The sequence below is a fragment of the Cypionkella aquatica genome, from assembly GCF_030161095.1.
Classification (GTDB): domain Bacteria; phylum Pseudomonadota; class Alphaproteobacteria; order Rhodobacterales; family Rhodobacteraceae; genus Cypionkella; species Cypionkella aquatica.
The window spans coordinates 1-112,926 of sequence record NZ_BSPP01000007.1 but is presented as its reverse complement, the minus strand read 5'-3'; the positions used below and the strand labels follow the sequence as shown (position 1 = coordinate 112,926).

The following is a 112,926-nucleotide window of genomic DNA, read 5'->3' as shown; positions in this document are numbered from 1 at the left end:
CGTTCTCCAACAGACGGCGCACGAGGTAGGCCAGCAGATCGCGGTGCGCGCCAACGGGCGCATAGATGCGGCAGCGGGTGGCGTTGTCGGTCAGAACGATGTCGTGCAGCCGTTCGCCCATGCCATGTAAGCGCTGGAACTCAAACGCTTTTTTGTCGCTCGCCATGTCCAGAATGGCCGCCACTGTATGCGCGTTGTGCGTCGCAAATTGCGGATAAATCCGGTCGGTCATGCCCAGCAATTTGCGGGCATTGGCGATGTAGCTGACATCGGTGGCTTGTTTGCGGGTGAACACCGGGAAGGATGCAAGGCCCAGAACCTGCGCGCGTTTGACCTCGGCATCCCAATAGGCACCCTTGACCAAGCGCACCATGATGCGGCGATCCAAGCGCTGGCTTAGCGCATAAAGCCAGTCGATCACCGCCCCCGCGCGCCGCCCGTAAGCTTGCACCACGACGCCAAAGCCATCCCAGCCGCGCAGGGCCGGGTCAGCCAGAACCGCCTCGATCACCTCTAGTGACAGCGACAGACGATCAGCCTCTTCGGCGTCGATGTTAAAGCCCAGACCCGCCGCCTTGGCCAGACCTGCCAAAGCCCGCACCCGTGGCACCAGTTCTTCCATCACGCGGGCGCGTTTGGCGACCTCGTAGCGCGGATGCAATGCCGAGAGTTTCACCGAAATGCCGGGATTGGTGCGGATGTCGCCGGTGGTTGCGGCTTTGGCAATCGCGGTGATCGCGGCTGAATAAGACAGATGATAGCGCCGCGCATCGGCTTCGGTGCGCGCGGCTTCGCCAAGCATGTCATAGCTGTAGGTATAGCCCTGCCCTTCCAGCACCGTCGCGCGTTTCATCGCCTTTTCAATGGTTTCGCCCAACACAAAGTTGCGCCCCATTTCCTTCATGGCGCGGGTGACGGCGGTGCGGATCACCGGTTCGCCAAGCCGTTTCACCGCGGCTTTCAGATGGCCCACCACGCCCGGCTCGCGTTCGTCCAGCACCTTGCCCGTCAGCATCAAGGCCCAGGTTGACGCATTGACCAGCGAGGACGCCGATTTGCCCAAGTGGCGGCCCCAATCGCTGGGGGCAATCTTGTCTTCGATCAGTGCATCCATGGTTTCGGCATCCGGCACCCGCAAAAGCGCCTCGGCCAGACACATCAGCGCGATGCCTTCGTCGGTGGACAGGCCGTACTCGGCAAGAAACACCTCCATCAAGCCGGGTTTGGCGCTGCTGCGGATCCGGCGCACGAAATCAGCGCCCAAAGCGGTGATGCGCGCCCGTTGCGCCGCATCCATGCCCGCCTCGGCGATAAGATCGCCCACCAGCGCCGCTTCATCGCGCAGAGAATCACGTTCAATCACCGACAAAGCATCACGCATCGCAGACCCCCAAATATTTTGCCCATGATAGCGCAGGTTTGACAGGCTGTTTCCCTCATTATAGACTGAACCGCAGCCGAAACGCCGTAAAAGGATCGCAGCGCCATGCCAATCGACCGGGCCGAGCTGGACCGCTTTGATCACGCGATTTTGCGCGAACTCAGCATGGATGGCCGCATCAGCGCCACCGAACTGGGCCGCCGCATTGGCCTGTCAAAATCCCCGACCCAAGCCCGGATGAAACGGTTGGAGGATGGCGGCGTGATCACCGGCTACCGCGCCAATCTGGACCCGATCCGCATGGGGCAAGCCCATGTCGCCTTTGTCGAAGTGCGGCTTTCCGATACGCGAGAAGCTGCTTTGCAGGCCTTCAACAAAGCCGTGCTGGCGGTGCCAGAAGTGGAACAGGCCCATATGATCGCCAGCCGTTTCGATTACCTGTTGAAGGTGCGCACCACTGATATTCAGGATTACCGCCGGGTGTTGGCCGAACGCATCTCGGCGCTGCCACATGTCGCATCAACCTCGACGTATGTGGCGATGGAGGCGGTTAAGGAGCTGTTCTAAAGCAATACTTTAGCCAGACTGGTGCCCGCGGCCGGACTCGAACCGGCACGGCCATACGGCCGGGAGATTTTAAGTTGTTCGACCTTCGCCATGTGCAATCACGTGGGGCCATTTCATGGCTTACGAAGTGATTGATCTAGCGCACTATTTTCCTGTCTGCCCTTCCTGAACCATGTGACGCCATGGCTCAGAAATGGCCTGACACATGGCTTTGATAGACAGGAAGATGATATGCCAGAGAAGTTGACGCAAGCCCTGGTTCGAAGGGCAATGGAAGACCACACCCCTGGGACCCAACTCTATGACTCAGAGGTTGCAGGGCTACGTCTCGTGGTGGGCAAGACCAGTTGCTCGTTCAAGCATGTGGGGCGGGTAAATGATGGAACAGGTCGCTACGTGTCCATCATCGTGGGGCGTACTGATGAAATGTCCCTCACCACCGCTAGGTCACGTTCGGTGGAGTTGCGCCAAGCGCTTGCTCGTGGAGAAGACCCAAGAACGCCCAAAAGCAAGATGCCAACGCTTGAAGAGGTGTTGTCCAGGTATGAAGAGACCCGGAAAAATGACCTGCAACCCACGACGCTTCGCAGCTACCGCACTCATCTCAAACCCGTGTGGAAGGACCTTGCCAAGCTGCCCATGGATAAGATGGATCGTGACACCGTTCGTCGCCTGCATGAACGTGTGACAAAGAAGAATGGCCCATCTGCTGCCAATCATGTTGCCCGTGTTTTGAAGCTCCTGCACAACGATGCTGCCCGCACACTCGACCTACCGCCCAACCCCATCTCCCGTGCTGTCCGCCTGAACAAAGAGCACCCTCGCCAGTGGGCAATCTCGGGGGATGACTTGCCAAAGTTGTGGCGGGAACTTGATGCAATGGAAGATAGGGTGCGGGCTGCTTGCTGGCTTTTGATGCTGACAACTGGTCTTCGCTCCGGCAACGCTCGGGCGATAAGGTGGGAAGCACTCCCCTCGCTTTGTGTCGCAGCCGTCAGAGCTTTCGGACCACGTGCGCCTGGTGCTTGCTCGTCGACCCTTACCGAAAGCAATTGCCCCGCAACTCTGAAGTGATTTGTCATCAGCACCCGCAGTTTAAGGGGCTCGTTTATCCCCACCAGCGCGACAACCTGAGATTGTTCATCGCGCTGCGCGCTGGACCTTTTTAGGAGATGACTGACCATGAGTAAGAAGACCTTCACGGACGCTGTGTCCGCTGTTCTGCACGGCCAAGACCCCGACCAAGTTGCTGACAAGGTATTGGCAGAAGTGGCCGCATCAGCTGAGGTGCAAAAGCCCGCCGAAGTGAAAGAACCTCGCATGACGATTGGTTCTGCCGTGACCGAGTTGGTCATGGACGCCACACTGTCCTATGACGCCATCGTCCAAATCATCCGGGGGAAGTTCACGGATGCTCAGACCTCCCGCCGTTCGGTCGCCTCGGTTGCTGCCCGACTTCGCAAAGAAGGTGTGGAGGTCCCGCTTCGCCGTCAGCAGAAAGGTGAGACTGCATGAAGCCACTTCTCCTGCTGAACAGGGTGGACGGACCGCAGGAGAGCACCATCGAAAAAGCAAGGCTGAGGGCACGTGCCCTCACCTCGTTTTGTAAACGGTTGCGGCAAACGGGCCAAGACACAGTTGGTCAGGTCGAACAGGCGATGGAGCGCGGGGTGACCCGCGAACAGATGGCAGAAGACCTTGGCCTTCACTTGCGAGACATGCCTGCGTGGGGCCAGCGGGCGTTGCGCAGGTGGCGTGCTAGACAGGTAGAGGCACGGGTTCGCAAGGTTTTCGTGGCTGAGTGACCAGCGGTTTTGGAAGCGACAAACAAGGGGCCCTTCGTGGGCCTCTTTTCTTTTTGTTCTCGGGCTGTTCGACTCCATCGCGGTCGAGTATGCTAGAGCTTGGCATATCTTTCCCTGAAGACGCTCGATATTGTGTCAGGAGATAGCCGATAGACAGCTAAGCCCGGAGACGACTGCCAATGCGTTTACTTGAAGCCGAGAACCACAAGATACTGCACGGGGACGTGCTCGAAGCCCTTGCAACCGTCGAAACTGGCTCGGTGAACTTGGTGTTTGCCGACCCACCCTACAATATTGGGAAGGACTTCAACGGGCTGAAAGACTTCAAGGAAGAGGACGAATATTTGGAGTGGAGCCGCGCTTGGATTGCAGAGTGCCTGAGGGTGCTGAGTCCTACGGGGACCTTTTACCTGATGACTTCAACTCAGATGATGCCCCACTTTGACCTGTTCTGCCGAGCACGCGCCCACATTCTTTCTCGGATTGTCTGGACATATGACAGTTCGGGCGTCCAGGCCCGAAGATACTTCGGATCAATGTGGGAGCCCATTTTGCATATGGTTGCTGACCCGAAGGCCTACACGTTCAATGCAGATGAGATACTGGTGGAGGCAAAGACAGGGGCAAAACGGGCGCTGATCGATTATCGGAAAGACCCGCCACAGCCATACTCAACGGAAAAAGTGCCTGGCAACGTCTGGGACTTTGCCCGCGTTCGCTTCAAGATGGACGAATATGAAGATCATCCCTCGCAAAAACCCGAGGCCTTGCTGGAACGTGTGATAAAGGCCTCAAGCAATGCGGGTGACGTTGTTCTTGATCCATTCTCAGGGACGTTCACCACATCTGCGGTTGCTGCACGACTTGGCCGCAAATCGATTGGCATCGAAATCAACGAAGAATATGTGAAGATAGGCCTTCGTCGGGTTGGTATTCCCTCCACCTATTCAGAGGATGAACTGGCCAAAGTCAAAGCCCGCAAAACCAAGAACAAGTCAAAGAAGGACAGAACTGGCGAAGGGATCACGGCGCCCGAAGTTGCCCAAGCCACCTTGTTCTAATCTAGCAGCCCGTATTCAAGTCGGAATTGCAGGGCCAATTCGCTCTTCATCCTGCCCACTGATGCCGCGTCACCTGGCAGTGCTGCCAGAACCTCGCGCAGAATGGGTAGGGTGAAAACCTCTTCAAACAGGGTCATGTAGCTGTCAACCTGGGCCTCGGTGTAACGCCCTGAGCGCAAGGCATCAGCCTTGATGATCTTGATTGCAGCGTCTGGCTTAGTTTCAACCTTGACGACGAAGCTGATTGGAAACCGATTGACCTTCTCGAAGTCGAGGAAATACTTGGCGAAATCCAGAGTTTCGGTCACCTGGAAGAACCGCCCGAGTGGCTGCATCACGAAATCAATGCCACCATCATTGGCGTTAGTGCGCCCGCTTCGGAACAGGCGGATGGGTGTCTCTCGAACGGTTGCAGCCGAGTCGCCAACCCAGACAGAGCGCCCCCGATAGTGCTCAGCTAGCAGGATATACGAGACGACCTCAAAAAGCCTTGCATCTGAGTTTGGCTCAAATGCTGTCTCCAGAAATTCGGTTAGCTCCGCTGCGGTCGTAAGCTCATCAATTTCGTCCAGGTAGGACGACTGCTTTTCGGTGATGAGGTGGATATACTGCTCAACCACATCAACAATAAACTGTGCAGCAGCCGCAGGGCTCGCACCATCATGGGCGAGCAAAGCGGGTGAAATCCGCCTCGCCTTCTGACCGCCAACTAGCGTGGCTTGAACTGGTAGCAGATCGCCAGTCACTTCCATTTGGCGACCAAATTCGTCGTTCAATCGGTTGTCGAGTGGGTGATTTTGCAGCTTTGAGCCAAAGGGTAGCGCCTTCATGCGCGCTAGCAGGTCAGTGAACCTGGACCCATCGGGTTTGCCCGCAACAAAGTCCTCGGCAAGCACAAGCAAGGCATAGACGTTGCCAAGCGATCGCCGTGCCTTGGCACCACGAGTGGCCGCCTTGGTTTTGCGTTCCATGTATCGAGGCAACAGCCCTGTAACTGGAAGGCCATGTCGCCCTGCAAGTTCTGCTACAAATGAGTCGGCTATGAGAAGGTCAAGTTGATCCATCCCACCAATAGAAAGGCGTCTGCCTCGTTGGTCAAGATGTAGTTGGAACCGTCCCCACGCCCGGCCTCGAACCGGGAAGCCTTACGGCGGGAGATTTTAAGTCTCCTGAGTTTACCAATTTCTCCACGTGGGGTGACGGCTCCGAAACTGCCCTTTATCAAGCCATTTCAGGCCAATCAATCGGGCATAGATGGCTTATGTATGGCTGTCGCCGAACAAAATCGCCTTAAGGCTATGTAATCGTTACTCTTTTCACAACAGAAAGCAGGATTTTAAGTATTTCAGTCTGAGTTTTCTGTAGCCTTCCCCAGCCTGTTTCATGGTTCGGAAGTGCTTGAAATCACGTCATAATCCCTTCCATAGCCTTCCGGTGCATTCGTCACCGTTGGGTCTGTCAGAGGGTCCAGACCAGGGCCTGAATATGGAGGATACAATGACCACCAGCCTAACCCAAGCCCTTGTGGCGAAACTCCACGAAGAGCATCCGCAGGGTGCAATCCTGTATGATGCAACCGTCCCCGGCCTTCGTGTCGTCGTGGGCAAGAAGGCGTCGTCGTTCAAACTGATGGGAAAGATCAACAACCCCGGCGGGTGCTACGTCACCGTGACGCTCGGGCGAACTGACCAGGTGTCGCTAAAGACAGCACGCGCCGAAGCTCAGGAAATCCGCTTGAAGCTCAGCAGGGGTGAAGACCCGCGCAGGGTAAAGACTGAAGTTCCGACCCTGGCGCAAGCGCTGGAAAGGTATCTCGACAGTCGCCCTGACCTCTCGCCTCGGACGAAGCAGTGGTATCGCGACAAGGTGGACGGCTCGTTGAAGAAGCTGAAAAACACCCGCATGGATGCGATCGACCGGGAAACTGCCCGAGCCCTTCACGAGCGCCTGACGAAGAATAGCGGGGCCTATGGTGCGAACGGGGCAATGCGGGTGCTCAAGCTGCTACTGAACGACACTGCCCGCACCTTTGACCTGCCCCCGAATGTCGTCACACGCGCCGTGAAGCTGAACAAAGAGGTGGCGAGAAATTGGGCCGTATCGCCGAACGACATGCCTGCCCTGTGGCGGTCGCTGGACGGGATGGAGGATCGCGTTCGGCGGGTGTGCTGGATTGTGATGTTGCTGTGCGGCCTTCGGAGTGGTGACGCCAGGTCGATGAAATGGGAACACATCGATGCCGATGGCGTGCTGACCCTGCCGTCACCAAAGGGTGGCGAGTCCAAGGCGTTCAAGCTGCCTCTGCCCCGGTTTGTGCGACAGGAGTTGGAAGAAGTTCGGGAACTGACCCGCCCCCTCTGCTCGCACTATGTCTTCGCATCCCCTACGGCAAAGTCCGGCCACATAGAGCAGATGTGCCGCACCACCACCTTCAACTATGCCCCCCACGGGATGCGGCACACGTTTCGCACCTTCGCGATGGAAGCGGGTGTCGATGTGGGCATGACGATGATCTTGATGAACCATCGCCCTGCTGGTGTGACGTGGAATTACGTGATCTTTGGCGAGCCATCGTTGCCTCAGGACAATACTGCGAAGGGGTGCGTTCGCTGGCGTAATCGCCGGCATGACGCGCGCTAAGATGCAAGCACGGCCACCGGGATTGCAGTCCCGATGGCCGGAGGAAAACTGATCTGTTTGGAGGGTCAGTCTTGTTGCAAACGCAGTAGGAGTGCGTCGCATGGATCAATCTAGCTTTTTGCCTTGGGGGAAGAAACCGCTGTTGCTGACCTTTGACGAGGCGCAGCACGCGTTGGGATGGGACGACGCCAGAATGGCGACGATCATTCCGGTCGGGGGCTTCACCTCCAAAGCGGCAAGGAAGAGTTGGCCGAGCAAGATGAAGTTTGGCCGCATCTACCTCCAGTTCATCGCACAGCACATCACCGATCACCAACCGTCACGCCTGCCCTTTCTTGAGGAAGCGGTGCAGATGGCCGTGCAGCGGCTTGGCTTGATCGACACGGGCGCACAGGCTATGGTGCAGCCGTCGAATGTGACACAGGGCGAGTTCGTTGGTTTAACCGACAAACAGGCCGCGCTACAGTCGGCATGAAAGAAAATGGGCGGGAAAACCCACACGTTTCCCCGCCCTACCAGACAGTGCAAAATCCCAGTCCCTCAGGAGATCGCTCATAGTAGCGATGATAGCATTGTCATGGAACAATCGACGCCATCGTTTATCGGCCTCACGAATGAAGATGTGGCCGAAATCACCGGAATTGCCCCCAAGTCTCTCGACCAATATCGCACCCGCGGTGTGGGCATTCCGTTCTTCAAAGGTCGCGTGAAGACCCGCACCTACTCGGGCAAGAAGATCATGGTGACGAAAACCATGCACCGGGTGGAAGACCTCCGGGCGTGGCTGATCGAGACCGAACGGGAATACCTGCTGCCCGACGCTCTGGCTGCCGGGCTTGATTGCCTGGCAGCTTGCGCCACATCAGCGAACTACGACCGGTGGCGGATATTTGTCGCTGTGTCGCCGAGCTTGTCGCCGGATCGCTGTAGCTTAAGCGCTTGTTTTTGTTAAGTTGTCGCCATGTCGCAGTTGTCGCACTGATCGCTTCGCACGCGCGCGCGCGAACTTCCAGACTCTGCCAATTGCGGTGCTCAATAGAAGCTGGGGTGTTTTCTGGCTTATTATATAGATATTATAGCGACTAAAGCGACAAAGCGACAATATAATAAACACAAGCACTTACACCGTCGCCCCTTTGTCGCTGAGAAGTCAAAGACAGCGACGACATAACAAAATCAAGCACTTAGGTTTTTCGGTGCTTTTCGCCCCGGGGACAGTGGAAGTATTACGGCGATAACAGTGATAACAGTGATAACGGCGATAACAAATCAGCATTGATGGTTTTCCACGCCAGAACGACCCGACACCATGACCGCATCGAATGGAGGGTGCGAAATGGCGGGATATAGCACAACGAATTGGCCCTTGTTCCTGCGGTTGGTCAGCCTTGGGGTTCAGACCTCAGATGCAGCAGAGTTCGTCGGAATTGCTAGGGCGACGGCCTATGTGAAGGCCAGCCGTGACCCCGTGTTCAGGGTCGCCCTGATCGACGCCACCCAACTCGGTCACGCCCTGCGCGTCGTGAGCCCCGATCACTTCGCCGATGAAACCGGCCAGCCCATCCTGGACGCTGACTTCGAGCCCATCCCGCGAAACCCACCGGGCCGGCTGTTCGCGTGGATCAAGGGGCAGTCAAACCCGTTCGCCCTGCTGGCATCGTAGATTGGAAGATATTCGGCTCGCTCGGGCTTTCGGTAGCGATGCCTGGCGCTTTGCCGTCTCGGTGCATCGATGCCGCGTGCGCACGGTGTAATTGACCGGGGGATGATCCGGGCATCAGTCAGACCGACCAAAGCGCACCGGCCGGGTTGCGTCCGGAAACGCTGGCGTAATGTCACGGAAGACCGCGCCACATTGCGATCGAGTGACATCTAATCCTTTGTCCCAAAAACGTGCCCTTTTGCCCTTTGTTATCTTGGGCTTATGGGGAGCGCCTGACGAAATCCAGTATTGGCCCGATACGATGAACCAGCTTGCGCCCATGAAACTGTCCGAACTGGCCCCGGCGACGGAGGATCAGCAGATGGCCTTTGTCCAGGCGCTAGTGGCGGGACGGTCGCCCGTGCTGGCAGCAAAGGCGGCAGGCAGCGACGTTCTTTCCCTTTATCTGGCGCGGTGCAGTTCTGCGGACTTCGATGACCTCTGGAACCTGGCCCTGCTGGCACGGCGTGACACGGCGCTGCACGAGGTCATGGAAAAATCGCTCGCAGCTACCGGCACCATCGTCTGGGAATACCTTACCGGCCCGGATGGGGCGGCGTTGCTTGACGAGGACTTCAACGCAGTTCGTGGCCCCCGGCTTGTCGGATGCAATCCCACGATCCTTTCAAAGCTGATCGAAAAGCTGATGGCCTCGGCGGACAAGCCCGTTTCCACCACATCGGTAAACGTCAGCGCCTCAGCCGCATCTTACGTTTCTACCGACCTGCGCCCACTCCCCCGCCTTATCAACCCGGAGACAGATGAATGCCCGTAGCCCCCACTTTGCCGCCTATCCATTTCGTCCTGCCCGGCGGGGTCGCCTGCGTTGCCCATCAAGCCGGAACCACAATGATGCGCGTCACCAAAGGCTGGATCACGACCGACGAAGGCCTGTTGACCGAACTGCGCGAAGGGCGACCCAAAATCCCGTGGATCAGCCGGGACGCCCGTGAGGAAGCGATTGTCAGCATCACAGGTGACAAGTTCATCAGCGAGACCGACCGGGCAGACCTGCTCGCCTGGGTGCGCGCAACGCCATTCTATGACCAGTAGCACCACATCGGAGGGCAGCGCGTGATCGCCACCATGGAGAAAATCGAGGCCCTGCTTGCCGATCCGAAAGTGAGCTGGGATCAAACGGTGGAGGAAGCGGGCACATGCGTTGCGCGCCTGATCGACGCCATCCGGGCTAAGCGGCCTGACCTTGTGCCAGCCCTGATCGCCAAGAAGGAACGACAGAAGGTCAACCCGCGGATGCGTCCAACAGTGGACCGGGCAAAAGCGCGGATCGTTCCGGCGGTTGTCACGGCGGGCCTCGACCCCGCGGGCTCTGTCACAGCAAACGCCCTGCGGCTGACTGCCGCGACCATGATGCAGGTGGATGATACCAGTTTGCCCTATGGCGCTTGGACAGCGTTGCAAGAAGTTCTTGCCGAGAATGGGTGCATACCTGCCACTTCGGGGTCTCTCCGCTGCTACAGGCTGCGGTTGCTGAAAGAGGCGGACGACCTGCACCACCAGCACGGGTTGCCCGATGGGTTCTTGAAGTGGCTGACCGGCAAAACGCTGGCGTAAAGTCGGCGACCGGCGCGGCAATGTCAGCGTCAACAGACCTGGAGAACCCCATGGACACGGCCACACTCAAATCGAAGGTCGCCGACCTTGCCCCGCGCGTTTCGGCTTTCATCAGCCGCAACCGGGCGCCTCGCCCGTTGAGCCTTGATGAGCGGCGGCTTGCCGTGACCGATCCGCAAGCCTTCGACGCCCTCGCCCGCAAGCTGCAAGAAGAGACCCTTGAGGACATGCGGGCCGAAGCTGCCCACGAAGTTCTGCAAGGTGATCTGGACGCGGCATTGCGCGCCGAAGAGGTGAAGCGCCTGGCGTCCCTGGAAACAGAACGTGACAGCCTGCTGCAAGACCGCTTCGAGGCAGCCGCCGAACTGGACGCTGCGACGAGTGACATGGACAAGGCCCTCGGCCGGTTCATGGAACTGAATGCGCGTATCTCAGCGATCGATCGGCAGATGGGTGAACCCGACAAGCACCGTGCATCCATCGGCCTTGTCGCCCTGGCGATCAAGCGCAGCCTCTATCAACTGGCCCCGCACCTCTACCGGGCGATGCGGATGCCGCCCCCTCCGTCCGGCACGGGTCGCACCCTGTCCGATATGTTCGGACCGACCGCCGACCCCTTTGAGTAAGGAACCACCAGCATGAACACCCTGGAACAGATGATCGCGAAGGCCGAAAAGGAAACTTCGCTGCGGAAGCGGGCAATCAGCCTGCGCGACGAAGGTGACGCCCTTCTCGAAACCATGACGCAGGACAAGATGGCCGCTGACGGGCTGAACCACCTGGACGCCTACGATGCAGTCGTGAAGTCCGACCTGGGCGGCGCGATCCTGCGCCACCGGGAAGAGGCCAGCCGGTTCATCGAAAGCCAACCGGCCCAGGACTGAAATTCCATCAGCAGCGCTTGCCCACCTCCAAGTAAAGCGGCGTTGCTGTAGGTTCCCCTGTTCGCAGGCGAGGGACCCGGAGGCGGCAGTCTCGTGTGGCGTGGGGCTGCCGTCTCCATCAATTCGAACGCGCGGAACGTCGTCTTTACGGGTCCTCGTTCCGCGTTAGGCCCTCCTCGTGTCTTCGGACGGGTAAGGATGTGGCCGGGGCGGGTATGTCCATGACCCGTCCGCATAAATCGTCGTGGGTTTAGGTTGAAGTTTTCCCGCGACGTCGTGCCAGGTCGGGTTTCATCTCCCCGGATTGGCACTGGCCGCCAGGTGGTCATGTCCCTGGCGGCACCCTATTCCCGGCGCGGTTGTGTCAAGCCAGCCTCGTCGGGATAACCCTGGGCGCGGCGTGGTAGGTCCGCCGCGTCCGGGACCATCTTCCCGGCTGTCTGGCGTTTCGGTGTTGCGGACTCGCAGTGCGGGTAAAGAGTGGGCGCCAGGTCTCCTGGCGCCCATACTCTTTTGCCCGAACGGATCATTAGTCCGGTGACGATGGAAGATTAAGGCTTCCCGGTCAGGGAGTTGACGCATTCAGCCCGTCGCCAGGTCAGAACCGGGCTCGATAGCCACCTATTTTCAGGGCCACTTCGCCGCAACTTTCGCCTCCCGATCGGTCGGAACGGCTTCGCCTTCCTTACGTAATGTCATCCGATACCACGCGATCGACGCAGCCGACGCGTTGCTGTCGGGAAAGAGCTTGTGCACGTGGGCCAAGGTTTGCTGGTTGGTCGCGCCAGCCCTGATGGCTTCCATGGCAACCTCACCAATTGTTCGATGCGGCTTGAAGGCGAACTCCCGCGCTAGAGTGTCCCGCACGACGTCGCTGATGTTGATGCCTTCGAGTGCCGCCCTCTCGGTCACAGCGTCATAAAGCTCATCGGGCAGGGCAACGCTGAACTTCTTCATAAGAAAAATAGAACCCTTCTGCACATCATTTGACTTGCATCCATGAGAATCATCGTCTAGTCATTTGGCACCCAATCACTAGCTAATAGAGCTAGATAGATCGCGGGTGACAACTCCTAATAGAAGGAGAGAGTATGCAAGTCAAACCAATCGGGGCCATCCCGCTCAGCAACAAGTGGTCTGGGCACTACCTGTCCGATATGGAAAAGACGGCCATTGGTGCAATCGCGATGGGCACCACTAGCCCCGAAGCGATCGGCAGCCTCACCGGGCTCAAGAAAAATCAGGTCAAGACGCTTTTGGCCATTCTTGAGGAAACCGAGTGGGACATTCCCGCGGCCCTTGAGCGGCAGTTTGGTGACCGGGCCGACAACCTGACCATCAATCAGGAAACCTATTCGATCCTGCGGCAGAAGGGGTCTTTCCCATGCGAGTGAACAGCATGAAGGCCGAGTGTTTCAAGATGCTCGATGATCGCCCGCAAACGAAAAGCGCCACGCTCATGATTGAGGTTGGTGTCAAAAAGGGGACGGCGGATTGCTACCGCACCTACCACAAGGCGTTGCGGAAAGCACGGGAACAGGAAAAGGAGGCGCAGACGGAAAAAGCTCAACATTAACGCAAAGGGCGGGCCGGTGTGCAGCACTGGCGTCGGCTCGCCCTAGGACTAACTGTCCCAAGACCGGCACCCGAAAGGCGTGCCGGTCTAAAGGCATAGACAACCATGGAAGACCTCAGGCCAACCCGGAGGCCCGATAGCGCGCCGATCGAGGCGCACAGTGTCGTTCAGATGCTTCCCCCGGCCCCCCGACCTGATGGACAGCGCGCTCGGTAACCGTCTGCCTCAGGTATGTCTGCCGAGCGGTTCCGAAACAAAATGTCGTTGGGAAACGGCCCTTTATGGGCGTTCGAGACCCAGCCCACGCGACACAATCCTATCATCCTGGTCGCGGTGACCAGGCAATAGGAGTGACTGACCCATGCCGAAGAAATTTGAAGACGCCGTGTCCGCTGTTCTCGCAGGCGCTGACCCCGATCAAGTTGCCGAGACGATCCTGGCCGAGACCAAGCCCGCTGAACCCGAAGTGAAGGCACCGAAGATCGGTGAAGTGATCGCGCAACTGGTGATGGACGCAACCATGTCCTACGACCAGATTGTCACGCTGATCCACGATCAGTTCAAACCCTGCAACACGTCCGCGAGGTCGGTTGCCAGCGTGGCCGCTCGCCTGCGCCGTGACGGGGTGGACGTTCCCCACCGTCGCAAAGCGAAGGCTGTGACGGAATGAAACCATATCTCTTGCTCAACTTGGTGGGGCTGCAAGAGACACCAATCGAAAAGGCAAAAAGGCGGGCTGATGCGTTGCGAGTTCATCATAAGCAATTCCGCTATGAGGGAATGCTGAAAGAGGAATTGCAGACCATGCAGTGTCTCAGAGAATTGATGCGCGAACAACCTGCGCCACGATCAATGTGGAGACGGCAACAAAGGTTCGCTGCGGAATGATCGGAAAGGGCGGCCAGTTTGGTCGCCCTTTTTATTTCCTGCAATCTGCGTTTTCGCCATTCGCGGGCAGAGCTATTCCGGACAGGATGAAACTGCAACAACGGAGACCCCCTATGTATAAGCAGACCATTGCTGACCTGCTGTCGGCGGACTTCAAAAGGTTCGCCGGCCTGATTGAGACGCTGCTGATGGAAGACCATCGCACGCTGAACCACCTGCCACGAGGCGCCTTTGCCGACTATGCCCGTCGAGCCGAAGCGACTGGCGTTGCTGCGCTAGAAGAGATGCGGGCTGACTTCATCGCCCATGGAGAGATGAGCGCGGACTACTGACAACCTCAAATTGCCGCCAATCAGCCCGCTTCGGCGGGCTTTTTGCTGTTCGGAGGCGTCCATATCGGGCCTGATGGCTACCCATAGCACCCAAGCACCTGTTCCGATTGCCATTTATCCATGAAAGCGCGTGACTGTCTGTCATCTTAGTTGATCTACCGCGGCAATAATTGCATCAAACATTCCCAAATCCTTCCCTGCTTCACGACACCGCTGACAGACTGCTGCTATTGCTACAGGCGTTTTGCAAAGATCATCGACATCCAAGCCAAATGCTGCAGCCAACGCCACAAACTCTTGCTCCCAAAGACCGCCCGCCGCTCCCTTTAGATATACTTCAATATTCCCTTCAAAAGCAGCAAAGCGATCAAAGCAGCCGCTTGGCAAATCCACTGGAGCATCAACATTTGCAATCTTCTGAAGTAGGTGGTTGCAAGGTATGCGTCTATTTCCCTCATTCCTCCGTGCATCCGAATCGAACACAGCAAAAGTCGGTATCCCCAGCTTTCCAAATATATAGAATGGCTTATCCAACTTGTTCTTACCATCTACTGGGATAATGGAAATTCCTTCAGCACGCACATCACGACCGGCGGCTCGGTAAGCTCCCTCCAGAATCGCTTTATCAGTTACCCCTTCGACAAGAATAACCTTATCAGCAAAGAAACCTTCGCAAAGTTCACGCGAGAAGATGTGCATCTTTGCTTCAAAAGCATCGTCCGCCATGGCTTCTTTGTTCAGGAGCGCTGCAAAATACTCCGAGCACTCGCGAAGATTGACAGAAGAAGCCGTGTGCCTGTTGCGATCATCCTCCGTATATTTTCTCAGTATCCGCGCTGAATGGAACTTGCTAATTCCAATAAACTTCTCAGAATGGGTTGCAAATACGATCTGAAAGCGTATTCCCGTCTGAGCACTAAAATTCTGGCATATCACGTGAAACGCGTCGTTGATAACGAGTTGCTTAATTGGATGCTGATATATTTCAGGCTCTTCAACCAAGAGGATAATGTCGCTTTGGGCCTCAGCAAAGTTCTCTGCACCGGGTTGGGCGGAGCTAGTTGCTAGAAACTCAATTACTGAGAAAAGTGCTGCCCGCTGAAGACCATGGCCCACGTTCTGCAATCCACTTAGAAAGCCATTGTCTTCAATTCTTATGACAGGCTGTGGGAACGATACTTTGATCCCTTGATCCACCTCCCAATCTGCCAACAGTTTTGAGTCTTGGTAGTATTTCTGAATTGTATCAGTTAGCCGACCACTTATATTTGCAAGTTCTGGAAATCTCGCAGGCGAAACCAACTCGGAGAAATGTGTGTTTGCCTGTGCTACAAAATCCTGAACTTCTTGTCTGTTCTCGTAGATTTGCTTAGCAATTTCAGCTAGCAAAACGATGATTGGGCTACGACGTGGGTCAGACGTTTGCTCGGAGGCATCGGCAACAGCAGGCACAAAGTGAACAGATGTCTTTTTTCGCAGCTTTCCATTGGCAACATTTGGAAATCCAAAAAATCCGCCAACACTCATCAACTCTAATTTATCTGGGTTCGCAAGCTCCCAGGCAGCCATCTTTGCGTCTGCATCTTCCGCGCTGGTGGCACGATCCAAACCTTCGGTTGCATCGGCTATAATGTTAAAGTCTGAGCGTTTCTTCGTCTTACTTGTTTCTTGCCTTATGGCTTCGAAAGCTGGATAGCTCTTTGCCATGACGCTATAGGAGAGGTGTAGATCGCCCTTGTCTTTAAGAAATTTTCTCGAGACCGTCATTCGTCCGTCTATGACGGCGTTGCCGAACTCCTCAATTTCTGCAGGCGTTGGATCACGGAAGGTTATGGAAACTTCAATTTCGGGCGCTGCTCGTTTATGAAAGTCATCATCTTCAACCTTTGGGGCAGATTCGAAAAAGAGCTGAAGCGCTCGCAAGATAGTTGACTTGCCGGCGTTATTGCTGCCCAGCAATGCAGTAACTTTATCAAAGCCCACTTCGATGCTCTCAATTGATCGAAGATTTTTTATTTGTAACTTATCTATCTGCATTTGAAACTCTAGCTTGAGACACTTTTGAAGCTTCGGATCGATTGATCTCACAACTTCCACGATTGTGTGGCAAGCATAAAAGTGAGCGCAAGCAGCAAGTTTTCCCTCGCGGCACGGTGCTACCAGAATACTTCTTGGTTCTTGAAACGCGGGCCTTGACTGCGTTTAGCCAGCTGACAAGACTGATCTGATGTCACAGTCGAAGATCACACTAGGCCACGTCGCCGAGAAAGCCTTGGAACTGCTGAGGCAACATCCCGAGGGTCTCAGCATGGCCGAGATGCGGGAATTGCTGAACGCCACTGCCGAAACACAGGAGCATTTCAACCGGCGTGTGCGAGACATTCGCAAGCTCTACACCCTCGACGCCATCAAGAAAGATGGCTCCACGGTCTATGTCCTCGGAGCCGAGCGGGAAGCGCCAACTGCCGACGCGGGCCAAGTGACCGAAAAGCTAAGGGCTGCGGTTATGCACCTTGCCCACGGCCGCTGCCAGATGTGCGGGCAGACGATCAAAGAGGATGGGGTCAAGCTCCAGGCCGATCACAAAATTCCACAAAGCTGGGGTGGGCCCACTACCCTGGAAAACCTGTGGGCCATCTGTGAAGCCTGCAATCGGGGCAAGCGCAACTTCTTCGGGACCTTTGACGGCGACGAGATGAAGAAGGTCGTCAACATTGAGTCGGTCCACGAGCGAATTGCCCAGTTTCTCCGCCTCCACATGCCTGAACCCGTGCCGGCCTATGCCATTGAGTTCGTTGCCAACGTCAAGGATCAGCAGCTTGACTGGCGGAAGCGGTTACGGGAACTGCGCTATGAGCCTGTAGGGTTGGAAATCGATGTGACCAAGAAGCGGGACAGGAAGGGCGTCCAGTCCTTTTATACCTTGCGGAACTGGCGGGACCTGCCTGCGGATCACGTGAAGCTGATTAAAGACTTCGAGAAGCGAAAAGGCAAATCAGCTGGCGATTAGGTGGAGGCGCCGGGTGGCCTTGCTTTCGATCGCCTTTCGAACATTCGTTGCTACAGCCTTGGCAACCGGTGGCGGAAACGCGTTGCCCACCTGCCGGTAGGCTGCAGTCTTCTTGCCGGTAATGTGCCAGTCGTCGGGAAAGCCCTGCAGCCGGGCGACCATCTGCACTGTTAACCGGGGCATCCCCACATAGTCCCGGTCTGGTGCTTCCTCGGCAATGGTCTTGCCATTCACTCCAAGCGTCTCCCAAGCGCGCCTTGCTCTGGTCGGGCCAAGGTCTGGGCCGCCGTGTTTCTTGCTGCCACCTACAATGGTGGGCGCAATTTCATCCGCCCGTTCGCACCAAGCGTTAAGGCCACGCCAGCCGTTTTCGCCCATCAGGTCGCGCAAGACATTGCCAACTGTTGGCGGGTTTCGGTGCTGTTCTTCTGGCCATTCGAACCGATCCGCAAATTCCTCACGGACAGCCACAATTATAACCCTGGGCCGAAGCTGCGGCACACCAAAGTGCGAGGCGTTCAGCAGGCGCCAGTCAGTCACATAGCCCATCTTCTTGAGTTGCGACTTGAGCCCCTCTCGGTAGTCTTTGAATACTGCGTCAAGGAACCCGCGGACGTTCTCGATCATCACTGCCTTTGGCTTGATGGCGTCCACTATCTGCAGCGCGTCAGGGAACAGGTTGCGTTCGTCCAGAGCGCCTAGCTGCTTTCCGGCCACTGAGAACGGCGGGCATGGCAGACCGCCCGCAACCAAGTCCACCCCATGAAAGTCCTTTGCCCGCTCCTTGAATATCTGAAGGTCTTGCTCCAGCACGTTCCACTTTGGACGGTTTGCCCGGAGGGTGTTGCAGCAGTGAGCGTCAATCTCGACAAGAGCTTGGTGACCGAAGCCAGCTTGTTCCAACCCAAGAGCCTGACCACCAGCACCCGCACACATCTCGATCGACTGCAACATATTGGAGGCCCCCTGACGCCGAACACTTCTGCTTGTGTAACTAGCCACCTCTGGCTTGTCAGCAGCGTTTTCTGTGTTCTACTATTGTTCTCAACATATCGTAAAGGCAAGACTTGATGTGCAAGCACGAGCTGAACAATCACTGGTGCGGGCGGCGGGAGTCGAACCCGCACGAGCTTGGCTCTAGCGATTTTAAGTCGCTTGTGTCTACCGTTCCACCACGCCCGCAAAGACGTGCATTGGGTCTAAATCAGGCCCAGAGTTCTTCGTATCGCCTTAAGACTATGAAAACAATACGTTTATCAGGCCAGAAGGCAGGATTTTAAGTCTCATGTGTCTACCATTTCACCACGCGGGCATAGTTGCGGGTCTGGTATCTGTGCGCACCATAGCCATCTGCACGGCGGGGTAAAGCCTTGCCATGCGGCGGCGAAATCTGCGGACCCGAAAATCTGGCCTCAAATCGCCAATGTTACCGCAAACCCGAAGGCCCCGGCGATTGACTTCCCGGCGTGCCGCGTTTCCTATGCCCGCAACAGTTTGCGAGGGCCATTTATGAAGAAAATCTATCCCAACGCGGCGGCAGCGCTGGACGGGTTGTTGTTTGACGGCATGTTGATCGCCTCGGGCGGTTTTGGGCTGAGCGGCATCCCGGAATTGCTGATTGCGGCGATCCGCGATGCGGGCACCAAGGATCTGACCATTGCCTCGAACAACGCGGGCGTCGATGGCTTTGGGCTTGGCCAATTGCTGGCCACCCGGCAGGTCAAGAAGATGATCTCATCCTATGTTGGCGAAAACGCTGAATTCATGCGGCAGTATCTGTCGGGCGAGTTGGAGTTGGAGTTCAACCCGCAGGGCACTTTGGCCGAGCGGATGCGCGCAGGCGGGGCCGGTATCCCCGGTTTCTACACCGCAACCGGTGTGGGCACGGTGATTGCCGAAGGCAAAGAGCATCACGATTTTAATGGCAAGACCTATATTCTTGAAACCGGTCTGGTCAGCGATCTGGCCATCGTCAAAGCGTGGAAAGCTGACCCGTCGGGCAACCTTGTGTTCCGCAAGACCGCGCGCAACTTCAACCCACCAGCGGCGACGTCGGGCAAGGTCTGTGTGGCCGAGGTGGAAGAAATCGTGCCGCTTGGCAGCCTTGACCCCGATACGATCCACCTGCCGGGCATCTATGTGCACCGCATCATTCAGGGCCAGCACGAAAAACGCATTGAGAACCGCACGACTCGTAAGAAGGACCTCTAGATTGATGGATATATTCGATGATCCGCTCAATTATGAGAAAGGCAGGGTAAAAATGTTCTTAGAAGCCAAGAATTTGGTAGATGAACAATACCCAGCCGCGCGGGATGAAGCGAAAATGCAACTCATTGGGCAGCTCGTCGAAGCTCACGCTGTCCTGCTTGCAGGTAAGCAAATCGCTGCGGAGATTAGTGGATCTGTGTTTGATTTGGCAAATGCGGTTAGGGAAGTGGGAGACGAATAATGGCGTGGGACAGAAACCAAATGGCCGAGCGCGCCGGGCGCGAGTTGCAAGACGGCTGGTATGTCAATCTGGGCATCGGTATTCCTACTCTGGTCGCCAACTATATTCCCGAGGGTGTGAACGTCACCTTGCAGTCGGAAAACGGCATGCTTGGCATGGGCCCCTTCCCGTTTGAAGGCGAGGAAGACGCCGACTTGATCAACGCGGGCAAGCAGACCATCACCGAATTGCCGCAGACCGCGTATTTCGATTCTGCCCAGAGTTTTGCGATGATCCGAGGCGGCAAGATTGCGATGGCGATCCTTGGCGCGATGGAGGTGGCCGAGAACGGCGATCTGGCGAATTGGATGATCCCCGGCAAGTTGGTCAAGGGCATGGGCGGGGCGATGGATCTGGTCGCGGGCGTTGGCCGGGTTGTTGTCGTGATGGATCACACCAGCAAGCACGGCGAATCCAAGGTGTTGAAAGCCTGCACCTTGCCGTTGACGGGCAAGGGCGTGGTCAACCGGATCATCTCGAACCTTGGCGTGCTGGATGTGGTGCCGGGCGGTTTGAAGATCGTCGAGGTTGCCGAGGGTGTGACAGAGGCAGAGCTGCGCGCGGCAACCGAGGGTACGATCGTTGACTGAGGTTTTGCGCGCGCATGGCACCAGCAAGGGGCGCTATTATATCCGTCAGAACGGTGAAGAGGCCGAGATGACCTATTCGATCACCAGCCCGACGCTGGTGATCGCCGACCATACCGAGGTGCCCGCCAGCTTTCGTGGCACGGGTGCCGGGTTGGCGATGCTGACGCAGTTTGTCGCCGATGCCCGGGCCGAGGGGTTCAAAATCATGCCGCTTTGCCCGTTCGTGAATGCGACGCGGAAAAAGCATCCTGAATGGGCGGATGTGTTCGCAGTTTGAATGGTCCCGAGTTGGGACCATTTTTCGACCCATTAAAAACAACGGCTTAGCGACAGCCGTTTCGGGATTGTTAACGATTTGACCGCCCAGATCAGTTGTTGGCCGAGATCACCTTGAACACGCAAGGGTCGGTCACCAGCTCGGGCGGGCTGAGGCAGAGGCCCTGTGCCACTTGCCACGCGGCCAAAACCTTGGGCACATAATCACGGGTTTCGGCATAGGGCGGCACGCCGGAGTTGGCGTCAATTGCGCCCTCGCCCGCGTTATAGGCGGCAATCACCATCAGCGGGTCGCGGTCAAACCGCTTCATCAGCCAATCCAGATAGGCCACACCGCCCTTGATGTTCTGCACCGGATCGGTGGAATCGCTGACGCCAAAGCGCGCCGCCGTCGCCGGGATCAGCTGCATCAAGCCCTGCGCGCCTGCCGAACTGACCGCACCCGGCTTGCCCGCACTTTCAATGCCGATCACCGCCAGCACCAAAGCTGGCGAGACATCGGTGCCAATCGTCGCCTTCAGAATCTCGGTGCCGTAAGAGCCCGCAATTTCTTGCATGCTTTGCATCCGGGGTGCCGTAACACTGACGCCACCCGGGCCCTGACTGAGCGTGGCCAAAGCCAGCGGGAAGCGTCCCGAAGGCTGGTCGCGCTGTGTCGGGACCGCATCCCAGAACCAGCCATATTTGGCCGAAGCGGGCGTCGGGGTGGCCGGAGCAAGTGGCGCGTTCGGATCGGCTGGCACATCTGGCACGCGGGCCTCAACCTCGGGCAGCGCGGCCAGCAAACGGGCTTGTTCAGCCGGATCAATCTGCACGGTGATGCGCTTGCCGGGCAGATTGTCACTGACCTTGATGCGCTTGAACCCGTCACTTGCTGCAGAATTCATGATGATTTCAGCCGCTGCCGCATGCGGCACCAGAAGAATCAGACCAGCCAAAACTGTGCCTACTGCCCGTCGCATCACGTTGGATGCCGCCTGCCTTGTTATCGTTGTGAAAACTGTCGCAGAACAGCGCGCGCTTTTCCACGTTTGATTGGCCCCAATCATGGCTATTTTGCCCAAATCGGCCCAAAAGCAACGCCCCGCCAATAGGTCGTTAAGCAAAGGTTAAATTATTAATCTTTATATATCATATGTTTGCACGATTTTGCCGCTTAATTTGCAGCGCTTCAAAAACGCCCCACCCTGACCAAACTGCCGCCACGATCACGGGGCTATATAGGGTCATACCGAACGGCAAGCGGCGAAACAGAGATCGCAGCTGACAGTGCCGAAGCGGTTAGAAACCTGAGCAATCCTGGGAAAGGGACCAAATTATGATGACTTTGAAACTCCGCAACCTGTTCAAATCCTTCCGCGCTGACGAATCTGGCGCTGTGACCGTTGACTGGGTCGTGCTGACGGCAGCAATCGTTGGCCTGGGCATCGTTGTGATGAACACCGTTGGCGGCGCGATCACCGGTCTGGGCGATGAAATCGTCACCGACATGACTGCGATGAACTCGGGCTACGGCAACAACCCGTAATCGACTTTCTCGATCACCTGAACAAGGTGAGGGCCGCATCCGGGACGGGATGCGGCCTTTTCCATTTGCGCCGTTCGCTTTGACGATTTGGCGGCCCAACTTCTGATCAATATTTCCGATCATATTCCCTATTTTCCAATCAGGCCCGGTTTCATGCCTGAGCGTTCTCGCAGCGCCACGCTGCCCCCCACTTGAAGGCCACGCGGCACATGGCGCAAAGCGACCATGCCAGACCGCACCAGCTGCTTGCCAAGACGACTGTGTGCCGCCTTGACGCGATCAGCCGCCGACAAGGGCCAAAGCCTGCGTCCCTTGCCAGCATATCGCCGCATGAGGGCGGGCGCGCCGACCAGCCTGATCCCTACAATCAACAGCGCATCGCGACGGCTTCAAGCTGTTGTTTCTAAAACGGAAACTTACTGTTTATACAAAATATCGCAAATAATCACGAATTGGTGAAAGCACCCCGAAAAGACCAAAACCTTGCCGCAATCGCGCCACGATCAACCAGCTATATGACCCCAAGCCGACGCGGTGAGCGAACTGGAACAGAGGCCAGAACGTGACGAACCAAGACGGTGATAGCTGAGCAAACTCCTAGATAGGGAAATCTAAAAATGATGACTTTGAAACTCCGCAACCTGTTCAAATCCTTCCGCGCTGACGAATCCGGCGCTGTGACCGTTGACTGGGTCGTGCTGACCGCAGCAATCGTTGGCCTCGGCATCGTTGTGATGAACACCGTTGGCGGCGCGATCACCGGTCTGGGCGATGAAATCGTCACCGACATGACCGCGATGAACTCGGGCTACGGCAACAACCCGTAATCGACTTTGTCGATCACCTGAACAAGGTGGGGGCCGCATCCGGGACGGGATGCGGCCTTTTCCGTCACACGCAAACCAATTGCCAGACAGAAATACCAGACACAAAGCCGCCACAGAATCCGTCTGATTCTGGCCATAATCCGAAGCTAAGCGAGGGTTGTCAGTGTTTTGAAAAAGCTCGCTCGCGCCGTCAAAGGAATGTCAATGAAACGTAGTTTGAAAAAGTTCCTGCGCGACACGGATGGGGCCGTGACCGTTGATTGGGTTGTTCTGTCGGCGGCAGTGATTGGGGTGGCAATGACTGTGCTCTGGCCTGTGGCCTACAGTGCGGAAAGCAGTGCCTCGGGGCTCGGCGAGTTCATTGCCAGTGTGAAAGATAGTTACGACTAAAGAGTTGGGGTTTTCCGTGCGGCTTGCAGCGATGCGGAAACGAGTGGGAAAGGGACTAGCATGCGAATGATCTTTGGATTGGTGCTTGTTGTCGGCATGATGCTGGCTGGCGCCGCCGTGCTCATGGCAAAGAATTTCATCGGCCAGCAGCAATCTGCTGTGATCCGCGAAGAGAAACTGATGGCCGATACCGGTGGGCTTGCCATGGTGTTCGTGGTCAACAAGACGAAGAATTACGGCGACCCGTTGACCAAGGAAGACGTGCAGCGGATTTACTGGCCGAAAAACGCTCTGCCGGAAGGCGCGTTCGAGGATGGCGACCTGCTGTTCCCGGCTGATGCCAAAGACCCGCGCTATGTGCTGCGGCAGATGGAAAAGTTTGAACCCATCCTGGCGGTGAAGGTCACTGCTCCGGGGGAACAGGCCGGGCTGAACGGCGCGATTGACAAGGGCATGCGGGCTTTTGCGATCAAGGTCGATGCGGCAGACTTCCTGCAGCCGGGCGACCGGGTGGATATCTACTGGACGGGCAGCTCGGATGCGTCGGGGTCGGAAATCACCCAGCGCATCGAGAAAGCCGTGAAGATCATCGCGGTGGATCGCAACGCCAAGGCGACGGTCGCCGCCGGTGAAATTCAAAGCCGCACGATGACAGTGGCCGCCACGCCCGAACAGGTTGGCCGTCTGGCGCAAGCTCAGGCCACCGGGCGTCTGGTGATGTCGCTGGTCGGCAATGACAGCACGGCGGCGAATGATCCGACCGAAATCAAGGTGACGACAAAGGACATCAACGGCGATGTCGCGGCGGCCCCGGAAGTGGCAGCGGCAGCCCCGGAAGCCTGCTATATCACCGTGCGTCAGGGCGGTGTGCCAACCCAAGTGCCGATCGCCTGCACCAATTAAGTCGACAAAATCAAAACTGCGGCCACTTCCTATAGTGGCCGCAGTTTTGCATTTCCGCCAGAGTTAGCCCCCTGTTGCAGGTTATCCACATAAGGAACGGCCTCCAACCATTTGATTCTTGCAAAAAAACGACACTTACGTCATCTTGCGAACTGGATTGGGCAGAACAAGACCCGACCAGAGGCGTGATCGAAAGGGCAGGTCACATGAATATGCGCAATTTTCTGACCGCCAGTTGCTTGGGGCTTGCCCTTGTAACTTCGGCGCTCAGCCCGCTGTCTGCACAGACGTTGCGGGTGATGGAGGGGTCGGCTTCGGCCCCCTTGAACGTGCCGATGAACCGCGCCGTGGTTGTGGAAAGCGATGTCTCGTTTGCCGAGCTGTCGATTGCCAACCCTGGCATCGCGGATATTTCGACGCTGTCGGACAAAAGCATTTACGTTCTGGGCAAGACGCCCGGTCGGACCACGCTGACCCTGCTGGGGCCGGATGGCAAGCTGATCTCGAATGTCGATGTGCATGTCACGCCGGATGTCGCGGAATTCAAAGAACGCCTGCAACAAATCCTGCCTGGCGAGAATATTGAAGTGCGCACGGCCAATGATGGCATCGTGATGTCGGGGACGGTATCGTCCACCGCCAAGCTGGACCGCGCGCTGGATCTGGCCGAACGCTATGCGCCCAAGCGGGTGTCGAACCTGATGAATGTCGGCGGCACCCAGCAAGTCATGCTGAAGGTGCGCTTTGCGGAAATGCAGCGGTCGGTTTCCAAGAACCTATCGGCTTCGCTGGGAGTTTCGGGCGGCAACAAGCTGGGGGTCAACGCAGGTGGCGGGCAGTTTGCCGAAGCCGCCAAGCTGAATTCGTTCCTGGACGGCAATTCGATCACGTCCAGCAATCAAGCGCAGGGCCGGATGGGTCTGGGCTTTACCGCAGGCTCGCTTGAATTCGCGGTGCTGCTGGAAGCGCTTGAATCCAAAGGCGTTGTGCGCACCTTGGCCGAGCCGAACCTGACCGCGCTTTCGGGGCAAGAGGCGAAGTTTCTGGCTGGTGGCGAATATCCGATCCCGGTCAGCGACAGTGACGGCATCAGCATTGAATACAAACCGTTCGGGGTTGAGCTGAACTTTACCCCGACCGTGGTGGATGGCGATATCATCAATCTGGTGATCAACGCGGCGGTATCCTCGGTTGATACCACCACTTCTGTCACCGCGTCGGGCTTTTCGGTCAATGCGTTCAAGCGCCGCGAAACTTCGACCACGGTTGAGATGCGCGACGGCGAAAGCTTTGCCATCGCCGGGCTGTTGCAAGACGACTTCCGCGATCTGAACGGCCAAGTGCCGTGGCTGGGCGACATTCCGATCATCGGGGCTTTGTTCCGCTCGGCTGAATATCAGCGCGCGCAGTCGGAACTGGTGATCATCGTGACACCGCATCTGGTCACGCCAACCCGTGGCGAAGCGCTGGCCCTGCCGACCGATCGCGTCAAGCTGCCGTCGGAAAAGGATCTGTTCCTGTTCGGCAACGTGGCTGGCAAGCAAAAGGGCGCTGCGGGCGATGTTGCTCGGCAGGATTTCAGCGGCTCTTATGGCTATGTGATGGAGTGATTTGATGCAGATGCGCTCCCTCCCCCTGATTGCTGCGGCGATGATCAGCCTTGCCGCTTGCGATGTGACTGAATTTAACCGCGAAGCTGGATCTTCCATTGATGAAGGCGGCTTTGGCAACTCGACGATGAACAATTCCTTGGTGATGTCGGGCGACCGCGACTACACCATCGCATTGGCGCAGCGGTTTGCCAGCGAAGTGCCCAGCACGATCACCTTTGCGTTCAACAGCGCCGATTTGACCGCAGAATCCCGTGCCACGCTGGCACAGCAAGCCGATTGGATCCGCCAGTTCCCCGAAGTGCGCTTCCGGGTTTATGGCCATACCGATCTGGTCGGCTCTAACGCCTATAACAAAGCCTTGGGTCTGCGCCGTGCAAAAGCTGCGGTGCGCTATCTGACCAGCCTTGGCATCGGTTCAGCGCGGCTGGAGGCTGTGGCGTCGTTTGGTAAAACCCAGCCCGTGGTGCAAACGCCCGGTCCCGAACAGCGCAATCGACGCACCGTCACCGAAGTCACTGGTTTTGTGAAGAACAACCCAACGGTGCTGAACGGTAAGTATGCGGCGATCATCATGAAAGAATACATCAAAAGCGCTGTGCCTCCACATCCGCAGAACGTGGTCATCGACACTCAGGTTGATCCCTCAGGCGGCCAGTAACAGCAGCAGAATTGCAACGCCCCCCGCTGGTCAGCTGGGGGCGTTTTGCTTTGTGCCGTGCCTTTGCTTTTGCCTTGGCTTTGGCGCAGCCACGGCGGGCCGTTGATCGCCCACCCGCGCTTGGTTTTGTTTCCACGAAATCCCGAAGCGCTGCAAATACCCCAGATTGACGCTGTTTTAGCCCCAATCTCGCCACCATCCTCCAGCATCTTGCACCTAACGGGAACACTGCCGCGCCGATGGCCAAGCATGATCCTTGGATCGGCCCCATTCGCGCCTTAATTTTGGCAGGGGTCGGTGGTGGGATGTCTTGAGAGGGACGATAAACGATGACGAGCGTAGCAAACTTACACCCCGATCCGGCACCCATTCTGGCGTGTACGATTTCGCGCGATGTGCAGAATTTTGATCTGCTGATCGACGATATGGAAAACGAACTGGGCGAGGCTTGGGGCGACCTTGGCTTTGACGATGCGCTGATTTTCCTTGGCCAACCCGAGGCCGAGACGCTGCAATTTGTCGCCATCGCGGTGGATGCCGAAGATGAGGCCGATCTGTCACGGATCACCGAAATCATTCAAACGGCAAAATCCAAGTCGATCAAAGTGATCTTGATTGCCGATCAGGTGGGGCCAGCCGCCTTGCACCAGTTGCTGCGGTTGGGGGCCGAAGATTTCGTGCCCTATCCGCTGCCGGATGGCGCACTGCACGAAGCCATCGAGCGCGTGCGCAAACCCGCACCCGCCCCTGTTGCAGCGCCTGCCCCTGCCCCTGCCCCTGCCCCTGCCCCGGTGGCAGCCCCAGCCGTGGTTGCTGTGGACGAGCCGCATGCCGAAAAGGCCCCTGCCTTCAAGGCCAAGGGCGACCGCGATGCGGTGGTGCTGCCGGTGCATGGTCTGGCGGGTGGTTGTGGGGCATCGACCTTTGCCACCAATCTGGCTTGGGAATTGGCAAATCTGTCGAAAACCGACGCGCCTCGGGTCTGCCTGATCGACTTTGACTTTCAGTATGGCTCGGCTGCGACCTATCTGGATCTGCCACGCAAAGAGGCGGTGTTTGATCTGCTGACCGATACCGCGCATGCCGACAGCGATGCGATGCTGGCGGCGATGCTGACCTTCAACGACAAGCTGCATGTGCTGACAGCACCTTCCGACATGCTGCCGCTGGATATTGTCACGCCCGAAGACATTGGCCGCATCATCGACATGGCGCGCGCGAATTTTGATTTCGTGGTGATCGACATGCCCCGCACGATTGTCGCCTGGACCGAGACCGTGCTGAGCCGTGCGCATGTCTACTTTGCGCTGATGGAGCTGGACTTACGCTCGGCGCAGAACGTGCTGCGGTTGACGCGCGCGCTGAAGGCCGAGGCGCTGCCGCATGAAAAGCTGCGTTATGTGTTGAACCGCGCGCCGAAATTCACCGATCTTTCGGCGAAAAGCCGGGTGAAGCGGATGGCGGAAAGCCTCGATATTGCAATCGAAGTGCAGCTGCCCGATGGCGGCGCGCAGGTGACGCAGGCCAATGACCACGGCCTGCCACTGTCGGAAAACGCCGCTAAAAATCCGCTGCGTAAAGAAATCCAAAAGCTTGCGAAATCGCTGTTTGATCTGAACAAGTCCGTGGAAACCGGGCGGGGCTAAGGCTCACTTTGGGGGTGTAAGATGTTTTCTCGTTTCAAAAAGCCGGATGGTGCGCCACAGGCCAGCAGCCCGGTTGCGGCCAACAGCGCGCGTCCGGCTGTTGCCCCTGCCCCCGCACCTGCGCCGAAACCCGGCATCAGCCGCCCTGCAGCCCCACCGCCGCGCCCTGCTGCCGAAGCGGTGGCCGCCGACAAGGAAAAGAAGCGCAAGGAACGCCTTGGCGAGTTGAAGCAAGAGCTGCACAAGCGCTTGTTGGACAACCTGAACCTTGCGGCACTTGAGCAAGCCTCGGAAGCCAACCTAAAGCTTGAAATCGCCGCCATCGCCTCGGAAGCCTTGGATGAGATGTCGGTGGCTTTGTCGCAAGCGGATCGCAACACGCTCAATCAGGAACTTTACGATGAAGTGATGGGCCTTGGCCCGCTGGAGCCGTTGCTGCGCGATGAATCTGTCAACGATATTCTGGTCAACGGCCCGAACCGCATCTTTGTCGAACGCGGCGGCAAGCTGACCCTGACCGACATCACCTTCAAGGATGAACGCCATCTGCTGCGCATCATCGACAAGATCGTGTCCGCCGTGGGCCGCCGGGTCGACGAATCCAACCCCTATTGCGATGCGCGTTTGGCCGATGGCAGCCGTTTTAACTGCATGGTGCCGCCGGTGGCTGTTGACGGATCGCTTGTTTCGATCAGAAAATTCAAGAAAGAAAAGCTGGGTATTCCCGATCTGGTGAAATTCGGCGCCTTTACCGAAGAAATGGGCCTGTACCTGCAAGCTGCCGTGTCTTGCCGGTTGAACGTGATCGTCTCGGGCGGCACGGGGTCGGGTAAAACCACCACTTTGAACGCTTTGTCGTCGTTCATCGACAACACCGAGCGGGTGTTGACGATTGAGGATACCGCCGAACTTCAGCTGCAACAGGTGCATGTGGGCCGGATGGAAAGCCGCCCTGCGAACGTCGAAGGCAAAGGCGCGGTGACGCAGCGCGATTGCTTGCGCAACGCTTTGCGGATGCGTCCTGACCGTATCATCGTGGGCGAAACCCGCGGCGAGGAAGTCATCGACATGCTGCAGGCGATGAACACCGGTCACGACGGATCAATGACCACCATTCACGCCAACTCGGCCCGCGACGGCATCAGCCGCCTTGAAAACATGGTCGCTATGGCCGGGATCGAGATGCCGCTCAAAGCCGTGCGCAGCCAGATCGCCTCGGCTGTGAACCTGATCGTGCAGGCCAGCCGCTTGCAAGACGGCTCGCGCCGCATGGTGTCGATCACCGAAATCACCGGCATGGAGGGCGAAGTGATCTCGATGCAGGAAGTGTTCCGCTATGAGCGTCTGGGGGTGGAACCCAACGGCAAGATCATTGGCCGCTTCAACGCAACCGGCGTGCGCAGCCATTATTCCGACCGCTTCCGCCAATGGGGCTATGATCTGCCCGCCTCGATCTACGAACCCATCAACTGAGGCCCGCCATGACCCTTTCAGCCGCCCCACTTATCTATGTTCTGATCTTTGTCGCCGTCGTGGTGATGGTGAACGGTCTGTATCTGGTCGCCTTTGGCAAATCCATCAGCCTGAACAGCCGCACCAGCCGTCGCCTTGCTTTGTTGGAGAAGAACAACAACCGCGAACAGGTGCTGGAGCAGCTGCGCAAGGAAACCGAACAGCACGTCAACTCTCGCGGCATCCCGCTGTATTCCATTCTGGCCAAGAAGGCGCAAAAGGCCAACATCGCCTTTACGCCGCAACAGCTGGTGATGATCATGGTGGGCATGGTGATCGTGGCGTTTGGGGGTCTGACGGTCGGCACCGAGGTCGCCTTGCCGATCCGCGCCCTGATTGCGGTGGGCATGGGGGTGGGTGGCGTTTACTTCTGGGTCAACGGCAAGGCCAAAAAGCGCATTGCCTTGATGGATGAACAACTGCCCGACGCGGTCGAGCTGATGGTGCGGTCGTTGCGTGTCGGCCATCCGTTTGCCTCGGCCATCGGCATCGTATCAAAAGAAGTCCCCGACCCGTTGGGAACCGAGTTTGGCATGATCTCGGACGAAGCCGCTTACGGGCGCAACGTCGCCGACAGCCTGAAAGCCTTTGCCGAGCGGATGGACAGCCAGGATTTGCGCTTTCTGGCGGTGGCGGTAACCATTCAGCAAACCTCGGGCGGCAACTTGGCCGAGATCCTTGAAGGTCTGTCCAAAGTGATCCGCGCCCGCTTCAAACTGTTCCGCCGCGTCAAAGCCATCACCGGCGAGGCGAAATGGTCGGGCATGTTCCTGTCGATGTTTCCAATCGGTGCCATCGTCATGATCAACATTCTAAAGCCTGATTACTATGATGATGTTTCGCAATCGCCCGTGTTCATTCCCGCCTGCATCGGAGTCGGGGTGTTTCTGGTCATCAACATCATCTTCATGCGTATCATGGTAAACATTAAGGTCTAAGCGTCATGGATTTCCTGAACAATATCACCACGCAGCTGACCGACAATTTCGGCCCGCTTGGCCCTTTGCTTGCAGTTGGCCTGCTGGGTCTGGCGCTGATGGTCGCCGTTTTGCCGATGCTTTTGCAGAAAAAGCCAGAGCCTTTCGACAAGCTGAAAGCCCTGCGCCGCGAGATTGAAACCGCGTCCACCGCGAAAAAGGGCGCCAGCCTGCGCCATAATGAAAAGGCCGACAAGCTTCAGAAATTCGCCTCGTTCCTGGAACCGCAGGATGAAGAGGCCATGAGCGCCTCGCGGCTGAAAATGATGCGCGCAGGTTACAAGCAAAAGAATGCCGTGCGGACCTTTCACTTTGCGCAGATGACGCTTGGGGTCGGCCTGCTGGTTTTGGGGTTGCTATACACCCTCGCCAGCAAGGGCGATGCCGAAGTCTCGACCCAAGTGATGATCCTTTCGACCCTGCTGCCGGGGGGGCTTGGCTATTATTTCCCGATGTATTGGGTCAACAGCCGGGTGCAAAAGCGGCAGGCGGAAATCGTCTCGGGCTTTCCAGACGCGCTTGATCTGATGTTGGTCTGTGTCGAGGCTGGTCAATCGCTGGATCAATCCATCAACCGCATCGCCAAAGAAAGCCGCGCGTCCTGCCCTGCGCTGGCAGAAGAATTCGACACCGTGGCGCAAGAGGTCAAGGCCGGCAAGGAACGCGTCAAAGTGCTGAAAGACATGTCAGAGCGGGTGGGCATCGCCGATATCTCGTCGTTCTGCACAACCTTGGTGCAATCAGCAAGCTTCGGCACCTCGATGTCAGACGCCTTGCGGGTGTATTCCGCCGAGATGCGCGACAAACGCATCATGCGGGCAGAAGAAATGGCAAACAAATTGCCGACAAAACTGACCCTTGGCACTATGCTGTTTACGCTGCCACCGCTATTGATCATTCTGATCGGACCATCAATTTACGGGATCTCTAAAACCGTTGGTGGCGGCTGAACCACGGGTGCAAAGCCCGGTTGTAAACGGGGCTTTATGTGACGCGCGCGGCAGTGTTGTTTCTGATCTGCACCATTCTGGCCGCCTGTGGCAATACGGGCGGCCTTTCGGCATCTGGTGCGCCGCGCAACGTGCCCTTTGCCGCCGATGGCCGCGAACAGGGCGTCGATGGCCTGCTGGTCGGCCACCGCCTGATGGAGGCTGGCGAATTTGAACTGGCGATGAAGGCCTATTACCGTGCCGCCGCCGAACAGGGCATGAATGCGGATGTGCTGTCGGCCATCGGCTCGGCTGATCTGAAGCTGGGGCGCTTGGGTCAGGCCGAAAAGGTGCTGCGCCGCGCGATTGAGGCCGACGAATCCAACGTGCCCGCGCTGAACAATCTGGGCTGCGTGCTGATGGAGCAAGGCAATATCGGCGAAGCCCGCCGGGTGTTTCAGCAGGCTTTCGCCTTGGACAGTGGCCAATCGGACTCCATTCGCGAAAATCTCAAGCTCGCTATCGCGCGCAGTGAACAATCGCTATATGATCCGGCTGAGGATGAGAAACCCGTGATGAAACTCGTGCGGCGCGGACAAGGCAGCTACGTCTTGCTCTCGCAACTCTAGGATCGAGCAGTCAGACTAAAAAGGACGCAAAATGCGCCACCCTGTTTTGCTGAAGCTGTGCCTTGTTGGCGCAGTCGCCTTGACTGGTTGTCAGGGCACGCGCGATGCGGCCTCGAAACGCGCCCTGAAATCCGTAAATGTCGTCGATGAATCCAACCTCAGTGACATCATGCTGACGGTGGGCGACCCGGATGAGGCCGTGGCCTATTTCCAGAAATCCAGCGTTGAGAACCCGGACCGCATTGATCTGAAACGCGGCCTTGCGAAATCGCTGATCCGCGCCAACAAGCCGTCCGAGGCCATCGGCGTGTGGAAGACCATCATCGCCTCGCCCGAAGGCACCAGCGAGGATCGGGTGTCCCTGGCCGATGCACAGATGCGCACCTCGGATTGGGCTGGCACAGAAGCCACGCTGAACACCGTTCCGCCAACCTTTGAAACCTTTGAGCGTTACCGGCTTGAGGCGATGGTGGCCGACAGCAAGAAAGACTGGAAGAAAGCCGACAGCTTTTATGACATCGCGGCGGGGCTGACCACCAAGCCCTCGGGTGTTTACAACAACTGGGGGTTCTCCAAACTGTCACGCGGCGACAATGCTGGCGCGGAAAAGCTGTTTCTCGAAGCTTTGACCTATGATCCCAGCCTGTTCACCGCCAAGAACAACCTGATCCTCGCCCGCGCCGGGCAGCGCAAATATGATATGCCGGTGATCGAAATCACCCAGACTGAACGCGCGCAGCTGTATTACACCATGGGTCTTGCTGCGGTGAAACAAGGCGACACATCGGTTGGCCGCGAGCTTTTGCAGCAAGCCGTCGATACGTCCCCCACCTATTTCGAGGCTGCCGAGCGCAGCCTGAAAGCCTTGGGAGGCTGACATGATCGCACCGCTCGTCGCGCTGATCTTTTTGCCATTCTGCTTTGCCATCGCTCTTTGGGTGTCGTGGAGCGATATGAAATTCATGAAAATCCCCAACAAAGCTGGCTTGGCCATGCTTGCGCTGTGGCTGGTGCTGGGGTTGATTGTGGTGCTGTGCGGTCTGCTGCCGTTCAAAGCATGGCTGTGGGGCTGGGCGTTGGCGGCTTGCGTGCTGGTCGCAGGGTTTATCTTGAACGCAGCCGGTGCGGTTGGTGCGGGCGATGCGAAATTCGCCGCTGCGATGGCGCCTTTGTTCATCCATGCCGATATCCGCTTTGTGCTGGGGCTGTATGCCGCCTGCCTTTTGGGGGCCTTCGCCGCCCACCGCCTTGCCCGCCTGATCCCGCCGTTCCGCGCCGCCACGACCGATTGGCAAAGCTGGACGCATAAAGATTTTCCGATGGGGCTGGCGCTGTCAGGAACACTGATCTTCTTTCTTTTGGCCGCACTCTTGCCGCTTTTCTAAGCCAAACCTTTGTTGAACGCTTGGGCACAATGCTGCCCATGACCAGCCAAAGGTGCGCCGATGAACATGCAAGTGCCGATGGGGGTGCAAGCCCCGCAGCAACCGAAAAGCTTGGCCGAAACTGGCCTGAGCTCGGTCATGATGCGCGATATTCTGCTGAAAACCATGTTCAGGATGAACCTTGATCTGGTCTCGGATCTGTCGCGCGCCATCAGCCTGCCGGTGGTGCTGACCCAGCAATTGATCGACGCTGCCCGCCAACAGCGTCTGCTGGAAGCCAAAGGCACGCTGAACGCGACAAGCACCAGCAATGAGATGGGTTATCAGCTGACAGATGCGGGCAAATCCCGTGCGTTGGATGCTTTGTCGCAATCGGAATACTACGGCGCTTTGCCGGTGCCGCTGGCCGCCTATTCGGCGCAGATGAAACGCCAATCGGTGCGCGACATCAAGCTCACAAGGCCCGAGCTGATGAAGGGCATGGGCCATCTGATCCTGCCGCCCGATCTGATCTCTAATCTTGGTCCCGCCGTCACCTCGGGTCGTTCAATCCTGATGTATGGCCCGCCGGGCAATGGCAAATCCTCGATCTCCAACGGCATCCGTGCCGCTTTGGGGGATAAGATCTACATCCCGCGTGCGATCGAATATTCCGGTCAGGTGATCACCGTTTTCGATCCAATCGTCCATTCTTCCGCCGAAGAATCCGTTGACGACCCCAACGCTTTGCGCCGCAGTGGCAACCGCTATGACAACCGCTATGTCTATTGCGAGCGTCCTTCCGTGATCACCGGCGGCGAACTGACGCTGGATATGCTCGATCTGAAATACAACCCGACCGCGCGCACCTATCAGGCCCCGCTGCAGCTGAAAGCCTCGGGCGGCATTTTCATCGTCGACGATTTGGGCCGTCAGGCAGAGCCGCCGCAGAAGCTCGTCAACCGCTGGATCGTGCCACTGGAAGAATCCCGCGATATTCTGGCGCTGCAATCGGGCGAGAAATTCACTGTGCCGTTCGACACGCTGGTGATCTTTTCAACCAACTTCCACCCGAATGAGATCTTCGACGGTGCGGCTTTGCGCCGGATTTTCTTCAAGATCAAGATTGATGGCCCCAATCAGGAAATGTTCCTGAAAATCTTCGCCATGGTCGCCAAGAAAAAGAAAGTGCCGCTGGACGAGGCGACGCTGATCTACATGCTGAAATCGAAATATCCGACGATTGCCAACAACTTCGCCAACTACCAGCCGACCTTCCTGATTGATCAGATGATCGCGGTTTGCGAGTTTGAGGGTATCCCCTATCAAATGACCCCCGAATTGATGGAACGCGCCTGGAGCAACATGTTCGTAAAACAGGAAACCATCGCCAAATAAGATCAGATTGATCGACACCCTAAATTTCCCCTGATCGCCAACCGCGATCAGGGTTGAGCGGATTCAAAACTCGGAACAATTTGAGTAAAATTTGCTTTCATACTGGCGCAAATATTCCACGGGGTCTGGGGTGTGAAACCCCAGCGGCCAGCCCCAAGCGCCCCCTAAAATCGCCGCACCCCTGCTTCGGTCACCATCAGATCCAATCGCTGATCGAATTCATCAATCGGCACTTCGGCCAATTCCTGCCCGGAAAACCCGAACCCCACCGCCAAGGTCGCGCGCTTGGCGCGCAAGCCTTGCAGGGTGCGGTCATAAAAACCGCCGCCGTAGCCCAAGCGAAACCCGCGCGCGTCAAAACCCACCAGCGGCACGATCAGCACCTCGGGTTCAATCCACGCGCCCTCGGCTGGGATCATGGCACCAAACGCCCCCAATTCCATCGCACAGCCGGGCGACCATTCGCGAAACCGCAAAGCCTGCCCCTGCGCCACGATCACCGGCACGCAGACCGGCCCCTGATGCGCCAACATCGCAGCCATCGGATCGGCTTCGGTGCGCATTGCCATATATCCGGCCAAAGCCCGGCCCCGGTGCTCTGCGAGAACATCGGCCAAAATCTCGCCCGCCTGCCCCTGCCCTGCAGCAAACGCCAGCTTGCGCGCGGCAAACGCTGCTTTGCGGGCCTCGGATTTATCCATCATAACAACACCATGCTTGCCAGCCCCAGGAACGCCAAATAGCCCAGCACGTCGGTCAGCGTGGTCACAAACGTCCCCGAGGCCAAGGCCGGATCCAGCTTTAAGCGATGCAGGCCCAAGGGCACCAGCACCCCGCCCATCGCGGCCACCAGTTGATTGGTGATCATCGCCGCCCCCAATACCAGCCCCAGCTTCCAATCGCCAAAGATCAGCGTCCCGGCCAGACCCAGCAGACAGGCCAAGGCCAGCCCATTCAGCAATCCGCCGACCAATTCGCGCAAAACCACCCGCTTGGCGTTGGCAGAGGTCAAACTCCGTGTCGCCAGTGCGCGTACCGCCACCGCCAGCGACTGCGTGCCCGCAATCCCACCAGTTGACGCCACAATCGGCATCAGTGCCGCCAAGGTCACCAAAGACGCAATCGTGCTCTCAAACCGCGAGATCACAAAAGCACTGATCGACGCCGTAAACAGGTTCACCACCAGCCACGGCAAGCGCTGCTTTGCTGTCGCCCAAACCCCGTCCGAAAGACTGGATTCGTCGCCAACGCCCGCCAGTCGCAGCATGTCCTGTTCGTGTTCTTCGTCCAGCACGTTCATGGCATCATCAATGGTGATCACGCCAACCAAGCGCCCGGTCACATCGACCACCGGGGTCGAGATCAAGTGATACTGGTTGAACATATAGGCCACATCAGCCTCGGATTCCGTCGCCGGAATCGTGCGGAAACTGTCTTCCAGAATGTCGCGCAACAGCACATCGCGCCTGCTCGACAACAACCGCCCCAAGGTCACATAACCCGTTGGTTTCATGCGCGGATCAACCAAAATCACATGATAGAACTGATCAGGCAGATGCGGGGTTTCGCGCAGATAATCAATCGCCTCGCCCACCGTCCAATGCTCGGGTGCGACAACCACTTCGCGCTGCATCAGGCGGCCCGCGGATTCCTCGGGGTAGCCCATCGCCTGCTGCACTGCGATGCGGTCGACATCCTCTAGCGCATCAAGGATCAGGCCCTGTTGCGGCAGGTCAAGGTCTTCCAGAATATCGACGACATCATCGGTATCCAGCTCGCGCATGGCTTCGGCAACAACCGAATGTGGCAGCGATTCGATCACCTCTTCGCGGATCGATTCGTCAATCTCGGACAGGATTTCGCCGTCAATCTCGCCCGACCACAACGCCAGCAGCGCGCGGCGGGCGCCCGAGCCGATCTGTTCCAGCACATCGGCAATATCGGCGGCGTGCAACGGCTCCATCAACTCGGTGATGCGGGCGGCATCCTCGGCCTCAACCGCATCAAGAATTGCGGCCACGCGGTCGGCGTGGACTTCGTCTTCGTCCATAACTGCCAGATTTTCCGCCATGTTGCACTCCTTTGCCGCTTGCTTACAGAAAGCTGTTTCAAGGAAACAGGGGGGATGCGGAAATTTACCTGAACGCCATAAGCCTATAGTCTAACAGGGTTTGGCAAGCGGAGTATGCGAATGACCGACATTCTTCTGGGGCAAGTGCTGTGCTTTGCAGGTGATCCCTTTGTGGAGGGCCCGGAGGCCGCGCGCCATGAAAGCTTTGGCGCGGTTGCGATTGAAAACGGCAAGATTGCCGCCGTTGGTCCGGCGGATGCGATCCGCGCTGCCTATCCGCAAGCCTGCATCACCGATTATGGGCGCTGCCTGATCTCGGCGGGGTTTATCGACGCGCATGTGCATTATCCGCAAACCGCGATCATCGCATCCTGGGGCAAGCGGCTGATTGATTGGCTGAACAGCTATACCTTCCCCGAGGAGATGCGCTTTGCCGACCGCGCCTATGCCGATGAGGTGGCTAACCGCTACCTTGATCTGGCGCTGGCGCATGGCACCACGTCGATGTGCAGCTATGCCACCATCCACCCGGAGTCCGTCGACGCGTTCTTCACCGCTGCCCAAAGCCGGGGCTTGCGTGCATTTGCGGGCAAAACCTGCATGGACCGCAATGCGCCTGATGGCCTGCGCGATACCGTGCAATCGGGCTATGATGACAGCAAACGCCTGCTGCAAAAGTGGCATGGCCAAGATCGGCTGTCCTATGTGATCACCCCGCGATTCTCACCAACCTCGACCCCTGAACAGCTCGCCGCGATGGGCCAACTGTGGCGAGAGCACCCGGACTGCCTGATGCAAACCCATCTGTCCGAGCAGGTCGACGAAATAGCTTGGGTGAAAGAGCTGTTTCCGCAATCGCGCGGCTACCTTGATACCTATGAGGCGCAGGGCCTGCTGCGCGAAGGGGCCGTCTACGGCCACGCCATCCATTTGTCCGCGCGCGAGAAAGACCGCTTGATTGAGGCCGGGGCTTCGCTTGTGCACTGCCCGACCTCGAACACCTTTATCGGATCGGGGCTGTTTGACATGGCGCTTGCGCGCAAGCTGCGCGTTGGCCTTGCCACCGACACCGGTGGTGGGTCGTCGTTTTCGATGCTGCACACCATGGCCGCCGCTTATGAGGTCGGCCAATTGCGCGGCCAAGCCCTGCACCCCAGCCAGCTTTGGTGGCTTGCCACCGTGGGGTCAGCCCGCGCCCTGCATGCCGAACACCAGATCGGCAATATCGCGCCGGGGATGGAGGCCGATCTGACCATCCTGAACCTGCAATCCACCCCCGCCATCGAACAAGCCACCCGCCGCGCCGCCGACATCTGGCAAGCGATTTTCCCCAGCATCATGCTGGGCGACGACCGCGCCATTCGGGCAACATGGATCGGCGGCAAAGCCAGCGCATAGCGTGGCTTTGGAATGGGCCAAGCAACCCAAGCGCACGCGCAGCTTGACCCAAACGCTGTTTGCCGAGGTTTTGTCGGTCTATCTGGGTGACAAGCCAGAGTTCCGAAGCGAGCCCGACAACGCAGATAAAAAAGGCAGAGCAGCGCTGCTGCTCTGCCTTTTGTTTTCGGCCAAGCTTAAATCCGATTTTGGCCCAGCATCTTGTAGGCCGTGGGGTCACGCGACTTCAGCCGCGCCGACAAGAGCCAACCGATGGCAGCGCCAAGAGGAATAAGCCCCGGCAGGATCCATCCAAGCGAGCCGCCTGCCGTTCCAGTCAAATCTCCGAAATTCAGGAAGATATAGACAAACAGCGCCAACATGATCACCGCCGAGATCGCCGGCAGCAGCAGGGTTGAAAGCACCGGCCCACCGCCATTTTTGCGAAAGAACGCGATCACGGATACCGAAGTCACTGCCATCATCAACACCACACCCAAAGTGCCAACCTGAGCCACCCAAGTAAACATCTGCAACACCGGATCCAGCCCAAGGGCGGCAAAGATCGCCAGCACGACCAGCGAGCCAATGGTCTGCGCCACAGAGCCGATATGCGGGCTTTGATGCGCATCATGGGTGCGCCCAAACACGGCAGGAAGCAGCCCCTCGCGCCCGGCAACATAGGTGTAGCGCGCCACATAGTTGTGAAAGGCAGAAAGGGCCGCAAAGAGGCTAGAGACCAAGAGCAGCCCGGCAATATTCGCCGCAGTGCCGCCGACATATTGCCCGGTCAGATCAAAGAAAAAGGCGGTCGGATCGCTCATCCCGCCCAGCGTCGGCAGAAGGTTCTCTGACCCTACCGCCTTGACCATCAGCCATGTGGTGAAGATGAAAAAAACGCCAATCAGCACAACCGCCAGATAGGTTGCACGGGGGATCGTCACTTCGGGATCTCGGGCCTCTTCCCCATAGATCGTCGTCGCTTCAATCCCGATGAAAGAGCCCAAGCAGAACAGAACGGCCGCTGTAAGCGATCCGGAATTGAGCGCCGCAAAATCAAAGAGCGGTGCCGTGGTGCCTGCAGGCCCGCCTTTCATCAGAATAGCCGCATCGACAATCAGCACGATCAGATACTCCAGCCCGACCAGCACCACCAGCACCTTGGCTGACAGATCGACCTGCCGATAGCCAAGAATGCCGACCAAAAGCACGGCGATCAGGCTCCAGACATACCAGGGCAGAACCAGCCCCAGCCCGCCGAACACCCCGGCGGTAATCCCACCAAAGAGGCCGATCAGGCCGAACTGCATCGCATTATAGGCCACAACGGCGACGATCGACACAGCCCCGCCCGCGCCGCCGCCCAAACCCCGCGCGGCATAGGCGTAAAAGGCCCCCGCATTGGTGACATGGCGGCTCATTGCGACATAGCCCACGGCAAATGCCAGCATCACCAGCGTCAGCAAGGCGAAGGTCAGGGGCACGCCCGACCCGTTGCCCAGCAGAAAGGCCAGCGGCATCGCCCCTGCAACCCCGGTCAGCGGGGCCGCTGCCGAGATGACCATGAAAGTCACCGCAATCAGCCCCAGCGAATTCTTGCGGAGCGTATTTGCCCCGGATGTTGTCCTGTCGGTCACGCCATTCTCCTTGTTGGTCGTCGAGTCCGTTTCTGTGACGGATCTCTGGTTGCGCCCCTTGGCTTTGCGCCAGGGTCGAGTTTGCTGCGCGCTTAGGCGTCGCTCAGATTGACCGCCCGCCGATAGGCCCGCTGTCCATAAAGCAGAGCCGAGGGTGCTTCAGAGAGGATGACAGACGTGACCTTGCCGACGATGATGTAATGGGTTTCCCACAGCACGGCGGTGGCCAGCGTACATTCAAAACTTGCGGTGGCTCCGGTCAGGATAGGCTGGCCCCCTTGCCCGGTGACCCAGTCGGTGTGATCGAACCGCGACTCGGCGCTGACATTGGCGCGACCTGCGAACAGATCAGCCAGACTTTGCTGGCCCTCATGCAGCAGATTGGCACAGAAGGCGCGGTTGTTCAGGATCGCGGTTGCGGCCGGGCTGAGCTGATGCACACAAGCCAACAGCGAAGGATGATCCCCATCGGCAGAAACCGAAGTCAGCGATGAGATGGTGACGCCAAAACGCCCGGCCTCGCCATCGGTCGTTGCCACAGCAACAAAGGTCGCGGCGCGGCTCATGCCTTCCACAAAGGCTTTGCGCAATTCGGCTTTTTCCATACCGGTCATCCCAGATCGAAAAAGCGGGCCAATTCGACATCCGGCACTTTCTTGCGGAATTCGTCGTATTGGCATTGGCGCGTGGCGGTAAAGGTTTCGACGAAGCGCTCACCCAGCCAGTTTTTGGCGAAATCAGAGCCACGCAGCCGCTCTATCGCTTCGGGCATAGAGCGGGCGAAGTCGCGGTCGGGTTTTTGGGCATAGCCAGAACCGATGGTCTCGGGATCGGGCTCGATCTGCTCAAGGATACCGGCGGTGCCTGCCGCGATGGTGGCGGCTGCGCTGAGATACGGGTTGCAATCGGCCCCCGGCAGACGATTTTCGACCCGCAAGCTTGCCGCATCATGGCCAACCAGCCGGAAGCAGGTCGTGCGGTTTTCATAGCCCCAAGTCAGGCCGGGCGGGGCGAAGGTGCCCGGTGCAAATCGGCGGTAAGAGTTGACCGTGGGCTGAAAGATCAGGGTCAAATCGCCGACATATTTCTGCAGCCCACCCAAGAAGTGCCGGAAGGTCTTGCTGACGCCGTTCTTTTCGCGCGCATCATGGAAGATCGAGGTGCCGGACTTATCCTTCATGCTGACGTGCAGATGAATGGATTGACTGTCGGCTTCCTCGTTCCAGCGCGGCATGAAAGTCACAGACCGTCCCTGACGCAAGGCCAGCGCGCGGATGAAATTCTTCAACAATACCAATTGGTCAGCAGGCTCCACACCAGTGCCCGCCGCAATGCAGGCCTCCATGAACCCGCCGCCGATCTCTTCGTGCATCTTGGCAAGGTTGATGCCCAAAGGCTCACACATCTCGGCCAAAGCCTGATACCATTCGGTCTGCACCACCTGATAGATGATCAGATCGTGGCTGGCATGCAGCGTCGCGGTCTTGAGGTTGCGATACCCCTTGGCGCGCGCCGATTCCGGGGTCTCATCAAACAGGGTATATTCCAGCTCCATGCCATATTTTGGCACAAGCCCACCGGCATCGGCGCGGGCCAGCACCGATTTGAGGATCGAGCGCGGGCACATCTGTGCTGATGCGCCGGTGTAGTTCGACAGAACCAGCAAATCATGGCCGGGCTTTGCCCATGGCAGACGCCGCACGCTGGCAGGGTCAAGCACCAGCGGGTCATCGTGGAAATCGCCGCTGTCGTCATTGACGCCGGGCATGATCAGCATGGCATCGGTCGGGTCCAGCGCCAATTGGGCCGGGGCCATGCCCATGCCGTTCTGTGCGATGCCCTTCAGGCTGCCAACAGAGACCATCTGACCCCGCAACAGCCCGTTGGTATCGGCCATCGCCACAGTTGCAAACCGGCTGGCGGGATCGGCAAGGAAGTCGTCAAGAGTCATTCTGTCACCTGTTGGATTTCCGGGGCTTTCTGCCCTTCGAGTATTTCAAGGTCGGCAGTTGGATGGGTCGAATAGGCGCGCAGGAAGACGCGCAACCCATTGTGAACAAAGCGCGCAATGGCATCACGGCCAAGGACGAGGTCGGGTTTGTAAAGCGCCTGATTCCGTGGCGCAGACAGGATAAGGCCCCACAGATCTTCGGCAGCCAGTTCGGCATCGTCAAAGGCCAGACGACCCGCAGCACGGTAGGCCAACAGGTAGCCCATCAACCCTTCCAACACGCGTTCTGGTCCGGCAGCCTGATACGCGCGGCCGATCTCGGGGAAGCGCTGCACTTCGCCAATCGTCAGGCGGGCCAAAGACAGCAGATCGGGATGCATGACGGTATCAGCATAGGCCCAAGCGAAACGATGCAGTTGCACCACCATGTCGCCGGTCCCCGCTTCGCGCAGCGGCAACAGCATGTCATCGCGCTTTTGCATCATCATTGTGGCAAAAAGCTGCTCTTTGCTTTCAAAATACTGATAGAGCGTCGGCTTGGACAGGCCCGCCTCGGTCGCCACAACATCCATGGACGCACCCGAATACCCGTTTTCAGAGAACACTTTCAGCGCGGCGGCAAGGATGCGCTTTTCCTTGATCACACGGTTCATCTGGCGGCGCGGCAAGGTGGTCATGGCACAAACCGCGCAACGAAATCATGCAGATGCCGGGTAAAGACCTCTGCCCCTTCGACATTGCAAACATGGCCCACCCCGGCGATGACCTCAAAGCGCAGATCGGGGTTTTTGGCGGCATCAAAAATCCGCTCGGCCACGCTACGAATTTCGGCGGGTGGGGCAAGTCGGTCGTATGCGCCGGTCATCATCAGCACAGGCATATCTAGGCGAGAGAAATCAAACCTCTCCCTCGGGTTGGTAAAGCACAGCAAGGCATCGCGATAGGTCGCGGCCGGGATCGCCGCCATCGAGGTGAAAAGCTCTTCCCGCACCGCTGCGCTGGCATGCGGGCCCGCGATCACGTTGACAACCGACGGGGCAAAATCGGCAGGGACTTGACCCGCATTCAGCGGTATTTCACGGCTGACACGAAAGGCTTCGCGCTCTGACGCGCCCGCTTCAGACATGCCGGTGCATCCGCCCGACAAAACAAGCCCAGCCAGCTTTTCAGGATAGCGCATCGCAAAAGATGTGGCGATCCAAGACCCATAGGACAGGCCAACAAGGATCAGCTTGTCCGCCCCCAGAACCTCGGCCACCCGCAAAATATCATCGCAATAATCGTCTACCGTGGATTCCTGTGCCCCAAGGCCGCTGTCGCCATAGCCGCGCAAATCAAGGGCGGCTGCTTGGGTCAGATGGCCAATGGTTGCAAGCTGGCGCTGCCAGTTCAACCGCGAGCCGCCGATGCCATGCAGGAACAAGCACAGCGGGCCGGGTTTGGCGGCGGTCACTTCGATTGCAAGGCGCGGCAGATCGTCGATCAGCTGCCTTTGACTGACGATGCCAGCGGGTAAGGGCGGCAATGGGGCAGCCATGCCCTTGGTCTCTGCCACCGCAGCCAAAGCCGCAACCGCCTCTTCAAAGACAGCTTTGGTGCCTGCCGCCATCTCATTGATGCGGGTGGTGCGGGCGGTCATGTTGGCCGACATGGTGATCACGCTGCCCCCCTGTTGGGACGGCGCAACGCCAAGCCGCGCATCATAGCGTTCGGCACCTTCGATGCCCTCGACATGGGTATAGGCAAGGGTCATGTCGCTGTCGCTGAACCAAGTCAGGCGCTCGCGGTAGGTCTTGGCCTCGCCCTTGATGGTGAAGGCGCGGATCAAGTGGCCTTGCGCATCCCGCTCGGCGGACATGGTGGCCAAGGCAGGGTGCCACAGGCAGCAGAAGTCGCGGGCCACAGCCCAGACGGCCTCTGCTGGCGCGGTGGAAAAGCCGATGACCTGAACCTGTTCCTGCCCCATGGGATTACCGCAGACCTTTCAGCGCGCCTGCCGTCCCGCGCCACAACGAAGACCGCGCGCCATCAGCATCGCCGGGGGCCTTGTCCAGATCCTCGACATCGTAAAGCGTCAGCACCGAAAGATAATCTTCCATGATTTCCGAGGTATAGGGCAACATCAGCGCGCCGCAGCGGCTGTCACGATACATCCTCTCCAACGGCATGGATTTCAGCATCGACTGGCCGCCACAGGTGCGGATGGCCATGGCTGCGATCTCTTGCACGCCTTCCATGACATTGTATTGCGCCGCATACATCCGCAGCACCTGCGCCTTGGAGGGCATGCCCTGCGCCTCTGTGAATACCTGCCACCACAGGGCGCGCATCGCGGCAAGTCGCGCATACATCTTGCCGACGGCGATCCGTTTGGTGCCAAACATGCGGCGGTCGGCAGCGGGCTGGCCTTCCACTTCGCCACGCAGATAGGCGACCGTGAAATCATAAGCACCCTGCGCCACGCCCATATAGGTGGGCGAAAGGGTGGCCATCATATGTGGCCAATGCGGCAGGGTCTTGATGAACAATCCGCGCGGCATCATCAGATCGTCTTCGCTGACAAAGACATCTTTCAGCACCAGATCGCGCGAGTTGGTGCCGCGCATCCCCAGCGGATCCCATGTGCCCTGCACCGTCAGCCCCTTGGCCTCTTTCGGCACGACAAAGATCATGGTGTCTTCGTGACGCGGCTCGACACCGTCGATCAGTTCGGTGCAAACAATCGAGTAATAGTCACAATAGCCCGCCAATGAGGCGAACTTCTTGAAGCCATTTATCACCCAGCCGCCTTCAACTTTGCGACAATTGGTCTGCGCGGGCTTTGAGGTCCAGTTCTGCCCGGCTTCCGAGATCGGCTGCGAATAGATGCCCTGTTCCTTGACCGCGCGGCGGAATTGGCGTTCGCGCAGCGGGGCGAAGGCGGCGCGATCCGCGTCGGTCAGGTGCGGCAACTCGTACATGAACCGCGACCACATCATCGAAGAATTGTGCATGTTGAAGGTCAGCGCGGTCGCGCCGCAGTATTTGCCGATCTCGGCCCCCACCATCGCATATTCGCCAAGGCTGAAGCCATGGCCGCCGAATTCTGTGGGCACGGTCAGCGTCAGATAGCCAAGCGCTGCAAGGTCTTTGTAGTTTTCAACCGGAAACGAGGCTTGCAGGTCGATGCCGACGGCACGCTTGGCAAAGGTCGCACCCAGTTCATTGATTTTGTCCAGAACGCTCAGAACTTCGGGTCGGACGCGGGAAAGGTCATAATAGTCGGCGGGGGTGCTCATCTTCGGTCCTTTCGGGGATTACGCGGCCAAAGCGCCTTGCAACACGCCTTCTCTGACGACAACCTGGCCGTCGAGGGCGATGGTGCAATTGCGCATTGGCAGATCAAAATGGCCAAGCGTGTAGCGCCCGGCATATTGGTTGGCGCCGGTTGACCAGAGGAAGGAACCGGCAATCGCCCGAAACTCTACCGCCTGCATGTCGCGCTTGTCATACAACGCGGCACTGACCCATTGCGCGCCGGGGTTCATACCCCAGCCGACATGGCTCATGCCGTAAGCGTTCTTGTCGTTCCACGCCGCCATGTATTCGCGCAAATGCAGAGCGTCGATGCCGTCGCCCTTGATGGCAGTCACAAAGTCATTCTCGATGGTAAAGTCGATCTGGCTGGTCAGGCAGGTCTTGAAGGTCAGGTTCATATCGCCGACCCCCATGACGATCCGGCCATTGACCGCATTCTTGCCGGGAAAGGCGAGACAAAGCCCGCCCGGCCAATGCGCGACCGAACCGGGCGTGGTGCCAAAGCCCGGCGTGCCGCCACAGGGTGCGTCGCGCAGGTCGATGGTCAGGTCGGTGCCGATGGTCGAGGTGACACGCATCTGTGACGCCGCGCGCAGCATCTGGATGCCCGCTTCGACCCGGGGGGCGTGTTCGGCCTTTGGCTCGGTGCGTTCAAGGATTTCAGGGTGTTCGTTGGTGATGACGAAAAGGCGGGCACGTCCAGCGCCTTCGATTTCAGGCCATTCGGGGGCGTGGATCAGACCTTCTACCGTGCAATCGACGATCACATCGACACTTTTCAGCGCCTCGATCACCGCGCGGTTGCCGGCGATCGCCCAGCTGGTGCCGGTGGATTTGACCGGCACAGGCGCGTTCTGGGCTGGGGTGGGCATCTGGATCATGCAGAATTCAGCCCCCAGATCATACAGCGCAAGCTCGGCCAGATGCACCAGAACCGGGCGAGATTGGGTTTCATGCAGCAGCGCAACCTGCGTGCCTTTGCCGATGCCGTTCAAGGCTAGAACGCGACGAAAACTCGCCAGCCATTTCCCCTCGACGCGCTCTTGCAACATCCCCTGTCCCCCGGTTCGATTCTTTCGTGCAATTCTGATTTTGCATTTCTTAACTTATGAGTTAAGTTTTTATTGATCACACAAATCTGTCAACATAATTCTTGGGGCTCTTCGCGATTTAGAAAAAACACTATATATCAAAGGCCTAATCTTCGCCCCGAGTGCGCTGTCGCCTCAAACTGAACCAGATTTGCGGTGACCCCTACGCGCCGGACTAGGCAAGACCAAAATTTTGAGGGGCAAAACGGGCGTTGAAGGACGACGGTTTTGGGCTATCTCCCGCTTGCCCAAGACCATCGCGCCTTGCCCCCTGAAGGCTGCGCAGCATCAGGTGTTGCTGCGGTCATTTCGTGAAGGATGCGCTTGTGCGTTGTTTCAATGGGGTGACGCGGAAGGATTGTTGCACTATGCCTCGGGCAGCCATGAAGATCTAAGCTCGACACCCAGTCGGGCGCCATTTATGCGCCAACCAGCACAAAGGTTTTCCATGGCTGTCAAACCGACATTGCATTCCCGCAACCAGCACCGCGATGGGTATGACTTTGAACGTCTGATGGCGAAATCGCCCGAGCTGGCGACAGTCACGACACGCAACCCACGCGGTGAGATCACGATTGATTTTTCGGACGTGGCCGCGGTGCGCATGCTGAACCGCGCGCTTTTGCTGACGCATTATGATCTCGATTTTTGGGAGATTCCCGCCACGTACCTGTGCCCCCCGATTCCCGGCCGCGTCGATTACATCCATTACCTTGCGGATTTGCTTGCCGAAAGTAATGATCAACAGATCCCGCGCGGCCCTGACATCAAGGCGCTGGACATTGGCACCGGGGCCAGCCTTGTCTATCCGCTGATCGGTCAGCACGCATATGGTTGGCACTTTACCGGCGTCGATATTGATCCGGTCTCGATCGCATCGGCGCGGCAGATTTGCCAAAGAAACGGTCTGAACATCGCGCTCAGACGCCAGAACAATCCTGAGGATATCTTCAAAGGCGTGCTGCGCCCCGATGATCGCTTTCATGTCACTTTGTGCAATCCGCCGTTTCATACCTCTCCTGCGCAAGCGGACAAGGGCAGCCGGCGCAAGTGGCGCAACCTTGGCAAGGGTGACTCGGGCACATTGAATTTCGGCGGTCAGAACGCTGAATTGTGGTGCCCGGGCGGCGAGATCGGCTTCATCGCCCGCATGATCGAACAGAGCATGGATTTTGCCGAGCAATGCCTGTGGTTCACCGCGCTGGTGTCCAAGAAGGACAGCCTCAAGCCGCTGTCGCGGTTGCTGGCGAAAGCGCGGATCGCCGAGGTCAAGACCGTCGAAATGGCGCAGGGCCAGAAGGAAAGTCGTTTTATTGCGTGGACTTACTATCCTGAAACGCAGAGATCCTTGTAAGGCCCACGGATCCGCCAACACGACGGATTGCGCGCATCGGTGCGGATAGCGACGGCGATCACAAAGCAAGGTTGGGTTGGATACTATCGCAGTAATAACCCAGATCAGGCGTTGGCCATGCGCAACGCCGTCGGGTTGTCAGCCTGCCCACACCGGTCTTGCCTGACCCTGACGGCCAAGCGGGCGAAGCAACCAAAGCCGCCCAAACATTGGACAGGTCGATACGCCGTTCGCTGCTTGCCTCGCGTTTTAATCATCGCCGTCTTGATCATCGCCGTCAGCACTGCGGCTCAACTGCCCTCTCGTCCCAGAACCAAGCGCAGGTGCAGCGCGCCCGGTCTTAGGGGCAGATGAAAAGCCCCGCCGCTGTGCTGCGCAATGATGCCGTCAACCTCGGCCTGCGCCACGCCGCGCCCAGCACCGCTGCTGTTCACCACCTCGACCGTCACATCAGCGCCGTCATGTTGCAGTTTCATCGTCAACCCCGGCCAATGCGCGGGCAGGCAGGGATCGAATATCAGCGTATCGGCAGCGCGCGTCAGCCCAAGGATACCCTCGATCCCGGCGCGATACATCCAGCCCGCAGAGCCGGTATACCAAGACCAACCCGCCCGGCCCTCATGCGGCGCAGTCGAATAGACATCGGCAGCGATCACATAGGGTTCTGCCTTGTAAAGCTGCGCAGCGTCTGCGGTGCGCGCATGGTTGATTGGGTTCAGCAAGCCAAACAATTCAGCCGCCTTGTCGCCCTGCCCCAGCCGCGCAAAGGCCAGCACCGCCCACATGGCCGCATGGCTGTATTGACCGCCATTTTCGCGCAGGCCCGGCGGATAGCCTTTGATATAGCCGGGATTATGCGGCGAGTGATCGAAGGGGGGCGTGAACAGCAGCACCAGATCGGGATCGCGCCGCACCAGATGCTGGTCGACCGCTTCCATCGCTGCCGCCGCACGCGCCGGATCGCCCGCGCCTGAAAGCACCGACCAGGATTGCGCAATGCTGTCGATCTTGCATTCTTCTGATGCGACCGAGCCGAACCATGTGCCATCGTCAAAGGTTCCGCGCCGATACCATGCGCCGTCCCAAGCCTGATCCTCGATCGCGGCCCGCACCGCTTTGGCGTGGGCGCGCCATTTGGCCGCCCGCGCAGGATCGCGGCTGTCAGCCAGCGGCGCCAGCATATCAACCGTGGCAATCAGCAGCCAGCCCAGCCAGACGCTGGTGCCGTGGCCATCCTCGCCCACTTGGTTCATCCCGTCATTCCAGTCGCCGGTGCCAATCAGCGGGATGCCATTTTCTCCTGTCATCGCAATGGCTTGATCTATGCCACGCGCGCAATGCTCGAACAGGCTGGCGGTCTGATCCGACACAGTTGGCTGCGAGAAATCATCATGTTTGCCCACCGGCACTTGCGGCGCTTCCAAGAACGGCACCTGCGCGTCCAAGATCGCGGCATCGCCGGAAATCGCCACATAGCGCGCGACGCCAAAGCCCAGCCAAACTCGGTCATCCGAGATCCGCGTGCGCACGCCCTGCCCGGAATGGGGCAGCCACCAGTGTTGCACGTCGCCTTCGGGGAATTGCCGAGCGGCTGCGCGCAGCAGATGCTCGCGCGTCATCTCGGGGCGGCTGAAGGTCAGCGCCATGCCGTCTTGCAGCTGATCGCGGAAGCCATAGGCGCCGCTGGCCTGATAGAACCCCGCCCGCGCCCAGATCCGGCAGGCCAAGGTTTGATACAGCAACCAGCCATTCAGCAGAATATCCATCGAACGGTCTGGAGTTTTCACCTGCACAGCGCCCAGAATCCCGGCCCAATAGGCGGCGATTTCAGCCTGCAATGCATCCAGATCAGCATCGCGGTAGCGCTTGATCAGATCACGCGCCTCTTCGATGCGCTTGGCCTGACCCAGCAAAAAGCGCAGCTCGATGCTTTGCCCCGGCGCAAGCGTGATGATGCGCTGTTGCGCCGCACAGGGATCAACCCCCGCACCAACCCAGCCAGACAGCTCTTGTCCGCGCAGGCCCGCCGGATCGGCCATACTGCCGCTTGGCCCCAGAACCTCAGAGCGATCACAGCTAAAGCCCGCACAATCCGCGCCAATATCGGCAAAGGCGACGCGGCCCGGAAAGGCCATGCCATAGGGGTTGCGCGCCATGAGCGCACCGGTGTCAGGATCGCACTCGGTGGTGACATGCGCCGCCGTGGCGGCCCGCGACGGCCCCATCACCCATTCGGCATAGCTGGTGACTGAAAGTCTGCGGCTGCGGTCGGATTGATTGCGCAGGGTCAGACGGGTGATGCGCAGCGGGTCTTGCAGCGGCACGGTGCGCAGCATCTCGGCGGCAATGCCATGGGCGCTGTGTGAAAAGCGCGAATAGCCAAAGCCATGCCGGGCAATATAGCTGCCAGCCCCGCGCATCGGCAGAGCGGTTGGAGTCCACAGCGCACCACTGTCCAGATCGCGCAGATAGACCGCCTCGCCCGCCACATCGGTCACAGCGTCGTTCGACCACGGCGTCAACTGGTTCTCACGGCTGTTTTCCGCCCAAACCGGGCCAGAACCCTCGGCCGAGGTGATAAAGCCGAACGACGGGTTCGCCACCACATTGATCCAAGGTGCGGGCGTCGTCGCGCCATCGCGCAGCACGGTCACATATTCACGGCCATCCTCGGCAAAGCCGCCAGTGCCGTTGAAGAACTCTAGCGTAGTCCCAAGATCGCGCAGCGCCTCCGCTTCTGCCTGATCGGCGGCCACGACGGGCAAAGCTGCCGCCAATACGGGCGCTGCTGCAGGCAAGGTGCGGGCGGGCAGAACACTGGTGGGCAAGGCCCGGGCGGGCAAAGCATCAATCTGCTGGCCAATGTCGCCACGGCTGGCAATCAACACCACCCGCGCCACTGACATCAGCAAAGCCCGCGCCTCTGCGGTGATCAGATCGGTGCGCAAGGCATAGATCGCACCCTGCGTCGTGCCAGCAGCGCGCGGGCGGCTTTGCGCGGTGCGCACTGCCGCCTCGATGCCAATTTGCAGATCCTGCACATAGGACGACGAGCGTTCGTTCAGCACCACCAAATCGACCGAAAGCTGTTGCGCGCGCCAATATTCGTGCGCCGCAAGGATCTGGCGCACCTGCGCCAGATCATCGGCATCATCAATCAGCATCAACACGATGGGACGGTCACCCGAGATGCCAAACTGCCACAGCCCCGATTGCGGCCCCGCCCCGGCAATGATCCGGTTTGACGGAGCGCGCAGCCGGGGATCGGCCCGCAATACAAAGCCTGCAAGGGTCTGCAGATCGGCGGCCTCGTTGTTTGAAATCCCAAGGTGGCGCAAATGCACCTGCGTTTGCGTCCAAGCCAAAGTGCTGGCGCGTTCAAAGGCAGAGGGGTCGCGGTGGCGATCCACCAACTCCAGCAAGGCGGTGGGGTTCTCGGCCACCATCGTCCAGAACGTCACCCGCACCGTGCCACCCGCAGGCACCATCACCCGGCGGCGGATCGAGAAGATCGGGTCCAGCACGGTGCCCGTGGTGCCTGAAAGCGGGGCGTTTTGCATCGCAGGCGCGCGCAGATCACCGCCGCGCCCGATGAAACGCGCGCGGTCGGTTTCAATTTGCATCGGCGCGGTTTCTTCGCCCTCGACCACCGCGATATGCGCGGCCCAGACCTGCGCATCATCCTGACTGCGCGGGCGGCGCGTGGCGATCAGCACACCCAGTTCCGGCAGGTAATCCGTGACCACAAACATCTTCGAGAACGCCGGATGCGCAAGGTCAGCGGCCTGCGGTGCCAGCACCAGTTCGTTATACGAGGTCAGATCAATCTCACGCGGCTGACGGCTGGTGTTGGTCAATGTGACGCGCCGGGCTTCGGCATCATCCTCGGCCGAGATCAGGATTTCGGTGGTGGTCGACAAGCTATCGCTGCGGCACAGGAAGGTCGCCTGATGCTCGCTGAACACAGCACTGTGCTGCTCGGCCTTGGCCCCGGTCGGCTGCACACCCGCAGACCAGTCCTCGCCATTTGTCACATCGTGCAGATACACGAACGAGCCCAACGCATCGACGCTGGGATCACCCTGCCAGCGCGTCACCGCAAGATCGCGCCAGCGGCTGTAACCGGCCCCGGTCGGGGTCAGCATCACGCCGTAACTGCCATTTGACAGCAGATGCCCCGTGGCGGCTGCACGCGCAGGGTTGTCAAACCGCCGCACTTTCGGGGTGCCAATCGTCTCGGCAGCGCCAACGCGGACTTCTTCGGCATGCGGCGGTGCTGCGGCGACATCGCGCGGCACCCGTTCTTGCAGCAGCAGATCCACAGCCTGCACCATCGGCACCGCATGAAAACGGGCGCGCAAAATGCCATCGCGCACGGTGTTTGTGATCGCGGTGATGGTCATGCCCTGATGATGCGCCATAAAGCTGCGCACGATGGCGACTTTCTCATCTTCCGGCACGCGCTGCGGCGTGAAATCCAAGGCTTCATAAAAGCCATAGCGCCCCTCTGCGCCAATCGCCGCCAGCGCGCGATAGTTTTCCAGCGCCGCTTGCGGATCGACCATGGTGGCAAGGCCGGTGGCGTAGGGCGCGATCACCTTGTTCTCGCTCAGACCGCGCTTCAGCCCCAACCCCGGCACGCCAAAGTTTGAATATTGATAGGTCATCTCAAGATCACGCGCATTATAGGCGGATTCAGAGATCCCCCACGGAATCCCCATCGCGCGGCCATATGCCTGCTGCCGCGCCACGATCAGCGCATTGGTCTGCGCAAGGATCGAGCCCTCGGGCGCGCGCATCACCAGCGATGGCATCAGATATTCAAACATCGACCCCGACCACGAAATCAAAGCTGACCCAATGCCGATTGGCGTCGCAGAGCGCCCCAGCCGAAACCAATGCTTGGTCGGCACATCCTTTTTGGCGATGGCAAACAGACTGGCCAGCCGTGCCTCGGATGCCAGAAGGTCATAGCAGTTGATGTCCAGCGCGTTGCTGGCCACTGAAAAGCCAATCGACAGCAGCTCTTTTTCCGGGGTCAGCAGGAAAGCGAAATCCATCTCATTGGCAAAGCGGTCTGCAGAAGTGGCAATCGCCAGCAGCCGTTCTACCGGGCGCTCTGCAGCGCTGGCATCGCCAATCCGTTGCACAATCGCCGCCGTCCAGAACGCGGCATCGGCAAGCGCCAGATTTTCGACATGGGCCGCCTGCGCCAGATCGGCAAGATCGCTGAGGCTTTCGCGCGCAATCGCGGCTTCCAGCTTATCCAGTGCCGGGGTTGGCCTTTGACCGTCCTGCGCGGCAATCCGCGCCAGCTGTACGGTATCGCGCAAGCCCTGCCACAGCGCCGGATCCGACGCCGCCTGCGCGGCCCATGCGCGGCAGCTTTGGGCGACGCAAATCAGATGGCCCGCAAGATTGCCACTATCCACCGATGAGACATAGGGCGGCTCTAGCACGCGCAGGTCGGTCGTTTCATACCAGTTGTAGAAATGGCCGCGAAACCGCTGCATCCGGCCCATCGTGGCCAAGGTCTGCTCAAGTCGCAGCAGTGTGTTGCTTTCGGAAATCCAGCCCATATCGCGGGCCGCAACCGTCGACAAAAGATACAGACCAATATTGGTGGGAGAGGTGCGATGCGCCACCACAGGCTTGGGGATTTCCTGAAAGTTGTCGGGGGGCAAAAAGTTTTCAGCCTCGGTGACAAAGCCCTCAAAAAACCGCCAGGTGCGGCGCGCGATCAAGCGCAAAGCCTGCACATCATCCGCCGCCAAATCCGCCGCGCGCTTGGGGGCATCGGGTCGGCTGATCCGCCACGCCACCAACGGGGCAAGCGCCCAAACTGCCGCAAACACCGCAAGCAAGGGGGCAACGTCAGGGTTGATCACCCAAGCCAGCCCCGTCAGCGCCAGCCCCAGCAACACGCCGCCGATCATCCCACGATATTGCCCCAGCACTCCCGGCCTGCGTCCTGCCGCCGATTGCGCTGCCGTCACCCATTCCAGCAGATGCGCGCGGCTGACCTGCAAGCGATACAAAGTCCGGCCAATCGCATCCGCCATCAACCAAGCCTGATCGGCCAGAAACACGTTGTTCAGCCCGATCTGCGCCAATGCGGCCAGCGCATCGCGCCGCAACGCCGCATAATGCGCCGAGGGGCTCAACCCCTCGCGCCGTGGCAAAATCGCATGCGGCAGACCCAGCAGACGCGGCAGCGCCAGCATTGCAACCACCAGCAGCGTCCAGATCACCGCCATGTTCAACGGCAACAGCCAGCCCGCAAACAGCGCGGCCAGCGCCCCCGGAGCCACCAACGACCGCCGCAGATTGTCCACCATCTTCCAGCGACCAACCGCGGGCAAACCGCCTTGCCGCAGCCACGGCAGCAACTGCCAGTCGCCACGCACCCAGCGGTGCTGACGCTTTGACGCCACATCCATCCGCGCCGGGAAATCCTCGATCACTTCGATGTCCGAGGCCAAAGCCGCGCGCGCGTAGATGCCTTCAAACAAATCATGGCTCAGCATGGTGTTTTCCGGCACCCGCCCTTCCATCGCCGCCATGAACGCATCCACCTCGTAGATGCCTTTGCCGGTAAAAGAGCCTTCGTCGAACAAATCCTGATAGACTTCAGAAATCGCGGCCGCATACGGCTCGATACCACCCGCGCTGGAATACACCCGCTGATAGACCGAGCCTTCCGCCCCAATCGGCAAAGCGGGCGTCACCCGTGGCTGCAAGATCGCATGGCCTTCGACGATGCGTTGCTGATCCGCATCCAATTTTGGCCGGTTAAGCGGATGCGCCATCTTGCCCACCAAGCCGCGCAGCGTATCGCGCGGCAGGCGGGTGTCGGCGTCCAGCGTGATTACATAGCGCACATCCTGCGGCACAAGGCTCTGGCTGGTTACAAAGCTGGTATCGATGGCGCCGCGCAGCAAACGGTTCAACTCGTGCAGCTTGCCGCGTTTGCGCTCCCACCCCATCCATTTGCCTTCGGAGGGATTCCACAAGCGGCGGCGGTGCAGCAGCAAAAATCTCGGGCCATCTTGCATCGGATAGCGACGGTTCAACTGCGCAACGCCATCCTCGGCCAAAGCGATCAGCCGCGCATCCAGCGGCAGGTTTTCGGTATCTGCATCAGGCCCATCCGACAACAAAGCATAGTGGACCGCGCCACCGATGCTGGCCAGATGATGCACCTCTAGCTGCTCGATCTGCGCCAGCACCGCATCGTCATTGTCCAGCAAAACCGGCACCGCAACCAGCGTGCGCATGTCCGGCGGAACCCCGTCTGACAGCTCCATTCCCGGCAAAACCCGCGGGGCTACAATCCGGGTGATCAGGTGATTGACTAGGGCCGTCGCGGTATCACTGGCAGGCAAAACCGCAAGCAACGCCAGCGGCAGCAAGACCCAACCCGTAACCCCAACGCCAGCCAGCGCTGCCCACACCACCAGCCCGCTGACAAGCGCCAGCGCCGCCAGATAGCTGCCCAACCCGCCGCGCGCGACAGCATCAAACGCCCGCCGCGCCAGACTTGGCCGATAGCGCAGCGCCGCTTCCAGCGCAGGCCGCCCCGGCCCGATCAACCCAAATCCCGGATCCCGCGCCCGATCATTTTGCCCCTGCGCCGCAAGCTGCAACGCCGCATCCGTTACCGCAATTTCATCGCTTTTTGAATGACGTGCCAAATCCTCGATCGCGGTGCGATAGGCATTGCGCGTTGCAAAATCCATCGCCGCAAAATTTGACGATGCCCGCAGACGCGCATCCACCAAACTGACATCTTCAAAGAAATCCGCCCAGTCGATCTCGGAAATCACCCGCAACGAGGTGACGATATTGCGCATCGTCACATTAGACGCGCCCTGTCGGCTGAGGGCATGGGCGACCACCTGTTCGACCGACCCACCTTGGCGGCGCAACCGATCCTCAAGCCAGCCATGCAGCGGCGTGTCTGCCGGATCATAGCCCCGCAGACGCCGCGCGATCTGGGCGGCAAAAATTTCATCCAGCGGCGCGCTGTCATATTGGGCAACTGCCAGATGCAGCGGCACTGTTGCATGATCATGACCGATCACGCTGTCCACCAGCGCATCCGCCTGCGCCCGCAGAGCCTGCGCATCAACGATTTGCACCGCCAAGCGGCGCATGTTTTCCACCAGCACGATCCGCAGCGAAATCGCAATCGCCCAGATCTCGCCAATCTCAAGCGGCGTAACACTTTGATAGGCGCGCACAAAACGCCGCAGCACCGGGCCGGAAATCAAACTGTCGGTATGCGCCACATAGGCCCAGGCCAACGAGACCACGCGCGGATAGCCCGCAAGATGGCCCTCTGCCAGCTTTGGCAATTGCCGGTAAAAGCCGGGCGGCAGATCCTCGGTTACGGCACGCAATTGCAGCTCGACCAGATGGAAATTGTCCAGCAACCATTCTGCCGCGGGCGAAATCGCCTGCTCGGCATGAATCACGTCGGCACTGGCGCGGTAGGCATCCAGCAACACCTGCACGTTGTCAGACAGACGTTTTGACAGGCTTGGCACCTTGACCCGCGCCTTCGAGAGAACTTGCGAGGCAGCCAAGCTTTCCGCGTGATGCTCAAGCCGCTCTGTCCCAAACAGCTCTGCCCGAATGGGGGAACTGTCTGCCCAAGCCGAGTGCAGACTGTCTGAATGTGTGGCGTTCGATTGCGTAGCGTCCGACTGCGTATTCAAAACCGGCATCAAATCACGACGCGCGCTGATTTCCCGTCTTTGGCAGTGCTGCTCACGCTGTTAGACGCCAGCGCATTTGACTGGGCTGAAGTGTCCGCCGCGGTGTCATGGCGTGTGCGCACCGAAGGCTGCGCACCCTGCAGACGCTTTGCCATCTCGTACCATTTGGCTTCAATCCGGTTCCATTCCATCGCAATATCTCCCGCAGCAAAGGCAATAATTGCCATCCGATGCAGTTTAAACGCGCGCAGCCTGATTTCGGTTCCAGTCACAAAACACACCATCGGCCAGTTTTGACGACGATCCTTGTCAACCTGAGGTTGCTAGCCCACCGCCTTTCAACCCGATCCCCCTCGGGCCGGAGTGTAAGTCCGCGTTTAGGTTTCTTTTCATCCAAACGGCCATGTGGCACACAGTGTTGATCACACAGGATTGATCCCGAGGCGTTGCTGGCCCCGCTCCAGATAGACCTGCCCCAGATCAACCTGCCGCAAATGAACCCGGCTGCTGACCCGGCTGCTGAAAGGAACGTGCTGCATGGCCATCACACTCACTCAGGTTGCCGAGCGTGCCGGGGTGTCGCGGGCGGCAGTGTCACGCACCTTCACAGCTGGGGCCTCGGTTTCAGCCAGCACGCGGGCGAAAGTTGAACGGGCTGCGGCGGATCTGGGCTATAGCCCGAATTTCCTTGCGCGCGGACTCAGCACCCGCAAAACCTCGCTGATCGGGCTGGTATCGAACAACTTTCGCAATCCGGTGTTCCTGCAAATCTTCGATCTGTTCACCCGTGGCCTGCAAGAGCGCGGGCTGCGGCCCCTGTTGGTCAATCTGTCATCAGAAACCGATCCGGCGAAATCGGTGCAGATGCTCAAGCAATATTCGGTCGATGGCGTCATCGTCGCCTCGTCGCATTTACCCGATGGCTTTGCGCGCGCCTTCCGCGATGCCGAGGTGCCGGTGGTGCATGCCTTTGGCCGCGCCACCCGGACGCCGGATGTCAATGTGGTGGGGATCGACAACGAGGCCGCAGGGCGGATGGCTGCCGCAGCCCTGATCGCGCGCGGTTATCGCCGCATCGGCTTTATGGGCGGACCCGAGGCGGCATCTACCTCGCAAGACCGCAGGACCGGGTTCATGGCCGAGGCCGCCTGCCACCCCGGCGTGCAGGTCAGTGCCAGCTTTGCGGGCGAATACAGCTTTGCCGCCGGATTTACCGAGATGACACGGCTGCTGGCCGCAACGCCAGCCGAGGCCTATTTCTGCGGCGATGATGTGCTGTCGGTTGGGGCAATGGCGGCTGCCCGCGCGGCAGGCACCGCCGTTCCCGGCGATCTGGGACTGATCGGGCTGAACGACATGGAAATCGCCGCTTGGGACAATATCGCGCTGACGACGATTCATCAGCCCTTTGCGCAGATCGTGCAATCCAGCATCGAGTTGATGCAGGCGACATTGGCCGAGCCGAACCGCCTGCCCGAGGCCCGCATCCTGCCCTGCCGCCTGATCGAGCGTGCAACGCTGCGCAGCCTCACGCCTTAACCATCCATCACGCCCTAGCGGAACATCGGCGGTCGGGCATCTTCCCAGCGCCCCGCGTTCTGCGCCGAAACCACCGCCGCATGGATCGCCGCAATCGAGCGCAAACCATCAGCCGCCCCCGGAAACAGGGTTTTGGCGGGATCGGGTTTTCGCGCCTCGCGGGCAGCGTTCAGCGTTTCGGCAAGGTCGCGGTAGATATTGGCAAAGGCCAAAGGCATGCCTTCGGCATGGCCCACGGTGACGCGGCTGGCGCAATCGGCTTCGGGCGACAGATTGCCCTCGCCGCGCTCGATCACCTGCAGGCGCTGGCCTAGCGGCATGTAGAACAACTGATTGGGCTGCTCTTGCGACCAACGCAAACCGCCGGTTTCACCAAACACCTGCAAAGTCAGCCCGTGTTGGCGCCCGATGGCGACAGAGGATGTCCAAAGCCGCCCGACCGTGCCCCCCTCCATGCGGAAGTTGACCATCGCGTCGTCCTCCAGCACACGGCCCGCAAGACAAGAGGCAAAGTCAGCCGACAGGGTTGCCACCTCTTGCCCGGTGACAAAGCTGGCCATGTGCATCGCATGAATACCACAATCGGCGAATTGCGCCGAAACCCCGGCCTGCGCCGGATCATAGCGCCAGCGCACCCGCGGATTGTCCATGTCAGCGGCATTTGCGTGATGCCCGTGCGCAAATTCGGCGACCACCAGCCGTACCCGGCCAATATCACCGCGCGCCACCATCGCACGCATGTGGCGCACCAAAGCATAGCCGGTATAGCCGTAGTTCACCGCACAGACGCGGCCCGCCTGCGCAGCCGTCCGCACCAGATCTTCAGCCTGTGCAACCGTCACCGTCATCGGCTTTTCGCATAAGACGTGAAAACCCGCCTGCAAGAACGCCTTTGCGATCTCATAATGCGTGGCGTTGGGCGTGGCGATTGTGACCAGCTCCACCCGGTCGGCGCGCGCAGCCTCACCCGCCAGCATCTCGCGCCAATCGCCATAGGACCGATCAGCGGCCAGCCCCAGACTGCGGCCAAACGCCCGCCCCGCATCTGCGTCGTGATCCAACGCGCCCGCCGCAAAGCTGAACAAGCCGTCCAATCCCGCCGCAATGCGATGGGCCGGGCCGATCTGGCTGCCATTGCCGCCACCGATCATGCCCCAATTCAATTTGGTCATCTTAAAGCCCTCTCAGAACCCGATGGAAGCCAGATAGTCCCGGTTCGCCCGGGCGTTTTCAACGACAGGCGTCGCAGCCGAGGGGTCGCAATCTTGCTCGACCGTGCACCACCCGGTGAAACCCGCCGCCAACAATGCCGCGCGCACGGCTGGAAAATCGACATCGCCCTGCCCCAGATTGCAAAAGATGCCCTGACCGCAAGCCTCATAGAATCCGGTGCGATTGGCGATGGCGGTTGCTTTGATCACCGGGTCTATATCTTTGAAATGCATATAGGAAATCCGCTTGGCATGGCGGTTCAGAAAAGCCACCGGATCAAAGCCCGCATAAGAATGATGCCCGGTATCAAGACATATCTTCAGCACGGATTCGTCGATTTCACTTAGCAACCGCTCCAACTCTGGCTCAAAATCCACGAAACCAGCCGCATGGGCGTGGATGCTGACGGTCAGGCCGTGGTCAACGCCGATCTGGGCGGATTGGCGGATACGCGAAACAAAGCCGCGCCACGCGTCCGGGGCCATCTGTTCCGCCTCAGCCGCCCGCCCCGCTGTCGGTGCGCGGCGCGCCGAGATGGAATCGATCAGCACCAGATGCTGCGCGCCATGCGCCACCAGCGCGCGACAGGTTCGGGTGGTGGCGTCCATCACCTCGGCTGTCGCCGCCGGGTCGTGATAGGGCCGAAACACCACGCCCCCGATCAGCGTCAGATCATGCGCCGCCAGACCATCGGCCAGCAACGCCGGATCTTCAGGCATAAAACCGATCGGGCCAAGCTCGATGCCCTTATAGCCCGCCGCGGCGCAATCAGCCAACACCTGCCGCCAGCTTGGATTGCGCGGATCATCCGCAAATTCGACGCCCCAAGAGCAAGGCGCATTGCCAATTTGGATCATGTTCGTCCTTTCAAAGCGCCACCCAAGCCCCCGAGGCATGGCTGGCATGGGCGGCGGCGATCACGCGAGAAACCTCAAGACCGTCGCGGAATGTGGGCCAGACCGGCTGGCCGGTTTCAATCGCTCGCAAAAAATCGCGGGCCTCAATCAAAATCTGGTCCTGATAGCCGGTGCCGTGGCCTGGCCCCTGACAGAAGGCCAGATAATCCGGGTGCTCTGGCCCAATCAGGATTTTGCGAAAACCCCGCTCGGCCTCGGGCCCCTCGGCCTTGTAAAGCCACAGCGCGTTCTGGTCTTCCTGATCAAAGCGGATCGCAGCCTTGCTGCCCGTCACCTCATAGGCATAGCCCATCTTCCGCCCCGTCGCGACACGGCTGAACGACAAATGCCCCATCGCGCCGTTCTGAAATCGGCACATGAACTGGCCAATGTCATCATTGGTCACGCTGACCGGACCATCCGCGCCGGGCCTGCTGTTGTAAACGGTTACAATATCCGTGCTGAGTTTCGCAATGGGCCCCATAAGCGCCAGCGCCGCGTTGATCATATGCGGCGCAAGATCACCCATCGCGCCATTGGCCGCACCAAAGCTGCGCCACGATGCGGGCTTGGCCGGATCTGCATCGAAATCTTCGGTATGTTCGCCGCGAAACCAGCTGATCTGCCCCAGATCACCGCGCGCAATCAGGGCGCGCGCGAACTGCGACGCCGGGGTTCGGATGTAATTGAACCCGACCATATTCGCGCAACCCGAGGCTTCGGCGGCCGCCACCATCGCCTCTGCATCCGCCAGACCTGCGCCCAAAGGCTTCTCACAAAACACGGGCTTTCCTAGGGAAAATGCCAGTTCCGCTATCGCCCGATGGGTGTCTTGCGGGGATGCGATCACCACGGCCTCTACCTCGGGGGCGGCAACCAGCACCCGCCAATCTTCGGTGGCACGCGCGAACCCATAGGCGCGGCGATACCGCTCGGCTGAATCCGTGGACGTGGCGCAGATCATCTCAAGCCGTGGCCGCAAAGGCGTATCAAACACCGCGCCGACAGCGGACAGCGCCGCCGCATGCGCTTTGCCCATATAGCCGCCGCCCACCAGCCCGATCCCGATATTGCGCATTTTCGCCTCGTCAAACTTGTTGCAACCGGTTGCAATAATCTTGTAGCCTGAACCCGTTCCGGTGGTCAATCAGATTCGCCGCCCCAAAATTCGCCGCGCCCAGTTTCGTCGCCCACAAATTCATCGCCCCTAGCCCTGAGAATAATCATGCCAAGCGATACCCCGGTCATCCGCCTGACAACCGCGCAGGCTATTGTGCGGTTTCTGGTTAATCAATTCATCGAGAAGGACGGGCAACTCATCGAGAAAGATGGGCAGCACATCGAGAAAAACGGGCAACTCATCGAAAGCCAGCGCGTTTGCGGTGCAGGCTTTGGCATCTTTGGCCATGGCAACGCCCCCGCACTTGGCGAGGCTCTGTATGAAGCGCGCGCCGAATTGCCGCTCTATCGCGGCCAGAACGAACAGGGCATGGGGTTTGCCGCTGCGGCCTATGCCAAGACCCATCTGCGGCGGCGCTTTGCGATGTGTACGGCATCGGCTGGGCCGGGAACAGCCAATCTTCTGACTGCAGCGGCGCTGGCCCATGCCAACCGATTGCCGATGCTGTTGCTGTGCGGCGATCACTTTGCCACCCGCCTGCCCGACCCGGTTTTGCAACAGCTGGAGCATTTTGGCGACCCGACTTTGGGCGTCACTGACGCGTTCCGGGCCGTCAGCCGCTATTGGGATCGCATCACCCATCCGGCGCAGGTGATGGCGACATTGCCCGCAGCGCTGAATACCTTGCTGGACCCTGCCGATTGTGGCCCGGCCTTTCTGGCCCTGCCGCAGGATCTGCAGGGCTGGGCTTATGACTATCCGGCGGCGTTCTTTGCGCCACGCTTGCACCGTATCCGCAGGCCGCAGCCCGATCCGGTAGAGCTTGCCACAGCCGTCGATCTGCTGCGCCAAGCCCAGCGCCCCCTGATCATCGCAGGCGGTGGCGTGCAATACAGCGCAGCCACCGGCGATCTGATCGCCTTTGCCGAGGCCCATGCCATTCCCGTTGTGGAAACCATCGCAGGTCGTGCCAATCTGTTGTGGGATCATCCACTGAACATCGGGCCGTTGGGGGTGACGGGCTCTGACAGTGCCAATGTGGTGGCGGCAAAGGCCGATGTGATCCTCGCCGTCGGCACAAGGTTGCAGGATTTCACCACCGGCTCTTGGTCGGTGTTTGCGCAAGACAGCCGGATCATCGGGTTGAACGTCGGCCGCCATGATGCGGCCAAGCATCTGTCGCAACCGCTGGTCTGTGACGCCCGCGCGGGTCTTGCCGGATTGACCGCTGGCCTTGGCGCCCACACAGCGCCGCAAGGCTGGTGCCAAAACGCGCAGGCCCAGCGCCAGATCTGGAACGCCTATGTCGCGCAGAACACCGCTGCCGGAAATGGCGTGCCCAGCTATGCGCAGGCCATCGGTGCCGTCAACGCGCTCTGTGGTCCGCGCGACCGGGTGGTGACGGCGGCAGGTGGGCTTCCGGCAGAGGTGACGGCAAATTGGCGTAGCCTTGGCATCGGAACCGTGGATGTTGAATTCGGGTTTTCCTGCATGGGCTATGAAATTGCCGGCGGCTGGGGCGCGCGCATCGCGCAGGCCGAAACCGAAGCCGATGCAGAAACGGTCGTGTTTGTCGGCGATGGCTCGTATCTCTTGATGAACACCGACATCTATTCCTCGGTGCTCAGCGGCCACAAACTGATCGTGCTGGTGCTCGACAATGGTGGCTTTGCGGTGATCAACAAGCTGCAAAAGAACACCGGCAACGCCAGCTTCAACACGCTTCTGGCCGATTGCCCGACCATCTCGGCACCGTTTGCGGTGGATTTTGTCGCCCATGCCGCGGCGATGGGGGCCTTGGCCGAAGAAGTCACCGATCCGCAAGCGCTGGCCGCCGCGTTCCTGCGCGCCAAGGCGGCAGATCGCACCTCGGTCATCGTGATGCGGGTTGATCCGCATGACGGCTGGACCGAGCAAGGCCACGCGTGGTGGGAGATCGGCACCGCCCAAACCAGCCCGCGCACCAGCATAACCGACGCCCGCGCCCAGATCGAGGCCGGTCGCAGCCAGCAGCGGGTGGCGCTGTGACGCGGCTTTGGCAGCGCATGGCCCTGAATCGCTTTGTGGTTCTGGGCCGCGTCGGCATGGACCTTTACGCCGACCCGCCCGGCGCCACGATCGAATCCGCCACGCGCTTCACTGCGGCCATCGGCGGATCGGCAGGCAATATCGCGGTGGCCTTGGCACGGCAGGGTGCCAAGGCGGCGTTGCTCACACGGGTGTCAGACGATGCCGTCGGGCGGTATTGCGTGGCGGAACTGGCGCGCTACGGCGTTGACACCGGCTATATCCAGACCTCGGGCGGCGAGGCCCGCACTTCGCTTGCTGTGGCCGAGACCCGGCCTCAGGGCTGCCAGACCGTGCTTTACCGCAATCAGGCTGCCGATTTCACCCTAAGCCAAGCCGACGTCGCAGCCGTCGATTTCGCGCCCTTGGCAGCGCTGGTGGTGACCGGCACCGCCCTTGCCGCAGAACCATCGCGCGCCGCCACCCTAAAGGCCATGGCACTGGCAAAGGCCAAAGGGGCGCTGACGGTGATTGATCTGGACTACCGCGCCTATTCATGGGCATCGCCCCAGCTTGCAAGCTCGGTTTGCCTTGCAGCCGCCAGACTGGCCGATGTGGTGATCGGCAATGACGAAGAATTTGGCCTGCTGGCGGGCGGCATCCACGGCGGTCCCAATGGCGGCCCAAACAGCGGCACTGCATTGGCGCAGGATCTGGCGCATCGCGGCGCTTTGTTCACCGTCTACAAACGCGGCGCACAAGGGGCGACCACCTTTACCCCGGATTTCAGCTTTGACACCCCGATTTTCCCGGTTCAGGCGCTCAAACCGATGGGGGCGGGCGATGGCTTTATCGGCGGCTTGTTGGCTGGCCTCGCCATGGCCGAGGGCTTTGAAGCCGCCGTCCGGCGCGGGGCAGCAACCGCCGCGATCATCGTCGCAGGCATCGGCTGCGCCCCCGCAACCCCCGACCGCCCCAACGTTGATGGCTTCATGGCACGGCGCAAGACGCTTTAACCCACAGGATTCCCATGCACATCGCCCCCTATGACAACCAAAACCAACCCATCATTGGCGCTGATCATGATCTGGTGCCGCTGGTGTATTTCAACATCATCCACCTGACGCGCGGCCAAAGCGTTACCTCGCAGGTGGCGGGATATGAGACCTGCATCGTCCCCGCCACAGGCACAATTGACATCACCTGCGGCAGCGACAGCTTCGCCAGTATCGGCAAGCGCGTGCTCAACGTCTGGGATGCCGAGCCAGAGGCCGCCTATATCCCGACCGGAGCCGCCGCCACCCTGACTTGCACCTCTGACCGGGCCGAGGTTTTCGTGGCCGGTGCGCGCAGCGATCAGGCTTTCGCCGCCTTTGCGATCCGCGCCGACGCCATCGACTCCGTGCAATACGGCTCGGATGACACCAAGACCCATCGCAAGATCAAACATATTCTGGGCACCAAATACCATGACCGCGTGGGTCGGTTGCTGGTCTCGGAACTCTATACCGTAGGAACCGGCGGTTGGTCAGGCTTTCCCAGCCACAAACACGACACTGACCGCCTGCCCTTGGAAACCCACCATGACGAGGCTTACAATTTTCGCTTCAACCCGCCGCATGGGTCGGGCTTGCAGATGCTGCAGCGCGAGGATGGCCAGCCCGGCGACGCTTATCATCTGGTGAACGGCTCTACCGTGGTGATCGACAAGGGCTATCACCCTTGCTGCGTGCTGCCGGGGTATGAGATGTATTACTTCACCATCCTTGCCGGAAAATCGCAGCGCTCTTTGGTGCAGTATTTCCAGCCAAGCCACGCCGATCAGATCGAAACCATTCCGGGGATCAAGGATATGATCGCCAAGTTCAAATGAGCATCGCCACATTGTCCCAAGTGTTGCGGCCTTGCCTCAGCGATGGCACTGCAGTGGCGGGGCTGGTGGTGCTGGGCTGGGAAGATGCCCGCGCCTATGTCGCCGCAGCCGAAGCCGCGCGCCGCCCCGTCATCCTGCAAGCGGGCCCCGGCTGTCGTGCGCACACGCCGCTGCCGGTCTTGGCTGCGATGTTTCGCACCTTGGCGGAAACCGCGCAGGTGCCGGTGGTGGCACATCTGGACCATGGCGCAGATCTTGAAATCTGCAGGCAAGCCATCGACTGCGGCTTCACCTCGGTGATGTATGACGGCTCTGCCCTGCCCTTGCAGCACAACATCGACCAGACTGCCGAAGTGGTCGCGCTGGCCCATCGGCATGGCGTCTCGGTCGAGGCCGAATTGGGCTATGTCGGCTATGACAAAGGTGCGGCCTCGCAGGCGACCGACCCAGCCGAGGCCGCGCGCTTTGCCGCTGAAACCAGGGTGGATGCCTTGGCGGTTTCCGTCGGCAACACCCATCTGATGTCCGCCCCCGACAGCCATATCAACGCAACCGTGCTGCGCGCCATCATGGACGCAGCACCCGATCTGCCCTTGGTGATCCACGGCGGCTCGGGTATTCCCGCCAGCCAACGCCTGTTGCTTGCGCAGCAGACCAGCATTTGCAAATTCAACATCGGAACCGAGCTGCGCATGGCCTTTGGCGCGGCCCTGCGCGCGACCTTGGCCGAAAACCCCCAGACATTTGACCGCATCGCCATCCTGTCAGCCACCATGCCCGCCCTGCAAATCGCCGCGCATAGGGTGATTGCCGGGCTGTCACAGCCAAAGCCTTAACCGCCGCCCATCCCGAACTGCCCTGCCCGATCCCCTGCCAGTGGCGACGTTCACCCCCCCAAACATCCAGCTTCAGCCAGCATCTGCCGCCAATTGCGCAGAGGACGCTCAGACGTGCAGTATGCGACTTGGCTTGCCAGCGCGCGGCGGCAAAGGCGAAACAGCGCCGGGCCGACTGCATAATGCTTGCACTTCACAAATTATCGTATAAACGTAAAGTAACAGGAGAATCGCATGTTCGGAAATCGTTTTGCCACTCGGATCAATTCATTTGCTGCAGGCGCGGCTGAATATTGGCCTGATCTGGCCGGAAAGCCCAGTCTGGCGCAGATCATCCAGCGCGCCGCCACGGTGGATGGCCTGACCGAACTGGATCTGAACTACCCCGATCACGTCGGGGCCGACCCGACCGAAATCGCCAAAGTGGTGGCGGATTGCGGGCTTTCGGTCAGCGGCCTTGCGATGCGCTATTACACCAATCCAGCCTTCAAGCGCGGCGCTTTTACCAACCCCGACCGCGCGGTGCGGCGCGAGGCGATTGATCTGACCAAGCGCGGCATTGATGCCGCCCGCACCATCGGTGCGCCGATGATGACGCTGTGGCTGGGGCAGGATGGCTTTGATTATACCTTCCAATGCGACTATGCCGCCCTGTGGGAAGATGAGATTGCAGGCATTGCAGAGGTCGCCGCGCATGACGCGGATTGCCTGATCTCTATCGAGTATAAACCCAATGAACCAAGAGCTTACAGCGTTCTTCCCGATGCCGCGACTACCCTACTTGCGATCAAGGAAGTGGGCGCTGCCAACCTTGGCGTCACCATCGACTTTGCCCATGCGCTTTACGCCGATGAGCAGCCCGCCTTCGCCGCAGCACTGATCCAGCGCCACAGCAAGATCCTTGGCCTGCACCTGAACGACGGCTATGCAAAGCGCGACGATGGCCTGATGGTCGCCGCCGTGCATGAACAGGCCACGCTGGAACTGCTGCGCGAAGTCAAGCGCGGCGGCTTTGATGGCGCGATCTATTTTGACACCTTCCCGGATGCCTCGGGCCTTGACCCCGTGGCAGAATGTGCCGCCAACATCCGCACCGTGCGCCGGATGCTCGCCGCCGTTGACATCATGGCGGGGGATAACCGTTTGGCCGATGCACAGGGCCAACAAGACCCGATCACCGCGCAGGAAATCGCGCGGCTGGCACTGGCTGGGCAAACGACACCCAGCTAAACTTTACTACATATCATAAATTCGTGTTGAAAAGGGAGGATCCAATGCAACACTATCTGAAGGGGGCGTTTGCGCTCGCCGCTATTGCTTTGACCGTCGGTCTGGCAAACGCTCAGGATCTGGCACCGCTGAATTCCGACAGCGAGCCGGATCGGATGGATTGGTCAGAGCTTGACGCCAAGTTCGGCGCTTTGCCTGCCCCCGCAGCTGGCACCAAAGTGGCAGGTGTGTCCAAGACCCTGACCAATGAATACTGGCGCAGTCTTGGCGATGGCTACAAAAACGTCGCCGACAAGCTGGGCGTTGGCTTTGTCTATCAGGCCGCCGCGAACGAAGGCGACCAGATCGGCCAACTTTCGATTGCGGAAGATCTGATCAACCAAGGCTTCAACGCGATGCTGCTCTCGCCGCAAACCGATGCCAACCTGGTTCCGGCAGTGGAAAAAGCCAAGGCGGCGGGGATTGCCGTGCTGAACGTCAATGACGCGGTGATCCCGTCGGCGACCAACTACGTCGGCAACGTGCAAAAGGACAACGGCGTGCGGGTCGCGCAGTGGTTCATCGACAACAAGGCAGATGGCGGCCAAGTCGCCGTGATTGAGGGCCAACCCGGCGTCTACGCCGCAGGCCAGCGCACCGCAGGTTTCACCGAAACCATCAACGCAAACGGCAAGTTCAGCGTTGTCGCATCGGTTCCCGCCAACTGGAGCCGCGAAGAGGCCTTCAACGCGGCCAGCACGATCTTGCAGCAATACCCTGATCTGATTGGCTTTTACGCCAACAATGACGGCATGGCTCTGGGTGTGGTCGAGGCCGTGAAAGCCGCAGGCCGCGCCGATAAAGTGGCGGTGTTCGGCACCGATGGCGTCTCCGATGCCTATGCCGCGATCCGCGCGGGCGATCTGACCGGCACCGTTGACAGCTTTCCGGTGCTGACCGGCGAGATTGCAATGGAAGTGGCCTTGCGTCTGGCTGCCGGGCAGAAACTGCCGCGCGTGGTGGCCACGCCGCAAGCGCTGATCACCAAGGACAATGTGGAAACCTATGCGACCACCGATATGGCCGCCCTGCGCGCCACTTTGACCGCAAAATAAGCCAACGGCGGCCTGCCCAATCGGGCGGGCCGCTTGCTTTTCAGGATGATCCCGATGATTCCGCGTCTTTCGCTTTCGCAGATTGAAAAGGCCTTCGGTGCCCACAAAGTGCTGCACGGTGTCTCGCTGACGGTGCAACCCGGCGAAGTGCATGGCCTGCTGGGCGAGAATGGCGCGGGCAAATCGACCATGCTCAACATCCTCTCCGGCGTGCTGTCAGCCGATGCCGGGCAGATCGAAATTGACGGCGCGCAGGTGACAATTGCCAGCCCGCGCAGCGCCAGCCTCGCAGGTGTGGCGATGATTCACCAAGAATTGCAACAGGTTCCAGAACTTAGCGTCGCGCAGAACATCTACCTTGGCGCAGCCCTGCGCCGCGCCGGTGGCCTGCTGGTCGACCGCGCCTCACAGCAAACCGAGGCCCGGCGTCTGCTGGCCCCGCTCGATGCCTCCATCGACGTGACCGCCCCGATCAACAGCCTGCGGGTGGCACAGCGCCAGATTGTCGAGATCGCCAAAGCCCTGCGCGCCAATGCCCGCGTCATCGCAATGGACGAGCCGACCTCAAGCCTGACGCCCACCGAATTTGATCGGCTGGTCGAGGTGATCAAGGCGCTGGCGGCGCGCGGTGTGTCGATCATCTACGTGTCCCACAAGATGGATGAGGTGTTCCGCATCTGCCAGTCGGCCACGATCCTGCGCGATGGCCGCTTGGTGGCACGGGTTGATCTGCCCGCCACGCCGATCCCGCAGGTGATCGCGCTGATGGTGGGCCGCGAGCTTTCCCATGTCGCACATCAAAGCTTTGCCAGCGATCAGGTGCTGCTGCAGGTCAGCGGCCTCAGCCGGGGCCGCGCCGTGCAGAACGCCGCCTTCAGCCTGCACAAGGGCGAGGTTCTGGGCATCGCCGGGCTGGTAGGCTCGGGCCGCACCGAGTTGTTGCGCCTGATCGCGGGCGTCGATAGCGCCGAGGCGGGCACAGTCGCGGTCAATGGTCGCCCGGTGGCATCGGGTGTGCGCGCGCGGATCAAAGCGGGCTTGGGTCTGGTGCCAGAAGAACGCAAGCGCGACGGCATCATCCGCCACCGCCCCGTCACCAGCAACATCGGCCTGCCCGCGATGCGGCAATTCTCGCGCTGGGGCATCATCCGCCGCACCAAACTGCGCACCCGCGCTGAAGAGCTGATGCAAGAGGTCCGCCTGCGCCCCTTCGATGTCAGCAAGCCGATCGGCAGCTTTTCCGGCGGCAATCAGCAAAAGGCCATCATTGGCCGCTGGCTCGCCGCCGATACCCAGATCTACCTGTTTGACGAACCCACCCGTGGCATCGACGTCGGCGCCAAAGCCGAAATCTATGATCTGATTGAAAAACTTGCCCAGCAAGGCAAAGCCATCATCGTAGTTTCCTCTGAACTGCCCGAGGTGATCCGCGTCTCTGATCGGGTTCTGGTGATGCGCGAAGGCCGTATCGCCGCTGAACTGGCAGCCTCCGAGATCACCGAGGCCAATATCGCCCGCCACGCCATTCCTGCATCGTAAGGCTTACATCATGTCCCCTGTCCTGACCCCTTTCCCGCTGTTGCAGCGCATCAAATTCCGCGATGCGGGCACCCTGCTGGGCTTGCTGCTGATCGGCGGCGTGTTTGCGGTGCTAAGCCCGACCTTCCTGACGGCGCCAAACCTTTTGAACGTGCTGCAACAATCCTCGATCAACGCCTGTATCGCCTTGGGGATGACCTTGGTGATCATCTCGGGCGGCATTGATCTGTCGGTGGGGCCAGTGGCCGCACTGACCGCCGTGCTTGGGGCGTCGATGATGGTCGCTGGAGTGCCATTCGGCCTCGCGGTGGCGGGCGCGTTGTGCATCGGCATGCTCTGCGGCTTTATCAACGGCGCGCTGATCGCTTGGGGCGGCTTGCAGCCCTTCATCGTCACCTTGGGCGGCCTATCGCTCTATCGGGCTTTGGCGCTGATCTTCACCGGTGGCCAACCGATCTTTGGCCTGCCCGATGGCTTTCGCGCGCTGACCAACGGCACGCTGGCAGGCGTGCCGAACCCGGTGGTGATCGTGGCCGTTCTGGCGATCTGCGCTTGGGTGATCCTGAACAAAACGCCGCTGGGCGAATATTTCATGGCCGTCGGCGGCAACCCCGAAGCCGCGCGGATTGCAGGCGTGCCCGTCACCCTGACCAAACTCGCCGCCTATATGATCTCGGGCCTGATGGCGGCGGTGGCGGCGATGATCCTGATTGGCCGTCTTGGGGCGGCTGAACCCACGATGGGGACGCTGTGGGAGCTTGACGCCATCGCAGCCTCTGCCATCGGCGGTGCAAGCCTGATGGGCGGGCGCGGCTCGATCATCGGCACACTGATCGGCTGCGTCATTCTGGGCACCCTGCGCAACGGCCTTACCCTTTTGAACGTGCAAGCCTTCTATCAACTGCTGGCCACCGGTATCATCATCATCGTCGCGATGCTGATTGATAAGGCGACGAGTGGGAAATAGGGGGATGTATGGGCGATCCAAAAGCCGTGGCGGCACAGATCCGCATGAAGCTGCCAAGCCTGACGCCGCTGGAAGGTAAGGTCGCCAGCGACATTCTGGCGCGCAAGGATATCGACGAGGCCACCCCCCTGCGCGAGGTCGCCGAGAAATCCGGAGTGTCAGATGCAATGGTGGTCAAGGTCGCGAAAAAGCTGGGCTTTGCGGGCTTTCGCGAGTTTCGGCAGGGCCTGGTCGATTACAACCGCTCTGACACGGCGGCACTTCATTCTGAAATTTCGCTACAGGATTCAAGCTCCGAAATCGTGCAAAAGGTGTTCCGCACCGCAATGCAGGCGCTTGAGGAAACCTTTGCCATCCTTGATCTCGCGGCATTTGAACGCGCGGTAGAGTATCTGCACCGCGCCAAACAGCGCGATTTCTATGGCTTGGGCGGCTCGGCGCAGATTGCCCGCGATGTCGCGCATAAATTTCTGCGCATCGGCGTGCGCGCTTCGGTGTTCGACGATGCGCATATGATGATGATGTCAGCGGCTCTGCTTGGCCCCGATGATGTGGTGGTGGCGTTTTCCCATTCCGGCACCACCGCTGCCGTGATCGAGGCAGTGGAGCTTGCCCGCAAGAACGGCGCGCGCATCATCGCGGTGACGAATTACGCCGAAAGCCCGCTTGCTGGCTTGGTCGATGTGGTGCTGTGTTCCACCGCGCAGAACGCACCCCTGTTGGGTGAAAACGCCACCGCCCGGATCGCGCAGTTGAACCTGTTGGATGCGTTGTTCGTCGCCATCGTGCAGCGCGACCGCGCCACAGCCGATCAGAATTTGGACCGCACCATGCGGGCCGTGCAATCGAAACGCAGATCATGAGGCCAAGATGACCCAAACCGCGCCAATCGTCCTTGTTGTGGGCAGCCTGCATTACGACATCATGGTCGAGGCCGACCATTTGCCGCGCCGGGATGAAACCGCAGTAGGGTCGCGCTGGTATCCGAAATTCGGCGGCAAGGGCGGCAATCAGGCGGTGTCAGCGCAGGCACATGGCGCGCAGGCCCGCATGCTGGGCGCGCTGGGGGCGGATGATTTCGCAAGCTTCATGCGGGCGCGGCTGGAAACCTCGGGCGTGGATCATCGGTTTGTGACGACAAACGCTGCGGCCCCCACGGGGATGAGCGTGGCGATCATGGACGCACAGGGCGACTACGCCGCCACCATCGTCTCGGGCGCAAACCTGCATATCGCAACCGCCGCTCTGGACAGCGCCGATCTGTGGGCCAATGTCGGCCTGCTGGTGCTGCAAAGCGAAATCCCCGAACCGGTGAACCTTGCCGCCGCAACCGCCGCACGGGCGCGCGGCATCCGCTGCCTGCTGAATGCCGCCCCCGCCCGGGCCTTGTCGCCAGAATTTGCCCGGCTGGTCGATATTCTGGTGGTCAACGGGGTTGAGGCTGAGATGATGGGCGCAGGCGCAATCACCTCGCTGAAATCCGCAGCGGCAGCCGCCAAGAAGCTGGCCGATCGCTTTGAATCGGTGATCGTCACCGCAGGCGCGCTGGGGCTCGCTGCGTGGAGCGCCGAGGACGCGCATTTCTCGATGCCCGCCGAAAAAATCAAAGCCGTCAACTCGCACGGCGCAGGCGATGCGTTTATCGGCGCATTGGCGGCCTGTCTGGTCGGCGGTTTTGACTTTAAGCTTGCCTGTGCTGCCGCCTCACGCGCCGCCGCCGCCCATGTTGCAGGCCAGCCCGCCGCACCCATCGCGCGCTAAACGGCCCGCGCCAGCTTAACTCCCCGATCCAACCCGCCCACCCGCCGATTGGCCAAAGCCACCGCGCGACAATGCGGTAGAACGCGTCATCGGCGCTTGCCCCACAGTCGCGCTGGGGCGGGTGAATTGCGACGTGCCCAGCTTTGCAGAGCCTTTGTTGGTGGAAAACACGCTCGACCCCGAAGCATTGGTATACCCACCACTTGCAGTCTTGTACAAAGGCTGGCTCGCCGCAACGCCCGCACGATTGCTCAGCATATTGCCCATCAGATAGCCCAGCATCAGCGGCATAAAGATGCTGCCGGACCCACCCTGTTGCGCCCCGGCCTCTGACCCACAAGCGCCCTGCCCATGCTGTTCCTCGCACACCGCAAGACTGTCATAGCGCGGTGCCGCCTCAACATGCAAAGCCTCGGCCTCGGCAAAAGCCAGCTTGCAATCTTCCGCCGAGAACACACCCTGCGCCGCCGCCGCATCCGTGCAGCTTTTCAGATCGGGGAAAGCCGCCGCATCGACCTGCTCCTCCTGACATCCGGCAAGCGCGAAAGCGGCAGCCCCAAGGATCGCGATGGCGACACGGCTTGAACGTTTGGTCATGATTGCGTCACCTCTTGGTCCGAATGGTTGCAGGTCTCATACGACAATGTAATGCGGTTTGAAACGCGACAGATCCTGCGTGATCCGCGCACGGTCTTCGCGGATGCCAATGCCCGCGCAACTGTCGCCGACAATCCACGCGCCGATCACCGGATGAAATCCATCAAACTGCGGCAGCGGCGCATAGGCCTGCACCACGCGCGGATGCTCGGCATAGTCGGTGTTCTGCGCCTGCTCGATCAGCACCCCCTGCTCAAAGATCGAAACCGACGCCCCTTCACGCGACAGGATCGGTTTGGACACATGCCCCGCGCGCAACTGCTGCTCGGACCGCGCAAACGCCTTGGCAACCGCTGACGAGGCTGGTCCACGCCCGGCAATGGCATCGGCTATATCCTGTTCAAAGAACGCAGGCAGCAGATTCGGATGGCCCTCGAACATCTGCCAAAGCACGGGCAACAGGCCCTTGTTCGACAGCAACGCCTTCCAGGCCGGCTCCAGAAACAGGCAGTTGGATCGTGCAATATGGCTGGCGAACTCATCCCGGAACAGATCTTCCCACGGATACAGCTTGAACAACACGCCGATCACCCGGTCCTGATCGTCCAGAAACCGCCCGTCCTTGTTGACCGCAATCTTGTCAAGATCGCAGTAATGCGCCCCCAAACCGGCCTCGCGCGCAGCCCATCCCATCGCCTCGACAGTGGCATAATCTTCAGGATTGCCGCCGATGGCAGTGAAATGCAGATCACTGTCCGGCTCGAACAGATCGCGAAACCGCGCCACCAAGGCCTCATGGATGCCGTTGAACTGATCACAGCCCTCGGCCAAAACGCCGGTTGCAAGCTGATCTTCCAGCCATTGCCATTGAAAAGACGCGCTCTCATACAGCGAAGTCGGCGTATCTGCGTTGTATTCCAACAGCTTGGCCGGACCATTGCCATCATAGGCCAAATCAAACCGCCCGTAAATTTCCGGGTCATCCCGCCGCCAGCTTTCCGCAATCAGATCGCGATGCGCCTCGGGAACCGCCAGCCGATCCATCAACTCTTCACTGGCCACGATCTGCGCCACCGCATCCCGGCACATCGCATGCAAGGCGGTAGAGGGATCTTCAAGATCGGTCTCGATCTGCTCCAGCGAAAACGCATAGGCCGAGGTTTCGTCCCAATAGGGCTCGCCATACATATCGGCAAAGCTGAACCCCACCTCGCGCGCATGCTCGCGCCATCGCACTCGTTCCGGCAAAGCGATCTTCTTCATCCAGCGTCTCCCTGACCTTGCAGCGTGATGTAAGCATTGCCGCCCGCAGAAACCATATGGCGTGCCACTCCCAACACCTCAAATCGTGCCACCTCAAATCGTGCGGCGCACGCACACAGTCCTAGCTGCCTGACAGCGCGGATGCCTCCGGCGGGAGTATTTTAGAAAGAGCAAATCCCTTCAACTTGCTCTTTCTAAAATACTCCCGCCGGAGGCAAACCAAGCGCCCCCACCCCTCCCGCCGCCGCAGAACTGGCGCCAACCCGAACTGTCCCGGCGCAGGCCGGGGCGGTGAGATAAAAAGTGTGCGGCGCCAAGCCGCTCAATAAGATCAGGCGTCGTCCAACTCCCAGCCGTCGGGATAGAACTCGAACGGCAGCACGATCTCGGTCGCCGCACGCTCCCATTGCCAGACCGTTTCGGCATCAATCGCAATCGGCCCGATGCGCGCCTGCAACACATCGCCGGCGTGGCTGGTCTTGAAGCCCTTGGCCCGCAGAGCCTTTTCCACCGCGGCCCAGGCCGTATCGACCTCTTCGGCGACGAACTCATAGACCACCACCGCCGTTTTCGGCAGCTTCACACCCCGGCCAACCTTGGCGAAGGTTTCAAAGGTATCCGCCCGCTGTTCCTGAAAGTTATGCATGATCTGCTCCCTGCCTTCCCTGATCCCATTCGGCGCAACATCACAAAGCGAATCACGCACCGCTTGATATTGCCGCGCCCGCCTTGTATCTGCTGCGTTCAAGATTAGAACAGGGTCTGCGCAGATGTGCAGCCCCATGGGTGCTCAATTCGGGCGCTCAGTCGCCCTTATGAACCGGAGTTCACCATGTCCTGGACCGACGAGCGCGTCGAGACGCTCAAGAAAATGTGGGCCGAGGGCCAATCTGCCAGCCAGATCGCCAAGGAACTTGGCGGCGTCACCCGCAATGCGGTGATCGGCAAGGTGCATCGGCTTGGCCTGTCGAACCGCGTCGGCGGTGCTGCGAGCGAAGGCGAAGAGCCTGAGGTCGCGGTCAGCCCCGCCCCCACCGCGCCGCCGCGCCCTGAACCTGCGCCAAAGCCCTCGGTTGTCGAAGCCACCGTGCGTCCCGCGGCCGCCGAGCGCGTGGTGCCAGAGCCACGCCCGGCAGCCCCCGCACCCGCAGCGCCCTCGGCCAGCGTCACCACCTTGCCGATCCCGATGCGCAAGGCGATCATTCCCGCAGGCCAGCCGCTGCCGCCGCAGCCCTCTGCCAATGAAATCTCGCCCGAAGCGCTGGCTTCCGTGCGCGAAGTCGAAAAGCACGCCAAGCGGCTGTCGCTGATGGAACTGACCGAGCGCACCTGCAAATGGCCGATCGGCGATCCGGCAACCGAAGAATTCTGGTTCTGCGGCCTGCCCTCCGTGCCCGGCAAACCCTATTGCGAGGCGCATGTCGGCGTCGCTTTCCAACCGATGTCTGCCCGCCGCGACCGCCGCCGCTAAGGCAGCGCGACTTATCACCAAATGCAACAGGCGCGGGAACCTCCCGCGCCTGTTGCATTTTGCGCTGTGCGAGGCGGGTTTTATGCCGCCGCGCATGCGCCGCCCCCGCATGTGCTGCACTGCCCCCGCACCCCACGCCGCCCCGGACTTGATCCGGGGCCTCATGTGCTGCTCAAACGCGCGGGCTCAAGGCGGTCGCGGCACGGGGCATCGAGATCACGCGCACCGCATCGCCCGGATTGCGCCCGCTTCAATTCCCCCCGCCCAACAACTTCTGCAACGCCTTCTGCGCCTCTTGATCCATCGCCTCGTTCATCCGCCGCCGTGCGGCATCTTCCAAACTCTCGCCATCCTGCTGCACCACGCCCAACTCGTCCTCCAGCTTGGCACGCGCCTGCGCCTCCAGTTCGGCCCGCTTCGCTTCGGCCTGCGCCTTTAACGCCGCCTTCTGTTCGGCCAACTGCTCATCCGCCAGCGCCTGCATATCCAACGAGAATTTCGGGTTCGCCCAAGATCCCTTGATCAGCAGCGGCACCGTCAAACCACCCGCCCCGGTATCATCCGCCAAAGCCACAGCCTTGACCCGGTAGGTCAGATTGCGCGCGCCAAGGCCCACATCCCCCGCCCCCTGCGCGGTGATATAGGGCGATTTCAGCACCAGATCCTTGTTGCGCAACACCCCGCCCGCGATCGAGAAACTGCCCGCCACGCTGTCAAAAACCGTCTTTTGCCCGCTGCCCACGTAAGACATATCCAAGGTCCGCAGCATGCCCGCGACATCCAGCCCCAAAATCTCGCCATTGCTGAGGCTGACCGAACCCGATCCCTCCAGCCCCTGCATGATCGCATCCACCGACGCCCCCGATCCCAGAAACTTCACCCGCAGATCGCCCGTGCCCAGCAACCGCTGATAGCCGCCGAAATCCGCCAGCAGCGGCTGCAACGCCATGCCCGCAAACGACAGATCGCCGCCCACAGACAGCCCCTTGCGGCCATTGACCACGAACTGCCCCGAGATCACGCCCTCATAGGCCGAGACCTTGCGCAATTCGGCCACCAACCGCGACCGCTCGTTGGTCAGCACAATCTGCGACGGCCCAAACGTCACCATCCCCAGATCAAGGCTATCCGCCGTCAGGGCCACCACCGCATCCATGCCCGACAGCGCGCTGACATCAATCTTGTCCTTGGGCCAGCCCGCCGCCTGAGTGCCGCCCCCCGAGCCACCGCCCCGCCCGCCCGACACCGCCGCCAGATCCAAGGCCCCCGCCATCACCTTGGCCGACAGCTTCGGGCGCGCGCCATCCGTCGTGATATCCGCATCGACGCTCATCTTGTTGCCATCCAGCACCACCGTGCCGCCCCGCAGATGCACCGATGCCGTCGTGGTCAGCGTCACCGCCCCAGCCACCTGCACATCCGACGCCCCCAGCCCCGCAGGCAGCTTGGCAGGCGCCATCCCCGCCAAAGCCTGCACCGCCGCCAGATCGCCCAGATCAGCCGTCAGATCGCCATTGGCCTCCCCCTCGATGCCGACCTGCCCCTTGAAGCCAACCGCAGCCTCCCCCGCTGCCAGCGTCAGATCGCTGTCCACCAGCGTGCCATCCAGAAAATCCTGAAAGGCCGCAACCTTGCCCACCAGACGGAACGACTGCCCATTCATCACCGCCGCCATATCCAGACTGGCCGCCCCGGTATAATTCGGGATCGCCACCGTGGCCTCGATGCCGCCGATCTCATAGCGCACCCCCGCCGCATGATCGGCAAACACCAGCGCCCCACCAGACACCGCAGCCTTGTCCAAGGTGAACGGCTGCCCCACCCCCGGCGTCGCCGCCGACACCGTGCCGCCCGCGCCACCGCCGCCAAACACCCAGTTTTCCTCACCCGAGGCCGAGCGTTCCAGCACGATCCGCGGATTGACCGCCTCGATCCCGGTGATCTTCACATCGCCCGCAATCAGCGCCGCCAGATCCACCGCAATCGACAGCCCCTCGGCCTGCACCATCGGCCCCTCTTTCGACCAAGCCGCGTTGGAAATCGAAATCGGCCCGGTCTTCACCCCCAGCTGCGGCCAAAACGAAGGCCGCACCGCACCCGAGATCACCAATTCCCGCCCGGTCAGCGCGTTAAACCGCGCCACCGCGATCCCCGCGACCTTTTCCGCCGGGATCAGAAACACCGTTCCTGCCAGAACAATCACCAGTAAAACCAACGCGATAACCGAACGAATGACCCAGCGCATCTTGCCCTCACAACAACCCTTGGCCACGAGTCTACGCGCAAGCCCCACGCAAACAAGCCATCCGGGCAAAATGGGCAACTCCCCGCCAGTCACCAGCCTGTTACATTGCCCTGAAATACCCCGCCCAAAGCAGGAGCCCAGCATGACCAACACCCCCACCCCGCAAGCCCTCGACTGGCTGGAAGCCGAACTGACCGACGCCTTTGACGAGCAATACGAGATTGAGATGGAAGACGCCCAGCTGTCTCTCGAAATCTCCAAGATTTACAAAGACAAACACCCCGACGGCATCGACCGTCATGTCTATTTCCAATCGCTGATCCGCCTGCAATCCGAACTGATCAAGCTGCAAGACTGGGTGTCTTACCACAAGAAAAAGGTCGTCGTTCTGTTCGAGGGCCGCGATTCGGCGGGCAAAGGCGGCGTGATCAAACGCATCAGCCAGCGGCTTAACCCCCGCGTCGTGCGGGTGGTGGCCCTGCCCGCGCCCTCGGATCGAGAAAAGACCCAGTGGTATTTCCAACGCTACGTCCCCCACCTGCCCGCAGGCGGCGAAATCGTGCTGTTCGACCGCTCATGGTATAACCGCGCAGGCGTTGAGCGCGTGATGGGCTTTGCCAATGAAGATCAGGTCGAGCAATTCTTCCACGACGTGCCGGAATTTGAACGCATGCTGGTGCGTTCAGGGATTACCGTGATCAAATACTGGTTCTCGATCACCGACGAAGAACAGCAAATGCGGTTTCTGATGCGGATTCATGATCCGATGAAGCAGTGGAAACTCTCGCCGATGGATCTGCAATCGCGCGTGCGGTGGGAAGATTACACCAAGGCGAAAGAAGAGATGATGGCCCGCACCAACATCCCCGAAGCGCCGTGGTATATCGTTGAAGGCAACGATAAAAAACGCGCCCGCCTGAACTGCATCGACCATTTGCTGCAACAATTCCCCTACGAGCCGGTGCCGCACGACGACGTGACCCTGCCAAACCGCGTGTTCAACCCGCAATACGAACGCGCCGTGCTGCCGCCGGAACTGTATGTGCCGGGAAAATACTGACACCAGCCCCAATCCCCCGCCGCCCCGGACTTGATCCGGGGCCTCATGGCCTGAGCAGAGGCCCCGGATCAAGTCCGGGGCGGCGAGGCTCTTGATCAAATGCTTCAATATTTTGTCATCCGAACCGAAAGAAAACTCTGCAGGGCAGAGTTTTCCGGTTCATTGCGCGTAAGGCTGAAAGCCGTCGCGCAAGGGGTGTTCTGCAGCAAGCCAAACGCGAGCAATCGGGCCGCGCCTGTCTGGGCTGGCGCGGTAACGCGCCTGCCGAGGGCAGGCAGGCGCGGCCCGATTTGTCTGCGGCCAAATCGAGCAAGTGCTTGCACCTTGCCATCCCATCGGGTCTTTTGAAGGTCTCGTCATAAAGTGATCGTGATAGGAAGACTTCATAAAAGGAAAACCTTCGTTTGCGGATTGTGACTTGGAACTGCAATGGCGGGTTTTGGCGCAAGTATACCCATCTTGAACAATTTGCCGCCGATGTTTTGGTAATTCAGGAATGCAACGATCCCGCACAAAGCAAAGATAATGCTTATCGAAAATGGGCAGGCCAAAATTACGCTTGGATAGGCCATTCTGCCAATAAGGGGCTCGGAGTTTTCTCCAGAACCGACAGGGGACTGACAAAACTTGCCTCAGTTCAAAGCCAAAGGTTCTTTTTGCCGGTCCGAATTGGGGAAATCACAGTCTGCGGTGTGTGGGCGCATAAAGCACATGACGGAAGCCTGCACTACTGCGGCCAAACCCACAGCTATCTCTCGCCACCGCCCGATTGGCTTTCCGATCCGCTTTGCATTTTTCTCGGCGATATGAACAGCAGCGCGATCTGGGATCGTCCCAATCGGGTTTGGAACCACAGCGCTAGCGTTAAGATTTTGAACGAGAGCGGGCTGACCAGCGCCTACCACCATCAACACGCAGTCTTGCAAGGCGCTGAAATCCACCCAAGCTTTTACCTACACCGCAGCGGCCAAAAGCCATACCATATCGACTATATTTTTCATGGGCGCGGCTGGGCCACTCAACATTGTGAAATAGGGTCGCCTGATCAATGGCTTGAACATAGCGATCATATGCCGGTTGTCGCTGATCTGACACTGACTTGAGCACCCCACCTCGAAACCCCTTGCCGACCTCCTCCTATCTCCTTGAAATCCCACATCCGCCCCCCCTGTCCACGCGTGGACAGGCCCCCTACCACCGCGCAGCGTTTCCCTGTATACCCCTTCCCATGTCGCAAAATCCGCCCAATCTCCGCCCCGACCTCGCCCCGAAACCCAGTTTCAGCGAACCGATCAGACCCGGCCAGCCGACCATCGGCATGGTCTCCCTCGGCTGCCCGAAGGCCCTCGTGGACTCTGAGCGTATCCTCACCCGCCTGCGCGCCGAAGGCTACGCGATCAGCCCCGATTACAAGGGCGCCGATGCCGTCATCGTCAACACCTGCGGCTTTCTCGATTCAGCCAAGGCAGAATCCCTCGAGGCGATTGGTGAGGCCTTGCAAGAAAACGGCCGCGTCATCGTCACCGGCTGCCTCGGCGCGGAACCCGCCTATATCACCGGCGCGCATCCACGCGTGCTGGCGGTGACGGGCCCGCATCAATACGAAGCGGTCCTGGATGCCGTCCACAAAGCCGTGCCCGCCAAGCCCGATCCGTTCATTGACCTTTTGCCCGCCAGCGCCGTTTCCCTCACCCCGCGCCACTACAGCTACCTCAAGATTTCCGAGGGCTGTAACCACAAATGCAAATTCTGCATCATCCCCGACATGCGCGGCCTGCTGCAATCCCGCCCCGCCCATGCGATCCTGCGCGAGGCTGAAAAGCTGGTCGAGGCGGGCGTGCGCGAACTGCTGGTGATTTCGCAAGACACCTCGGCCTACGGCGTTGACCGCAAGCACGACCTTTCCCCGTGGAAAGGCGGCGAGGTGCGCGCTCATATCACCGACCTTGCCCGCGCGATGGGGCAGTTGGGGGGCGAGACAAAACCTTGGGTCCGCCTGCATTACGTCTATCCCTATCCGCATGTGCGCCAACTGATCCCGCTGATGGCCGAGGGGCTGATCCTGCCTTACCTCGACATCCCGTTCCAACATGCCGACCCGGGCGTCTTGAGGCGCATGGCCCGCCCTGCTGCCGCCGCCAAGACGCTGGATGAAATCGCGGCATGGCGCAGCGTTTGCCCCGATATCACCCTGCGCAGCACCTTCATCGTCGGCTATCCGGGCGAAACCGAGGCCGAATTCCAGACCCTGCTGGATTGGATGGACGAAGCACAACTCGACCGCGTCGGCTGTTTTCAGTATGAAAACGTCGCGGGCGCGCGCAGCAATGATCTGCCCGATCATGTCCCGGACGAGGTCAAGCAGGAACGCTGGGATCGCTTCATGGAAAAGGCGCAGGCCATTTCCGAGGCCAAGCTTGAAGCGAAAGTCGGTCACACCCTTCAGGTCATCGTCGATGAGGTTGACGACGAAGGGGCGACCTGCCGCACCATGGCCGATGCGCCTGAAATTGACGGCAATCTGTTCATCGACGAAGGGTTTGAGGGCCTTGCCCCCGGCGATATGGTGACGGTGACGGTGGAAGAAGCTGGCGAATATGATCTGTGGGGCAGCCGGGTCTGATCCCAAGCCGCCCCGGACTTGATCCGGGGCCTCGTGGTCGCCTAAGGCCCCGGATCAAGTCCGGGGCGGGTTAGGTCTGGGCGTCGATAGGTCTGCGGATTGCTGGCGCGCGGCCCTGCCAGCACCTCGGGCAAAATGCGCAAAATCTGTCCCAGCGGGGACAGACTTGTGTTTTTCTGCGATTTTTGCTGTGATTTCCACAACATCTTGTGGTCGGCCGCGCATTTGGCAAAAGTTGAACGCCAAATCGCAGCGCTTTCGCTGCATCATGCGCACCCCGCGCCGCATACTCCTTGCCAAGCAGGATACATGATGCGCCCCAGCAAAGACCTAGCCATTAAAGACCTGGCTATTTTCGCACAAGGTGGCGAGATAAGCCGCTAAGACAGATGGCCTTGCACAAAGACCACGATGTCACTGGCCGGACGCGCCCCTGCCAGTCGTGCCACCTCGCGGCCGCGCCGATACAGCACCAGCGCCGGAATCCCCTGTATCCGCGCCCGCTGCGCGATCTGCGGATTGTCTTCGGTGTTCAGCTTGGCCAGACGCGCGCGGCCCTGCAACACCTTGGCAGCCTTGACAAATTCTGGTGCCATCGCCCGGCATGGCCCACACCATGGCGCCCAGTAATCCACCAGCAGCGGCAAATCATCGCCCCGCGTCGCCTTGTCATGCGCGCTTGCATCCAACTCGATCACCAGGCCATCCGCCAGCGGATCGCCACAGGCCCCGCATTTCGGCCCCGCCGCCAGTCGATCCACCGCCACGCGGTTCATCTGGCCGCAGGTGGCACAACTCAGCTTGACCGCATCCGCCATGGCTTACAGCAAATCCTCTTCCTCGGCGGTTACATCAATACCCATCGCCTCTAGCCCGGCCTCAAGGTTCTCGGCAAGATCAGTCATGCCCAGCAGATATTCCGCCGTCGGGGCCGAAGCCTCAACCTCTGCCACCACCACGGCCTGGCCAAATTCATCGGATGAATACGTCCCACGCCCGACCCAAGCCAGCGCCGTCAGATGCGCGCGTTCATCGACGTTCATCGCCGCGAAAAGCCCGCGCAACTCGGCCTCAGCCGAAGCCGTGGTTTCGCGCGACAGAAAAATCACTTCCACCACTTTCGCCGGGGTAATTTCCAACATTTTCGTCTCCTGTATCTGTCGGGGTTAACCGCAAGCGCGGCGCAATGGTTCCCGACACCCGCCACGACTATGCCCTAAAGCAGCCAAACCGCCAAACCATAGCCGACCGAGCCTGCCAAAGTCGCCATCACCACCGAACGCGTCGACGCAAACACCGCCAGCACCGCCGCCGTGCCAAGCCCCAACGGCACCGGCACATCCGCCGTCAGCATCGGCAGCGCCGAGGCCACGAACAACGTCGCAATCGCCGCAGGCCCGGTCGAGGCCAGAAACCGTGCCAAAATCCCGTCGGGTTTGATCCCCGACAGATCGGCCTTGGTCGGGAAAAACCGGAACGCCCAAGTGCAGCCCCCGACGATCAACGCCAGCGCTAAAATCTCAAACCGCATCGCCGCGCCTCACCAAAAGCCCAGACACCGCACCCGCGATCATCCCGGCCAGAATCCCCGCCGTGCCAGACCAAGCCAGCGTCACCGCAACCGTCGCCACCATCGCCACCGCAATCACCGGCAGTTGCGCGCGCGACAGGATCGACAGCAGCAGCGCCAGAAACAGCGCAGGCAACATAAAGCCCAGCGCCGCATCAATCACCGGATAGTTCTGCAGCGCAGCCCCGCCCGCAAATGCCCCCAAAGCCGTGCCCGCCAGCCACGATCCATAGGCCGCAAGGCCCAACCCGAACATGAAGGCTTCCGAAAACGCCACCTTGCCCCGCGCCAAAGCCCCCAAGGCCGCGCCAAACACCTCATCCGTCAGGCCAAAGGCCCAAGCCCAAGCGTGCTTGGTGCGTGCCGCTGGCCCCACCCGCTTGATCAGTGCCGGGCCATACAACACATGGCGAATGTTCATCGCGACCAGCGTGAAGGCCGACACCAGCACTGGCGCGCCGCCCGTGATCAGCGCCAGCGCCAGAAACTGCGCCGCCCCCGCATAGATGATCAGCGACAGCCCAAAGGCCTCGGGTCCGGTCAGGCCAGCCCGCGTGGCCGCAACGCCAAAGGAAAACGCGATGGGGAAATAGCCCAAAGCGATGGGCAAGGCGGTGACAACGCCTGCGGTGAAGCTGGATTTGGGGAGACTGGATTTGGGGGGATCAACTTGCATGTCGCAGTGCTATGCGGTTCGGCGGATTTGGTCAACGTGTCGCTTTTTCAGGCGACCCGAGCGTGAAATCCCGGCGCATCCGCCTGCCATAAGGGCCCGATTTTCAAACCGCGATTTGCGCCACAGCACCCTTTGCTGAACGCCCAAAGGCTTGGGCCCAAAGGCCGGAAACCGCTGCCGCGCAGGCTGTTCTATCGGTTTGGGTCTTGGTGCCAAACAAATGGCCCCGCCCATCATGGGCGGGGCCAATTCTTAACATATCCTTAAATCGACACCCTTAAGGCGTTGATAACAAAGGATCCAAAACGGTCCCGAGTTGGGACCATCACTCTGCGGCCTCCATATAGCTTTCCAAGGGCGGGCAGATGCAGATCAGATTCCGGTCGCCATAGACGTTATCAACCCGGCCAATCGGCGGCCAATATTTATCCACCCGGAACGCCCCCGGCGGGAAGCACCCCTGCTCGCGCGGGTATTTCCGGGTCCAGTCGGCGACCAGATCTTCGACCGTATGCGGGGCAAAGCGCAGCGGGCTGTCCTCGGCTGTGATCTCACCATCCTCAACCGCTTTGATCTCGGCGCGGATCGCCAGCAACGCCGTGATAAAGCGGTCAATCTCGGCCTTGGTTTCCGATTCCGTAGGCTCCACCATCAAGGTGCCCGTCACTGGCCAAGACATGGTGGGGGCATGGAAGCCGTTATCAATCAGCCGTTTTGCGATGTCATCGACCGTAACGCCCACCTCGGCAAAGGGCCGGGTATCCAGAATACATTCATGCGCCACACGGCCTTTGTTGCCCATGAACAGGATCGGATAGGCCCCTTTCAGCCGTGCCGCGATATAATTGGCGTTCAAGATCGCCACCCGCGTCGCCTGCGTCAGCCCCTCACCGCCCATCATCAGACAATAGGCCCAAGAGATCAGCAGGATCGAGGCCGAGCCATAAGGTGCCGCCGAAACCGCGCCGTTACCCCCCGTCTCGGAATGGCCGGGCAGATAGGGCGCAAGATGGGCTTTCACGCCAATCGGCCCCATCCCCGGCCCGCCGCCGCCATGCGGGATCGCGAAGGTTTTGTGCAGGTTGAGGTGGCTGACATCCGAGCCGATCTCGCCGGGTTTGACCAACCCCACCAGCGCGTTCATATTGGCACCGTCGAGGTAGACCTGCCCGCCAAATTCATGGGTGATCTTGCAAATATCCCGCACGGTTTCTTCAAACACCCCATGCGTGCTGGGGTAAGTGATCATGCACGCTGCAAGGTTGCCGCCCGCTGCCGTCGCCTTGGCGCGGAAATCTTCGACATCGACATCGCCATTCGGCATGGCTTTGACGACCACAACCTCCATCCCCGCCATCTGCGCAGAGGCCGGGTTGGTGCCATGCGCCGAAACCGGGATCAGACAGATATTGCGATGGGCCTCACCGCGTGCGCGGTGGTAGGCCGCGATGGTCAGAAGGCCCGCATACTCGCCCTGCGCGCCCGAGTTGGGCTGCATGGAAAACGCGTCATAGCCGGTGATCTCGCACAGCTTGTGCGACAGATCTTCAATCGCCTCGCGATACCCCAACGCCTGATCGGCGGGAATGAACGGGTGCAGGCTGCCAAACTCGGGCCAGGTGATTGGCATCATTTCGGCCGCCGCGTTCAGCTTCATTGTGCAAGACCCCAAGGGGATCATCGCGCGATCCAAGGCCAGATCACGGTCGGACAGACGGCGCATGTAGCGCATCATCTCGGATTCCGCGCGGTTCATGTGGAACACCGGATGCGTCAGATAGTCGGTCTGCCGCAGCATATCTTCGGCAAAACCCAGCTCCGCCTTGGCGGGCGGCGCATCCTGAATCCCGAACGCCCGCAGCACGCGGCGCAGCACATCTTCGTTGCTGGTCTCGTCCAGCGAAATACCGACGTGATCGCGGCCCACCTTGCGGAAGTTCAGCCCCTCCAACCGCGCCGCCGCCAGAATCCCGGCCTGCCCCACGCCAACCTCAACGGTGATCGTGTCGAAAAACTGCTTTTGCGGCAGGCTGGCACCCGCATCGCGCAGCGCTTTCGCCAAGCGGACGGTCAAGGAATGGACACGTTCGGAAATCGCGCGCAGCCCCTTTGGCCCGTGGAACACCGCATACATGCTGGCCATCACGGCCAGCAAAGCCTGTGCCGTGCAGACGTTGCTGGTCGCCTTTTCGCGCCGGATATGCTGCTCGCGGGTTTGCAGGGACAGCCGGTAGGCCTTGTTGCCGTGGCTGTCGATCGACACCCCGACTATCCGCCCCGGCATCTGGCGTTTGTGTTCATCCTTGCAGGCGAAGAACGCGGCGTGCGGGCCGCCATAGCCCATCGGCACGCCAAAGCGCTGGCTTGACCCGACCGCAATATCCGCCCCCATCGCCCCCGGTTCGCGCAGCATGCACAGGGCCAGCAGATCGGTCGCCACCACAGCGACAGCCTTGGCCGCGTGCAGGGCGTCGATCCATGGGGTCAGATCGCGCACATGGCCCCAAGTGCCGGGATACTGGAAAATCGCGCCGAACACCGCGCCCGGCTGCATCGCATCAGGATCGCCGACGATCACCTCGATCCCCAAAGCCTGCGCGCGGGTCTGGATCACGCCGATGGTTTGCGGATGACAATTCTCATCGACAAAAAACGCCCGCGCCTTTGATTTGGCGACCCGCTCGGCCATCGTCATCGCTTCTGCCGCCGCCGTCGCCTCGTCCAAAAGCGAGGCATTGGCGAACGGCAACCCGGTCAGATCGGCGACCATGGTTTGATAGTTCAAAAGCGCCTCAAGCCGCCCCTGCGCGATCTCGGGCTGGTAGGGGGTGTAGGCCGTGTACCACGCCGGATTTTCCAGAATATTGCGCTGGATGGCGGGCGGTGTGACGGTGCCGTAATACCCCTGCCCGATCAGGCTGGTCATCACCTTGTTGCGTCCGGCCACCGCGCGCATCCGCGCCAAAAGGTCATGTTCCGACAGCGGCGCCCAACCCAACGGGATGCTTTGGCGGATCGAGGCGGGCACGGTTTCATCCATCAGCGCGTCAAGGCTGGCGACGCCGACCGCTTTCAACATCGCCTCCATCTCGGACGGCGAGGGGCCAATATGGCGGCGGTTGGCGAAATCGTAGGGGTTATAGTCAACGGGGGTAAAGGTCATCTGGCTGCCCTCAGGGTGCAAGAACCAACCCCCGACAATTCGGAGGCCAGAATTTTCACAGAAAATTCGCAGATTTAAGCGGCGGTCAGCCGATCAAATCGTTGTATTCATCTTCATCCATCAAGGCATCCAGCACCGACATATCGTCGATCCGGATCTTGAAAAACCATGCCGCTCCGGTCGGGTCTTCGTTCACCAAGGACGGGTTATCGACCAGCTTGGTGTTGATCTCGGTGATCTCGCCATCCAACGGCGCCAGAATATCCGACGCGGCTTTGACGCTTTCAATCACGCAAACCTCGTCACCCTCGGCGACCACGGTTTCGACCTCTGGAAGCTCGATAAACACCACATCGCCCAGCGCAGTGGCGGCATGTTCTGTGATGCCCACCACCACAACATCGCCCTCGACGCGCAGCCATTCGTGATCTTTGGTATATTTCATAGCAGACCTTTAGCGTTTGTAAGTGGTTGGATGGAAAGGCATATCAGCCACGGTGACGGGCAGGCGCTTGCCGCGCACTTCGCCCTCTAGCCCGGCGTCGGGGGTGGCAAAAGCGCGGGCCACATAGCCTATCGCAATCGGCCCGCCGACACTGGGACCAAAACCGCCCGAGGTGACTTCGCCCACAGGCGTGCCATCTGGGCTGAAAAGATCGGTATGCTCGCGCATTGGCGCGCGACCCTCGGGGCGCAAACCCACGCGCTTGCGATCGGGGCCATCCGCCAATTCCTGCAAGATACGCGCCGCACCGGGGAAGCCGCCCGCCCGCGCGCCACCCGCACGCCGCGCTTTCTGGATCGCCCATGTCAGCCCCGCCTCGACCGGGCTGGTGGTGGTGTCGATGTCATGGCCGTAAAGGCACAGCCCCGCCTCTAGCCGCAAGCTGTCGCGCGCGCCCAGACCAATCGGCATCACCTCGGGCTGATCCAGCAGCGCCTCGGCAAAGCCGCGCAATCTGGCATCCGGCACCGAAATCTCATACCCGTCCTCGCCGGTATAGCCCGAGCGCGAGATCCACAGATCCACACCCTGCCACGGCAGGATCGCCACATCCATGAACCGCATCGCAGCCACGCCGGGGATCAGACGCGCCAAAGCCGCCTCGGCCAGTGGCCCCTGCAGCGCCAGCAAGCCGCGATCCGTGACCGCGATCACCTCGGCATCGTCCGAAAGATGCGCCTGCATATGGGCAAGATCGGCGGATTTGCAGGCGGCATTGACCACGACGAAAATATGATCGCCGCGATTGGCGAACATCAGATCATCAAGGATGCCCCCGGTTTCGTTGGTAAACAGCCCATAGCGCTGACGCCCCTCGGCCACGCCCAGCACATCAACCGGCATCAGCGTCTCAAACGCCAGCGCCAAGGCTTCATAGCTGCCACGCGGGCGCAAGATCACCTGCCCCATATGGCTGACATCAAACAGACCAGCCGCGCTGCGGGTGTGCAGATGTTCCTTCATCACGCCTGCGGGATATTGCACTGGCATCTCATAGCCTGCGAACGGCACCATTTTGCCGCCCAAGCTGACATGCAGATCGTGCAACCCCAACCTAAACAATTCTTCGGCCAAAGCCGCCTCCATACCTGCCGGAAACGGAATCCGGCATCGATCAGGCGGGCCAATCCCCACCCCTCGATGCCCCCTCTGTCTATACCCGATTTGGGCGCCTGAGATCGTTATCCCTTCGGCGGGTGCTGCTGCACCACTCTCCAGAGTCTGTCTGTCAAGACGGTCCTTGAGCCTGAGAGTTTACCGGGGCGGTTGCTCCTTCGGCACCAGAAGTTTCCTGCTGGATTCTCCCGATCCTGACACCTTTAGCTAGCCCAGAGGCTGTGGCGCTTGCAAGTGAAAAGAATACGACGGTATGCGATGATTTTGCGACACGCTTAAATCCGCGCAGGCGTCGCCAAAATCACCCGGTAGGCCAGCCAGACGCCCAGCACGCCAAAGATCACCCCGCCGAACGCCTGCCCGATCAACACGCCAGACGCGCCCCAATACTGCGAAAACCACCATGCAAACGGCACCGTGCCAATGGTGTGACGGCCCCAGTTGATCAGGGTCGAGGTCAGCGGGCGGCCCAGATTGTTGCACGCCGCATTGGCCATGAAGATCGCGCCGTTAAAGAAAAACAACAGGCATAGCGGGCCGCAGAACAGATAAACCAGATCGCGCGTCACCCCTTGGGCGTGGAACAGATCCGCAATCGGCGCGCGCAGGGCGAACAGGATCACGGTGACGATCACCACAACGATAGCGGTAAAGACAAGACCATCAAGGAACGTCCGCCGCACCCGGTCCATCCGCCCTGCCCCGTAATTCTGGCCGATAATCGGGCCAATCGCGCCGGATAGCGCAAAAATCACCCCCAAAGCCACCGGGGTCAGCCGCCCCGCAATCGCCATCCCCGCCACCGCGGCCTCGCCATAGCCCGACACCATCCGCGTCACCATGGCTTGCCCCAAAGGCGTCGCCACTTGCGTCAGGATCGCAGGCCCGGCAATCGCCGAGATCGGTGCCAGATCGGCCTTCAGCCCCGCCACCGAGGGTCTGTCAAAGCCGCCATGATAGCGCAGGATCGGCTGCAACACCGTGGCCGCAATCACCAGCCGCGACACAACCGACGCAATCGCCGCCCCGGTCAGATCCAGATGCAGGCCGAAAATCAGGATCGGGTCCAAAATCGCATTGGCAAGCGCGCCCCAAAGCGTGCAGGCCATCGCCCGCCGGGCATCGCCATGGCTGCGCAGGATCGCGCCGCCGATCATCCCCACCATCAGAAACGGCTGCGCCGGGATCACGATGCGCAGAAAATGCACGGTCAGATCATGCGTGCGCCCCTCGGCCCCCAGCAGACTGACAATGCCGGGCAAAAACGCCCAGACCACGGCGGCAAACACAATGCCAAAGCCGATGCCAAGGATCATGCCATTGGTGGCCTTTTCACGCGCCAACACCAGATCGCGCTGCCCCACCGCCCGCGCCACCAAGGCCGAGACCGCAATCGACAGCCCGATGCCAAAAGAGGTGGTAAAGAACAGGATCGCCCCGGCATAGCCGACCGCTGCCGTCACATCCTCTTGATTCAACATGGAAATAAACACCATATTGATCAGATCGACGGCAAAGATCGCCATCAGCCCGACCGAATTGGTCAGCGACATCACCGTGATATGGCGGAAAAGATTGCCCTCGACGAATTTCGGCACTGACACGCCAGCACCTGTCACTTCTGTCTCTGCCATACACGCCCCACGCGGAAAGTGGCCCTTCCGTCGCCCTTTGCTGCAAGAATACTCGGAAAATCAGCGCATCATCGGCGCAGCGCCAGCTTTGCACCCAAGCCCGCAAAGGTTCAAGATGCGACGCAACCCGCCGCTAATCCTTCAGCACCGCCGCCAGCTCTGCCACATTGCGCGCGCCCATCTTGGCCATGACCCGACTGCGATGCACCTCGACCGTGCGCATCGCGATGCCCAGAATGTCGGCGATCTGCTTGTTCAACTGCCCCTGCAACATCAGCCGCATCACCTCGGCCTCGCGCACCGACAGCGCATCCAGACGCCGCTGAATATCCTGCCGCGCACCCGATTTCTGCATCTGTTCGGCATGTGCGGCGATGGCCTTCAGGGCCAGATCAACGATCTGATTGTCGTTGAACGGCTTTTCGACAAAATCAAACGCCCCGGCTTTCAGCGCCTGCACCGCAATCGGCACATCCGCATGTCCGGTCAGAAAGATCACCGGAGCCTCTGACCCCTGCGCGCGCAGCTGATCAAACACCTCTGGCCCCGACAAACCACCCATCCGCACATCCAGAATGATGCAGGCGGCACTGGGGTTCGCCTGCAAGAACGCCTCGCCCGAGGGCCAGACCTGCGCCGCGATCCCGCGCGATGCAAACAGGAATTGCAACGAATCCCTGATGGTTTCTTCATCATCCACGATATGCACAAGGCCCGTCTGCGCCACATCCCCCGAAGCAAAATCGCTCATGCCACCTCCTCTTGTGCAATGGCGGGAAGGACGACCGAAAAGATCGTGCCGCCGCCCGGGCGGGCGTGATGGGTCAGCTGACCGCGATGCAGCTCGATGATCGAGCGGCAAATGTTCAACCCCATCCCCATGCCTTCGGATTTGGTCGAGCTGAACGCATCAAACAAATGCCCGTCGATTTCAGGTGCAATGCCGCTGCCTTGGTCGGCAATCTCGATCACCGCCCCATTGCCCTTTGGCCGCAGCGAAACCGTCAGCTGATCGCCGTGGCGCTGGCTTTGCATCGCCTCGATGCCGTTGCGGATCAGGTTGATCAGCACCTGTTCCAGCAAGATACGGTCGGCGCGCAAGGTGCCGACCGGGGCGAGATCCGCGCTGATCTGCACTTGGTTCTCGCGCGCGGTGGCGGCCAGAAAGCCGATGGTTTCCCGAATAATATCAGAAAGTTGCACATCATCAAAACGCGGCTCGCGTTTCTTGACGAAATCCTGAATACCGCGAATGATCTGGCCCGCGCGGCGCGACTGCACCTGCATTTTCTCCAGCGCTTGGGTCAGCATCGCAGGATCACTCTGGCCGCGCTCCAACAAATTCAGACCGCCTGCGGCATAGCTTGCGATCGCCGACAGCGGCTGGTTCAGCTCGTGCGCCAATGTCGATGCCATCTCGCCCAAAGTCACCAAGCGCCCGGTGCGCGCCAGACTTTCATCCTGCGCCCGCGCCAGCTTTGCCGCGCGTTTGCTATCTGTGATGTCAATCACCGACCCCATCCAGCCGCGATGGGTGCCCTGAGCGTCGATCAACGGCGCTTCATAGACCTGCACGTCAATCGTGCTGCCATCGCTGCGGCGGAAATAGGTTTCAAACGCCTGCGCCTTGGCCCCGCCTTCCGCCAAGGCGCGGTGGCGTGCAAGGGTCGCGGTCAGCTGGTCCGGCGCCCAATACGGCATCGGCGCGTCATGACCGATCAGCGTCTCGGCAGGCCAGCCAACCAGATTGCAGAACGCCTGATTGACGTAAAGGATGCGGCCATTGTGGTCCTTGGCCCGCAAGCCCACCGTCAGACTGTCCTCCATCGAGCGGCGAAACGCCATCTCGCCGCGCAGGCGCAATTCGGCATGACGGCGGCGGGTGGCGTTGCGGTAAAGCGCCAGCAAGGCCAGAATGGCAAAGCCCGTCAGCCCCGCAATCGCCGCCAAAATCAAGGTGTTGGCAAAGGCAGCCGAGGGCGCATAAGGGCTGATTTGCAGCGTGGTGCCGCGCAGGGGCGGATCAAAACTGATGCTATGCGGGGTGGTGTTGCCATCAGGCGCACGCCGCGCGCGTTCGGCCAAAGTGGTGCCATCCGACGCCGCAAGCTGCACCGAATACTGTTCGGCAATCCACCACGGGATATGACGCTCCAACATCAGAGGCAGTGAAATCGTCACAGCGACCGCGCCGCCATCCTCTTGCGGGCGCATCGCAAAACTGACCCGCGCGCCCGCAATCTGGCCATAGATCGGGCGGCTTGACACCGTCTTGTTGCGCAGCAAGCGCTGGATCAACTCTGCATCCGATGGCGCGGAGCGGCCCGGCACCGCGCGGCTGATATTGCCCTGCGCATCATACCAGATCACCGACAGCACTTCGGGGTTGGCGGCGATATGCAGCCTTGCGCGGCTTTCAAGAATATCACCGCCCGAGGCCACGGCATCAGCTGGCGCGGGCCGCTGCGTGTTCAGCCCCTCCAACGCCATCCGCACCAGCATGTCCTCATCGACCGAAAGCTGAAACCGCAGCGTCTGCTCCACCCAAAGCGCATCGGTGGCCAGTTTGGTGCGGGCGCGATCCTCGTCGGTGCGGTTGACCAGCCAAACCAGCGCGCCCACAAGGATCAGCAGCGTGACGATGGCCACCAGCGGGATCAGCGACAACAGATCAACCCGGCGCGCAAGCGGCGTGGCCCCCAGCGTCCACGGATCAGCCGCAAGGCGGGCAGAGGCGCTGTTGTTTTGGCCTACGTCAGTGTGGCCCACCTCAGTCTGACCAGCACCGTTCTGGCCTCTCAGCGGCTTTGCTCCCCTTTGCAGCGCATCGTGTTGCATTGGCTTTTGCCGCCCTGACCTGGAACCCTGTTGCTCTGCACTATCACGAAAATCGGCAATGGTGCAAAGCCGCTATTGTTGGCATGATGCGGCCTGACCTGCCAAAAGGCGGCTTGGACCGGAGGCTGATATGCGCAACCCTTTCAAGATCTTGCTGTTGGCGGGGCTTGTGTCCTGCGGCATGGCGCAAGGAAATCTTGCCGGTGCAGCGCCGCTTGTGATCAAATTCAGCCATGTCGCAGCACCAGACACCCCCAAAGGCAAGGCGGCGCTCAAGTTTGAAGAACTCGCCGAGCGCTACAGCAACGGCGGCGTCGATGTGCAGGTCTATCCCAACAGCCAGCTTTACAAAGACAAGGAAGAACTCGACGCCCTGCAACTGGGGGCGGTGCAGATGCTGGCCCCGTCGCTGGCAAAATTCGCGCCGCTTGGCGTGCAGGATTTTGAGGTGTTCGACCTGCCCTTCATCTTCCCCAACTACGACGCTCTGCATGCCGTGACCCAAGGCGATCTGGGCCGGGCCATGCTGGCCAAGCTGCAAGACAAGGGCATCACGGGCCTTGCGTTCTGGGACAATGGCTTCAAGATCATGTCGGCAAACCGCCCGCTGTATCTGCCGAAAGATTTCATCGGCTTGCAGATGCGCGTCCAATCCTCGCGGGTGTCCGAGGCGCAAATGATCGCGCTTGGCGCGGTGCCACAGGCGATTGCGTTTTCGGAGGTCTATCAGGCGCTGCAAACTGGCGTGGTTGACGGTGCCGAGAACACGCCCTCGAACATGGCGACACAACGCATCACCCAAGTGCAGAAATACGCCACCGTCTCGAACCACGGCTATCTGGGCTATGCGGTGATCGTGAACCAGAAATTCTGGGATGACCTGCCCGCCGATCTGCGCGCGGCCCTAGAACAAGCGATGGCCGAGGCGACGGTGTACGCCAACGGCATCGCAAAAGGCGAAAACGAAGCCGCCTTGCAACGGATGAAAGCCGAAGGCCTGACCACGTTTCACGACCTTACCCCGGATGAGCTGACCGCATGGAAAGCCGCCCTCGCCCCCGTGGCAGATGCGATGGCCCCGCGCATCGGGGTCGAAACCCTTGCCGCCGTGCGCGCCGCAACCGCAGCCGCTGACTAAAGCCCCCCGTTGCTGCACAAAGGCCTGTGCGCAAAGCGTCAGGCGCGATGCACTGGACAATGCCGCCGCAAGGGGTAACCATGTCCGCATGCACAGCCCTTCGCCTGATCGTTCTGCCACAGCACCACCCACCCCCGATCGGGGCGATGGCCAGATTTCCGGCCATGAGTCCGGCATTACGGCTGGCATTACGGCGGGCATCTCATCTGGCACGCCCTATCCCCAGACGCCGCCCGCCGACATCACCCTGCTGGGCCATGATCTGCGCGCCGCCTTGTCAGAGGTGATCGGCGGGCTGCGCCTGATCGACCCGCACCAGCTGCCGTCCGAGCCTCGGCTGCACATCGCGCGCACCCGCGCCGCCAGCGAAGCGCTTGCCCTCTTGATGGAACAGGCGCTGGTTCTACTGCTGGATGATCCCCAAAGCCGTGCGCCCAGTCTGCAAACCCACGCCCTGCTGCAAAGCCTGCAGCTGCGCTGGACCGCCCGGGCGCATCAGCTTGGGCTAGAGTTTCAGCTGCACGCCACCGACCTGCCCGCCGAACTTGCGCTTGACGGCGTGGTGGTCGAGCGCGTGCTGTCCAATCTGTTGAACAATGCGATCAAATACGCCGATACCGGCTGCATCAGCTGCGATCTGCGGCTGGTCGAACAAAGCGGCCCCGCCCTGCAGATAACGGTGCAGGACCAAGGCAAGGGCTTTTCCGCCGATACCCTGTCGCGGCTTTACAGTTGCGGCAATCGCGGCGAACACCACAACACCCCCGGCTCTGGCATGGGGCTGCATATCGTCTGGCAGATGGTGACCCACGCTGGCGGTGGCATAAGCGCCAGCAATCACGCCAAAGGCGGCGCGCAGATCGTGGTGCATCTGCCGCTTGCCAGCGCCACCGCCTTTCCCCCACAGCCGCAAACCGCCAAGCCGATGAAGCCTAACCTGCAAGTGCTGGCAAACCTGCGCTTGCTTGTCGCCGATGACAGCGAAACCGGGCGGCTGGTGCTGGCCCATCAGCTGACCAGCCAAGGCGCCAGCGTCACCACCGTCGCCGACGGGCAGCAAGCCATTCAAGCCCTGCAACAGCAAAGCTTTGACGCGCTGCTGATCGACATCGAGATGCCGCAGATGAACGGGCTTGAAGTGATCGGCCATATCCGCAGCTCTGCCGGGGCGCAGGCCAAGCTGCCGGTGCTTGCCATCACCGCCTATCAGCTGCGCGCCAACAAAACCGCCATCCTTGCCGCCGGGGCCGATGGCCTGCTGTGTAAACCCGTGCTGGATGCGCAGGCCTTGGCCGATGCCGTGCGCCAAGTGCTGCATCGCAACGCACCCGCGCAAAACCTTGCCCCCCAGATTGAACCGGCGCAGCTGCAGCAGCTTTTGTCCATGGCAGGCCCCGCCGTGGCAGCCGAGCTGCTGGAACACCTGCTGCAAGACCTGCGCGCCACCGAGCGCGGCCTGCTTGCCGCCTCGCATGGCCCCGATTGGACCACCCTGCGCCGCCACACCCATGTGATGATCGCGCTGGCGGGCACCGCCGGGGCGACTCAGCTGCACCAACTGGCACAGGCGCTGAACCAGCTTGCGCATCAGCCCGCCCCCGATCGCGGCACCTTTCGCACCCTGCTGCCGCAAGCGCTGGAACAGCTGGATGCGCTGATCCACTTCATCGGCCAACAAATACCCAATGCGCCGCAACCCTGTCCGCTCTCAAGCCCGCGTGCTCCATGGTAAATCCGCCGCCGCCCCCCATCCTGCTGATCGAGGATACCCCCTCGCTGCAAGTGCTGTATCGCGGCGCGCTGAACATGGGCGGCTACGCCGTGCTGACCGCTTCGACCGCAGCCGAAGGGCTGGATCTGCTGCGCGACAGCCCGGTGCAGGTGGTGCTGCTGGATCTGGTGCTGCCCGACCGTGATGGCCTTGATCTGATGCAGGAAATGCTGCAACTGCGCCCCGGCCTGCATGTGGTGGTGATGACCGCACATGGCTCGATCAACAAGGCGGTTGAGGCGATGCGCGCCGGGGCGCATGAATTTCTGGTCAAACCCTTTGACGAGGTCCGCCTGCTCAGCGCCATTGGAAATGCGGGCAAAGCCGCGCTGACCAGCACCCAACGCGCCCGGTTGGCCGATGCGCCAGCCACCGCCACGCCCGCCCCCGCCACGCCGCCCGCCGCCCCCCCGCGTGCAGTCGCCACCAAAGCCCCACCACCGCTGCCCGCCGCAAACAGCAGCTTCATCGGCAGCTCTGCCCCGATGGCAGAGATTCAGGCCACCATCATCTCGGTGGCACGCTCGATGGCCACGGTGTTCATCACCGGCGAAAGCGGCACCGGCAAAGAGCTGTGCGCGCTTGCCGTGCATGGCAATTCCCCACGCGCCAATGGCCCGTTTATCGCGCTGAACTGCGGCGCGATCCCGCAGGATTTGCTGGAATCCGAAGTGTTCGGCCATATGAAAGGCAGCTTTACCGGCGCAATTTCCGATAAGCCGGGGGCGGCCACAGCGGCAGATGGCGGCACGCTGTTTCTGGATGAAGTCTGCGAAATGGCCCCGGCGCTGCAAACCAAATTGCTGCGCTTTCTGCAAACCTCAACCGTGGTGCCAGTGGGCGCGACCCGGCCGAAAAAGGTCAATGTCCGCATTGTCTGCGCCACCAACCGCGATCCGATGGACGCGGTGCGGCGCGGCCAATTCCGCGAGGATTTGTTCTACCGCCTGTTTGTCGTGCCGATCCATATGCCACCGCTGCGCGAGCGGGGCGATGATGTGCTGGAAATCGCCGAAACCGCCCTTGCGCGCTTTGCGCAGGAAGAGGGCAAAGTGTTTGAGGGCCTTGCCCCGGATGTGCGGACGCTGTTCCGTGCCTTGCCTTGGCCCGGCAATGTGCGGCAAGTGCTGAACGTGATCCGCAACGTGGTGGTGCTGCATGATGGCGGGGTTTTGACCCGCGCCATGCTGCCCGCCAGCCTGCCGCAACAAGCCCAAGCCCCTGCGACCTATATTTCTGCCGTGGCACATCCCCCCCCGGCAGCTCCCGCGCCCACTATGGCAATCGACGGCCTGCTGGGCCGCCCCTTGGCCGAGGTGGAACGGCTGGTGATCGAAGCCACCCTTGCGCTGTACCATGGCTCGGTGCCGAAAGCCGCCCGCGTGCTGGAACTGTCGCCTTCGACGCTCTATCGCAAGATCGAGAACTGGTCGAAGCCCTAGGCCCGCCAGCCGAATTTTTCAGTAAAAATTCGTGCACGATTTCCGCTTCGGAAAGCGGTTGCGCTGCGGGCAAAGATGAACGCATCGTTAAGACGACCCGACAACCCATTGATTTCATGAAAGGCCAAAGCCTGTCCACGCGTGGACACAGCCTTCAGGCAAATTGCTCGACAATCAGCCTTTCTTCCAACCCATGGCCCGGATCAAACAAAATCCGGTGCTGAATGGCAGGCTCTGACCTGATCTCGACCGAGACCACATCCGTCACTGGCCTGCTGTCGGCATCCGCCCGCACGGGGCGCTTTTCCGGCTCCAGAATATCAAACCGCACCACCACAGATTTGGGCAGCAACGCCCCCCGCCACCGCCGCGGCCGAAACGCCGCCATCGGCGTCAACGCCAGCACGTCCGACCCGATCGGCAGGATCGGCCCATGCGCCGAATAATTATACGCCGTCGACCCCGCAGGCGTCGCCACCAACACCCCATCGCAGACCAGCTCGGCCAGCCGCACCACCCCGTCCACCGAAATCCGCACCTTCGCCGCCTGCGGCCCCGCCCGCAGCAACGACACCTCATTGATCGCCAAAGCCTGCGTCACCGAGCCATCCACCGACACCGCCGTCATCGCCAGCGGATGGATCGCCGCCTCCTCTGCCACCGCCAGCCGTTTCGGCAGCAGATCAGCCGAGAACGTGTTCATCAGAAATCCAACGGTGCCGCAGTTCATCCCATACACCGGCAGCCCCAAAACCTGCGTCTCATGCAGCGTCTGCAACATGAAGCCATCACCGCCCAGCGCCACCACCACATCCGCGTCCGCCACCGCAACCTGACCATGCAGCCCCACCAATTCCGCCAACGCCTCTTGTGCCGCCGGGGTCTGGCTTGCCACAAACGCGATCTTTTTGAACACCACAGCAGAATCCTTGTGCCTGAAGCCGCAGCCTTGCCCGCCCTGCCGCCAAACTCAAGCCCTGCCAGCGCTTGCGATAGCGGTAACAAGTTTCCTATAGTGAACAAGACGGCGTAACCGACGCCTTCCGCGTCGTTTCTTGCCTTCCCCAACGCCCCCCCTTCGCCTAGAACCGCTGCAAATGCCCTTCATCCGCAGGAGACGCCATGACCGCCGCAAGCGACACCGGATTTTTCACCGAAAGCCTGTCCTCTCGTGACCCCGAGCTGTTCGGCTCGATCACCAACGAGCTTGGCCGCCAGCGCCATGAGATCGAGCTGATCGCATCCGAGAACATCGTCTCGCGCGCGGTGATGGAAGCCCAAGGCTCGGTGATGACCAACAAATATGCCGAAGGTTATCCGGGCAAACGCTATTACGGCGGCTGCGAATTTGTGGATGTGGCGGAAAACCTTGCCATCGACCGCGCCAAGCAGCTGTTTGGCTGCGGCTTTGTCAATGTGCAGCCGAACTCTGGCTCTCAGGCCAACCAAGGCGTGTTCAACGCTTTGCTGAAACCCGGCGATACCATTCTGGGCATGAACCTCGCTTCGGGCGGCCACTTGACCCACGGGGCGGCGCCAAACCAATCCGGCAAATGGTTCAATGCCATTCAATACGGCGTGCGCCAGCAAGACAGCCGCATCGACTACGACCAGATGGAAGCGCTGGCTTTGGAGCATAAGCCCAAGCTGATCATCGCAGGCGGTTCCGCCGTGCCGCGCCAGATCGACTTTGCAAAATTCCGCGAAGTGGCTGATAAGGTTGGCGCTTATCTGATGGTCGATATGGCGCACTTTGCGGGCCTCGTCGCCGGTGGCCACCACCCCTCCCCCTTCCCCTATGCCGATGTGGCGACCACCACGACCCACAAAACCCTGCGCGGCCCGCGCGGCGGCATGATCCTGACCAACAACGAAGACATCGCCAAAAAGGTCAATTCGGCGATTTTCCCCGGCATCCAAGGCGGCCCTTTGATGCATGTGATCGCAGCCAAAGCCGTAGCCTTCGGCGAGGCTTTGCGCCCCGAGTTCAAAGCCTATGCTGGCCAAGTGATCAAAAACGCCCAAGCCTTGGCGGATGAGCTGATGAAAGGTGGCATCGACATCGTCACCGGCGGCACCGATACCCATGTGATGCTGGTCGACCTGCGCCCGAAAGGCGTCAAAGGCAACGCCACCGAGAAAGCCTTGGGCCGCGCAAATATCACCTGCAACAAGAACGGCATCCCGTTCGACCCGGAAAAGCCGACCGTGACTTCGGGCGTCCGCCTTGGCACCCCGGCAGGCACCACGCGCGGTTTCGGTGAGGCAGAGTTCCGTCAGATCGGCAAATGGATCGTCGAAGTCGTCGATGGTCTGGCCGCCAATGGCGAAGACGGCAACGGCGAGGTTGAAGCTGCGGTGAAGGCTCAGGTCGAGGCTTTGTGCAAAAAATTCCCGATGTATCCGGGGCTGTAAGCTTGCCGATGCGATACGCATGATGAAGGAACCGACCAGACAACTGGTCGCGTTCCTTTGTCTTGCGAGCGCAAGCGTCATTGGTAGCTTGACCTACCGAACAGAGTTTTTGTGGTTTTTCTCAAAAGATCTGAACTACTTGCCAGACTTGGTATCCGGCATCGTCGCGCTTGGTCTGGTGCGCCCGATTCTGGCCGCCGATCTTCAGCACAATCATAGCGCGAACCTAGCCACATGGATCAACTTCGCGCTGTTGTTTTATGTGACTGCTGTTTTCGCGAACATCGGTCTTGGCGGCAACACAGCATTGCTCAAAACACCAAGTTCTATCCTCGTCATGGTCGTGGTTGGCATGGCAAATCTAAACGCAAGGCGCTATGGCGAGATCGTTGTGCCAATCCTTATCCTTTTCGGAGCCTTCAATGTCACGTCTGCAAGTGCTGCGATGGGTCTTTCCGGTTTCGCGCTCATCACATTGTCAGCCGTCGGCGCGGCTTTCCTGATCGACATGGGTAGGGTCAAAGAGGCGATGCTCAGTAAACCTGCGGCCTAACAATGCCATCGCCATTGCCTGATCCCACCACCCCAAACCTAGAACGCCGCCTTGGCGATTGGGCCCGCGCGCGTCTGCCGTTTGCGCTGGCCGAATTCACCATGTTCGTGTTGAAACAAGGCTGGGCCAGCCTGTTTGGCGGGCTGTTGCTGCTTGCCATAATCCTCAGCAAATTGATCTGGCAGCCCGACTGGCCCTTGCAGCGCTATGACGCCTTGTTCCTGTTCGCCATCACCACCCAAGCCGCTTTCCTGTGGTTCAAACTGGAGACATGGGAAGAAGCCCGCGTCATCTTGCTGTTCCATCTCACCGGCACGGCGATGGAGTTGTTCAAGACCCACGCCGGATCATGGGGCTACCCCGAGCCCGGCCTGTTCAAACTCGCAGGCGTGCCCTTGTTCTCAGGTTTCATGTATGCCTCGGTTGGCAGCTACATGGCCCGGGTGATCCGCATTTTCGACATGCGTTTCGCACCCTACCCGCCGCTTTGGCTGACCTTCGTATTTGCAGGCGCGATCTATCTGAACTTCTTCAGCCATCACTTCCTGCCCGACATCCGCTTGGGGCTGTTCGCGGCCAGTCTGGCGCTTTACGCGCGCACCCGCATCACCTTCCGCATCTCGGACAAAGACTGGTGGATGCCGCTGCCACTTGCAGCCCTGCTGTCCAGTGTCGCACTTTGGGTGGCCGAGAACATCGGCACCGCCACTGGCACTTGGCTTTATTCCGGCCAGCGCCCAGAACATTGGGTCAGCTTTGCCAAACTCGGCTCTTGGTATCTGCTGCTGTATGTCGCCTTCGCAACCGTCACTTTGGTCAGCCGTTCGGCACTGAGCCCCAGATCACCGCATTCTAGATAAAGCCGCGCCAATACAGCACCGCGCCCAGCAAAACCGCCACCACCAGCACCGAAAACGCGATCGAGCCCAGCACCCCAATCAGCGCGCCCTTGCGGCGGTCCTTGTGATCCACCCCGCCCAGATGCCGCACGCAGGTGTCATAAGCCTGCGCCACCGCCGCCTGATCCACCTGCGCCCACATTTTCGGGTTCTGCGCCATCACCGCGCCGGTTTGCAAAACCTCGGCCGCCGTCCGCACCCGGCGCGGCAACAACCGCCCGCCCTTGCGCAGCTTTTCCGCCAAACCTTGTCCGCGCACCCGCAGACGCTCTTCCATCAGACCCGCCACGCGGTCGGCCATCTGTTGAATAGGCACTCCGGTCATATCGCGCATCCCCTTGACGTTGCCGGACCATAGCCGCGCCGCAAGATGGCTTCAACCGCTCTGGCCGAAACAATCCCAAGCGGTTATCAAGACGATATGCTTGCAATAACCACCTACCCCGCCACTGCGCCCACCCCCGGCCAACCCGATCTGCTGATCGTGCATGGCCTGTTTGGCTCTGCCCGCAATTGGGGTGTGATCGGCAGGCACTTGGCCACTGACCGCAGCGTGCATCTGGTCGACATGCGCAACCACGGCCAAAGCCCGCGCGCTGCGACGCAAAGTTATGGCGATATGGCGGGCGATCTGGCCGAGGTGATCACAGCCATCGGTGCGCCGATGGATGTGCTGGGCCATTCGATGGGCGGCAAGGCCGCAATGCAACTGGCGCTGACCAGTGCCGCATTGATCCGCAAACTGGTGGTGGCTGACATTGCCCCCGTGGCTTATAGCCATGATCAGTCGCAATATATCCAAGCGATGCGGGCGATGGATCTGCAAGGACTGACCGCCCGATCCGAGGCCGACGCCCGCCTTGCGCTGACTGTCCCCGATCCCGCTCTGCGCGCGTTTTTCCTGCAATCGCTGGATCTGAAAGCCAGTCCGCCAGCGTGGCGGCTGAACCTTGATGTGCTGGAAGCCGAGATGGCAAAGATCGTCGGCTGGCCCGGCACGCAAGGCCGCTTTGACGGGGAAACCCTGTTTCTGACTGGGGCGCTGTCATCCTATGTCAAAGCGGACTACCGCGACGCCATAAGGGCGCTGTTTCCGAAATCGCATTTCGCCAAACTTCCCGGCGCAGGCCACTGGCTGCACGCCGAACGCCCGCGCGAATTTGAGCAAGCCGTGCAGGTCTTCCTGAACCGCTGATCCAGAACCGATTTTTGTAGCAAAAATCGTGCCGGAAAATCCCATTTTCCGCGCGGCCATCGCTGCCGCCTGTCATCATGAAACCGGGGCATCTGGGGGACGCCCCGGTTTCCGACCAAGCAAAACCGAGGGTCAAACCTTCAGGCTGACCCCGGCCTGCCCCGCCGATTGCTCTGCCCGGTCCAGCAGGCGCTGCAGCGCCGCCCCGCGTGCAAAATCAGGATCAGCCGCGCCTTCGCCGCGAATGGCCGCGATAAAGCGCTGGTAAATCGTCGCCAGCACTGGTGCCTCAACATCATGCCAGCGCGCAGCTTGCAGATCCTCGCCCAGACAGGCGCGCAGGGAGCTTTCGTTGTTCTCCCAACACACCTCCAGCCCGCCTTTGTCGCCGTAAATCCGCAAGCGCAGGTCGTTCAGATGGCCGCTGGCAAACCGCGTTGCCGCCACCGTGCCCAAAGCGCCGTTCTCCAGCACGATCTGCATTGTGGCGCTGTCGTTGGCATCCAGCGGATATTCCCCGATCTGATCACCGGGGGCCTTGTGGAACGTCGCCAGACGGCACGACATCTCGACCGCCGATTGCCCGGCAATGAAGGTTGCGAAATCAAGGATATGGATGCCGACATCGCCCAACACACCCTTCGAGCCATGCTTGGTCGACAGCCGCCACAGCCATTGGCTTTCTTTGTCCCAATGGCCCCAAGCCGGTTGGGTCAGCCAGCTTTGCAGATAGCTCGCCTCGAAATGCCGCACCGTGCCGATGGCGCCATCCCGCACCATGGCGGCGGCCTTTTGCAGGGCCGCCACGTTGCGATAGGACAGGTTGACCATATTCACCACGCCCGCCTGCGCCGCCGCTGCGGCCATCGCATCCGCCTGCGCCTCGGATGTGGCGAGCGGTTTTTCGCACAACACATGCTTGCCCGCGGCCAAGAACGGCAAGGTCGTGGCATAATGCGCCGCATCCGGCGTCACATTGGTCACCGCGTCAAATTGCCCCCAGGCAATCGCTTCGTCGATCGAGGCGAACCGTCCGGCGATGCCATGGCGATCACAGAAATCCGTCAACTGCGCCGGGCGCGTGTCAATGCCGCCGACGACCGTAACGCCCTCAATCGCCTTGAAACTTTCGGCATGGTTGTTCGCCATCCCGCCAGTGCCAAGGATCAGAACCCGCACCGCAGCCGCCATCACCGATACCCCGCCTCGCCGTCATGATGCAGGCGTGGCCCGCGCTCGGTGATCGGCTCCAACGCTTTATCAACCGGCGTGTTCGGCGCATCGCCGGGGTTGGCGATCCGCACATTGGGGTTATACGCCCAGCGCACCGCGTTCGAGATCACCCGCTGCACATTGCCGTCGTGATAGGTCGGATAGGTTTCATGCCCCGGACGGAAATAGAAGATATTCCCCGCCCCGCGCTTGTAGGTCAGACCCGAGCGGAACACCTCGCCCCCCGCAAACCAGCTGATGAACACGGTTTCCAATGGTTCCGGCACGCCAAAGGGCTCGCCATACATTTCCTCGTATTCCAACTCGAAATGATCCGGCAACCCGGCGGCAATCGGGTGCTGACGGCTGGTCACCCACAGCCGTTCGCGCTCGCCCGCCTCGCGCCATGACAGGTTGCACGGCGCGCCCATCAGTCGTTTGAACGGTTTGGCAAAGTGGGCCGAATGCAGGAAGATGATCCCCATGCCGCCCCAAACCGCCTCACACACCCGCTCTACAACCTTGTCATCCACGTCGCCATGCGCCGCATGGCCCCACCAGATCAGCACATCGGTTGCGGCCAGCTTTTCCGCCGTCAGCCCATGTTCCACATCCTGCAAGGTCACGGTCGAGGCCGTGATGCCTTCAGACTTGTTCAGGCTGGCGGCAATCGTGCCATGCATGGTCAGCGGATAAACCTCTGCCACAACTTTGTTTTTCTGTTCATGGACGTTTTCGCCCCAAACCGTGACGCGGATGCTCATGGCATGCTCCTTCGTAAGCTGCCGCGCCCCAACAAAAGGCGCGGGAATTGAAATTTAACGGATCGGTTTGCCGTTCTGATCGAACCTGTGCAACTGACCGTCCTTGGGCGACAGCGAAACCGTATCGCCGACCTTCATGGTCAGTTTGCCTTCCTGACGCACGATCAAAGGCTCGTCACTGCCCACTTCGACGAACAAATAATTGTCACTGCCCAAATCTTCGGCATGCACGATTTGCCCTGTCCACATACCACCCGTCACCACGTCGATATGTTCCGAGCGGATGCCAAGCGTGGTGCAGCCGTGATCGGCGGCGAATTTCCCGGTCAGGAAATTCATCTTCGGGCTGCCGATAAAGCCCGCCACGAAGATCGAGTTTGGCCGTTCATACAGCTCCGCAGGCGTGCCCACCTGCTCCAACCGGCCATCACGCAGCACCGCGATCCGGTCGGCCAGCGTCATCGCCTCGACCTGATCGTGCGTTACGTAGATCATCGTCACGTCAGACATCGAATGGTGCAGCTTGGCGATTTCCAACCGGGTCTGCACCCGCAGGGCCGCATCAAGGTTCGACAAAGGCTCGTCAAACAGGAACACGCGCGGGTCGCGCACAATCGCGCGGCCGATGGCGACGCGCTGGCGCTGACCGCCGGAAAGCTGCTTCGGCAAACGCTCCAACAGATGGTCAATTTGCAAAAGCTTCGCGGCCTCCAGCACGCGCTTTTTCATCGCTTCCGGGCTGGCCTTCGCCAGTTTCATCCCGAAGGCCATGTTGTCGTAAACGCTCATATGCGGATAAAGCGCATAGCTTTGGAACACCATCGCAATGCCGCGCTGGCTGGGCAGCACGTTGTTGACCCGTTCACTGTCAAACAGCATGTCGCCCGAGGAAATCTCCTCCAGCCCCGAGATCAGCCGCAACAGGGTGGATTTGCCGCAGCCCGAAGGCCCGACAAACACCATGAATTCGCCCTTCTCGATGGTCAGGTCGATGCCCTTGATCACATCGACCGCGCCGTAGGACTTTTTCACATTCTTCAGTTCAATTTTTGCCATTTTTTCAGCCCTTCACGCCGCCTGCGGTCAGACCCGCGACGATTTTGCGTTGGAAGATAAGAACGAGGATGATCAGCGGCACCGTCACAATGACGCTTGCCGCCATGATCGGCCCCCACGGGATTTCCTGCTGCGATGCCCCCGACAGCAGCGCAATCGCCACCGGAACCGTGCGAGTGGATTCAGACGAGGTGAAGGTCAGCGCGAACAAAAACTCATTCCACGCGCCGATAAAGGCCAACAGCCCCGTCGTCACCAGCGCCGGCCACAGCAGCGGCAGGAACACCTTGGTGATGATGATCCACGGGGTTGCCCCGTCGACAATCGCGGCTTCCTCAATCTCAACCGGCAGATCGCGCATGAAGGTGGTCAACACCCAGACCGTGAACGGCAGCGTGAAGATCGTGTAAGACAGGATCAGCGCGAAGGGAGAGTTGAACAGGCCAAGGTAGGTGATCAACTCGAACAGCCCAGCCAGCACGGCGATCTGCGGGAACATCGACACCGCAAGAATCGTCATCAGCAACAGGCCCCGGCCTCGGAACCGCACCCGCGCCAGCGCATAAGATGCCGTTACCGCCAGAAACAGCGCGAACACCACCGTTGTCGTCGCCACAAACACCGAATTCAGGATGTTGCGCGGAAACGTCGCCCCGCCCAACACCGCCTTGTAGTTCGCCCAATCGAAGGCTTTCGGGAAATAGTTGGCCTCAAACAGTGCCGTCCCGGTCGCAAACGATGTGACAATCGCATAGTAGAACGGGAAGATCGAAAAGATCACGATCACCACCACCAGCGCATAAAATGCGATGGATTTCAGCATCTTGTTCGCGGTCATTTGCCACCCTCCCCGCTCAGATCAACCTTGCCGAGCCAGATATACAGCGACACGAACACCGCAAGGATCGCGAACAGCAGCGTCGATTGCGCCGAGCCATAGGCAAACTTGTCAAACTCGATCAGGTTCTCGCGGCTGATCACCGACATGGTTTTGGTCGCCGCCGAATTGGGCGTCAAAACATAGATCAGATCGAAAATCCGCAACGCATCCAACATACGGAAGATCACCGCCACCATCAGCGCCGGACGGATCAGCGGCAGAGTGATCTTGAAGAACACCTTCACCGGGTTGATGCCGTCAATCTTCGCCGCCTCGTAAATATCGCGCGGCACCATTTGCAGGCCCGCCAGACACAGCAGCGCCATGAACGGCGTGGTTTTCCAGATATCCACCATCAACACCGCATACATCGCGGTATCGGTCGTCGCGGTCCACGCGATCTTGCTAGAGATCAACCCGAGGTTCAGCGCCATATCGTTCAGGATGCCGTATTGGTCGTTCAGCATCCACGCCCACATCTTCGCCGACACAATCGTCGGGATCGCCCAAGGGATCAGGATGGCCGCGCGCACCAGACCCCGGCCTTTGAATTCAGCATTCAGCACCAAGGCCACGATCAGCCCCAGCACGGTCTCGCAGACCACCGACACCACCGAGAACCGCAGCGTGTTCCACACCGCATTCCACCACGCCGGATCGACCAGCGTGCCCTTGTAGCGCACCGTGCCGTTCGACAGGGTTTGCACCCGCAGATAATTGTCAAAGCCGATCCACTTGCCGCCATACAGATTGTTCAGCGACGTATCGGTGAGTGAGAACCAAACCGTTCTCAGCAAAGGCCAGGCCGCCACGCAAAACAGCGCGATCAGCATCGGCGCCAAAAACCAGAACGCGGCTTTCTGGCGCTGCTGTTGCAGGCTCAGGCCACCGTCACGGGCAATGGCAGGTTTTGAAGCTGTCATGAAATTCCCCCTTTTCTTGGCCCCGAATAAGGCCAAGCGCAAACACTGGGCGGCGGCTTACGCACAACATCCGCCGCCCAGCCTTAAGGCACACCCGATACCGGGAGGATTACCAGGCGTCGCCCTTCAGATCAGCCAGATCGGCTTCCAGCCCCGCCAGATTGTCGGCAGCCGAGCCATTGCCCGACAGGGTTTCATGCACCGCCGACCAGAATTTCGACGAAACCTCGTTATACTTGCCAAGCGTCGGGGCCGACGGGCGCGGCACGGCGTTCAGGAACACCTCTTTCCACTGCGGAATGATCGGCTGCGCTGCCGCAATATCGGCATCGTCATACAAAGCCACGATGGTCGGCAGCGCCGATTCCGAAATCGCCCGCGCCTTTTGCGCCTCTGGTCCGGCCAGATACAAAGCCAGACTGATCGCCACATCCTGATGCTTGGAATATTTCGACACCGCGACGTTCCAGCCGCCCAAAGTCGCAGCCGAGGTGTCGCCCGCTGCCCCAACCGGCAGCGTCGTCACGTCAAACAGCCCCTTGACCGCCGAGTCGTCGCCATTGCCCAGCGTGTACGCATAAGGCCAGTTGCGCATGAAGGCCGCGTTGCCGGTCTGCCAGACGCCGCGCGATTCTTCTTCGCCGTAAGCCAGCACACCTTCGGGCGAAATCGTGCCAACCCAGCCCGCCGCCGTTTCCAACGCCTTCACGGCTTTCTCATTGTTGATCGAGATCGTGCCATCAGCCTCGACAATCTGCCCGCCGCCAAAGGATTTCACCCATTCCAGCGCGTCGCAGGTCAGCCCTTCATAGGCGTTGCCCTGCCAGACATAGCCCCAGAAATCACCCTTGCCCGCCGCCCGCTCACCCTCTTGGATGGTGGTCGCAGCCGCCGTCAGTTCGTCCCAGGTTTTCGGCACCGCAACGCCGTATTTCTCCAGCAAATCCTTGCGGTAATACAGCGCAGGCGCATCGGTAAAGATCGGCAGGGCCACCAGTTTGCCCGCCACGGTCTGCGATTCAATGATCGACGGGAAATGCGTCGGCGCCAGATCCTTGGCCGCTTCGCTCATATCCACAAAATGGTCCGCCAGTTGCGGCGCCCAGATCACGTCGGTCTGATAAAGGTCAATATCGGTGGCCCCAGCCGCCAGCCACAGCCGATACTGGCCAAACTGATCCGAGGTGGATGCCGGCATCGGCACGATGGTCACGGTGTTGCCGGTGGCATCTTCCCACGGCTTGACCAGCGTCTTGAAATTTTCAACAGCTTTGCCAACCGAGCCGGAAACATAGAAGATTTCCTCTGCCATGACGGGCGTTCCAAGCGCACTGACCAGCGCAACAGCAGCGACCGAGCGCAATGCGCGGTTTTTGAATCCAGATGACATGGATTTCCTCCCTATATTTTGATTGCGCCGTCCCGGCGCTTGCTAACCCAAAACGCGCCTTTTCCGGTTCTTGCGACCCGGCCTCCCGAAGCGTTTGCAGAAGCAATAGCGGCAGATCGGCCAATTCGTCAACGATTCTCGCCTCAAAGCGCTTTCAAATTTGCAATCCCCATAGGCTCTGCAGGGTGAAATCCTTGGCCCAGCCCCGCACAACCCTAATGCTGCATTGCCGCAAAAACCTGCGGCAATGCAGCAAGTGAATCTTGGGAAATCTCCCATAAGCATCTGTTTATAGGTAATAGTTTTCCAAACGGCCTCTGCGTGGCTTTTCTTTCGCCCAAATTGCAACGCGCGCCCGCTTTGCGACAATCCCACCGACACGCTTCCAAAAGCGATATGAATTTTCTCTGAAAGCCCCGCGTTTCGGCGCGTTCTGCCCGCACGCGCCAATCGGCCTGCGGGTTAAACCGCGGCTTGGTTGAAGGGGCTTGGGTTTACCACCGCAAAGGCGCATGATGGCGCTGGCCAATCGGATGGCCGCTGCTTGCAAGGAAAATCAGATGGCCAAGGGCATGAGCAAACCCGGCAAGAACGTCAAAAAGCCAAAGAAAGACAAGGCCAAGCCCGCCGTGGCAACGCCCAGCACCAAGAATTCCGTGGTGATCAACACCAACGGCTCCAAGGACTGAACCAGCCTGCAGTGGCACAAGCTGCAAAAACAACAGGGCACGCCCGACGTTCTGGGCGGCCCTGCTTGCGCGTGAAGGCCAGCGGCTTTGACACCACAGGGCTGTCAATACCACCTAATGTGGTGCAATTTCCAAAAACCACCACGCCTATAAATCTGTCCCAGCGGGGACAGAATGACAGGCGGTTTTGTCCCCGCGGGGACAGCCTGACACCAGCCCCTAAAGCCCGTGGTCCGGCACTTTACCCGAGGGCGCAAGATAGGGCCGCGTCACGTCGCGCAAACTCGCGTCCAGCGCCTCGACCTGCAAGGCAATCGCGCCATCGCCCGCCAACACCAGCGTCACCACGCCCGTGCCATCGGCTCCCGGCGCAAAGGTGACATCCAACAGCGACAGTACCATATCCTTGTCGCCGCGATCAATGCCTTGGGTCTGCACCGCAAGCACATCTTCAAACACCAACAGGCTTTGCACCCGCTCGAACTGACGACCCGCCTTTTCGGCAGCCTCCAGATACTCCCAGCGAAAGCGGTTCAGCATCAGCGCAAACCGCCGCTTTTGCCGCACCAAAGACATCTCGGTGATCGGGAACACCGCATCTTGCAGCAAAGCCGCGATCACACCCAGACCCTCGGCATCCTGCGCAATCAACCGCAGCGGCTGCTCGTCGCCATCTTCAAAGCGCGCATCGCTCATCCGGCGATCCGCTCAATCTGCGCCCCCACGCCGCGCAGCTTTTCCTCGACCCGCTCATAGCCACGGTCCAGATGGTAAACCCGGCTGACCACGGTTTCGCCCTCTGCCGCCAATCCAGCAAGGATCAACGAGACCGAGGCGCGCAAATCCGTCGCCATAACCCGCGCCCCGCGCAGACGTTCCACGCCCGTCACAGTGGCATGACCGCCATGCACGTCAATCTTGGCCCCCATCCGCGCCAATTCCGGCGCATGCATGAAGCGGTTCTCGAAGATCTTTTCCTCCAGCACCGACGTGCCATCAGCGGTGCACAGCAGGGCCATCATCTGCGCCTGCAAATCGGTTGGGAAACCGGGGAAAGGTTCAGTCACCACATCCACCGCCTTGACCCGTCCATTCTTGCGCGACACCTTCAGACCGCGCTCGGTGTTCTCGACCGAGACCCCCGCCGCATCCAGCTTTTCCGCAAAAGCCCCCACCAGATCAATGCGGCCGCCAAGACATTCGACCTCACCGCCGCAGATCGCGGGCAGAAGCATATAGGTGCCAAGCTCGATCCGGTCGGTGACAACCGGGTGCGTCGCCCCACCCAAACGGTCGACGCCCTGAATGGTAATGGTCGAAGTGCCCTCACCTTCAATCTGCGCCCCCATCCGGCGCAAGCAGACCGCAAGATCAACAATCTCGGGCTCGCGCGCGGCGTTTTTCAGCACGGTTGTGCCCTTGGCCAAAGTCGCCGCCAACAGCGCGTTTTCGGTAGCGCCCACCGACACGAACGGAAACTCCACCACCGCGCCGCGCAACCGCCCGCCCGGGGCCTTGGCATGCACATAGCCGTCGCGCAGGTCCAACTCGGCCCCCATCGCCTCAAGCGCCTTCAGATGCAGATCGACCGGGCGCGCCCCAATCGCACAGCCGCCCGGCAGCGACACCACCGCATGGCCATCGCGCGCCAACAGCGGCCCCAGCACAAGGATCGAGGCGCGGAACTTGCGCACAATCTCATAATCCGCGGTGTGGTTATCCAGCTTGTGGCTCGACATCGCCAGCACAAGACCGTTCTGCAAGCTGGCCACTTCCGCGCCCAAAGACTGCAAAAGCTGCGTCATCGTCGCAATATCCGACAAACGCGGCGCATTGGTCAGCGTCAACGGCTCTTCCGACAGCAGCGTTGCAGGCATCAGCGTCAGACAGGCATTTTTTGCGCCTGCAATCGGGATCACCCCGTTCAACGCACCACCGCCCTTGACCAAAATCGAATCCATTTGCCTTCGCCTCACTCGTTCTTGTTGTTATCGTCGCACGCATCAACATCCGCAGCCGACCGTGCCCGCGCTTGCGCCTTCCTGCGGCCCATATTCGCCTTCAACGCCAGCTTCAAGCGCGCCTCCCGCTCGACCTCGCGCTGAGATTTCGGCTTGGGCAGGGCAATATCATCCGATTTTTCACGCATGCGCCCTTCTAATACAGGGCGGATCAGGCGTCCAGCAAGCTTGCCAAAAAAACCACCAATTTGCTCTTGCACCCTGCCCCGTTCGCGTCTATTCAGCCGCCACGCCAGACGGTTACACAAACCAACCGGCACCGGCGCTGCAGTAGCTCAGTGGTAGAGCACACCCTTGGTAAGGGTGAGGTCGAGAGTTCAATCCTCTCTTGCAGCACCATTTTCCTCACATAGCAGTTTTTAAGGAAAGCGGGGCTTTGCCATTATCCCTTTGTGTCATTCGTTGCGTCAACCCGCGTTAGCGCAAGACGCGAAACGATGAATTTGCCCAAAGTTCCCGGCACACACATTCGCAACCCTAAAAGCATACCACATGGCGGTATGCCTTTTGCGTTGGAAGTGGGCCGGTCGCTGATCGAACGGCCCACTGGCACGCAGCCTCACACCCAAGTCGGCGCATACTCCTTGATATAACGCTCGCCAAAACCGCCTTCCGGCAGGATTTGCTTGATCTTAGCTTGATCTTCCACCGTAAGAAGCAAATCGGCAGCGCCGACGTTTTCGGCGACGCGTTCAGCTTTGCGCGACCCAGGTATTGGCACGATGTCGGTCCCCTGCGTGAGCAGCCAAGCGAGCGCCACCTGCGAGACGGTGGCACCTTTAGATGCAGCAAGCTCTTTCAATTGGCGGACGGCTTCGACGTTCCTCTCGAAATTGCCCGGCTGCCAGCGTGGATCCTGCCGGCGCATATCATCCTCTTCATATTCGGCAGCGGGTTTGACCGCGCCAGTCAGAAAGCCGCGACCGAGCGGAGAGTAAGGAACGAAGCCGATACCGAGCTCGCGCAGGGTCGGAAACAGGATCTCTACGTCGCGCTCGAAGATCGAATATTCGGTTTGCAGCATCGCCACTTCCTTCCCCTGAATAGCCCCTAGATTTGTAGACGCCTTGCTTGGTAATTTTGGAAGCAAGGA

General features: G+C 60.2%; 107 protein-coding genes, 4 tRNA genes and 1 riboswitch (1 of these 112 only partly in view). Of the genes, 62 read left to right on the top strand and 49 right to left on the bottom strand.

The genetic code is table 11. The features are described 5' to 3' along the window. Positions 1-1,381, bottom strand: partial view of a bifunctional proline dehydrogenase/L-glutamate gamma-semialdehyde dehydrogenase PutA gene (gene putA, locus QQJ98_RS09155; RefSeq protein WP_284325032.1) — the beginning only. Its footprint begins 2,048 nt before the window's first position; only the first 1,381 of its 3,429 coding nucleotides appear in the window; the start codon lies at positions 1,379-1,381; its stop codon lies off the left edge, out of view. 105 nt (positions 1,382-1,486) lie between these two features. Between putA and QQJ98_RS09150 the strand changes: the two genes are divergently transcribed. Next, positions 1,487-1,948, top strand: a complete 462-nt coding sequence (locus QQJ98_RS09150) for an Lrp/AsnC family transcriptional regulator (RefSeq protein WP_284325031.1) — start codon at positions 1,487-1,489, stop codon at positions 1,946-1,948. Positions 1,949-1,967: 19 nt separating this feature from the next. On the opposite strand, the gene QQJ98_RS09145 is transcribed toward QQJ98_RS09150, so the two are convergent. Further along, positions 1,968-2,057, bottom strand: a tRNA-Leu gene (locus tag QQJ98_RS09145). Positions 2,058-2,179: 122 nt separating this feature from the next. On the opposite strand from QQJ98_RS09145, the gene QQJ98_RS09140 reads away from it, so the two are divergent. The 3 genes from QQJ98_RS09140 to yhdJ all read left to right on the top strand — a co-directional run bounded on the left by QQJ98_RS09140 (position 2,180) and on the right by yhdJ (position 4,814). Then, positions 2,180-3,022, top strand: a complete 843-nt coding sequence (locus QQJ98_RS09140) for an integrase arm-type DNA-binding domain-containing protein (protein WP_284325030.1) — start codon at positions 2,180-2,182, stop codon at positions 3,020-3,022. A gap of 108 nt (positions 3,023-3,130) precedes the next feature. Beyond that, positions 3,131-3,463, top strand: coding sequence for a hypothetical protein (locus QQJ98_RS09135; RefSeq protein ID WP_284325029.1), 333 nt, complete (start codon positions 3,131-3,133; stop codon positions 3,461-3,463). Positions 3,464-3,932: 469 nt separating this feature from the next. Further along, complete coding sequence (yhdJ, locus tag QQJ98_RS09130; protein WP_284325027.1) at positions 3,933-4,814, top strand: adenine-specific DNA-methyltransferase; 882 nt, start codon at positions 3,933-3,935, stop codon at positions 4,812-4,814. Here yhdJ and QQJ98_RS09125 read toward each other — a convergent pair. Together QQJ98_RS09125 and QQJ98_RS09120 are read right to left on the bottom strand one after the other, a co-directional pair. Beyond that, the gene (locus QQJ98_RS09125) at positions 4,811-5,785 is read right to left on the bottom strand and encodes a hypothetical protein (RefSeq protein WP_284325026.1); all 975 of its coding nucleotides are present in this window, start codon (positions 5,783-5,785) and stop codon (positions 4,811-4,813) included. The two genes, yhdJ and QQJ98_RS09125, sit on opposite strands and share 4 nt — an antisense overlap. A 144-nt stretch (positions 5,786-5,929) precedes the next feature. After that, positions 5,930-6,011: transfer RNA gene (locus QQJ98_RS09120), tRNA-Leu, on the bottom strand. Positions 6,012-6,311: 300 nt separating this feature from the next. On the opposite strand from QQJ98_RS09120, the gene QQJ98_RS09115 reads away from it, so the two are divergent. The 9 genes from QQJ98_RS09115 to QQJ98_RS09075 all read left to right on the top strand — a co-directional run bounded on the left by QQJ98_RS09115 (position 6,312) and on the right by QQJ98_RS09075 (position 11,615). Further along, entirely contained in the window at positions 6,312-7,454 is a 1,143-nt protein-coding gene (locus tag QQJ98_RS09115; protein ID WP_284325025.1) for an integrase family protein, read from the top strand. A 142-nt stretch (positions 7,455-7,596) separates the two neighbouring features. Further along, the gene (locus QQJ98_RS09110) at positions 7,597-7,929 is read left to right on the top strand and encodes a hypothetical protein (protein WP_284325024.1); all 333 of its coding nucleotides are present in this window, start codon (positions 7,597-7,599) and stop codon (positions 7,927-7,929) included. A gap of 102 nt (positions 7,930-8,031) precedes the next feature. After that, the gene (locus QQJ98_RS09105) at positions 8,032-8,406 is read left to right on the top strand and encodes a restriction endonuclease subunit S domain-containing protein (protein ID WP_284325022.1); all 375 of its coding nucleotides are present in this window, start codon (positions 8,032-8,034) and stop codon (positions 8,404-8,406) included. Between the two features lie 384 nt (positions 8,407-8,790). After that, a complete protein-coding gene (locus QQJ98_RS09100) occupies positions 8,791-9,117 on the top strand; it encodes a hypothetical protein (RefSeq protein WP_284325021.1) in 327 nt (108 codons plus the stop codon). 301 nt (positions 9,118-9,418) lie between these two features. Further along, entirely contained in the window at positions 9,419-9,931 is a 513-nt protein-coding gene (locus QQJ98_RS09095) for a hypothetical protein (RefSeq protein ID WP_284325020.1), read from the top strand. Beyond that, positions 9,922-10,209 (top strand): hypothetical protein, encoded by a 288-nt coding sequence (locus QQJ98_RS09090; protein WP_284325018.1) that lies wholly within the window; start codon positions 9,922-9,924, stop codon positions 10,207-10,209. The genes QQJ98_RS09095 and QQJ98_RS09090 overlap by 10 nt, the downstream gene beginning before the upstream one ends. A 21-nt stretch (positions 10,210-10,230) precedes the next feature. Beyond that, positions 10,231-10,731: a hypothetical protein gene (locus tag QQJ98_RS09085; protein ID WP_284325017.1), complete on the top strand. Its 501-nt coding sequence runs from the start codon at positions 10,231-10,233 to the stop codon at positions 10,729-10,731. Between the two features lie 50 nt (positions 10,732-10,781). After that, positions 10,782-11,357, top strand: coding sequence for a hypothetical protein (locus tag QQJ98_RS09080; RefSeq protein WP_284325016.1), 576 nt, complete (start codon positions 10,782-10,784; stop codon positions 11,355-11,357). A gap of 12 nt (positions 11,358-11,369) precedes the next feature. After that, entirely contained in the window at positions 11,370-11,615 is a 246-nt protein-coding gene (locus QQJ98_RS09075) for a hypothetical protein (RefSeq protein ID WP_284325015.1), read from the top strand. A 627-nt stretch (positions 11,616-12,242) separates the two neighbouring features. Here QQJ98_RS09075 and QQJ98_RS09070 read toward each other — a convergent pair. Beyond that, entirely contained in the window at positions 12,243-12,572 is a 330-nt protein-coding gene (locus QQJ98_RS09070; RefSeq protein WP_284325014.1) for a CopG family ribbon-helix-helix protein, read from the bottom strand. Between the two features lie 134 nt (positions 12,573-12,706). Between QQJ98_RS09070 and QQJ98_RS09065 the strand changes: the two genes are divergently transcribed. The 4 genes from QQJ98_RS09065 to QQJ98_RS09050 all read left to right on the top strand — a co-directional run bounded on the left by QQJ98_RS09065 (position 12,707) and on the right by QQJ98_RS09050 (position 14,411). After that, complete coding sequence (locus QQJ98_RS09065) at positions 12,707-13,009, top strand: hypothetical protein (RefSeq protein WP_284325013.1); 303 nt, start codon at positions 12,707-12,709, stop codon at positions 13,007-13,009. Continuing rightward, positions 13,000-13,191, top strand: a complete 192-nt coding sequence (locus QQJ98_RS09060; protein WP_284325012.1) for a hypothetical protein — start codon at positions 13,000-13,002, stop codon at positions 13,189-13,191. The genes QQJ98_RS09065 and QQJ98_RS09060 overlap by 10 nt, the downstream gene beginning before the upstream one ends. A gap of 361 nt (positions 13,192-13,552) precedes the next feature. Beyond that, the gene (locus QQJ98_RS09055; protein ID WP_284325011.1) at positions 13,553-13,861 is read left to right on the top strand and encodes a hypothetical protein; all 309 of its coding nucleotides are present in this window, start codon (positions 13,553-13,555) and stop codon (positions 13,859-13,861) included. Positions 13,862-14,192: 331 nt separating this feature from the next. Continuing rightward, positions 14,193-14,411, top strand: coding sequence for a hypothetical protein (locus QQJ98_RS09050; RefSeq protein ID WP_284325010.1), 219 nt, complete (start codon positions 14,193-14,195; stop codon positions 14,409-14,411). 141 nt (positions 14,412-14,552) lie between these two features. Here the strand turns inward: QQJ98_RS09050 and QQJ98_RS09045 are convergent, their stop codons facing one another. Further along, on the bottom strand, positions 14,553-16,448 hold the full coding sequence (locus QQJ98_RS09045) for an ATP-dependent nuclease (RefSeq protein ID WP_284325009.1): 1,896 nt from the start codon (positions 16,446-16,448) through the stop codon (positions 14,553-14,555). A gap of 190 nt (positions 16,449-16,638) precedes the next feature. Between QQJ98_RS09045 and QQJ98_RS09040 the strand changes: the two genes are divergently transcribed. Then, the gene (locus tag QQJ98_RS09040) at positions 16,639-17,421 is read left to right on the top strand and encodes an HNH endonuclease (RefSeq protein WP_284325008.1); all 783 of its coding nucleotides are present in this window, start codon (positions 16,639-16,641) and stop codon (positions 17,419-17,421) included. On the opposite strand, the gene QQJ98_RS09035 is transcribed toward QQJ98_RS09040, so the two are convergent. Together QQJ98_RS09035 and QQJ98_RS09030 are read right to left on the bottom strand one after the other, a co-directional pair. Continuing rightward, entirely contained in the window at positions 17,407-18,375 is a 969-nt protein-coding gene (locus QQJ98_RS09035) for a DNA cytosine methyltransferase (protein WP_284325007.1), read from the bottom strand. The genes QQJ98_RS09040 and QQJ98_RS09035 overlap by 15 nt on opposite strands. A 143-nt stretch (positions 18,376-18,518) precedes the next feature. Continuing rightward, positions 18,519-18,603 (bottom strand) — tRNA-Leu (locus tag QQJ98_RS09030). Positions 18,604-18,930: 327 nt separating this feature from the next. Here QQJ98_RS09030 and QQJ98_RS09025 point away from each other — a divergent pair. Genes QQJ98_RS09025 through QQJ98_RS09010 form a run of 4 tightly spaced genes read left to right on the top strand, consistent with a single transcriptional unit; the run spans position 18,931 to position 20,779 of the window. Next, positions 18,931-19,632, top strand: a complete 702-nt coding sequence (locus tag QQJ98_RS09025) for a CoA transferase subunit A (protein WP_284325006.1) — start codon at positions 18,931-18,933, stop codon at positions 19,630-19,632. A 4-nt stretch (positions 19,633-19,636) separates the two neighbouring features. After that, entirely contained in the window at positions 19,637-19,873 is a 237-nt protein-coding gene (locus tag QQJ98_RS09020; RefSeq protein ID WP_284325005.1) for a hypothetical protein, read from the top strand. After that, positions 19,873-20,502 carry a 3-oxoacid CoA-transferase subunit B gene (locus QQJ98_RS09015; protein WP_284325004.1) on the top strand — a complete coding sequence of 210 codons (630 nt, stop codon included), beginning with the start codon at positions 19,873-19,875 and terminating at the stop codon, positions 20,500-20,502. The genes QQJ98_RS09020 and QQJ98_RS09015 overlap by 1 nt, the downstream gene beginning before the upstream one ends. Beyond that, positions 20,495-20,779: a GNAT family N-acetyltransferase gene (locus tag QQJ98_RS09010; protein ID WP_284325003.1), complete on the top strand. Its 285-nt coding sequence runs from the start codon at positions 20,495-20,497 to the stop codon at positions 20,777-20,779. Before QQJ98_RS09015 ends, QQJ98_RS09010 begins: the two co-directional genes overlap by 8 nt. A 91-nt stretch (positions 20,780-20,870) precedes the next feature. Here QQJ98_RS09010 and QQJ98_RS09005 read toward each other — a convergent pair whose 3' ends face one another. Beyond that, complete coding sequence (locus tag QQJ98_RS09005; RefSeq protein ID WP_431307804.1) at positions 20,871-21,740, bottom strand: lytic transglycosylase domain-containing protein; 870 nt, start codon at positions 21,738-21,740, stop codon at positions 20,871-20,873. A gap of 365 nt (positions 21,741-22,105) precedes the next feature. On the opposite strand from QQJ98_RS09005, the gene QQJ98_RS09000 reads away from it, so the two are divergent. From QQJ98_RS09000 to QQJ98_RS08935, 14 genes are all read left to right on the top strand, one after another. Beyond that, a complete protein-coding gene (locus QQJ98_RS09000) occupies positions 22,106-22,306 on the top strand; it encodes a Flp family type IVb pilin (protein ID WP_284325571.1) in 201 nt (66 codons plus the stop codon). 626 nt (positions 22,307-22,932) lie between these two features. Continuing rightward, entirely contained in the window at positions 22,933-23,133 is a 201-nt protein-coding gene (locus QQJ98_RS08995; RefSeq protein WP_284325571.1) for a Flp family type IVb pilin, read from the top strand. 204 nt (positions 23,134-23,337) lie between these two features. Beyond that, a complete protein-coding gene (locus tag QQJ98_RS08990) occupies positions 23,338-23,523 on the top strand; it encodes a Flp family type IVb pilin (protein ID WP_284325002.1) in 186 nt (61 codons plus the stop codon). 60 nt (positions 23,524-23,583) lie between these two features. Further along, positions 23,584-24,426 (top strand): Flp pilus assembly protein CpaB, encoded by an 843-nt coding sequence (cpaB, locus tag QQJ98_RS08985; RefSeq protein ID WP_284325001.1) that lies wholly within the window; start codon positions 23,584-23,586, stop codon positions 24,424-24,426. Between the two features lie 206 nt (positions 24,427-24,632). Then, entirely contained in the window at positions 24,633-26,036 is a 1,404-nt protein-coding gene (locus QQJ98_RS08980; RefSeq protein ID WP_284325000.1) for a type II and III secretion system protein family protein, read from the top strand. A 4-nt stretch (positions 26,037-26,040) separates the two neighbouring features. Then, entirely contained in the window at positions 26,041-26,697 is a 657-nt protein-coding gene (locus QQJ98_RS08975; protein WP_284324999.1) for an OmpA family protein, read from the top strand. 329 nt (positions 26,698-27,026) lie between these two features. Further along, complete coding sequence (locus QQJ98_RS08970) at positions 27,027-28,343, top strand: CpaE/TadZ family protein (protein WP_284324998.1); 1,317 nt, start codon at positions 27,027-27,029, stop codon at positions 28,341-28,343. A 21-nt stretch (positions 28,344-28,364) separates the two neighbouring features. After that, on the top strand, positions 28,365-29,816 hold the full coding sequence (locus tag QQJ98_RS08965) for a TadA family conjugal transfer-associated ATPase (RefSeq protein ID WP_284324997.1): 1,452 nt from the start codon (positions 28,365-28,367) through the stop codon (positions 29,814-29,816). 8 nt (positions 29,817-29,824) lie between these two features. Then, a complete protein-coding gene (locus QQJ98_RS08960) occupies positions 29,825-30,793 on the top strand; it encodes a type II secretion system F family protein (RefSeq protein ID WP_284324996.1) in 969 nt (322 codons plus the stop codon). A gap of 5 nt (positions 30,794-30,798) precedes the next feature. Continuing rightward, positions 30,799-31,782: a type II secretion system F family protein gene (locus QQJ98_RS08955; RefSeq protein WP_284324995.1), complete on the top strand. Its 984-nt coding sequence runs from the start codon at positions 30,799-30,801 to the stop codon at positions 31,780-31,782. 38 nt (positions 31,783-31,820) lie between these two features. Beyond that, positions 31,821-32,390: a tetratricopeptide repeat protein gene (locus tag QQJ98_RS08950; RefSeq protein WP_284324994.1), complete on the top strand. Its 570-nt coding sequence runs from the start codon at positions 31,821-31,823 to the stop codon at positions 32,388-32,390. 31 nt (positions 32,391-32,421) lie between these two features. Further along, positions 32,422-33,267 carry a tetratricopeptide repeat protein gene (locus tag QQJ98_RS08945; protein ID WP_284324993.1) on the top strand — a complete coding sequence of 282 codons (846 nt, stop codon included), beginning with the start codon at positions 32,422-32,424 and terminating at the stop codon, positions 33,265-33,267. Between the two features lies 1 nt (position 33,268). Next, positions 33,269-33,775 (top strand): prepilin peptidase, encoded by a 507-nt coding sequence (locus QQJ98_RS08940; RefSeq protein WP_284324992.1) that lies wholly within the window; start codon positions 33,269-33,271, stop codon positions 33,773-33,775. 60 nt (positions 33,776-33,835) lie between these two features. Further along, the gene (locus tag QQJ98_RS08935) at positions 33,836-35,152 is read left to right on the top strand and encodes a DUF8689 domain-containing protein (protein ID WP_284324991.1); all 1,317 of its coding nucleotides are present in this window, start codon (positions 33,836-33,838) and stop codon (positions 35,150-35,152) included. Between the two features lie 164 nt (positions 35,153-35,316). Here QQJ98_RS08935 and QQJ98_RS08930 read toward each other — a convergent pair whose 3' ends face one another. Together QQJ98_RS08930 and mgtE are read right to left on the bottom strand one after the other, a co-directional pair. After that, on the bottom strand, positions 35,317-35,856 hold the full coding sequence (locus tag QQJ98_RS08930; RefSeq protein WP_284324990.1) for a 5-formyltetrahydrofolate cyclo-ligase: 540 nt from the start codon (positions 35,854-35,856) through the stop codon (positions 35,317-35,319). After that, a complete protein-coding gene (mgtE, locus tag QQJ98_RS08925; protein ID WP_431307811.1) occupies positions 35,853-37,202 on the bottom strand; it encodes a magnesium transporter in 1,350 nt (449 codons plus the stop codon). Before mgtE ends, QQJ98_RS08930 begins: the two co-directional genes overlap by 4 nt. A 141-nt stretch (positions 37,203-37,343) precedes the next feature. On the opposite strand from mgtE, the gene guaD reads away from it, so the two are divergent. Continuing rightward, entirely contained in the window at positions 37,344-38,621 is a 1,278-nt protein-coding gene (gene guaD / locus QQJ98_RS08920) for a guanine deaminase (RefSeq protein ID WP_284324988.1), read from the top strand. Between the two features lie 176 nt (positions 38,622-38,797). Here guaD and QQJ98_RS08915 read toward each other — a convergent pair whose 3' ends face one another. The 7 genes from QQJ98_RS08915 to QQJ98_RS08885 all read right to left on the bottom strand — a co-directional run bounded on the left by QQJ98_RS08915 (position 38,798) and on the right by QQJ98_RS08885 (position 46,537). Further along, a complete protein-coding gene (locus QQJ98_RS08915) occupies positions 38,798-40,237 on the bottom strand; it encodes an APC family permease (protein ID WP_284324987.1) in 1,440 nt (479 codons plus the stop codon). Between the two features lie 92 nt (positions 40,238-40,329). Next, on the bottom strand, positions 40,330-40,842 hold the full coding sequence (locus QQJ98_RS08910) for a flavin reductase family protein (protein ID WP_284324986.1): 513 nt from the start codon (positions 40,840-40,842) through the stop codon (positions 40,330-40,332). Between the two features lie 5 nt (positions 40,843-40,847). After that, the gene (locus tag QQJ98_RS08905; RefSeq protein WP_284324985.1) at positions 40,848-42,188 is read right to left on the bottom strand and encodes a glutamine synthetase family protein; all 1,341 of its coding nucleotides are present in this window, start codon (positions 42,186-42,188) and stop codon (positions 40,848-40,850) included. Then, positions 42,185-42,865 carry a TetR/AcrR family transcriptional regulator gene (locus QQJ98_RS08900; RefSeq protein WP_284324984.1) on the bottom strand — a complete coding sequence of 227 codons (681 nt, stop codon included), beginning with the start codon at positions 42,863-42,865 and terminating at the stop codon, positions 42,185-42,187. Before QQJ98_RS08900 ends, QQJ98_RS08905 begins: the two co-directional genes overlap by 4 nt. Further along, positions 42,862-44,154, bottom strand: coding sequence for an alpha/beta fold hydrolase (locus QQJ98_RS08895; RefSeq protein WP_284324983.1), 1,293 nt, complete (start codon positions 44,152-44,154; stop codon positions 42,862-42,864). Before QQJ98_RS08895 ends, QQJ98_RS08900 begins: the two co-directional genes overlap by 4 nt. A 4-nt stretch (positions 44,155-44,158) precedes the next feature. Further along, the gene (locus tag QQJ98_RS08890; RefSeq protein WP_284324982.1) at positions 44,159-45,466 is read right to left on the bottom strand and encodes an acyl-CoA dehydrogenase family protein; all 1,308 of its coding nucleotides are present in this window, start codon (positions 45,464-45,466) and stop codon (positions 44,159-44,161) included. Between the two features lie 18 nt (positions 45,467-45,484). Next, positions 45,485-46,537, bottom strand: a complete 1,053-nt coding sequence (locus QQJ98_RS08885; RefSeq protein ID WP_284324981.1) for a 2,5-dihydroxypyridine 5,6-dioxygenase NicX family protein — start codon at positions 46,535-46,537, stop codon at positions 45,485-45,487. 487 nt (positions 46,538-47,024) lie between these two features. Here QQJ98_RS08885 and rlmF point away from each other — a divergent pair, with 487 nt between their 5' ends. Beyond that, positions 47,025-47,930 carry a 23S rRNA (adenine(1618)-N(6))-methyltransferase RlmF gene (rlmF, locus tag QQJ98_RS08880; protein WP_284324980.1) on the top strand — a complete coding sequence of 302 codons (906 nt, stop codon included), beginning with the start codon at positions 47,025-47,027 and terminating at the stop codon, positions 47,928-47,930. A gap of 290 nt (positions 47,931-48,220) precedes the next feature. Here the strand turns inward: rlmF and QQJ98_RS08875 are convergent, their stop codons facing one another. Both QQJ98_RS08875 and QQJ98_RS08870 read right to left on the bottom strand, forming a co-directional pair. Further along, positions 48,221-56,650, bottom strand: a complete 8,430-nt coding sequence (locus QQJ98_RS08875) for a GH36-type glycosyl hydrolase domain-containing protein (RefSeq protein ID WP_284324979.1) — start codon at positions 56,648-56,650, stop codon at positions 48,221-48,223. Positions 56,651-56,658: 8 nt separating this feature from the next. Beyond that, positions 56,659-56,922 (bottom strand): hypothetical protein, encoded by a 264-nt coding sequence (locus QQJ98_RS08870; RefSeq protein WP_284324978.1) that lies wholly within the window; start codon positions 56,920-56,922, stop codon positions 56,659-56,661. Between the two features lie 265 nt (positions 56,923-57,187). Here QQJ98_RS08870 and QQJ98_RS08865 point away from each other — a divergent pair, with 265 nt between their 5' ends. After that, a complete protein-coding gene (locus QQJ98_RS08865) occupies positions 57,188-58,189 on the top strand; it encodes a LacI family DNA-binding transcriptional regulator (RefSeq protein WP_284324977.1) in 1,002 nt (333 codons plus the stop codon). Positions 58,190-58,203: 14 nt separating this feature from the next. On the opposite strand, the gene QQJ98_RS08860 is transcribed toward QQJ98_RS08865, so the two are convergent. The 3 genes from QQJ98_RS08860 to QQJ98_RS08850 are packed head-to-tail and all read right to left on the bottom strand — an operon-like array spanning position 58,204 to position 61,375. After that, positions 58,204-59,361, bottom strand: coding sequence for a Gfo/Idh/MocA family protein (locus QQJ98_RS08860; RefSeq protein WP_284324976.1), 1,158 nt, complete (start codon positions 59,359-59,361; stop codon positions 58,204-58,206). Between the two features lie 12 nt (positions 59,362-59,373). Beyond that, the gene (locus tag QQJ98_RS08855; protein ID WP_284324975.1) at positions 59,374-60,258 is read right to left on the bottom strand and encodes a TIM barrel protein; all 885 of its coding nucleotides are present in this window, start codon (positions 60,256-60,258) and stop codon (positions 59,374-59,376) included. A 10-nt stretch (positions 60,259-60,268) separates the two neighbouring features. Continuing rightward, positions 60,269-61,375, bottom strand: coding sequence for a Gfo/Idh/MocA family protein (locus QQJ98_RS08850; protein ID WP_284325570.1), 1,107 nt, complete (start codon positions 61,373-61,375; stop codon positions 60,269-60,271). A 147-nt stretch (positions 61,376-61,522) separates the two neighbouring features. Between QQJ98_RS08850 and iolD the strand changes: the two genes are divergently transcribed. The 10 genes from iolD to QQJ98_RS08800 all read left to right on the top strand — a co-directional run bounded on the left by iolD (position 61,523) and on the right by QQJ98_RS08800 (position 72,724). Then, positions 61,523-63,445, top strand: a complete 1,923-nt coding sequence (gene iolD, locus QQJ98_RS08845) for a 3D-(3,5/4)-trihydroxycyclohexane-1,2-dione acylhydrolase (decyclizing) (RefSeq protein ID WP_284324974.1) — start codon at positions 61,523-61,525, stop codon at positions 63,443-63,445. A 17-nt stretch (positions 63,446-63,462) separates the two neighbouring features. Then, positions 63,463-64,440 (top strand): 5-dehydro-2-deoxygluconokinase, encoded by a 978-nt coding sequence (gene iolC / locus QQJ98_RS08840; RefSeq protein ID WP_284324973.1) that lies wholly within the window; start codon positions 63,463-63,465, stop codon positions 64,438-64,440. Positions 64,441-64,454: 14 nt separating this feature from the next. After that, positions 64,455-65,297 (top strand): 5-deoxy-glucuronate isomerase, encoded by an 843-nt coding sequence (locus tag QQJ98_RS08835; RefSeq protein WP_284324972.1) that lies wholly within the window; start codon positions 64,455-64,457, stop codon positions 65,295-65,297. Further along, a complete protein-coding gene (locus QQJ98_RS08830) occupies positions 65,294-66,133 on the top strand; it encodes a class II fructose-bisphosphate aldolase (RefSeq protein WP_284324971.1) in 840 nt (279 codons plus the stop codon). The genes QQJ98_RS08835 and QQJ98_RS08830 overlap by 4 nt, the downstream gene beginning before the upstream one ends. Before the next feature lie 234 nt (positions 66,134-66,367). Further along, positions 66,368-67,363: a sugar phosphate isomerase/epimerase family protein gene (locus tag QQJ98_RS08825; RefSeq protein WP_284324970.1), complete on the top strand. Its 996-nt coding sequence runs from the start codon at positions 66,368-66,370 to the stop codon at positions 67,361-67,363. Between the two features lie 44 nt (positions 67,364-67,407). Beyond that, entirely contained in the window at positions 67,408-68,457 is a 1,050-nt protein-coding gene (locus QQJ98_RS08820; protein ID WP_284324969.1) for a sugar ABC transporter substrate-binding protein, read from the top strand. 54 nt (positions 68,458-68,511) lie between these two features. Next, entirely contained in the window at positions 68,512-69,996 is a 1,485-nt protein-coding gene (locus QQJ98_RS08815) for a sugar ABC transporter ATP-binding protein (protein WP_284324968.1), read from the top strand. 10 nt (positions 69,997-70,006) lie between these two features. After that, positions 70,007-70,963, top strand: a complete 957-nt coding sequence (locus tag QQJ98_RS08810) for an ABC transporter permease (protein ID WP_284324967.1) — start codon at positions 70,007-70,009, stop codon at positions 70,961-70,963. A gap of 8 nt (positions 70,964-70,971) precedes the next feature. Then, on the top strand, positions 70,972-71,826 hold the full coding sequence (locus QQJ98_RS08805; protein WP_284324966.1) for a MurR/RpiR family transcriptional regulator: 855 nt from the start codon (positions 70,972-70,974) through the stop codon (positions 71,824-71,826). 7 nt (positions 71,827-71,833) lie between these two features. Next, positions 71,834-72,724 (top strand): PfkB family carbohydrate kinase, encoded by an 891-nt coding sequence (locus QQJ98_RS08800; protein WP_284324965.1) that lies wholly within the window; start codon positions 71,834-71,836, stop codon positions 72,722-72,724. A gap of 15 nt (positions 72,725-72,739) precedes the next feature. Here the strand turns inward: QQJ98_RS08800 and QQJ98_RS08795 are convergent, their stop codons facing one another. From QQJ98_RS08795 to QQJ98_RS08785, 3 genes are all read right to left on the bottom strand, one after another. Next, complete coding sequence (locus QQJ98_RS08795) at positions 72,740-73,321, bottom strand: DUF1190 domain-containing protein (RefSeq protein WP_284324964.1); 582 nt, start codon at positions 73,319-73,321, stop codon at positions 72,740-72,742. Between the two features lie 36 nt (positions 73,322-73,357). Then, positions 73,358-74,584 carry a glutathionylspermidine synthase family protein gene (locus tag QQJ98_RS08790; protein WP_284324963.1) on the bottom strand — a complete coding sequence of 409 codons (1,227 nt, stop codon included), beginning with the start codon at positions 74,582-74,584 and terminating at the stop codon, positions 73,358-73,360. Positions 74,585-74,915: 331 nt separating this feature from the next. Beyond that, positions 74,916-75,230 carry a hypothetical protein gene (locus tag QQJ98_RS08785; RefSeq protein WP_284324962.1) on the bottom strand — a complete coding sequence of 105 codons (315 nt, stop codon included), beginning with the start codon at positions 75,228-75,230 and terminating at the stop codon, positions 74,916-74,918. Positions 75,231-75,416: 186 nt separating this feature from the next. On the opposite strand from QQJ98_RS08785, the gene QQJ98_RS08780 reads away from it, so the two are divergent. Then, entirely contained in the window at positions 75,417-76,055 is a 639-nt protein-coding gene (locus tag QQJ98_RS08780; RefSeq protein WP_284324961.1) for a GcrA family cell cycle regulator, read from the top strand. Between the two features lie 250 nt (positions 76,056-76,305). Here the strand turns inward: QQJ98_RS08780 and QQJ98_RS08775 are convergent, their stop codons facing one another. After that, positions 76,306-78,300 (bottom strand): AsmA family protein, encoded by a 1,995-nt coding sequence (locus QQJ98_RS08775; RefSeq protein WP_284324960.1) that lies wholly within the window; start codon positions 78,298-78,300, stop codon positions 76,306-76,308. Between the two features lie 142 nt (positions 78,301-78,442). Here QQJ98_RS08775 and ppk2 point away from each other — a divergent pair, with 142 nt between their 5' ends. The 3 genes from ppk2 (at position 78,443) to rimO (ending at position 81,983) form a co-directional block, all read left to right on the top strand. Beyond that, on the top strand, positions 78,443-79,360 hold the full coding sequence (ppk2, locus tag QQJ98_RS08770; RefSeq protein ID WP_284324959.1) for a polyphosphate kinase 2: 918 nt from the start codon (positions 78,443-78,445) through the stop codon (positions 79,358-79,360). A 413-nt stretch (positions 79,361-79,773) separates the two neighbouring features. Then, positions 79,774-80,463 (top strand): endonuclease/exonuclease/phosphatase family protein, encoded by a 690-nt coding sequence (locus QQJ98_RS08765; protein WP_284325569.1) that lies wholly within the window; start codon positions 79,774-79,776, stop codon positions 80,461-80,463. 125 nt (positions 80,464-80,588) lie between these two features. Then, entirely contained in the window at positions 80,589-81,983 is a 1,395-nt protein-coding gene (gene rimO / locus QQJ98_RS08760) for a 30S ribosomal protein S12 methylthiotransferase RimO (RefSeq protein WP_284324958.1), read from the top strand. Positions 81,984-82,363: 380 nt separating this feature from the next. Here rimO and trxC read toward each other — a convergent pair whose 3' ends face one another. The 10 genes from trxC to QQJ98_RS08710 form a co-directional block, all read right to left on the bottom strand. Then, positions 82,364-82,801: a thioredoxin TrxC gene (gene trxC / locus QQJ98_RS08755; protein ID WP_284324957.1), complete on the bottom strand. Its 438-nt coding sequence runs from the start codon at positions 82,799-82,801 to the stop codon at positions 82,364-82,366. Between the two features lie 3 nt (positions 82,802-82,804). After that, positions 82,805-83,125, bottom strand: a complete 321-nt coding sequence (locus QQJ98_RS08750; protein ID WP_284324956.1) for a DUF3775 domain-containing protein — start codon at positions 83,123-83,125, stop codon at positions 82,805-82,807. Between the two features lie 74 nt (positions 83,126-83,199). After that, on the bottom strand, positions 83,200-83,514 hold the full coding sequence (locus QQJ98_RS08745) for an AzlD domain-containing protein (RefSeq protein WP_284324955.1): 315 nt from the start codon (positions 83,512-83,514) through the stop codon (positions 83,200-83,202). Beyond that, the gene (locus QQJ98_RS08740; RefSeq protein WP_284324954.1) at positions 83,504-84,229 is read right to left on the bottom strand and encodes an AzlC family ABC transporter permease; all 726 of its coding nucleotides are present in this window, start codon (positions 84,227-84,229) and stop codon (positions 83,504-83,506) included. The genes QQJ98_RS08745 and QQJ98_RS08740 overlap by 11 nt, the downstream gene beginning before the upstream one ends. Before the next feature lie 325 nt (positions 84,230-84,554). Beyond that, the gene (gene gcvP / locus QQJ98_RS08735) at positions 84,555-87,392 is read right to left on the bottom strand and encodes an aminomethyl-transferring glycine dehydrogenase (RefSeq protein WP_284324953.1); all 2,838 of its coding nucleotides are present in this window, start codon (positions 87,390-87,392) and stop codon (positions 84,555-84,557) included. A gap of 85 nt (positions 87,393-87,477) precedes the next feature. Next, entirely contained in the window at positions 87,478-87,837 is a 360-nt protein-coding gene (gene gcvH / locus QQJ98_RS08730) for a glycine cleavage system protein GcvH (RefSeq protein WP_284324952.1), read from the bottom strand. Positions 87,838-87,846: 9 nt separating this feature from the next. Further along, on the bottom strand, positions 87,847-88,983 hold the full coding sequence (gcvT, locus tag QQJ98_RS08725; RefSeq protein ID WP_431307810.1) for a glycine cleavage system aminomethyltransferase GcvT: 1,137 nt from the start codon (positions 88,981-88,983) through the stop codon (positions 87,847-87,849). A 139-nt stretch (positions 88,984-89,122) separates the two neighbouring features. Beyond that, positions 89,123-89,214: riboswitch (glycine riboswitch) on the bottom strand. 74 nt (positions 89,215-89,288) lie between these two features. Next, a complete protein-coding gene (locus tag QQJ98_RS08720; RefSeq protein ID WP_284324950.1) occupies positions 89,289-90,647 on the bottom strand; it encodes an MATE family efflux transporter in 1,359 nt (452 codons plus the stop codon). Between the two features lie 133 nt (positions 90,648-90,780). Further along, positions 90,781-91,398 carry a response regulator transcription factor gene (locus tag QQJ98_RS08715; RefSeq protein WP_284324949.1) on the bottom strand — a complete coding sequence of 206 codons (618 nt, stop codon included), beginning with the start codon at positions 91,396-91,398 and terminating at the stop codon, positions 90,781-90,783. Further along, a complete protein-coding gene (locus tag QQJ98_RS08710) occupies positions 91,395-93,485 on the bottom strand; it encodes a PAS domain S-box protein (RefSeq protein WP_284324948.1) in 2,091 nt (696 codons plus the stop codon). The genes QQJ98_RS08715 and QQJ98_RS08710 overlap by 4 nt, the downstream gene beginning before the upstream one ends. A gap of 181 nt (positions 93,486-93,666) precedes the next feature. On the opposite strand from QQJ98_RS08710, the gene QQJ98_RS08705 reads away from it, so the two are divergent. From QQJ98_RS08705 to QQJ98_RS08695, 3 genes are all read left to right on the top strand, one after another. Next, complete coding sequence (locus QQJ98_RS08705; protein ID WP_348523134.1) at positions 93,667-94,623, top strand: TRAP transporter substrate-binding protein; 957 nt, start codon at positions 93,667-93,669, stop codon at positions 94,621-94,623. An 88-nt stretch (positions 94,624-94,711) separates the two neighbouring features. Next, on the top strand, positions 94,712-96,355 hold the full coding sequence (locus QQJ98_RS08700) for an ATP-binding response regulator (RefSeq protein ID WP_284324946.1): 1,644 nt from the start codon (positions 94,712-94,714) through the stop codon (positions 96,353-96,355). Further along, positions 96,349-97,836: a sigma-54-dependent transcriptional regulator gene (locus QQJ98_RS08695; protein WP_284324945.1), complete on the top strand. Its 1,488-nt coding sequence runs from the start codon at positions 96,349-96,351 to the stop codon at positions 97,834-97,836. Before QQJ98_RS08700 ends, QQJ98_RS08695 begins: the two co-directional genes overlap by 7 nt. A gap of 154 nt (positions 97,837-97,990) precedes the next feature. Here QQJ98_RS08695 and QQJ98_RS08690 read toward each other — a convergent pair whose 3' ends face one another. Further along, the gene (locus QQJ98_RS08690; protein WP_431307803.1) at positions 97,991-98,752 is read right to left on the bottom strand and encodes an NAD kinase; all 762 of its coding nucleotides are present in this window, start codon (positions 98,750-98,752) and stop codon (positions 97,991-97,993) included. A gap of 206 nt (positions 98,753-98,958) precedes the next feature. Here QQJ98_RS08690 and glyA point away from each other — a divergent pair, with 206 nt between their 5' ends. The 3 genes from glyA to QQJ98_RS08675 are packed head-to-tail and all read left to right on the top strand — an operon-like array spanning position 98,959 to position 101,664. Next, complete coding sequence (gene glyA, locus QQJ98_RS08685; RefSeq protein WP_284324943.1) at positions 98,959-100,251, top strand: serine hydroxymethyltransferase; 1,293 nt, start codon at positions 98,959-98,961, stop codon at positions 100,249-100,251. Between the two features lie 19 nt (positions 100,252-100,270). After that, entirely contained in the window at positions 100,271-100,804 is a 534-nt protein-coding gene (locus QQJ98_RS08680) for a hypothetical protein (RefSeq protein WP_284324942.1), read from the top strand. Between the two features lie 2 nt (positions 100,805-100,806). Further along, on the top strand, positions 100,807-101,664 hold the full coding sequence (locus QQJ98_RS08675) for a DUF817 domain-containing protein (RefSeq protein ID WP_284324941.1): 858 nt from the start codon (positions 100,807-100,809) through the stop codon (positions 101,662-101,664). Here the strand turns inward: QQJ98_RS08675 and QQJ98_RS08670 are convergent. After that, positions 101,657-102,028 (bottom strand): hypothetical protein, encoded by a 372-nt coding sequence (locus QQJ98_RS08670; RefSeq protein ID WP_284324940.1) that lies wholly within the window; start codon positions 102,026-102,028, stop codon positions 101,657-101,659. The genes QQJ98_RS08675 and QQJ98_RS08670 overlap by 8 nt on opposite strands. Positions 102,029-102,124: 96 nt before the next feature. On the opposite strand from QQJ98_RS08670, the gene QQJ98_RS08665 reads away from it, so the two are divergent. Next, on the top strand, positions 102,125-102,898 hold the full coding sequence (locus QQJ98_RS08665; RefSeq protein ID WP_284324939.1) for an alpha/beta fold hydrolase: 774 nt from the start codon (positions 102,125-102,127) through the stop codon (positions 102,896-102,898). A gap of 132 nt (positions 102,899-103,030) precedes the next feature. On the opposite strand, the gene QQJ98_RS08660 is transcribed toward QQJ98_RS08665, so the two are convergent. From QQJ98_RS08660 to QQJ98_RS08635, 6 genes are all read right to left on the bottom strand, one after another. Next, positions 103,031-104,089 (bottom strand): Gfo/Idh/MocA family protein, encoded by a 1,059-nt coding sequence (locus tag QQJ98_RS08660; protein ID WP_284324938.1) that lies wholly within the window; start codon positions 104,087-104,089, stop codon positions 103,031-103,033. Beyond that, positions 104,089-104,874 (bottom strand): ThuA domain-containing protein, encoded by a 786-nt coding sequence (locus tag QQJ98_RS08655; protein WP_284324937.1) that lies wholly within the window; start codon positions 104,872-104,874, stop codon positions 104,089-104,091. The genes QQJ98_RS08660 and QQJ98_RS08655 overlap by 1 nt, the downstream gene beginning before the upstream one ends. A gap of 54 nt (positions 104,875-104,928) precedes the next feature. Continuing rightward, the gene (locus QQJ98_RS08650; RefSeq protein ID WP_284324936.1) at positions 104,929-105,930 is read right to left on the bottom strand and encodes an ABC transporter ATP-binding protein; all 1,002 of its coding nucleotides are present in this window, start codon (positions 105,928-105,930) and stop codon (positions 104,929-104,931) included. A 4-nt stretch (positions 105,931-105,934) separates the two neighbouring features. Next, entirely contained in the window at positions 105,935-106,768 is an 834-nt protein-coding gene (locus QQJ98_RS08645; RefSeq protein ID WP_284324935.1) for a carbohydrate ABC transporter permease, read from the bottom strand. After that, positions 106,765-107,733 (bottom strand): carbohydrate ABC transporter permease, encoded by a 969-nt coding sequence (locus tag QQJ98_RS08640; protein ID WP_284324934.1) that lies wholly within the window; start codon positions 107,731-107,733, stop codon positions 106,765-106,767. The genes QQJ98_RS08645 and QQJ98_RS08640 overlap by 4 nt, the downstream gene beginning before the upstream one ends. 109 nt (positions 107,734-107,842) lie before the next feature. Continuing rightward, entirely contained in the window at positions 107,843-109,123 is a 1,281-nt protein-coding gene (locus tag QQJ98_RS08635; protein WP_284324933.1) for an ABC transporter substrate-binding protein, read from the bottom strand. A 560-nt stretch (positions 109,124-109,683) separates the two neighbouring features. On the opposite strand from QQJ98_RS08635, the gene QQJ98_RS08630 reads away from it, so the two are divergent. Continuing rightward, positions 109,684-109,812, top strand: a complete 129-nt coding sequence (locus QQJ98_RS08630; RefSeq protein ID WP_284324932.1) for a hypothetical protein — start codon at positions 109,684-109,686, stop codon at positions 109,810-109,812. 219 nt (positions 109,813-110,031) lie between these two features. On the opposite strand, the gene QQJ98_RS08625 is transcribed toward QQJ98_RS08630, so the two are convergent. Genes QQJ98_RS08625 through QQJ98_RS08615 form a run of 3 tightly spaced genes read right to left on the bottom strand, consistent with a single transcriptional unit; the run spans position 110,032 to position 112,033 of the window. After that, positions 110,032-110,508: a DUF2948 family protein gene (locus QQJ98_RS08625; protein WP_284324931.1), complete on the bottom strand. Its 477-nt coding sequence runs from the start codon at positions 110,506-110,508 to the stop codon at positions 110,032-110,034. Then, positions 110,505-111,773: a UDP-N-acetylglucosamine 1-carboxyvinyltransferase gene (murA, locus tag QQJ98_RS08620; protein WP_284324930.1), complete on the bottom strand. Its 1,269-nt coding sequence runs from the start codon at positions 111,771-111,773 to the stop codon at positions 110,505-110,507. The genes QQJ98_RS08625 and murA overlap by 4 nt, the downstream gene beginning before the upstream one ends. An 11-nt stretch (positions 111,774-111,784) precedes the next feature. Then, entirely contained in the window at positions 111,785-112,033 is a 249-nt protein-coding gene (locus QQJ98_RS08615; protein WP_284325598.1) for a hypothetical protein, read from the bottom strand. Between the two features lie 64 nt (positions 112,034-112,097). Between QQJ98_RS08615 and QQJ98_RS08610 the strand changes: the two genes are divergently transcribed. Continuing rightward, positions 112,098-112,172 (top strand) — tRNA-Thr (locus QQJ98_RS08610). Between the two features lie 220 nt (positions 112,173-112,392). Here the strand turns inward: QQJ98_RS08610 and QQJ98_RS08605 are convergent. Next, positions 112,393-112,926 (bottom strand): aldo/keto reductase (locus tag QQJ98_RS08605; RefSeq protein WP_284324929.1); only part of this gene is annotated, 534 nt, incomplete at its 5' end.

Bases quoted from the DNA above. Each gene is read 5' to 3' on its own strand.
- QQJ98_RS08830 (WP_284324971.1), top strand. From the start codon at position 65,294: ATGAGCATCGCCACATTGTCCCAAGTGTTGCGGCCTTGCCTCAGCGAT.
- QQJ98_RS08650 (WP_284324936.1), bottom strand. From the start codon at position 105,930: ATGGCAAAAATTGAACTGAAGAATGTGAAAAAGTCCTACGGCGCGGTC.
- cpaB (WP_284325001.1), top strand. From the start codon at position 23,584: ATGCGAATGATCTTTGGATTGGTGCTTGTTGTCGGCATGATGCTGGCT.
- QQJ98_RS08965 (WP_284324997.1), top strand. From the start codon at position 28,365: ATGTTTTCTCGTTTCAAAAAGCCGGATGGTGCGCCACAGGCCAGCAGC.
- QQJ98_RS08865 (WP_284324977.1), top strand. From the start codon at position 57,188: ATGGCCATCACACTCACTCAGGTTGCCGAGCGTGCCGGGGTGTCGCGG.
- gcvT (WP_431307810.1), bottom strand. From the start codon at position 88,983: ATGGAGGCGGCTTTGGCCGAAGAATTGTTTAGGTTGGGGTTGCACGAT.
- QQJ98_RS09140 (WP_284325030.1), top strand. From the start codon at position 2,180: ATGCCAGAGAAGTTGACGCAAGCCCTGGTTCGAAGGGCAATGGAAGAC.
- murA (WP_284324930.1), bottom strand. From the start codon at position 111,773: ATGGATTCGATTTTGGTCAAGGGCGGTGGTGCGTTGAACGGGGTGATC.
- QQJ98_RS08675 (WP_284324941.1), top strand. From the start codon at position 100,807: ATGCCATCGCCATTGCCTGATCCCACCACCCCAAACCTAGAACGCCGC.
- QQJ98_RS08745 (WP_284324955.1), bottom strand. From the start codon at position 83,514: ATGCGGTTTGAGATTTTAGCGCTGGCGTTGATCGTCGGGGGCTGCACT.
- QQJ98_RS08970 (WP_284324998.1), top strand. From the start codon at position 27,027: ATGACGAGCGTAGCAAACTTACACCCCGATCCGGCACCCATTCTGGCG.
- QQJ98_RS08795 (WP_284324964.1), bottom strand. From the start codon at position 73,321: ATGACCAAACGTTCAAGCCGTGTCGCCATCGCGATCCTTGGGGCTGCC.
- QQJ98_RS09025 (WP_284325006.1), top strand. From the start codon at position 18,931: ATGAAGAAAATCTATCCCAACGCGGCGGCAGCGCTGGACGGGTTGTTG.
- QQJ98_RS09020 (WP_284325005.1), top strand. From the start codon at position 19,637: ATGGATATATTCGATGATCCGCTCAATTATGAGAAAGGCAGGGTAAAA.
- QQJ98_RS08640 (WP_284324934.1), bottom strand. From the start codon at position 107,733: ATGACAGCTTCAAAACCTGCCATTGCCCGTGACGGTGGCCTGAGCCTG.
- gcvP (WP_284324953.1), bottom strand. From the start codon at position 87,392: ATGACCTTTACCCCCGTTGACTATAACCCCTACGATTTCGCCAACCGC.
- QQJ98_RS08940 (WP_284324992.1), top strand. From the start codon at position 33,269: ATGATCGCACCGCTCGTCGCGCTGATCTTTTTGCCATTCTGCTTTGCC.
- guaD (WP_284324988.1), top strand. From the start codon at position 37,344: ATGACCGACATTCTTCTGGGGCAAGTGCTGTGCTTTGCAGGTGATCCC.
- QQJ98_RS08980 (WP_284325000.1), top strand. From the start codon at position 24,633: ATGAATATGCGCAATTTTCTGACCGCCAGTTGCTTGGGGCTTGCCCTT.
- QQJ98_RS08680 (WP_284324942.1), top strand. From the start codon at position 100,271: ATGATGAAGGAACCGACCAGACAACTGGTCGCGTTCCTTTGTCTTGCG.
- QQJ98_RS08630 (WP_284324932.1), top strand. From the start codon at position 109,684: ATGGCCAAGGGCATGAGCAAACCCGGCAAGAACGTCAAAAAGCCAAAG.
- QQJ98_RS08935 (WP_284324991.1), top strand. From the start codon at position 33,836: ATGAACATGCAAGTGCCGATGGGGGTGCAAGCCCCGCAGCAACCGAAA.
- QQJ98_RS08975 (WP_284324999.1), top strand. From the start codon at position 26,041: ATGCAGATGCGCTCCCTCCCCCTGATTGCTGCGGCGATGATCAGCCTT.
- QQJ98_RS08835 (WP_284324972.1), top strand. From the start codon at position 64,455: ATGCACATCGCCCCCTATGACAACCAAAACCAACCCATCATTGGCGCT.
- QQJ98_RS09040 (WP_284325008.1), top strand. From the start codon at position 16,639: ATGTCACAGTCGAAGATCACACTAGGCCACGTCGCCGAGAAAGCCTTG.
- QQJ98_RS08960 (WP_284324996.1), top strand. From the start codon at position 29,825: ATGACCCTTTCAGCCGCCCCACTTATCTATGTTCTGATCTTTGTCGCC.
- QQJ98_RS08705 (WP_348523134.1), top strand. From the start codon at position 93,667: ATGGCGCAAGGAAATCTTGCCGGTGCAGCGCCGCTTGTGATCAAATTC.
- QQJ98_RS08805 (WP_284324966.1), top strand. From the start codon at position 70,972: ATGGGCGATCCAAAAGCCGTGGCGGCACAGATCCGCATGAAGCTGCCA.
- QQJ98_RS09150 (WP_284325031.1), top strand. From the start codon at position 1,487: ATGCCAATCGACCGGGCCGAGCTGGACCGCTTTGATCACGCGATTTTG.
- QQJ98_RS08910 (WP_284324986.1), bottom strand. From the start codon at position 40,842: ATGGAAAAAGCCGAATTGCGCAAAGCCTTTGTGGAAGGCATGAGCCGC.
- iolD (WP_284324974.1), top strand. From the start codon at position 61,523: ATGCCAAGCGATACCCCGGTCATCCGCCTGACAACCGCGCAGGCTATT.
- QQJ98_RS08860 (WP_284324976.1), bottom strand. From the start codon at position 59,361: ATGACCAAATTGAATTGGGGCATGATCGGTGGCGGCAATGGCAGCCAG.
- QQJ98_RS08750 (WP_284324956.1), bottom strand. From the start codon at position 83,125: ATGTTGGAAATTACCCCGGCGAAAGTGGTGGAAGTGATTTTTCTGTCG.
- QQJ98_RS09050 (WP_284325010.1), top strand. From the start codon at position 14,193: ATGTATAAGCAGACCATTGCTGACCTGCTGTCGGCGGACTTCAAAAGG.
- QQJ98_RS09115 (WP_284325025.1), top strand. From the start codon at position 6,312: ATGACCACCAGCCTAACCCAAGCCCTTGTGGCGAAACTCCACGAAGAG.
- QQJ98_RS08850 (WP_284325570.1), bottom strand. From the start codon at position 61,375: ATGCGCAATATCGGGATCGGGCTGGTGGGCGGCGGCTATATGGGCAAA.
- QQJ98_RS09065 (WP_284325013.1), top strand. From the start codon at position 12,707: ATGCAAGTCAAACCAATCGGGGCCATCCCGCTCAGCAACAAGTGGTCT.
- QQJ98_RS08890 (WP_284324982.1), bottom strand. From the start codon at position 45,466: ATGAGCACCCCCGCCGACTATTATGACCTTTCCCGCGTCCGACCCGAA.
- QQJ98_RS09005 (WP_431307804.1), bottom strand. From the start codon at position 21,740: ATGCGACGGGCAGTAGGCACAGTTTTGGCTGGTCTGATTCTTCTGGTG.
- QQJ98_RS08655 (WP_284324937.1), bottom strand. From the start codon at position 104,874: ATGAGCATCCGCGTCACGGTTTGGGGCGAAAACGTCCATGAACAGAAA.
- QQJ98_RS08660 (WP_284324938.1), bottom strand. From the start codon at position 104,089: ATGGCGGCTGCGGTGCGGGTTCTGATCCTTGGCACTGGCGGGATGGCG.
- QQJ98_RS08670 (WP_284324940.1), bottom strand. From the start codon at position 102,028: ATGACCGGAGTGCCTATTCAACAGATGGCCGACCGCGTGGCGGGTCTG.
- QQJ98_RS08990 (WP_284325002.1), top strand. From the start codon at position 23,338: ATGAAACGTAGTTTGAAAAAGTTCCTGCGCGACACGGATGGGGCCGTG.
- QQJ98_RS08635 (WP_284324933.1), bottom strand. From the start codon at position 109,123: ATGTCATCTGGATTCAAAAACCGCGCATTGCGCTCGGTCGCTGCTGTT.
- gcvH (WP_284324952.1), bottom strand. From the start codon at position 87,837: ATGAAATATACCAAAGATCACGAATGGCTGCGCGTCGAGGGCGATGTT.
- QQJ98_RS09055 (WP_284325011.1), top strand. From the start codon at position 13,553: ATGCCGAAGAAATTTGAAGACGCCGTGTCCGCTGTTCTCGCAGGCGCT.
- QQJ98_RS08885 (WP_284324981.1), bottom strand. From the start codon at position 46,537: ATGTTGCAAGAGCGCGTCGAGGGGAAATGGCTGGCGAGTTTTCGTCGC.
- QQJ98_RS08665 (WP_284324939.1), top strand. From the start codon at position 102,125: ATGCTTGCAATAACCACCTACCCCGCCACTGCGCCCACCCCCGGCCAA.
- QQJ98_RS09075 (WP_284325015.1), top strand. From the start codon at position 11,370: ATGAACACCCTGGAACAGATGATCGCGAAGGCCGAAAAGGAAACTTCG.
- trxC (WP_284324957.1), bottom strand. From the start codon at position 82,801: ATGGCGGATGCGGTCAAGCTGAGTTGTGCCACCTGCGGCCAGATGAAC.
- QQJ98_RS09060 (WP_284325012.1), top strand. From the start codon at position 13,000: ATGCGAGTGAACAGCATGAAGGCCGAGTGTTTCAAGATGCTCGATGAT.
- QQJ98_RS08810 (WP_284324967.1), top strand. From the start codon at position 70,007: ATGTCCCCTGTCCTGACCCCTTTCCCGCTGTTGCAGCGCATCAAATTC.
- QQJ98_RS08790 (WP_284324963.1), bottom strand. From the start codon at position 74,584: ATGAAGAAGATCGCTTTGCCGGAACGAGTGCGATGGCGCGAGCATGCG.
- iolC (WP_284324973.1), top strand. From the start codon at position 63,463: ATGGCCCTGAATCGCTTTGTGGTTCTGGGCCGCGTCGGCATGGACCTT.
- QQJ98_RS08955 (WP_284324995.1), top strand. From the start codon at position 30,799: ATGGATTTCCTGAACAATATCACCACGCAGCTGACCGACAATTTCGGC.
- QQJ98_RS09080 (WP_284325016.1), top strand. From the start codon at position 10,782: ATGGACACGGCCACACTCAAATCGAAGGTCGCCGACCTTGCCCCGCGC.
- QQJ98_RS08780 (WP_284324961.1), top strand. From the start codon at position 75,417: ATGTCCTGGACCGACGAGCGCGTCGAGACGCTCAAGAAAATGTGGGCC.
- QQJ98_RS08785 (WP_284324962.1), bottom strand. From the start codon at position 75,230: ATGCATAACTTTCAGGAACAGCGGGCGGATACCTTTGAAACCTTCGCC.
- yhdJ (WP_284325027.1), top strand. From the start codon at position 3,933: ATGCGTTTACTTGAAGCCGAGAACCACAAGATACTGCACGGGGACGTG.
- QQJ98_RS08715 (WP_284324949.1), bottom strand. From the start codon at position 91,398: ATGAGCGATTTTGCTTCGGGGGATGTGGCGCAGACGGGCCTTGTGCAT.
- rlmF (WP_284324980.1), top strand. From the start codon at position 47,025: ATGGCTGTCAAACCGACATTGCATTCCCGCAACCAGCACCGCGATGGG.
- QQJ98_RS08625 (WP_284324931.1), bottom strand. From the start codon at position 110,508: ATGAGCGATGCGCGCTTTGAAGATGGCGACGAGCAGCCGCTGCGGTTG.
- QQJ98_RS08820 (WP_284324969.1), top strand. From the start codon at position 67,408: ATGCAACACTATCTGAAGGGGGCGTTTGCGCTCGCCGCTATTGCTTTG.
- QQJ98_RS09090 (WP_284325018.1), top strand. From the start codon at position 9,922: ATGCCCGTAGCCCCCACTTTGCCGCCTATCCATTTCGTCCTGCCCGGC.
- ppk2 (WP_284324959.1), top strand. From the start codon at position 78,443: ATGACCAACACCCCCACCCCGCAAGCCCTCGACTGGCTGGAAGCCGAA.
- QQJ98_RS09100 (WP_284325021.1), top strand. From the start codon at position 8,791: ATGGCGGGATATAGCACAACGAATTGGCCCTTGTTCCTGCGGTTGGTC.
- QQJ98_RS08855 (WP_284324975.1), bottom strand. From the start codon at position 60,258: ATGATCCAAATTGGCAATGCGCCTTGCTCTTGGGGCGTCGAATTTGCG.
- QQJ98_RS08900 (WP_284324984.1), bottom strand. From the start codon at position 42,865: ATGACCACCTTGCCGCGCCGCCAGATGAACCGTGTGATCAAGGAAAAG.
- QQJ98_RS08815 (WP_284324968.1), top strand. From the start codon at position 68,512: ATGATTCCGCGTCTTTCGCTTTCGCAGATTGAAAAGGCCTTCGGTGCC.
- QQJ98_RS08775 (WP_284324960.1), bottom strand. From the start codon at position 78,300: ATGCGCTGGGTCATTCGTTCGGTTATCGCGTTGGTTTTACTGGTGATT.
- QQJ98_RS09095 (WP_284325020.1), top strand. From the start codon at position 9,419: ATGAACCAGCTTGCGCCCATGAAACTGTCCGAACTGGCCCCGGCGACG.
- QQJ98_RS08895 (WP_284324983.1), bottom strand. From the start codon at position 44,154: ATGGGGCAGGAACAGGTTCAGGTCATCGGCTTTTCCACCGCGCCAGCA.
- QQJ98_RS09015 (WP_284325004.1), top strand. From the start codon at position 19,873: ATGGCGTGGGACAGAAACCAAATGGCCGAGCGCGCCGGGCGCGAGTTG.
- QQJ98_RS08700 (WP_284324946.1), top strand. From the start codon at position 94,712: ATGCACAGCCCTTCGCCTGATCGTTCTGCCACAGCACCACCCACCCCC.
- QQJ98_RS08645 (WP_284324935.1), bottom strand. From the start codon at position 106,768: ATGACCGCGAACAAGATGCTGAAATCCATCGCATTTTATGCGCTGGTG.
- QQJ98_RS08905 (WP_284324985.1), bottom strand. From the start codon at position 42,188: ATGACTCTTGACGACTTCCTTGCCGATCCCGCCAGCCGGTTTGCAACT.
- QQJ98_RS08695 (WP_284324945.1), top strand. From the start codon at position 96,349: ATGGTAAATCCGCCGCCGCCCCCCATCCTGCTGATCGAGGATACCCCC.
- QQJ98_RS09045 (WP_284325009.1), bottom strand. From the start codon at position 16,448: ATGCAGATAGATAAGTTACAAATAAAAAATCTTCGATCAATTGAGAGC.
- QQJ98_RS08800 (WP_284324965.1), top strand. From the start codon at position 71,834: ATGACCCAAACCGCGCCAATCGTCCTTGTTGTGGGCAGCCTGCATTAC.
- QQJ98_RS09105 (WP_284325022.1), top strand. From the start codon at position 8,032: ATGGAACAATCGACGCCATCGTTTATCGGCCTCACGAATGAAGATGTG.
- QQJ98_RS08720 (WP_284324950.1), bottom strand. From the start codon at position 90,647: ATGGCAGAGACAGAAGTGACAGGTGCTGGCGTGTCAGTGCCGAAATTC.
- mgtE (WP_431307811.1), bottom strand. From the start codon at position 37,202: ATGGACGAAGACGAAGTCCACGCCGACCGCGTGGCCGCAATTCTTGAT.
- QQJ98_RS09070 (WP_284325014.1), bottom strand. From the start codon at position 12,572: ATGAAGAAGTTCAGCGTTGCCCTGCCCGATGAGCTTTATGACGCTGTG.
- glyA (WP_284324943.1), top strand. From the start codon at position 98,959: ATGACCGCCGCAAGCGACACCGGATTTTTCACCGAAAGCCTGTCCTCT.
- QQJ98_RS09035 (WP_284325007.1), bottom strand. From the start codon at position 18,375: ATGTTGCAGTCGATCGAGATGTGTGCGGGTGCTGGTGGTCAGGCTCTT.
- QQJ98_RS08930 (WP_284324990.1), bottom strand. From the start codon at position 35,856: ATGATGGATAAATCCGAGGCCCGCAAAGCAGCGTTTGCCGCGCGCAAG.
- QQJ98_RS08825 (WP_284324970.1), top strand. From the start codon at position 66,368: ATGTTCGGAAATCGTTTTGCCACTCGGATCAATTCATTTGCTGCAGGC.
- QQJ98_RS08945 (WP_284324993.1), top strand. From the start codon at position 32,422: ATGCGCCACCCTGTTTTGCTGAAGCTGTGCCTTGTTGGCGCAGTCGCC.
- QQJ98_RS09135 (WP_284325029.1), top strand. From the start codon at position 3,131: ATGAGTAAGAAGACCTTCACGGACGCTGTGTCCGCTGTTCTGCACGGC.
- QQJ98_RS08740 (WP_284324954.1), bottom strand. From the start codon at position 84,229: ATGCAAGTTGATCCCCCCAAATCCAGTCTCCCCAAATCCAGCTTCACC.
- QQJ98_RS09125 (WP_284325026.1), bottom strand. From the start codon at position 5,785: ATGGAACGCAAAACCAAGGCGGCCACTCGTGGTGCCAAGGCACGGCGA.
- rimO (WP_284324958.1), top strand. From the start codon at position 80,589: ATGTCGCAAAATCCGCCCAATCTCCGCCCCGACCTCGCCCCGAAACCC.
- QQJ98_RS08710 (WP_284324948.1), bottom strand. From the start codon at position 93,485: ATGCAACACGATGCGCTGCAAAGGGGAGCAAAGCCGCTGAGAGGCCAG.